This is a genomic window from Hydrogenophaga sp. IBVHS2 (assembly GCF_002127215.1).
Taxonomy (GTDB): Bacteria; Pseudomonadota; Gammaproteobacteria; order Burkholderiales; family Burkholderiaceae_C; genus Hydrogenophaga.
In genome coordinates this window covers 168,263-281,024 of sequence record NZ_NFUT01000004.1, presented here as the reverse complement: position 1 = coordinate 281,024, position 112,762 = coordinate 168,263, and the positions used below count along the sequence as shown (strand labels likewise).

The window sequence follows — 112,762 nt, the reverse complement described above, 5'->3', positions numbered from 1 at the left end:
GAATTCGATTTCGCGGATGCCGCCGCGCGAGAGCTTGACGTCGTTGGCCCGACCCGGGTGACCGGCCGCGCGCTTGGCGGCATGGTCGCGGATCTGCCGGTGCAGCGCCCGCAGCGCCTCGAACACGCCGTAGTCGAGGTAGCGGCGGAACACGAAGGGCAGCACCACGCCCCGCAGGGCCTGGGCGCTGCCGCCGTCGATGGTGGCGCGCGGCGCGATCACCCGGCTCTTGAGCCAGGCAAAGCGTTCCCACTCCCGCCCCTGCACCACGAAGTACTCCTCCAGCGCACCCAGCGAGAGGGCGCTCGGCCCCGAGTTGCCGTTGGGCCGCAGGGCCAGATCGACCCGGAACACCTGGCCGTGCTCGGTGGTCTCGCCCACCGTGTTGAAGATGTGGCGCACCGCCTTGGCAAAGTATTCGTGGTGGCTGATGCGCTGGCGACCTTCGCTGTTGCCGGCGGTCTCGCCGTCCTGCTCGTACACGTAGATCAGGTCGATGTCGCTCGACACATTGAGCTCGCGCGCGCCCAGCTTGCCCATGCCGATGACCCACAGCGCAGCCCGACGGCCGTCGTGCATCAGCGGGGCGCCATGCTGGGCATCGAGATCGGCAAAGGCCAGTGCGCAGGCTTCGTCCAGCGCCAGTTCGGCCAGCTCGGTCACGGCCAGGGTCACGTCGCTCAGGGGAGCTGACCATTCGCAGTCCAGCACCGCCAGCCGCTCCAGCACCAGCTGGCGCAGCACCCGCAGCGCGGCACCCCGGGCATGGCCGCGCTCCACCAGGGCCTCCAGGGCCTGCTGCATGGCAGCGCGCCGCGGCATGCCCGGGGGCAGGCAGGCCAGCTCCGCTTCGTAGCGGCGCCGCACCCGCTGCACGAAGCGGCTGTGCGCGGCATCGCACCCGGTGCGAACGGGTGTTACAGCCGCTGACAGCGCAGCGGTGTCAAGAGGGGAACCGGGGAGATGACGGGCCGTCATAATTTGCAGTGGACATGAATCACAGTAGCCAGGCGCCCGGTGCGGTCTTCTCTTCGCATGCACCCGCCAGCCGGGGCCTGCGGCTGTGGGCCCGTGCGACCCGCTGGCTGCTGTGGCTGGTGGTGGCGGTCTGGGGGTTCGGTCTTCTGACCTGGGTGGCCCTTCACGCGGCGATTGTGCCGCGAATCGACAGCTGGCGCCCCGAGCTGCAGCGCTGGGCCGGCGAAGCCCTGGGGGTACCGGTCACCATCGGCCAGATCCGGGCCACCAACCGGCCCGACACGCTGTTCAGCCTGCCACCTTTCATGCCGGCCTTCGAGCTGTCCGACGTGCGCCTGCTCGATGCCCAGGGCCGTGCCGCGCTGGTCCTGCCCAGCATCCAGGCATCGGTGTCGGTGCGGTCGCTCTGGCGCCTGGGCTTCGAGCAGATCGTCATCGACCGGCCGGAGCTCGACGTGCGCCGGACCGCCGATGGCCGACTCTCCGTGGCCGGTCTGGTCCTGTCGGGCTCCCTGGATGCCGGCCGTGGCGCCGACTGGTTCTTCGACCAGACCGAGTTCGCGGTGCGCGGCGGCACCCTGCGCTGGACCGACGAGCTGCGCCCCGCCCCGCCCCTGGCCCTGTCGTCGGTGGACCTGGTGGTGCGCAACGGCGCCCGGGATCACCGCTGGCGGATCGACGCCACCCCGCCGGCCGACTGGGGAGGTCGGTTCACGCTGCAGGGGCAGTTCAGGGAGCCGCTGCTGTCGGTCGGCCGATCGCCCGGTGCCCGGCCCTGGGAGCGCTGGAGCGGCGAACTGCACGCGGTACTGCCCCGGGCCGACGTGCAGCGTCTGCAGGCCTACCTGCCGGATCACCTGCCCGCATGGCCGGGGCTGCTGGTGCGGGCTGGCCAGGGCCGGCTTCAGCTGTGGGCCGATGTGGACGCCGGGCGGTTCAGCGGCCTGCAGGCCGATGTCGATCTGCAGTCGGTGGACGTGCAGCTGGCGACCGAACTGCCGCCGCTGGCGTTCTCTCACCTGTCGGGGCGGCTGCAGGCTTCGTGGTCGGATGCGTCCTGGCGGGTCGGGAGCGAGGACCTGCGTTTCCTCACCCGCGAGGGCGTGGCCTGGGAGGGCGGGCGCTTCAGCCTGGCGCAGTTGCCGCCGGGTCCGCTGGCGCGCGGCGTGGCGCCGGTCCATCAGCTCGAACTCACGGCCAGCGGCATCGAACTCGCGGCCGTGGCGGCCCTCGCCGAGCGCCTGCCCCTGCCCTCGCCGGTGCACCGCTGGGTGCAGACCCTGCAGCCCGCCGGCCGCGTGCAGACGCTGCAGGCCCGCTGGAGCGGCCCTGACCTGACCGGCCTGAAGGCCAGCGGCCTGGTGCAGGGTCTGGCGCTGGCCGGCGACGCGGCGCCGGACCTGTCCGGATCCCCGGCGTCCGGCCACCCCATCGGCCGTCCTGGCATCGAAGGCGCCACCATCGAGTTCGACCTGCAGCGGGACCGGGGCACGGCGCGCCTGACGGTGCAGGACGGCGCGTTGTGGCTGCCCGGTGTCTTCGAGGAGGCCCGCCTGCCCCTGACGCGGCTGGACGCGCAGGCCCGATGGCGGCTCGATGGCGAACGCATCGAGGTCGAACTCAGCGACGCCAGGGTCGCCAACCCGGATGCCCGCGGCACGCTGCAGGCCCGCTGGAACACTTCACCCGGTGCGCAGGGGGCGGCGCGGTTTCCCGGCGTGCTCGATCTGAGCGCGACCCTGGAGCAGGCCGATCTCACCCGGGTCCACCGCTACCTGCCGCTCACCGTGGGCGCCGAGGCCCGCCGGTATGTGCGCGAGTCGGTGCGCGCCGGCAGCGGCTCGGCGGTGAACTTCCGGGTGCAGGGCGATGTGGCCCGCGCGCCGTTCGAGGCCGGCGACGGCACCTTCCGCATCAGCGCCCGCCTGCAGGGCCTCGACATGGACTACCTGCCGACGTTCCTGCAGGACGCCGGTGCCCGCCCCTGGCCGGGCCTGCGCCGCATGAGCGGCGACCTGGTGCTCGAACGCCTGTCGCTGCGCATCGACCGGCTGGCCGGCGGGCTGCAGGATGCCCCCGGCGTGCAGATCCAGCGGGGCCGACTGGCCGTCGATCGTCTGGGCCGCAGCGGTGTGCTTTCCGCCGAAGCCGATGTGCAGGGGCCGGCCCCGGCGCAACTCGGCTTCGTGGTGCGCTCACCCCTGGGCGGCCTGCTGCAGGGAGCGCTCGATGAGGCCCGGCTCAGCGGCACGGCCCAGACCCGCTTCCAGCTCACGGTGCCGCTGGACAACGCGGCAGCGACCCGGGTGCAGGGCCAGGTGAAGCTGGCGGGCAACGATCTGGTGGTCGCCCCGTCGTTGCCGACGCTGGGTCGCCTGCGCGGCCAGCTGGAGTTCAGCGAAACCGGTTTCAACGTGCCGTCCGCCCAGGCCCGGCTGCTGGGCGGGGACGTGTCCTTCAGCGGCGGCCTGCGCCCCGATCCGCAGGGCGGCGCGCGGCTCGCCCTGCGCGGCCAGGGCAGCCTGAGCGCGGAGGCCTTGCGCACGGCCGGGCTGGGTCCGTTGTCGAAGCTGGCGCAGTCGGCCAGCGGCACGGCGGCCTACACCGCGCAGGTCGGCCTGCGCGGTGGTGCACCCGAGCTGCAGTTCAGCAGCAACCTGCAGGGCCTGTCGCTGTCGCTGCCTGCGCCGCTGGCCAAGCCGGCCGATGCCCCGTGGCCGCTGCGCCTGGACCTGGCGGTGACCGATGTGGCCGGCCCCACCGCGCCCGTGCCGGGCCGTGCCCTCGCCGATCGGCTGGCGCTGCGCTGGCAGTCGCCGGCCGGCGTGCTGCTGGATGCCCGTCTGGAGCGCCAGCGCGAGGCGGGGCACTGGGCCGTGCGGCGCGGCGTGGTGGCCGCCGGTGCCCTGGCCGGCGACCCGGGTGCGCTGCCCGAGCAGGGCGTGCTGGCGCGCCTGAGCCTGCCGCAGCTCGACGTGGACGCCTGGCAATCCGCACTGGGTGGTGTGTGGCCCGTGGGCGAAGGGACCGATTCCGCCGATGCCCCGGCCCCCTGGCTGCCGGACCGGCTGGAACTGCGCACCGATCGCCTGCGGGTGGGTGGCCGGGAGCTGCAGCGGGTGCAGATCGATGCCAGCCGCGACAGCACCCTGTGGCGCGCCCAGGTGCAGGCCGACGAGGTGGCCGGGCGCGTGGACTACCGGCCCGGCACCCCGCGCAACCCGGGCCAGGTCACGGCGCGCCTGAGCCGGCTGGTGCTGGCCCAGGAGGCGCGCGGCGACGTCGAACGTCTGCTGGACCAGCCCACCAGCGTGCCGGCGCTGGACCTGAGCATCGACGAGCTGCGCTGGGGCGGTCGGTCGCTGGGTCGCATCGAACTGCAGGCGGTCAACCGCGGCGCACCCCTGCGCCAGCCCGAGTGGCGGCTGACCCGTCTGGCCGCCACCCTGCCCGAGGCGCGCCTGACCGCCAGCGGCAACTGGGTACCGCTCGGCGGCGCGCAGCTCACCGGCCCGGGCGGAGGCGCCCAGCGCCGCACCGCCATCGGCTTTCAGCTCGCGGTGGACGATGCCGGCCGCCTGCTCGACCGCCTGGGCCGTGAAGGCACGGTGCGGGGTGGTCAGGGACGGCTCGAAGGCAATGTGGGCTGGATCGGCTCGCCGCTGTCGCCGGACATCTCCACCCTGTCGGGCCAGGTGTCGGTGGACATCGAGCGCGGCCAGTTCCTGCAGATCGAACCCGGTGCCGGTCGCCTGCTGGGGGTGCTCAGCCTGCAGTCGCTGCCACGCCGGCTGGCGCTGGACTTCCGGGATGTCTTCTCGCAGGGATTCGCCTTCGACTTCTTCCGCGGTCAGGGCCAGATCGAGCAGGGCGTGCTGTCCACACGCAACCTGCAGATGAAGGGGGTCAACGCGGCGGTGCTGATGGAGGGCTCGGCCGATCTGGTGCGCGAGACCCAGGACCTGCAGGTGTTCGTGGTGCCCGAGATCAATGCCGGTGCCGCGTCGCTGCTGGCCGCCACGGTCAACCCGGTGGTGGGCATCGGTACCCTGCTGGCCCAGCTGGTGCTGCGCCAGCCGCTGCGCACGGTCACCACCCAGGAGTTCCGGGTCACCGGCAGCTGGGCCGACCCCCAGGTCCAGAAGGTCGAGCGCTCTGCAGCAGCGCAGCCCGCCGAGCCGGCCACCCCGCTGCAGTAAGCTCCGGCCGGTACCCAGAGGGAGAACCACCATGAGAGTTGCTGCCATCCAGATGGTCTCGGGCATCGGCCTGGACCACAACCTCAGCGAAGCGCTGCGCCTGCTGCGCCAGGCCGCCGCCGCCGGGGCCGAACTGGCCGTGCTGCCGGAGTACTTCTGCTTCATGGGCGCGCGCGACGAAGACAAGCTGGTGCTGGCCGAAACCCCCGGCCTGGGCAAGGTGCAGGACTTCCTGAGCGACACCGCCCGCGACCTCAAGCTGTGGCTGGTGGGCGGCACCCTGCCCATGGCCACCGACGACCCGTCGCATGCGGCCAATGCCTCCATGGTCTACGACCCGCGCGGCAAAGCGGTCAGCCGCTACGACAAGATCCACCTGTTCCGCTACGACAACGGCCGCGAGCGCTACGACGAGGCGGCCGTGCTCAAGGCCGGCGACACGCCCACCGCCTTCGACTGCATCAGCCGGGCCGGCGAGGTCTGGCGCGTGGGCCAGAGCATCTGCTACGACATGCGCTTTGCCGAGCTCTACCGCACCCTGGCGGCCGACGTGCTGCTCATGCCGGCGGCCTTCACCCACACCACCGGCCAGGCCCACTGGGAGGTGCTGCTGCGGGCCCGCGCCATCGAGAACCAGGCCTACGTGATTGCCAGCGCCCAGGGTGGCATCCACGAGAACGGCCGGCGCACCTGGGGCCACAGCATGGTCATCGACCCCTGGGGCCAGATCATGGCCCTGCAGGCCGAAGGGCCGGGGGTGGTGCTGGCCGACATCGACCGCGGTTTCCTGCAGTCGGTGCGCACCCAGTTGCCGTCGCTGCAGCACCGCCGGCTCTGACGCACCGAGCCACCGGTGGCGTTTCAGGTCAAGTCCCCGCGCTGGCTCCTGTGGGCCGTGCTGCTGCTGCTGGTGGGCATGCTGCTCACGGTGCTGGTGTTCCTGGCCGCCGAATACGAAGAAGCCAGCGACCAGGCCGAACTGGACCAGGACGCGGCCGCCCTGGCCAGCGACATCCGCAGCGCCCTGCTGCGCAACGTGCAGACGCTGCAGTCGTTGCATGTGACGCCGCTCGCCCCTGAAGCCTGGACGGCCCGCGCCTCCGGCGTGCTCTCGCTGCACCGCGAGCTGGTGCGCATCGAGTGGCGCGCGGCCGGTCGTGACGGCCGCATCCTGGCCCAGGCCGACACACCCTACCTGCGACCGGTGTTCGGCTTCATGCCCCGCACCCAGACCCAGCCCGAGGTGCGGCTGGCCTGCGACAACGCCCAGCGCCTGTCCGGACCGGCGTATTCGCGCAGCTATTTCTGGCCCATGCGCGAAGGCACCGGCATGGAGCTCATCGAGATGTGCCTGCCGCTGTTCCAGGCGGGCGAGCCGGCCGGTGCACTGGTGGCCACCTACTCGCTCGGCGGTCTGCTGTCCGAGCTCACCAACCGCGACCTGCTGCGCAACCGGGGCCTGGCCTTCAACGACGCCGACGGCACCCGCCTGGCCGTGCTCAGCAGCCTGCAGGGCGGGCGCCGCAACCTGCGCTCGGTGGCGGTGCTGGACCTGCCCGGCCACACGCTCATCCTGCAGCTCGAGGCCCAGCGGCGTGCGCTGGGTCTGTTCCCCAATGTGCTGACCGCCGTGGTGGGCGCCCTGTGCCTGGCGCTGCTGGCGGTGCTGGCGCTGCTCGGGCGGGACATCCGGCGCCGGCAGCGCGCCGAACAGGACCTGGCCGAGGCGCTGGCCTTCCGCAAGGCCATGGAGGATTCGCTGGTCACCGGTCTGCGCGCACGCGACATGAACGGCCGCATCACCTATGTGAACCCGGCGTTCTGCCAGCTGGTGGGCCGCACCTCGGAAGAGCTGGTGGGCACCGGCCTGCCGGCACCCTGGTGGCCGCCCGACCTGGTGGACGAGTACCAGCAGCGCCAGGCGGTTCGGCTGGCCGGCAAGACGCTGCCGCGCGAGGGCTTCGAATCGGTCTTCCAGCGCACCGACGGCACGCGGGTGCCGGTGCTCATCATCGAAGCCCCGCTGATCGATGCCCAGGGGCAGCAGACCGGCTACATGAGCGCGGTGCTCGATCTCACCGAGCAGCGCCGGGTCGAAGACCTCAACCGCGCCTCGCAGGAGCGGCTGCAGGCCACCGCCCGCCTGGCCACGGTGGGCGAGATGGCCTCGCTCATCAGCCACGAGCTCAACCAGCCGCTGGCGGCGATTGCCAGCTACGCCAACGGCACGCTGAACATGCTGAGCGACGACGGTGCCGAGCCCCTGCCGCCGGCCGATCTGCGCCGTGTCATCGAGCGCATTGCCGAGCAGGCCGACCGGGCCGGGCGCGTCATCAAGAGCGTGGCCGACTTCGTGCGCCGGCGCGACCAGGTGCGCGAGGCCGTGGCCCCGATCAGCCTGGTCTCGGCCATCCAGCCCCTGCTGGTGCTGCAGGCCAAGAAGGACGGCATCCGGCTGCAGGTGGCCGTCGACCCCGCGCTGCCGGCCGTGCAGTGCGACCGCACCATGATCGAGCAGGTGCTGCTCAATCTGGCGCGCAACGGCATGCAGGCCATGCCGCCGGGGGATCCGCCCATGGACAGCGGTCTGCGCCGGCTGCGGATTGCGGCCGTGTCCGACGCCGATCCGGCCTGGGTGGCCTTCGAGGTCACCGACCACGGCCAGGGTCTGAGCGACGAAGTCCGCCAGCACCTGGGCACGCCGTTCTTCACCACCAAGGCCGAGGGCATGGGCCTGGGGCTGAGCCTGTGCCGCACCGTCATCGAGCAGCACGGCAGTGGTCTGAGCTTCGAGCCGGTGGCGCCGCGCGGCACCTGTTTCCGCTTCCGGTTGCCGGTGGCGGCGGTCGCGTCGGGCGGGCAGGGCTCACCTATCATCGCGCCATGACCCCCTTCCCCGATGCCCGCATCCACCTCGTCGACGACGATGCCGGCGTCCGTGAAGCCCTGGCCTGGCTGCTGCGCACCCGGCGGCTGGTCAGCGATGCCTACGACAGCGCCGAGGCCTTTCTGGCCAGTCCGGCGGCCACCCAGGAGCCCCAGGTGCCCAGCTGCCTGCTGCTCGATGTGCGCATGCCCGGCATGAGCGGGCTGGCCCTGTTCGAGCAGCTGCTGGCCCTGCCCTGGCAGCCGGCCCTGCCGGTGATCTTCCTCTCCGGCCACGCCGACGTGCCCACCGCGGTGGCGGCGGTCAAGCGCGGTGCCTTCGACTTCTGCGAGAAGCCGTTTTCCGACAACGCCCTGGTCGACCGGGTCGAGCAGGCACTGGCCCGGTCGGCCGAGGTGATCGCCCGGCGCCGGGTGCAGCGCGATCTGCAGCAGCGCCTGGACAGCCTGACCGAGCGCGAGCGCGACGTCATGGACCTGGTGGTGGCCGGGCTGCCCAACAAGCTCGTGGCCGACCAGCTCCAGATCAGCGTGCGCACGGTGGAGGTCCACCGCTCCCGCGTGTTCGACAAGATGGGCGTGAAGTCGGCCGTGGAACTGGCCAATGTCCTGCGGGGAACGTGATCAGCGCGGCGCGGATCCATCCCCCGGGCCGTCGCCGCTGGCAGGTGGTTCCTGCTGGCGGGCCGCGGCCTGTTTTTCCGCTTCCACCGATTCCGGCAGTTCGCCTTTGCGGCGGCCCGAGAACATGGTCCACCACACGATGAAGATGAGCAACAGCAGCGCGCCGAGCGCTTCGAGCAACAGCAAGGTCATGGCCGGCATTCTAGGAAGCCTGTGCTTCCTGCTGGCGTCGTGTGCCTTCTCGCCGGGCGTCACCACCGCGCCAGCCCCTGCCGGCCCTCCCGCGCAGGCGCTGCCCCCGGTGGTCGCCCCTTCCGACACCGCTCCCCTGCCGCCGCCGGTGCAGCGCAGCAAGAGCCGCTGGGTGCCGGTGCGCTGGTCCGAGCTGCCCGGCTGGGGCAACGACGGCCTGCACGAGGTGTGGAACGCCTGGGTGCGCGGCTGCGAACGGCCGGTGGCGGGCCATGCCGCCCTGTGCGCCGAGGTGCGCCAGCGCAGCATCGCCACCCCGGCCGAACAGGCCGCCTGGGTGATGAGCCGCTTTCAGCCCTACCGCGTGACCGAGGCCGACGGCCGCCTGCCCGATGGCCTGCTCACCGGCTACTACGAGCCCATCCTGCGCGCCAGCCGGGTGCCCACGCCGGTGTTCCGGGTGCCACTGCATGCGCCGCCGGCCGGCCTGCAGAGCGGCCAGGTCTGGTATAGCCGGCAGCAGATCGACACCCTGCCGGCCGCCCAGGCGGCCCTGGCCGGCCGGGCCATTGCCTGGCTGGCCGACCCCATCGACGCGCTCATCCTGCAGATCCAGGGCTCCGGCCGGCTGCTGGTGCGCGAGGTGGACGGCACCGAACGCACCGTGCGCCTGGCCTTTGCCGCCCACAATGGCCAGCCCTACCAGAGCGTGGGCCGCTGGCTGCTCGACCAGGGCGCCATCCGAGAAGCCTCGTGGGAATCCATCAAGGCCTGGGTGGCGCAGAACCCGGGCCGCCTCAACGAGATGCTGTGGGCCAACCCGCGCACCGTGTTCTTCCGCGAGGAGGCGCTGAGCGATCTGGACGGCCGCTTCGGCCCCCGCGGTGCACAGGGCGTGCCGCTCACCCCGGGTCGCTCCATCGCGGTCGATCCGCAGAGCATTCCCTACGGCACGCCGGTGTGGCTGGCCACCCAAGGCCCCACGCTCAACACCGCCCGGCTGGTCATGGCCCAGGACACCGGGGGCGCCATCGTCGGCGCAGTGAGGGCCGACCTGTTCACCGGCTGGGGCGACCAGCAGGGCGACGCCTACACCCTGGCTGCCGCCCTCAAGCAGCCACTGCAGATGTGGGTGCTGTGGCCCCGGGGCGGGGCGCTGCCGCCTCAGTAGGTGATCACCAGCGTGTGCGTGGCCGAGGCGGTGCAGCTCCCGGTTGCACAGCGGCCACCCTGCCCGCCCGGCAGGTTCAGCCCGATGGTCACCGTCTGCTGGCCGTTGTTGATGTTGCCCAGGCCCGTGCCTGAAGCCGGCGTCACCTGCAGCGAATAGGTCAGTCCCAGCAGGCTCTGGCTGTTCAGAGAGGTCACAGGCGGTGCAGTCGGTGCGGCCGGCCCCTGAAGGCCGGCGGTCCACGGTGTGTTGGCGTTGCACCGCACCAGTACCGGTACCGACGCCGTGACGGCGTTCGGCTGGAACGAGGTGTAGCTCACTGTCAGGCTGTCGATCGGCTTGTCGATCAGGCACGCCGTCTGGACGCCCAGCTGCAGGTTCAGCGGCGCAGTCTGCGTCTGTCCCGTACCGGTGTTCGGGTACACGGCACTCAACCCTGAGACGGGTACTGTGGAGCTGTTGGACAGACCCAGCGCGTACTGGACCCCTCTGACGCTCCCCGTCAGAGGGGTTGTCACCGCTGTGGCGCCGCTGTCGCGGATGTCGATGGTCCACGAACCCGAATTGCAAGATACCGTCGTCAACTGCTTGAAAAAAGTGCTGTCGGTTGTGGTGAACGAGGTGTATTCGAAGGACGGGTCCGTCAGTGTCCCGATCGTGCAGTTGGTGGGAACCGTGGCCGTCATGACCAAGGCATTCGCGTTGGTCGTGGCCTGAAAACTGCCTCCTCCACTGGTGATGGTGCCGGACGTAGCGAGCTGCAGCTTGCCCACGTAGGTCCCCACCCCGGCAGCAGTGGCGGGGATTCGCACGCAGAAGTTCAGGAAGTAATCTTGAGTTCCGAACGAGGCCGGTCCAGTCACGTTGAAGTTCGAAAACAGGGTGATGATGCCGTTGCTGGGCTGACTGGGTGCTGTCCCGTCGCAGGACGGGAACGTGGTTGATGCTGTAGGGGCCACGGGTGAGCCCGTGGTTCGGTTGAATGTGTACCCGATCAATTGAGCACCTGTCGTCAATTTCAGGTAGGTGCCAATCCCAGCATTGGTGTTGTCGAGGAATGTGACAGTCGCCGTCAGCCGACCCGTTTTCGAGGTTGAAACGGTCGACTGGCAAGCGAAGCGAGCCGTCATGTTGATCGTCTGTCCTGTTATTCCCGTACCAGAGGTCCCGACCGTTACCGTTGACGGCGAGATGGAAGGCAAACAGCGAAGCACGTTCTGGGCAAGAGCTTCCGACGGGCTGGCTGCCGCCCCGAAGAGCATGCACAGCAACAGCCACAGCAGCCTCGGTGCTTTCATCGCTTCAGGGCCTGGTCGGTCACGGTGGTTGCGTCCAGGGCCAGCGTGTACGGCAGGCTGTTGGTGCAGCGCACGTTGAAGCTGGTGCTGCCGGTTGCGGCGGTGGTCTGGAACGAGGTGTAGGCGAGTGCGATGTCGGAAACGACGGCGCCGGTGGAGGCGGCCGTGCTGTTGATCTCGCATTTGGAGGTCAGGGTGATGCTGACGTTGAAGTTGCCGGTGGCTGTGGCCGCCTGGGCATTCACCGAAGCGCCGATCAGGCCGGCGGTGGCCAGCAGGCCGACGAGGATGCGGGAGAGGGAAGCTTTCATGATCGAGTCCCATACAAAGTACTAAAAAGATACTTACCTTTGAAGGAAAGTAAGTGTTTCGTACTCTATCGGTCGCGATCTATCCGGACAACGCCGCCCGCTCGCTCGCTTTGACCGCTGGGGCGACCAGCGGTGAGGAACTTCACGAAACCGCTGGAAACCCTGCTAGCGACCGAGGCCCGGTGGGCGCTCCAGCAGGTGCGACAGCGGCAGGGCGGCGGCCGCCTTGACCTCCCCCAGCGAGAAACTGGTGTGCAGGTCCTTCACGTTGGGCAGGTTGATCAGCACCTCCCGCGCCAGCCGACTGAAATGGTTGAGGTCGCGGCTGACCACCTGCAGCTCGAAGGTGCCCGAGCCGCTGATGTAGTGGCAGGACACCACCTCGGGCACCTGGCGGATGGCGGCTTCCAGGCTGCGGGTCACGTCGCCGCTGTTGCGGTCGGCGTCCAGCCGCACGAAGGCCAGCACGCCCAGGCCCACCTTCTCGCGGTCGATCTCGGCCCGGTAGCCACGGATGTAGCCGGCCTCTTCCAGGGCGCGCACCCGGCGCCAGCAGGGCGCGGCCGACAGGCCCACGCGTTGCGCGAGCTCGGCGTTGGTGAGGCGGCCGTCGGCCTGCAGCTCCTGCAGGATGGCGATGTCGAATTTGTCCAGGGTGTCCATGGCATGCTCCGGCAGACCAGCGGTGGAATGAATCTTTTGATTTCAACAGAAATTCAGAAAGATTCATCCGATATCTGGTCTGAAGTGGGCATGAAACGCAAACACCTCTCGGTAGCGTCCTCCTACACTCGCTGTCTGACTGCCCCGACGGGGCACACCGGAGACAACGCCCCATGAATGCGCCCCTGCCCGAGTCCATCCGCCAGGCACTCGAATCGGTCACCCTGGACGACAAGTACACGCTCGATCAGGGTCGGGCCTTCATGAGCGGCGTGCAGGCCCTCGTGCGCCTGCCCATGCTGCAGCGCCAGCGCGACGCCCTGGCCGGCAAGAACACGGCGGGTTTCATCAGCGGCTACCGCGGTTCGCCCCTGGGCGGTTACGACCAGGCGCTGCAGAAGGCCGCGCCGCACCTCAAGGGCCAGAACATCGTGTTCCAGCCCGGCGTGAACGAGGAGCTGGCCGCCACTGCTCTTTGGGGCACCCAGCAGCTGGGTTTTGCGCCGCCGGGCAGCAACCGGTTCGATGGCGTCTTCGGCATCTGGTACGGCAAGGGGCCGGGCGTGGACCGGTGTTCGGACGTGTTCAAGCACGCCAACATGGCGGGCACCACGCCCTGGGGCGGCGTGATCGCGGTGGCCGGCGACGACCATGTGGCCAAGAGCAGCACGGCGGCCCACCAGAGCGACCACATCTTCAAGGCCTGCGGCCTGCCTGTGTTCTTTCCGGCCAGCGTGCAGGACATCCTCGACCTGGGGCTGCATGCCTTTGCCATGAGCCGCTTCGCCGGCGTGTGGACCAGCATGAAGACGATCCAGGAGATCGTGGAGAGCAGCGCCACCGCCCTGATCGACCCGCACCGGGTGCAGATCGTGGTGCCGGAATTCGACATGCCCCCGGGCGGCCTGCACATCCGCTGGCCCGACCATGCGCTGGACCAGGAAGCCCGTCTGTTCGACCACAAGTGGTACGCCGCCCTGGCCTATGTGCGGGCCAACCGCCTCAACCACAACGTGATCGCCGGGCCGAACGACCGCTTCGGCGTGATCGCCAGCGGCAAGGCCTTCAACGACACCCGCCAGGCCCTGATCGATCTGGGCCTGGACGACGCCACCTGCCGTCGCATCGGCCTGCGGCTGCACAAGGTGGCGGTGGTGTGGCCGCTGGAGGCGCAGATCACGCGCGACTTCGCCACCGGCCTGCGCGAGATCCTGGTGGTGGAGGAAAAGCGCCAGGTCATCGAATACCAGCTCAAGGAAGAGCTCTACAACTGGCGCACCGACGTGCGCCCCAACGTGCTGGGCAAGTTCGACGAGGACGAGGGCGATTTCAGCGGTGGCGAATGGTCGCGCCCCAACCCGAGTGCCAACACGCTGCTGCGCGCCAAGGCCGACCTGACCCCGGCCCTGATCGCCCGTGCGCTGGCCCGGCGCCTCAAGAAGCTCGGCCAGATCCCGGAGGACGTGATGGCGCGCATCGATGCCCATCTGGCCATCCTCGATGCCCAGGAGCGCTCGATGCAGACGCTGCTGACGCAAGGCGTGCAGGGCGCCGAGCGCCAGCCCTGGTTCTGCTCCGGCTGCCCGCACAACACCAGCACCAAGGTGCCCGAGGGTTCGCGCGCCATGGCCGGCATCGGCTGCCACTTCATGAGCATCTGGATGGACCGCGCCACCGTGGGCTTCACCCAGATGGGCGGCGAGGGCGTGCCCTGGGTCGGCCAGCAGCCGTTCAGCCATGACCGCCACATGTTCGCCAACCTGGGCGATGGCACCTACTTCCACAGCGGCATCCTGGCCATCCGCCAGAGCATCGCGGCGGGCGTGAACATCACCTACAAGGTGCTCTACAACGACGCGGTGGCCATGACCGGCGGCCAGCAGGTGGGCGAACGGCCCGAAGGCCACAGCGTGGTGCAGATCGCGCAGAGCATGCGGGCCGAGGGTGCCAAGCGCATCACCATCGTCACCGACGAACCCGAGAAGTACGAAGGCGTGACCGGCCTGCCCGAGGGCATCGCCATCCAGCACCGCGACACCCTGGATGCGGTGCAGCGCGCCTTCCGCGAGATCGAGGGCACCACGGTCATCATCTACGACCAGACCTGCGCCACCGAGAAGCGCCGTCGCCGCAAGCGCGGCACCCTGATCGACCCGACGAAGCGGGTGGTCATCAACGAGGCGGTGTGCGAGGGCTGCGGCGACTGCGGCGTGCAGTCCAACTGCCTGAGCCTGGAGCCGCTGGAGACCGAGTTCGGCCGCAAGCGCCAGATCAACCAGAGCACCTGCAACAAGGACTTCTCGTGCACCAAGGGCTTCTGCCCGAGCTTCGTCACGGTGGAAGGCGCCCAGCTGCGCAAGAAGGACAACCGGGCGGCCGGAGCCGAATGGACCGGCGGCAGCCTGCCCCACCCCGCGCTGCCGGTGCTGGGCGGCGAGGCCTGGGGTGTGATCGTGGCCGGGGTGGGTGGCACCGGCGTCATCACCATCGGGCAGCTGCTGGGCATGGCGGCGCACATCGAGGGCAAGGGCATCGTCACGCAGGATGCGGCCGGTCTGGCCCAGAAGGGCGGCGCCACCTGGAGCCATGTGCTCATCGGCGCCGATCAGGACGTGATCCGGACCACGCGCGTGTCGGCCGCTTCGGCCGATCTGGTGCTGGGCTGCGACCCCATCGTGGCGGCCCACAAGGAGACCTGGCAGCGCCTGCGCGCCGGCCGCACCCATGTGGCCCTGAACGCCAGCGCCACACCCACGGCCGCCTTCGTGCGCAACCCCGACTGGCAGAACCCGGCCCAGGCCTGCGTCGACACGCTGGTGTCGTCGTTGGGCGACGACGCGGTGGGTGTCTTCGATGCCGAAGCCGCCGCCACCCGGCTGATGGGAGACAGCCTGTATGCCAACCCCATGATGCTGGGCTATGCCTGGCAGAAGGGCTGGGTGCCGCTGCAGCTGGCCTCGCTGATGCGTGCCATCGAGCTCAATGCCGTGGCCGTGGACCGCAACAAGGCCGCCTTTGAATGGGGCCGGCGCGCTGCGCACGACACGGCGGCCGTCATGACCCTGGTGCGCCCGGCCACCGCCCAGGTGGTGCAGATCCGCCGCCGCGAGACCCTGGACGACCTGATCAAGCGCCGGGTGGAGTTCCTCACCGCCTACCAGAATGCCGCCTACGCCGAGCGCTACCGGCAGCAGGTGGAGCAGGTGCGGCAGGCCGAGGCCCCGCTGGGCAGGACGCTGCTGGCCGAGACGGTCGCCCGCAACCTGTTCAAGCTGATGGCCTACAAGGACGAGTACGAGGTGGCCCGCCTGCACAGCGATCCTGCCTTCCATGCCCGCCTGGCCAGCCAGTTCGAGGGCGATTTCACCCTGCATGTGCACCTCGCGCCGCCGCTGCTTTCCCGCACCAACGAACGCGGCGAGCTGGTCAAGCGGAAGTTCGGCCCGGGCATGTTCACCGCCTTCCGGTGGCTGGCCAGGCTGCGCGGCCTGCGCGGCACCTGGCTGGACGTGTTCGGCCGCACCGAGGAGCGCCGCACCGAGCGCGCCCTGATCGTCGAATACGGTGCCGACATCCGGCGCCTGTGCACCGGCCTGACGGCAGAGCGCCACGCGCTGGCGGTCGATCTGGCGCGCATTCCCGAGCAGATCAAGGGCTTCGGCCATGTGAAGGCACGGCATCTGGCGGCCGCCCGGCAGCGGCGGTCCGAACTGCTGGCCCGGTGGGATGGCCGGACGCAGGCCGACCCGGCCCCGCAGGCCCAGGCGGCCTGATACCCCGGCCAGGTCCGACCCCCCGCATACAATCCCCGGCTGTCTGCCGGCTGACCTGCCCCTCCCCGGGGCGGGTTGGCGGGCGCCCGTCGACAACGCAACCGGAGTCCCCCGTGCTGATTTCCCCTGCCTACGCCCAAGCCGCCGCCGGCGGCACCGAGTCCACCCTGCTGGGCATGCTGCCCCTGGTGTTGATGTTCGTGGTGCTGTATTTCGTGATGATCCGCCCGCAGCTCAAGCGCCAGAAAGAGCACAAGGCCATGGTCGAGGCGCTGGCCAAGGGCGACGAGGTCGTCACCGCCGGCGGCTTCCTGGGCAAGGTGTCCAAGCTGGGCGAGACCTACATCGGCGTGGAACTTGCCGACGGCCTTGAAGTCCAGATGCAGCGCTCTGCCGTGGTGCAGGTGCTGCCCAAGGGCACGATCAAGTAATTTCCGACCCCCGCTCCCCACGCCGCCCGCGCCATGAACCGTTACCCCCTCTGGAAGTACGCCATCATCGTCGTGGTGCTGGTGATCAGCGCCATCTACGCGCTGCCCAACCTGTTCGGCGAGGCGCCGGCGGTGCAGGTGTCGCCGGCGCGGGCCACGGTCAAGGTGGACTCGTCCACGGTCAGCCGGGTGGAGCGGGCGCTGGCGGAGCAGTCCCTCCAGCCGGACACCATCCAGCTCGAGGGCACGTCGGTGCGGGCACGTTTTGCCACCACCGACGACCAGCTCAAGGCCCGTGACGCGCTGGACAAGGCGCTGAACCCGGATCCGGCCGCACCGGACCACGTCGTGGCCCTCAACCTGGTGCCCCGCACGCCAGGCTGGCTGGCGGCGCTTCATGCCTCGCCGATGTACCTGGGTCTGGACCTGCGGGGCGGCGTGCACTTCATGCTGCAGGTGGACATGGGGGCGGCCCTGCAGCGCCGCATCGACGTGCTCACCACCGACCTGCGCAATGCCCTGCGCGAGAAGAACATCCGCCACGGCGGCATCAGCCGCAACGGGCAGGCCATCGAGCTGCGTGTGCGCGACACCGCCACCCTGAACGCCGCCACCGACCTGATCCGCGCCCAGTTCGCCGACCTGCAGGTCGTCACCACGCCCGACGGCGCCGACACCCGCATCACCGCCACCATCCGGCCGGAAGCGGCCCGGGCGGTGCAGGATCAGGCGCTCAAGCAGAACATCACCACCCTGCACAACCGCATCAACGAGCTCGGCGTGGCCGAGCCGGTGATCCAGCAGCAGGGCGCCGACCGCATCGTGGTCCAGCTGCCCGGCGTGCAGGACACCGCCAAGGCCAAGGACATTCTGGGCCGCACCGCCACACTGGAAGTCCGCCTGGTCGACGAGAGCACCGAAGGCCGCGCGGCCGAGCAGGGCAACGGTCCGGTGCCGTTCGGTTCGGAGCGCTACCCCGAGCGTTCGGGCCAGGCCGTGATCGTCAAGCGCGAGGTGCTGCTCACCGGCGAAAACCTCACCGACGCCCAGGCCGGCTTCGACGACACCCAGCAGCCGGCCGTGCACCTCACCCTGGACGCCAAGGGCTCGCGCATCTTCCGCGACGTCACCCGCGACAACATCGGCAAGCGCATGGCCATCATCCTGTTCGAAAAGGGCAAGGGCGAGGTGGTCACCGCCCCGGTCATCCGCACCGAGATCGGTGGCGGCCGGGTGCAGATCTCGGGTGCCATGAGCACCACCGAGGCCAACGACACCGCCCTGCTGCTGCGCGCCGGCTCGCTGGCCGCGCCCATGGAGATCGTCGAGGAACGCACCATCGGCCCGAGCCTGGGTGCCGAGAACATCGAGAAGGGCTTCAACAGCGTGATCTGGGGCTTCGTGGTGATCGTCGCCTTCATGTGCATTTACTACATGGTGTTCGGCGCCTTCTCCAGCATTGCCCTGGGTTTCAACCTGCTGCTGCTGGTGTCGGTGCTGTCCATGCTGCAGGCCACGCTCACCCTGCCCGGCATCGCGGCCATGGCGCTGGCCATCGGCATGGCCATCGACTCCAACGTGCTCATCAACGAGCGGGTCCGGGAGGAGCTGCGCCGGGGCGCCTCGCCCCAGGTGGCCATCAACACCGGCTACGACAGTGCCTGGGCCACCATCCTGGACTCCAACGTCACGTCGCTGATTGCCGGCGTGGCCCTGCTGATCTTCGGTTCCGGCCCGGTGCGCGGCTTTGCCGTGGTGCACTGCCTGGGCATCGTCACCAGCATGTTCACCTCGGTGTTCTTCTCGCGCGGCCTGGTCAACCTCTGGTACGGCCGCCAGAAGAAGCTCAAGGCCGTGTCCATCGGCACCGTCTGGCGCGCCGACGGTCAGGTGCAGGCCCCCAAAGCCGACTGACCGAGCGGGCTCCACCACCGACCGCACGACCCCACAAAGGCATCCACGATGGAATTCTTCCGCATCCGCCGCGACATCCCGTTCATGAAGCACGCCATCGTGCTCAACGCGATCTCGGCCATCACCTTCATCCTGGCGGTGGTCTTCCTGGTCACCCGCGGCCTCAACCTCTCGGTGGAGTTCACCGGCGGCACGGTGATGGAGGTGGCCTACGAGCAGCCGGCCGACCTCGAATCTGTGCGCAAGGTGGTGGAGTCGCTGGGCTACCTGGAAGTCCCGGTGCAGAACTTCGGCTCGTCCCGCGACGTGCTGCTGCGCCTGCCGGCCCAGGCGGGCAAGACGTCCGGCCAGCAGAGCGAGGAGCTGTTTGCCGCCCTCAAGGCCCAGAACCCGGCGGTGCAGCTGCAGCGCACCGAATTCGTGGGACCCCAGGTGGGCCAGGAGCTGGTGAACAACGGCCTGCTGGCCCTGGGCCTGGTGATCGTGGGCATCATGATCTACCTGGCCATCCGGTTCGAGTGGAAGTACGCGGTGTCGGCCATCATCGCCAACCTGCACGACGTGGTGATCATCCTGGGCTTCTTCGCCTTCTTCCAGTGGGAGTTCTCGCTGGCGGTGCTGGCGGCGGTGCTGGCCGTGCTGGGTTATTCGGTCAACGAGTCGGTGGTGATCTTCGACCGGATCCGGGAGAGCTTCCGCAAGCAGCGCAAGATGACGCCCGAGCAGGTGATCGACCACGCCATCACTTCCACCATCAGCCGCACCATCATCACCCATGGATCGACCCAGATCATGGTGCTGTCCATGCTGCTGTTCGGCGGTCCCACGCTGCACTATTTCGCCATGGCGCTGACCATCGGCATCTGTTTCGGCATCTATTCCTCGGTGTTCGTGGCCGCCGCCATCGCCATGTGGCTGGGCATCCGGCGGGAGGACCTGATCAAGCCGGCCAAGACGGCGGGCGATCCGGACGACCCGAACGGCGGCGCCGTGGTGTAAGACGCAACAGGCCCCTCCGGCCGCCCCCGAAGTGGCGGTGGGGGGTATCGGTGTTCATGTCATACTGGCGAGACCGTGTCCCTGCCCCAACAGAACACATCCCCGCTGGCCCGTCAGGCGCGCGAACTCTTCGTGATTCGCGTCGGACGCGTCATGCCCGAACTGATCACGGCCGTTCAGGGGCGCCTGACCGAGCTGCGCGATCAGATGTGCTCGCCGCTGGAGGCCACCCAGCGACGCGAGGCCTGGATGACCTTCCAGCGCGCCCAGAACCAGTGGGCCGAGCAGACCCGGGCGGCGCTGCAGGAGGCCTACCGCAACCATTCGGCCCAGGCCGCCGGCCCGGCCAGCGTGCCCGGCAAGCTGGAGCTGGTCGACGACAGCACCGTGAACGACCAGATCGTGGCTTCCCGGCTGGCCATGCGCATCCTGGACAAGGCCTCTCGCGAGATCAATGAGCTTCGGCTGCGCATCCAGCATCTGGAGCGGCGACAGGAAATGTCGCGCAACGACATCCTGTTGCCCGAGGTGGTGAGCCGGGTGTTTGTCGAGCAGTGGATGGCGTCCGGCCTGAGCCGGGAGGCCTGGGTCATGGTGCAGGACGTGGTGGCAGCGCAGCTGCCCCAGACCCTGCTGGAGGCCTACGAGGCCACCAACCAGTTCCTGGTGGCCAGCGGCGTCATGAAGGAGATCGACCTGCAGTCGCTGGTGCGGCGCGCACCCAACGCCAAGGTCGAGGCCCGGGCTCCGGCATTCGACGAGAGCACCGGTGCCCGCTCCAGCGGCCTGGGTTCCTCGGTGTCGGAAGAGACCCGCATGATGACCGGCACCTCGCCCCTGGCAAGGGCCCGCATGCGGGCGCAGGGCGTGGTCGGACGGCTCAAGCGGCTGCTGCTCGACCATGTGAGCGGCGACTTCGAGGCCACCCAGGTCCTGCCGCCCTCCCCGCAGCTGCAGCAGGCCATGGCCCGCTCGGCGGCCTCGCCCAGCATGGGCATCGGGCTGTACCGCAGCGGGGGCGCAGCTGCGCCGGTGGATGCGGTGGACATCGAGCGCACCGCCACCGCCCTGCGCCAGCGCGCCGCCGAACTCAAGCAGGCCGCCAGCACCCCGACCGAAAAGGCCACCGTCGAGGTGGTGGCGCTGATGTTCCAGAGCATCCTCGCCGAGGAGCGCCTGCCGGCCAGCGTGCGGGTGTGGTTCGCGCGGCTCCAGATTCCGGTGCTGCGGGTCGCCCTGGCCGAACCCGAGTTCTTCAGTGCGCTGCAGCACCCGGCCCGCAAGCTCATCGACCGCATGGGTTCCTGCGTCATGGGTTTCGATTCGGACGTCACCTCGTCCGCCCTGGAAGCCGAGATCAAGCGCGTGGTGCAGGTCATCGAACAGTACCCCGAGACCGGTCGGCGCGTGTTCCAGCTGGTGTACGACGAGTTCGAGAAGTTCCTGTCGTCGCACCTGCGCGGTCAGGGCAACGCCAGCAAGGTGGTGAGCGTCGCCCAGCAGGTCGAACAGAAGGAAACGCTGTCGGTGCAATACACCATCGAGCTGCGCAAGCTGCTCGACGACGTGCCGGTGCGGGAAGAGATCCGCAGCTTCTTCTTCAAGGTCTGGGTGGATGTGCTGGCAGTGGCCAGCGTCAAGCACGGTCTGAAGTCGGAGGAAACCCAGGCGCTCAAGCAGGTGGCTTCCGATCTGCTGTGGGCGGCCGGTGCCAAGCCCAGCCGCAACGATCGGGCCCGCGTCATCCAGCAGCTGCCGGGCATCCTGCAGCGCCTGCGCCAGGGCATGGGCCTGCTGGGTTATCCGCAGGGGCTGCAGGACCAGCACATCAAGTCCATCAGCGACACCCTGGCCGATGCCTTCATGTCCCGCACCGAGCCCATCGCGCAGGACCAGCTCGACCGCCTCTCCCAGCGCCTGGCCAACCTGGAGGACTACCTGCCCCAGGACGGCGTGGGCGACCTGGACCTGGATGCCGAGAGCATCGAGATGATCACCGGTGTCGACGCCAGCAACATCGAGGTCATCAATGCGGGCGGCAGCAAGCCGTCCGAGGCCATGCGACAGTGGGCCCAGGAGCTGCAGATCGGTGCCTGGTTCGGTCTGGACCATGCCGGCAAGCTGCTCAACGTGCAGCTGGCCTGGCGCAGCGAGCGCGGCCAGATCTGCATGTTCGTGACGCATTCGGGGCGCTGTTACCTGATCCAGGCCCAGCGCCTGGCGGCCTACCTGCAGGCCGGTCTTCTGGTGCCGACCGAAGAAGAGGCGCTCACCGTGCGGGCCACCCGCGACGCGCTCGAGCGCCTGGACGCCAACCCGGGTCGCCTGCTGGCCTGAAGGCCGGCCGGCTCAGGCCAGGGCCCGTCGCTGGACCCGCCCGCCGGGCAGTCGGCCCACCTGGCCTGTCAATTCCAGTTCCAGCAGTCGGGCCATCAGCTGAGCCGTGGGCAGTCCGGTACGGTCCTGCAAGGCCTCCAGCCCGATGGGTTCGTGGCCCATGGCCGTGAGCAGCGGATCCGGGGTGCCGGTCGGGGTCGCCGCCATCCCGGTCGTGACCGCCGCGGCCGACGGGTTCGGCGACCACTGCAGTTCCTCCAGGATGTCGTCCACCGATTCCACCAGCTTGGCGCCCTGGCGGATCAGTGCGTGACAGCCCCGCGATTGCGGCGAATGGATCGAACCGGGAATGGCGAACACCTCGCGCCCCATGTCTGCTGCCAGCCGGGCCGTGATGAGCGAGCCGGACTGCAGGGCCGCCTCCACCACCAGGGTGCCCTGACTGAGTCCTGCAATGATCCGGTTGCGCTGGGGGAAATGGGCCGCCAGCGGCGGTGTGCCCAGCGGGTATTCGCTGACGATCGCGCCATCGGCGGCCATGCGGTGGGCCAGATCGCGGTGCCGTGCCGGGTACACCCGGTCCAGGCCGGTGCCCACGCACGCCAGGGTGATGCCGCCGGCGTCCAGTGCACCGGCGTGGGCCTCTGCGTCCACGCCCAGGGCCAGGCCGGAGATCACGGTCAGGCCGGCTTCGGCCAGCGCCCGGGAGAACCTTCTGGCATGCTCGGCGCCCTGGGGCGTAGGGTTGCGGCTGCCCACCACCGCCAGGGCCGGAGTGCGGGACAGCGATTCGGCCCGGCCCTGCACGAACAGCACCAGCGGGGGATCGGGGGTTTCCAGCAGCAGGGACGGGTAGCGCTGGTCGCCCAGGGCCACCATGTGGCGATCGGTTGCCGCGGCCAGCCAGGCCTCCAGCCGGGACAACTCCTTGTCCCAGTCGGGCGGTGGCTCGTTCAGCGCAGCCGCCTTGGCCGGACCGACACAATCGGCCCACGCTGAACGGCTGGCGCGCCAGATCGCCTCCGCGGAGCCGAAGGACGCCAGCAGTTGACGGGCAGAAACCCGGCCCACGCCGGGGGTCAGCAGCAGCCGCAGCCAGGCGGCCCGCTCGGACGGACCCATCCGGGTGTCAGGGGTTGACGAAGCGATGGCCCACCTGCACACCGTCCTGGATGTCCAGCACGATGGCGTAGGAAATCTTGTCGAAGGTGCGGAACACCATGATCAGGCCGTTGCGTTCGCCCGGCAGGCGCACCTGCGGACGACCGCTGTCGGTGGTGTCGGTGAGCACGCTGCTCTCGCGCAGCACCGCCAGCACATGGCCGCGCTCGATGCCGTGCTCTCGGCCCCGGTTGATGGCCACCACCTGGTTCTGTGCGGCATACCGGACGGCGTTGCCGTAAACCGAGACGACCTGACCGCTCTGCGGGGTCAGCGGAGCCCGGGGCACGTAGTTCGTGAACTCACGTTCCGGTTCGGGCAGCAGGCGGTCGCCCACCTGCATTTCTTCCTTGGCCGAGACCACATCGAGGCTGGCCGGGATGATTTCGGTGACCTTCTTGCCATCGGCACCGGTGGTCTCTGCGGTGGATTCGCTGCCGACCACCGACACCTTGCCCACGTACTGGGCCTCGTAGGCAATGATGGCGTTGGTGGTGGGGTCACGCAGCGGCACGGCGTTGCGGAACACCCGGTAGCTGCTGGTCTTGCCGTTGACCAGGGCCAGCGGCGCTGCATCGGGGTTGTCGGCCGAGCGGGCACGGGCGTATGCGCGGTCGCCGCGGCTCAGCAGAACCCGGTTCTCCTGGGTGGCCACGACGCGCGGCGCCTTGGCAAAGGTGGGTTCGTCGACGATCAGCGGCTCGGACAGGAAGGATTCGATGACCGCCATGTTCACCGTGGGGATCGCGCTGGCCGACAGGCTCTCCGAGCGGACGCGGGGCGTGACCTTGATGGTGCCGTCGCCCGGGCCCTGGGTGGTGAGACGGGCACGGCCGCCGGTCTTGTCCAGGTAGAGCACCTGCCCCGGGAAGATGAGGTGCGGGTTGCGGATGTCGTTGATGTTCATGCCCCAGAGCTCGGGCCAGCGCCAGGGCGATTTCAGGAACAGCCCCGAGATGGCCCAGAGCGTGTCGCCGCGCTTGACGGTGTAGCTGTCCGGGGCGTTGGGCGACAGTTCCGAGAGCGGCACGCCCGCCTGGGCCACCTGGTTGGCCTTGGCCTTCTGGGCATCCGTGATGGGAAAGTTCTGTGCCGAAGCCGTCGAGCTCGCCAGCGCGGCCAGACCGGCCAGGGCGATGAGGGATGCGGACTTCAGCGGGAATTTCGATGGCATGTAGGGCCCCTGGAGCGGCGCGCGGCAGCGCTCGTGTCTTGACAAGTCGCTTTTGATTTTGCGCCCAAGCCCTTGATTAGGCAATGTTTGTGGGGGAGGGGTCGGGTGTGCCGTCGCAAAAGTGGCGAAAATACCCACATTCGATCCGCTGGTCGCCGGGCATCCGCCTGTCGTCGCTGGCGGCACCCGCACTCCGTTGTTTCCGCGCCGACCATGACCACCCCCGAGCTGCTTCCCATCCTTCGCTATCCCGATCCCCGGTTGCACACCGTGGCCAGGCCGGTGGCGGTGGTGGACGACCGCATCCGCGCGCTGGTCGCGCGCATGTTCGCCACCATGTACGAGGCCCACGGCATCGGTCTGGCGGCCACCCAGGTGGATGTGCACGAGCGGCTCATCGTGATCGACGTCAGCGAGGAGCGCAACCAGCCCATGGTGCTGATCAACCCGGTGGTGGAGTGGTCCAGCCCGGAAACCCGCAAGGGCGAGGAGGGCTGCCTCTCGGTGCCCGGCATCTACGACGGCGTGGAGCGTCCGGTGGCCGTTCGCGTGCGCGCCCAGGATGAACACGGTGTGGAGCGCACCATCGAGGCCGAGGGTCTGCTGGCGGTGTGCATCCAGCACGAGATGGATCACCTGATGGGCAAGGTGTTCGTGGAGTACCTGTCGCCGCTCAAGCGCAATCGCATCAAGACCCGCCTGATCAAGGCCCAGCGCGAAGCGGAACGCGGTTGAGCCCGGCCATGCGTGTCGTGTTCGCCGGAACGCCCGACTTCGCCCGGGTGGCGCTGGAGCGGCTGCTGGCCGCCGGCTTCGACGTGCCGCTGGTGCTGACCCAGCCGGACCGCCCGGCCGGGCGCGGCATGAAGCTGCAGGCCTCGGCCGTGAAGCAGGCCGCGCTGGCACACGGCATCGCGGTGGCACAACCCCGCAGCCTGCGGCTGGACGGCAAGTACCCCGACGATGCGGCCGCTGCCCGTGCCGTCCTGCAGGCAGCCCGGGCCGATGCCATGGTGGTGGCGGCCTACGGACTGATATTGCCGGCCTGGGTGCTGACGACGCCCCGCCTGGGCTGTCTCAACATCCATGCGTCCGTCCTGCCGCGCTGGCGCGGCGCAGCACCCATCCACCGGGCCATCGAGGCCGGTGATGCCCTGACGGGCGTGACCATCATGCAGATGGACGAGGGCCTGGACACCGGCGACATGCTGCTGGTCGAGACCGTGCCCATCGACCCCCTGGACACCACCGCCCTGCTGCACGACCGGCTGGCCGCGCTGGGCGGGCGCCTGATCGTGGAGGCCCTGGAACTGGCCGCCTGCGGCGGGCTGCGGCCGCAGCCTCAACCGGCCGAAGGCGTGACCTATGCGCACAAGATCGAGAAGGCCGAAGCCACCATCGACTGGGGCCGGACCGCGACCGAGCTGCACCGGCAGATCCGTGCGTTCGACCCCTTCCCCGGCGCCAGCACGCAGGTCGGCGGGGAACTGCTCAAGGTGTGGGCCGCCCGGGTGGTGGATCTGCCGACGACCCGGCCGGCCGGCACGGTGCAGGCGGTCGATGCCGACGGCGTCCTGGTGGCCACGGGCCAGGGCGTGCTGCAGCTGACCGAGTTGCAGCGGCCCGGTGGACGCCGGCTGCCTGCCAGCGACGTGCTCAGGGGCTTCCCGCTGTCGCCGGGTCAATCGCTGGGCACTGCGGCGACCGGCTGAAGGGGCAGCCATGTTCTTCCTGCGCGCCCACCGGGCGCATCCGGCCTTCCGGGAAGGGGTGCGCGATCAGGCCACGGCTGCCATGGGCATTGCCGCATGGGGCCTCATGACCGGCGTGTCCATGGTGCAGAGCGGCCTCTCGCCGCTCGAGGCCCTGCTCATGACCCTCATCGTCTACGCGGGCAGCGCCCAGCTGGCCGCCACGCCCATGATCGTTGCGGGGGCGCCGCTGTGGGTGATCCTGGCGGCCGCCTTCTGCGTGAACCTGCGCTTCGTGGTGTTCTCGGCCCATCTGCGCCCCTACCTGATGCACCTGCCGCGCTGGCAGCGGCTGGTCACCGGTTATGTCACGGCCGACCTGAGCTATGTCTTCTTCGCCCGGCGCTACCCCAGGCCGGGGGCCGATGCCCAGGAGCTGGCTGCGCAGCAGGCCTACCTGATGGGCAACTGCGGGGTCAACTATGTGGCCTGGATGGGGGCCAGCCTGACCGGCATCGCACTGGCCAACGTGGTGCCGGTGGCGTGGGGTCTGGGCTTTGCCGGCATCCTGGCGCTGCTGGGGGTGCTGTGTTCGCTGGCCACCTCGAAGCTGCGGGTGGTCTCGCTGGCGATCTCGGGCACGGCAGCGGTGGCGGCCTATGCCCTGCCGCTCAAGCTCAACATCGTGGTGGCGATCGCCAGCGCCGTGGCCCTTTGCCTGGTGCTGGACCGCATGCGTCCGACCCCTGCAGGGGGGCACCATGCTTGACTTCGATCCCTGGACGCTCCTGACCATCGTGCTGCTGGGCGCGATCACGGTGGTCACGCGGTCATTCTTCTTCATCAGCAGCAAGCCCTGGACACTGCCCGACTGGGCGCAGCGCGGGCTGCAGTACGCGCCGATCGCCGCACTGGCGGCGGTGGTGGTGCCCGAGATCGTGGTCAGTCAGGGCGCGCTGGTCACCACCTGGCAGGACGCACGCCTGTTCTCAGCGGCGGCAGGGGCCGCCTGGTTCTTCTGGCGCAAAGGCGTTCTGGGCACCATCGTGGTCGGCATGCTGGTGTACCTGCCGCTGCGCCTGGGCCTGGGCTGGTGAAGCAACACCGGCCCCCGCCTTGAGGGGCCACAGGCGCCAGCCGGCCAGCGCCACGCCGCCGCAGATGACCAGCGTCCAGAGCGTGTGGCTGGGGGGATGGGCGCCGCGCAGGCTTTGCACCACGCCGCACAGCACGCCCACCGCCAGCGCCGCCAGCAGCCAGCGCCAGCCGCGTCGCTGCAAGGCCTCGCGCCGCGCCGGGGTGAGCAGGTTCGGCTGCCGCGGTACCAGCCAGGGCAGGGCCAGCGCCAGAAAGCCCATGCCGGTCGAGGCATGACCCCCGGGAAAGCAGCGGCCCGGCCCCCCGTCCCGCACGCCCCAGGACCAGTGCGACACGATCTCGGCCGCGCCTCCGAACAGCTGCCAGTCCCAGGGGCAGCTGGTGGTGCTCCGGTGCTTGATCAGGTTGATGAGCACCAGTCCGGCCGTGCCCAGCAGCACCGCCAGGCGGCGGTCCGGGCCGGACGCTGCGCTCCAGCGGGCCGGCACCAGGGCCCAGATCCAGGCCAGCACCAGCACCACGCTGTAGACCTGACGCAACCGGTCGTGCAGCAGGTGTTCCAGCACCGGATGGTGCTGGAGCGCAAACCCGGCCGGTGTCCCGATCTGCCGCATCACCGCCACATCCAGTCCGCTGAAATCCCACAGCAGGGTCAGCACCAGCAAGACCGCCCAGCCGGCGAGCAGCTGTCGCCAGGCCCGGTCGGCGGCGGGTCCGACCGGAGGGGCGGTGATCAAGGTGTGGGCGGGAAGAACATGCATGCGACGCATTGTGGGCGGCCATGCTTATGTGACCATGAGGTCCTGGCCGGGGCTCAGGCTCCCATAATCGCCCGCAGCGACCATCGGTCGTAATGCAAACCCCATCGGACCCACGGCTTTCTTCCATGCGGATTCTTGTTGTCGAAGACGATCCCGGCATTGCGGCCGGGCTGCAGGCCTCGCTGCGCCAGGGCGGGCATGCCTGCGATGTGTGCAACACCGTGGCGTCGGCCTGGGCCGCGCTGGCGGTCGAACCGTTCGATGCGGTGCTGCTGGATCTGGGCCTGCCCGACGGCGACGGCCTCGACCTGCTGGCCCGCATCCGCCAACAGCCTTCGCCCCAGGCCGGCCGCGAGACGCTGCCGCGCAACGACCTGCCGGTGCTCATCATGACCGCCCGTGACGGGGTGGACGACCGCATCACCGGCCTGGACGGCGGCGCCGACGACTACATCGTCAAGCCGTTCGACGCCAACGAGATGATGGCCCGGCTGAGGGCCATGCAGCGCCGTGCCCACGGCCGCAGCCAGCCCACCATCGAGCATGGCGACCTGGTCATCGATCCTGCGGCGCACACGGTGCTCAAGGCGGGCGAGCCGGTGGTGCTGGGCGCGCGCGAATTCGGCCTGCTGCTGGTGCTGCTGCAGGCCAGCCCGCAGGTGCTGTCCAAGTCGCGCCTCGAGGCGGCCCTCTATGGCTTCGGCGAGGCCCTGGAGAGCAATGCCATCGAGGTGCATGTGCACCACCTGCGGCGCAAGCTGGGCGAGGGTCTGATCCGCACCGTGCGGGGCGTGGGCTACTTCGTGCCACCGCCATGACCGATCCGTCTGCCCCCCCGTCCCCCGAGGCTCCCGTCCAGCCGCGGCTGTGGTTCACCTTGTGGGGCTGGACCTGTGCCGCCCTGGTGCTGGTGTGGGCCACGCTGCTGGTGGCGGCCTGGGTGATCGGCCACCATGAAGCCGAGGAGGTCACCGACGGTCAGCTGGAAGCGGTGGCGCGGCTCTGGCTCGATGCCTCTCCCGGCCAAACATCGAAGGCGGGCGAGCCCTGGGCCAGCGAACGACCCCGCGCCTATGTGCAGGAGGTGGCCGTCATCGAATGGCGGCGGGAGCAGGTGGTCACCGACACGCACGACCTGGTCGGCTCGCTGGCCCTCCGCGCCGGACCGCCGCGCAACGGCTACCTGTCGGTGCGTGGCGAGCTGCGCGGCCATCCGGTGCACTGGCGGGTGTTCACGGCGCGCAGCGGCAGCGACGACGGGCGGGCCGTGTCGGTGCTCATGGACATCGAACACCGCATCGACCTGGGACGCGACATCACCTTGCAGCTGGCCCGGCCGGCGCTCCTGGTGCTGCCGCTGGTGGCCCTGCTGCTGGGCTGGGCCATCCGCCAGGGTCTCCGGCCGCTGACCCACCTGTCCGAGGATGTCGCGGCGCTGGACGCCCAGGCCGGCGACCGGCTCGGTGCCGAACACCGTTACCGCGAGTTCACCAGCACGGTGCAGGCCATCAATGGTCTGGTCGACCGGTTGCAGGCACAGGCCCGACGCGAGCGCGAGTTTGCCAGCGATGTGGCCCATGAGCTGCGCACGCCGCTGGCCTCGCTGGCCCTGCAGTCCGCCGCTGCAGGCCGCGACCCGAGCCCCGAGCGGCTGCACCAGCTGGAGCAGGAGGCCCTGCGGGCCGGCCGCATCCTGCAGCAGCTGCTCGACCTGGCCCGGGCGCAGCGCGATCCGGTGGCCCGTTCCGACCTGTCGGCGGTGGCGTCGGCGCTGGTGGCCGAGTCGGCGCCGGCGGCCTTCGCCACCGGGCACGAGGTCTCGCTGGTCGGTGCCGATGGGCCGCGGTGGATCGCAGCGCCCCCCATGCTGGTGGAGCTGGCGCTGCGCAACCTGATCGGCAACGCGGTGCGCCACACGCCCGCCGGCACCCAGATCGTGGTGGAGCTGCTCCAGGACGGCGCCTGGGTCTGTGCATCGGTCAGCGACGACGGGCAGCGGCCGGACGCCGGGCCGCACACGGCCGCCAGTCCGGGGCTCGGTCTGGGCCTGCGGCTGGTGCAGCGCATGGCCGAACAGCACGGCGGCAGCCTGCTCCGGGACACCGGGGAGCCGCCGGCCACGACCCGCTTCATGCTGCGCTGGCCGGCCCTCGATGCGCCAGGGAACCCCTAAAGGTAGCGTTAACGTCGGCGCGCCAGACTGGCGCGATGTCCCGCTCCACTCCGTCATCGCCGCCTGTCGCGGCCCGCTCCCTTCTGACTGCCCGCTCGCCGGCCACCGTGGTCTGGCCGGTGGCCGTCTGGCTGGCCACGGCGGGCAACCTGCCGCTGTGGCAGCGCGTCCTGGATGTGGGGTCTGCGGCAGCGGCGGCGACCCTGGTGGTGCCGGTGCTGGGGGTGCTGGCCGCCCTGTTGTCGCTGCTGGCCTGGCCACGGCTGCTTCGCCCGCTGTGCAGCCTGCTGGTGGTGGTGGCGGCCTTCAACAGCCACTTCATGTGGCAGTACGGTGCGGTCATCGACCCCACCATGATGGCCAACGTGCTTCATACCGACGTCCGCGAGGTGCGGGACCTGATGTCGTGGTCGCTGCCCCTGAGCGTGCTGCTGGTCGCCGGTCCCCCGCTGTGGTGGATCTGGCGTCGGCCGGTGTCCTGGCGACGCCCTCTGGGCCAGACCGGCCGCAACCTGGCGGGTGCCGGCATCGGTCTGGCCCTGGCCCTGGCGGTGGCCCTGCCCGGTTACTCGCACCTGGCCTCGCTGGCGCGCAACCACAAGCCGGTGCGCTACATGATCAATCCGCTCAACACGGTGTATGCCTCGGCCCGGCTGGTGGCCGATCAGGTCCCGCAGCAGGTCCGTCCGCTCATCCCGGTGGGTGAGAATGCCGTCCTGGTCCGGCCGGCAGCGGCGGCCTCGCCGCCCCCGCTGCTGGTGCTGGTGGTGGGCGAAACCGCCCGGGCGGCCAACTGGGGTCTCAACGGCTATGCCCGGCCAACCACGCCCACCATGGCCCGCTGGGCCGCCGAGCGCGGGCTGGTCAATTTCCCCGACGCCACCTCCTGCGGCACCAACACCCAGGTGTCGGTGCCCTGCATGTTCTCGCCGCTCTCGCGCGAGCAGGGCGGCGACCAGCCGGCCCGGCATCAGAACCTGCTCGATGTGCTGCAGCGCGCCGGCCTGGCGGTGATGTGGATCGACAACCAGTCGGGCTGCAAGGGCGTCTGCGCCCGCGTGCCCTCGGCCCGGCCCGCGCCCGATCCCGCCCTGTGCGAGGGTGACGAATGCCTGGACGAGGCACTCGTTCGCAGCCTGGATCAGCAACTGGCCACCCTGGACGAGCAGCGCCGAAGCCGTGGCACGGTGCTGGTGCTGCACATGATGGGCAGCCACGGGCCCGCCTATTTCAAGCGGGCTCCGGCCGACCGCAAGCCGTTCCAGCCCGAATGCACCACCATCACCCTGGGCGACTGCCCGATCGATGCGCTGCGCAACAGCTACGACAACAGCATCGTCTACACCGACCATGTGCTCGGACTCACGCTGGACTGGCTCGATGCCAAGGCCCGCAGCGGCACCGCAGCGCCGGGGCTGATCTACATGTCCGACCATGGCGAGTCCCTGGGCGAGGGCCAGGTCTACCTCCACGGCCTGCCCTACGCATTCGCGCCGGTCGAGCAGAAGCGGGTCCCCCTGGTGACCTGGCTTTCCCCCGCTCTCCAGACCCTCAGCGGGGTGGGCACGGGGTGCCTGCGCCAGCGCGCGGCCAGCCCGGTGTCGCACGACCACCTGTTCCACAGCGTGCTGGGGCTCATGGGTGTGCAGACCCAAGCGCGCGACGAGGCCCTGAACCTGTTCCGGCCCTGCGGCGCCTGAACCCGGAGCAGGGTGCCGGCGGACGGCGGTTTCCTACAATCGGCGGCTGATCCCCCGATTCACCGATCCCGCTTCATCCACTCCGCCATGTCCTCCTTCCTCCGTTTCTCCGACCTGTGCGCCAGCGGCCAGGCCCAGGGCCGCCGTGTCTTCATCCGCGCCGACCTCAATGTGCCGCAGGACGACAGCGGCCGCATCACCGAAGACACCCGCATCCGGGCCAGCGTGCCGGCGATCCGCATGGCGCTGGAGGCCGGCGCAGCGGTGATGGTCACCTCCCACCTGGGTCGACCGACCGAAGGCGCCTTCAAGCCCGAGGACAGTCTCTCCCCCGTGGCCGCCCGCCTGGGCCAGCTGCTGGACCGCCCGGTGCGTCTGGTGGCGAACTGGATCGACGGCGACTTCAGCGTGGCCCCCGGCGAGGTGGTGGTGCTGGAGAACTGCCGCCTCAACGTGGGCGAGAAGAAAAACACCCCGGAACTGGCGAAGAAGCTCGGCGCCCTGTGCGACATCTTCGTGCACGACGCCTTCGGCACCGCCCACCGGGCCGAGGGCACCACCTACGGCATCGCCGAAACCGCCCCGGTGGCCTGCGCCGGTCCGCTGCTCGCCGCCGAGATGGACGCCATCGCCCAGGCCCTGGCCAACCCGAAGCGCCCGCTGGTGGCCATCGTGGCCGGCAGCAAGGTCAGCACCAAGCTCACCATCCTGCAGAGCCTGGCGAAGAACGTGGACAACCTGATCGTGGGTGGCGGCATCGCCAACACCTTCATGCTGGCCGCCGGCCTGAAGATCGGCAAGAGCCTGGCCGAGCCCGATCTGGTGGGCGAGGCCAAGGCGGTCATCGAGGCCATGAAGGCCCGGGGTGCGGCGGTGCCCATCCCCACCGATGTGGTCACTGCCAAGACCTTCGCCGCCGACGCGCCGGCCACCGTCAAGAAGGCCACCGAGGTGGACGACGACGACCTGATCCTGGACATCGGTCCCGAGACCGCTGCCCTGCTGGCCGCGCAGCTCAAGGCGGCCGGCACCATCGTCTGGAACGGCCCGGTGGGCGTGTTCGAGTTCGATGCCTTCGCCCACGGCACCGAGACCATCGCCCGCGCGATTGCGGCCAGCCCGGCCTTCAGCATTGCCGGTGGTGGCGACACGCTGGCCGCCATCGCGAAATACGGCATCGAGCAGGATGTGGGCTACATCTCCACCGGCGGCGGTGCTTTCCTGGAGGTGCTGGAGGGCAAGACCCTGCCGGCCTTCGAGGTGCTGGCCCGGCGCGCCCGGGGCTGACCCCGTCCCGCCGCTGCCCCATGAACCAGCCCCTTGCCCCTGCCGTGCGCATCGACGACATGCCGGGCCACCGCATCCGGCGGTTGCACCAGATCTCGGTGGGCATCTTCCTGCAGGAGCTGGGCGACATGGCCCTCACGCCGGTGCAGTTCGCCGCCTTGCAGACGGTGGCCCATGCGCCAGGGGTCGACCAGCGCACGCTGGCCGGCACCATCGCGCTGGACACGTCGACCACCGGCGGTGTCGTCGACCGTCTGGAACAGCGGGGCTGGCTCGAACGCCGCACCGCACCCGACGACCGCCGGGTGCGCCAGCTCTGGCTCACCGAGGCGGGGCAGCAGGTGCTGGCCCAGGCCGTGCCGGCGGTGCAGCGTGCGCAGGAGCAGATCCTGGCGCCGCTCGACGAGGCCGATCGCGCCGTCTTCCTGCGCCTGCTGCAGCGGCTGGTCGATACCAACAACGCCCACAGCCGGGCGCCCGGCGACGTGTCGCGCTGAGCGGCCGGATCAGTCCAGCACCCGCGAGCGCGCCTGCTTGGTGACGCTGCGCAGCGCCTTGCCCTGAAGCCGCCTCTGTTGCGAGGCCCGGGTCGGCCGGGTCGCCTTGCGCTCCCGCGGGGGCACCGCCACGCTGTCCACCAGCGCCTGCAGGCGGGCCAGCGCATCGGCCTTGTTCTGCTCCAGGCTGCGGCTGCCCTGGGCCTTGATGACGATCACGCCGTCCTGCGTGATACGGGTGTCGCTGAGCGCCAGCAGCCGGTGCTGCACCGCCTCGGGCAGGGAGGAGCCATGCACCGCGAACCGCAGGTGCACCGCGTTGGAGACCTTGTTGACGTTCTGACCGCCTGCACCCTGGGCACGGATGGCGGTGAACTCGACCTCATGGACTTGAATGACCGGGCTCATGGCGGGAGTGTGCCAGCGCACCGGTCGGGCTCAGTAGCGTTCCTTCACGCCGGTGAACATGGCCTTGACCAGACGGGTGCGTTCGATGCGCCCCATCACCAGCGCAGCAGCGGCGTGCAGGGCGGCGAGCCAGATCAGGGTCTCGGCCAGGCCCTCGTGCAGCTCCTGCACCCATTCCACGCCCCAGAAGGCATCGGTGCCCTGCAGCCAGCCGGTCAGCCCCAGGCCCAGCACCAGCGCCATCAGCGCCAGCATCATCAGTGCGCCCAGCGGGTTGTGACCGGCGTGCTCGGGGATTTCGCCTCGCAGCAGGGCGCCGACGTGTGTGCGTACGCGGCGGGGGGTCGGGAACCAGTCGGCGAAGCGGGCATGGTGGCTGCCGACCAGCCCCCACAGCAGCCGCAGGACGACCAGCGCGGTGGCCGTGTAGCCGATCCATTCGTGCAGCCACTCGCCTTCTTCCACCACCCAGCTGTTGAGCACCACACAGCCCACCAGCGACCAGTGGAAGACCCGCACCAGCGGGTCCCAGACGCGAACCCGGGATGCCGGGCCCGTGGCGGACGGGGCGGTCATTTGCTCTCGATCGCCCGGCCGGTGGCGGGGTCGAAATAGATCTCGACCTTCTTGCCGGTCTTGTCGGTGCCGTAGATCTCGTAGCACTGGCCCTTGGTGACCTTGAAGTTGCGGATGCTGTAGCCCTGGTCCTTGAGCTCCTGCTGGAACTGGGCCTCGGGCTTCCAGCTGTCTTTCGGTGCGTTGCAGGTCGGGCCGGCGGAAGCGGCCACAGCGGTCAGGGCCAGAGCGGCGGCGGTGATGGTGTGTTTCATGAGGGACTCTTTCGTGGGTGAGGGATTGCAGGGCCGGCTTCTGTGAACCGGTACCTGTATTCCAAAGCCCTCGGGTGATCCGAGCCTTAACCCGCACTGCGGATAATTGCGACATGAGTAACAAACAGCATGTCCGCCAGCGGGTGGTGGTCGGCCTCAGCGGCGGTGTGGATTCCGCCGTCAGTGCCTGGCTGCTCAAGCAGCAGGGGCATGAGGTGGTCGGCATCTTCATGAAGAACTGGGAAGATGACGACGACAGCGAACACTGCACCAGCCGCCAGGACTGGATCGATGCGGCCAGCGTGGCCGATGTCATCGGCATCGACGTGGAACACGTCAACTTCGCGGCCGAGTACAAGGACCGGGTGTTCGCCGAATTCCTGCGCGAGTACCAGGCCGGCCGCACGCCCAACCCGGACATCCTGTGCAATGCCGAGATCAAGTTCAAGGCCTTCCTCGACCATGCCATGCGGCTGGGCGCCGGGAAGATCGCCACCGGCCACTACGCGCGGGTGCGCGAGCAGGACGGCCAGGTGCAGCTGCTCAAGGGCCTGGACCCGCTCAAGGACCAGAGTTACTTCCTGCACCGCCTGACCCAGGCCCAGCTGGCCAAGACCCTGTTCCCGGTGGGCGAGCTGCCCAAGACCGAGGTGCGGCGGATCGCGGCCGAGATCGGCCTGCCCAACGCCCGCAAGAAGGACAGCACCGGCATCTGCTTCATCGGCGAGCGGCCGTTCCGGGACTTCCTCAACCGCTACATCGCCAAGGAGCCCGGCCCGATCAAGGACGAGCGCGGCCGCACCATCGGCGAGCACGTGGGCCTAAGCTTCTACACCCTGGGGCAGCGCCAGGGGCTGGGCATCGGCGGGGTGAAGGCCAAGGGCGCCCAGAAGGGCGGCAGCGAGCACGAACCCTGGTTCGTGGCCCGCAAGGACATGGCAGCCAACACCCTGTGGGTGGTGCAGGGACACGACCATCCCTGGCTGCTGTCACCCCGGCTGCAGGCCCAGGACGCCAGCTGGGTGGCCGGCACGCCACCGCCGCCCGGTCGCCTGGGAGCCAAGACCCGCTACCGGCAGAGCGACGCCGCCTGTGCGGTGCAGGCCGACAGGGCTGGCGGCTTTGCGCTGGCCTTCGACAGCCCCCAGTGGGCCGTCACACCGGGGCAGAGTGCGGTGCTCTACGACGGCGAGGTCTGCCTGGGTGGCGGCGTGATCACCACGTCCGCCGAAACCGCCTGAGCCCTCAGTCCGGCTGGCTCGGCCGGTTCAGCCGCGCATGGATGCGGCGGGTGGTGCGCCACACCGCCCACAGCACCAGCGGCACCATCGCGCCGGCCGCCACCTCCGGGTGCACCGGCAATCCGGCGGCCTTGGCGCCCTTGCCCACATACAGCAGCAGGCTGATCACGTAGTACGAGATGGCCGCGATGGACAGCCCTTCCACCGTGGTCTGCAGCTGCAGCTGCAGTTCCTGGCCGCGGGTGAGCTTGGCCAGCAGCTGCTGGTTCTGTGCCTCGGTGACGATGTCCACCCGGGTGCGCAGCAGGGCGCTGGTGCGGGCGATCCGCTCCGACAGCGAGGTCAGCCGCCGTTCCGACGCGGCCACCGTGGCCATGGCCGGCGAGAGCCGGCGCTGCATGAACTCGCCGATGGTCTGCGTGCCCGGAATCGGCTTCTCGCGCAGTTCGTGGATGCGCTGGGACACCAGGGCATCGTAAGCGCGCGTGGCGGCAAAGCGGTAGACGTTCTCGGCGGTGGCCCGCTCCACGCTGGCGGCCAGCGCCACCAGGGCATCGAGCAGCGCTTGCTCCGACGTGGCCTTGCCCTCCAGCTGCGCGGTGATCACCGAGAGCTGCTGCTCGGCCTGGGCCAGGGTGGGGCCGAGCGCCTTGGCCACCGGCAGACCGCGCAATGCCATCAGCCGGTAGGTCTCCAGTTCGAGCAGGCGCTGCGAGATGCGGCCGGCGCGGGTGGCGGTGGTGCCGGGCGGGGCAATCACCAGCATGTGCTCGAAGCCGGAGGGCCGCAGGTGGAAGTCGGTCACGGCCCACGAATGGCCGCCGCCGAGCTGGGAGGCCACCACGGTGCGCCCTTCGAACCAGCGGGCGGCCGGCTCCATCAGGCGGGCCTGCGCTGCCGGTGTGGCCTCGGGCAGGGCCGCTTCGACCATGGCCAGCCGGATGGCGGCCACGGTACGGCCCGGGATCCGCTGCAGCCAGTCGGCGGGCACTTCCGCCGGATCGAGGTGCAGGGCTGTGGTGTCGGCCAGCGAGGTGCCGGCGGGCAGCGGCAGCACGATGGAATAACGGGTGAACTCGGTGTGCCGCTCCCATTTGAGGGTGCTGGTGCCCAGGTTCAGCCGGACAAAGTTGCCGGCCAGCTCGTCCAGGACCAGGTCCTGCTGACCGCGCAGCTGCCGCAGGTGTTCCCACTCGGTGGCGCGGCCGACCCCCTCGTTGAGCACCGCCACGAACACCACCAGGGCCGGCAGCTGGATGCGGGCCGGAGGGCGGGCATGCACCTCGTTGTGCAGTTCATGGCGCAGCGGATCGTCCGGTGGCAGGCCGCCGGCAGCGTGGGCAGTGGGATCGGACATGGTCGGGGCAGCGGGGGGGATGCCCCTCACTGTATGCGAAAGCGGCCGGTCGTCCACCGTCGAATACTGCGCTCGCAGTATGTGCAAGCCCGGTGACCGGTTTCGATACTCCCCTCCGGATGGCAGCAGGAGGAAGCCATGGGTTCAACGAGGGGTCTGCCGGCCTGCTGGCTCGCGGTGCTGGTCGGTCTGCTGCTGATGGTGCCGCGCGGGTCCGCTGCGGTGCAACCGCCGGAGCTGCTGGTCGAGGGGGACGCCCGCTACGAACTGCTGCCTTACGCGCTGCACGCGGAAGATCCCACCGGGCGCTGGTGGCCCGCCGACCTGGAGGGCCGGTTGTCGATTGCGGACGGCGGCCCGGTGTTCCACCGCCTGGTGGCGCCCGAGTCCGGCATCCGCCTCGGCTTCAGCCCCCACGCCCAATGGTTCCTCATGCACCTGCGGCACGTCGAAGGCCATCCGGTGCGTCGCTGGCTGGTGGTGGCCAACCCGCACCTGGACCGGATCGATCTGCTGGTGGGCAGTCAGGGGCAGCTGCTGACCCAGTACCGGGGGGGCGACCTGTTCCCGTTCGATCACCGCGCCGTGCCCCACCGGCAGCACGTGTTCCCGATCGATCTGCTGCCGGGCCAGGACATCGAGCTGTATCTGCGGATCCAGTCGGGCAGCTCGCTGGACGCGCCCGTCGAGCTCTGGCTGCTGGCCCCGACCGGACCTGCTCAGCCAGCCGCTGGTGATCTGCTCCGTCATCGACATGGTGCTCATGGCGTTCGCGCTCGGGGAGCGCATCCGGGCCGAGCGGCGTGCCAAGCAGCGCGCCCAGGCCATGCAGATCCGGGAGGCTGCCCGGCTGCACGAGGTGCGCAGGACCTCGGCCGAGAAATCCCGCCTGCTGGCCGCCGTCAGCCACGACCTGCGCCAGCCGGTCTACGCCATCACCCTGGCCACGCAGAGCCTGGCGCAGCAGACCGGGCGGCCGGTGTCGTCCGTCACGCTGATGCAGATGCGGGCGGCCATCGCATCGGCCGACCACATGCTCGATTCGTTGCACACCATGTCGCGGCTGGAGGTCGGCGCCCTGCGGCCGCACTTCTCGCAGTTCTCGGTGCAGCCCTTGCTGGAGCGCATCGACGTGATCTACGGCCTGCAGGCCCGCACCAAGGGATTGCGCTGGACAGTCACGCCCTGCGTGACCGAGGTCCGCAGCGACGCCGTCCTGCTGGAACGCATCCTGGGGAATCTGGCGGCCAACGCGGTGCGCTACACCCTGCGAGGGGGTGTCGTGGTCGCGTGCCGCCCACGCCGCGACGCCCTGCTGATCCAGGTCTGGGACACCGGCATCGGGGTGCCGCCCGAGAATTTCGAGTCGATCTTCGGTGCGTACTTCCGGGGTGTGCCCGAGACCGAAACCGACAACGGTGTGGGGCTGGGCCTGTTCATCGTCCGGCACGCCTCCGCCCTGCTGGGCATCACGCTGGGCTTGCGCAGCCGGCCCGGTCGGGGGTCGTGCTTCTGGCTGCGCATACCGCTGGCGCGCGTCAGTCGGCAGGCCGGTGCGGAGCCTGTTGGACCGATGGATCGGTGAACACGGTGTCCATGGGCAGCCGGCGGCCGGCCAGGTGGTCCTCGATGCACCGCAGCACCAGCGGGCTGCGGTGCCGGGAGGCGCTGGCGCGGACCTCGTCGGGCGTCATCCAGAGGGTCCGCACGATGCCGTGGTCCAGGCTGCGGCCCGGGTCCGGCTCGCCGACCGATCCGCAATAGGCCAAACGCAGATAGGTGATGTCGTCCGTGCCCCGCTGGAACCGCGACAGGTACACCCCCACCAGCGCTTCGGCCCGGAAGCTGCAGGTGGTTTCTTCCAGGGCCTCGCGTTCCACCCCCTGCTGCGGGCTTTCCCCCGGGTCCAGGTGGCCGGCCGGGTTGTTCAGGCGCAGGCCCTCGGGCGTGTGCTCCTCGACCAGCAGGTAGCGGCCGTCGCGCTCGATGATCGCAGCCACGGTGACGCTGGGTTTCCATCGGTTGTCCATGGGCGGATTATCAGCGCCCGGGGTGTGGCTGCCGCCCGGGCGACGAAGCTGACAGCGGGCTTTCGGGTAAGCTCCCGCGCGATCGATCACACAGAGCGAGGAGACCTCCGATGCTGATAGGCGTACCCACTGAGACCGCGGCGGGAGAAACCCGCGTTGCCGTCACCCCCGAGACGGCCAAGAAACTGGTGGCCCAGGGACATGCCGTGCAGGTGCAGTCCGGTGCCGGCCTGGCCGCCAGTGCCACCGACGAGGCCTACAAGTCGGTCGGCGCCACCATCACCGACGCCGCCGGCGCCCTGGGGGCCGAACTGGTCCTCAAGGTGCGCAGCCCCTCGGATGCCGAGCTGGCCCACATGAAATCCGGCGCCACCCTGGTGGGCATGCTCAATCCGTTCGATGCGCCGGGTCTGCAGAAGCTGGCCGCCGCCGGCCTGACCAGCTTCGCGCTGGAAGCCGCACCGCGCACCACCCGGGCCCAGAGCATGGACGTGCTCTCGTCGCAGGCCAACATCGCCGGCTACAAGGCGGTCATGCTGGCGGCCAACCGGTACCAGCGCTTCTTCCCCATGCTCATGACGGCGGCCGGCACGGTCAAGGCGGCCCGTGTGGTCATCCTGGGCGTGGGCGTGGCCGGTCTGCAGGCCATTGCCACCGCCAAGCGCCTGGGCGCCGTCATCGAGGCCAGCGATGTGCGCCCCTCGGTGAAGGAACAGGTGGAATCGCTGGGCGCCAAGTTCATCGACGTGCCGTACGAGACCGCCGAAGAGAAGGAAGCCGCCGAAGGGGTGGGCGGCTATGCCCGCCCCATGCCGCAGAGCTGGCTGGACCGCCAGAAGGCCGAAGTGGCCAAGCGCGTGGCCCAGGCCGACGTGGTCATCTCCACTGCCCTCATCCCCGGTCGTGCCGCGCCCACCCTCGTCACCGAGGACATGGTGCGCAGCATGAAGCCGGGATCGGTCATCGTCGATCTGGCCGCCGGCAAGGGCCCGGGCGGCGTGGGCGGGAACTGCCCGCTGACCGTGGCCGACCAGACCGTGGTGCAGCACGGCGTGTCCATCATCGGCGAGACCAACCTGCCGGCCATGGTGGGCGCCGACGCCTCGGCCCTGTATGCCCGCAACGTGCTCGACTTTCTCAAGCTCGTGCTGCCCAAGGATGCCACCGCCGTGCAGGTGCCGATGGACGACGACATCGTCGCGGCCTGCCTCATGACCCAGGCCGGTGAAGTGAAAAGGAAGTGACATGGACGCCGTATCTCCCACCCTCATCAACCTCATCATCTTCGTGCTGGCCATCTACGTGGGCTACCACGTGGTCTGGAACGTCACGCCCGCGCTGCACACGCCACTCATGGCCGTGACCAACGCGGTGTCGGCCATCGTCATCGTCGGCGCCATGCTGGCGGCCGCCCTGACCGAGACGCCCCTGGGCAAGACCATGGGCGTGCTGGCCGTGGCGCTGGCGGCGGTCAACGTGTTCGGCGGCTTCCTGGTGACCCGCCGCATGCTTGAGATGTTCAAGAAGAAAGAGCGCAAGGCGCCGGCCGCAGGGGACCAAGCATGAGCATGAACCTGGTTGTCCTGTTGTACCTGGTCGCCTCGGTGTTCTTCATCCAGGCGCTCAAGGGGCTGTCGCACCCCACCACGTCGATCCGCGGCAACGTGTTCGGCATGACCGGCATGGCCATTGCCATCCTGACCACCTCGGCCCTCATCGTCGAGCTCTCCAGCGGCCAGGCCGAAGGCATGGTCTGGGTGCTGGTGGGTCTGGTGATCGGCGGCGGCGCCGGTGCCGTGATGGCCCAGCGTGTGGAGATGACGAAGATGCCCGAGCTGGTGGCCTTCATGCACAGCATGATCGGTCTGGCGGCGGTGTTCATCGCGGTGGCGGCGGTGGCAGAGCCGTGGGCCTTCGGCATCGCGGCCAAGGGCACGCAGATCCCGTTCGGCAACAAGATCGAGCTGTTCCTGGGCGCGGCCATCGGTGCCATCACCTTCAGCGGCTCGGTCATCGCCTTCGGCAAGCTCTCGGGCAAGTACAAGTTCCGCCTGTTCCAGGGTGCACCGGTCACCTTCGGCGGCCAGCACCTGCTGAACCTGGCACTGGGCATCGCCACCATCGGCCTGGGCGTCTTCTTCGCCTTCACCGAGAACTGGACCGCGTTCTTCGTGATGGTGGCCCTGTCCTTCGTGCTTGGCGTGCTGATCATCATCCCCATCGGCGGCGCCGACATGCCGGTGGTGGTGTCCATGCTCAACAGCTATTCGGGCTGGGCGGCGGCGGGCATCGGCTTCTCGCTGAACAACGCCATGCTGATCATCGCCGGCTCGCTGGTGGGCAGCTCGGGCGCGATCCTGAGCTACATCATGTGCAAGGCCATGAACCGCTCGTTCATCAGCGTGATCCTGGGCGGCTTCGGCGGCGAGGCCGGCACGGCAGCGGCCGGCGGCGGCGTGCAGCGCACGGCCAAGAGCGGCAGCGCGGACGATGCTGCCTTCATCCTGGGCAACGCCGAGACGGTGGTCATCGTCCCCGGTTACGGTCTGGCGGTGGCCCGCGCCCAGCACGCGGTCAAGGAGCTGGCGCACAAGCTCACCGAGAAGGGCATCACCGTCAAGTACGCCATCCACCCGGTGGCCGGGCGCATGCCGGGCCACATGAACGTGCTGCTGGCCGAGGCCGAAGTGCCCTACGACCAGGTGTTCGAGATGGAGGACATCAACGGCGAGTTCGGTCAGGCCGACGTGGCCATCATCCTGGGCGCCAACGACGTGGTGAACCCGGCCGCCCTCCAGAAGGGCTCGCCCATCTACGGCATGCCCATCCTGGAGGCCTACAAGGCCAAGACGGTGATCGTCAACAAGCGTTCGATGGCAGCCGGTTACGCCGGCCTGGACAACGAACTGTTCTACATGGACAAGACCATGATGGTGTTCGGCGACGCCAAGAAGGTGGTCGAGGACATGACCAAGGCCATCGAGTGATTCCCTCCTGCAGGAGACCATCCCCATGACCCCAGCCACTGCCGACCGGCCCTGGCTGGCCGCCTACCCGGAAGGCGTGCCGGCCGATATCGATGTCAGCCAGTACCGCTCCCTGGTGCACCTCATGGAGGAGAGCTTCGAGCGCCACGCCGCGAAGCCCGCCTACAGCTTCATGGGCAAGGATGTGAGCTTTGCCCAGGTGGACAGCCTTTCGCAGGCCTTTGCGGCCTATCTGCAGGGGCTGGGGCTGGTCAAGGGTGACCGGGTCGCCATCATGATGCCCAACACGCCGCAGTACCCGGTGGCGGTGGCCGGCATCCTGCGGGCCGGCTTCGTGGTGGTGAACGTCAACCCGCTCTACACCGCACGCGAACTCGAGCACCAGCTCAAGGACTCCGGCGCCAAGGCCATCGTCATCATCGAGAACTTCGCCACCACGCTGCAGCAGTGCATCGCCCAGACGCCGGTCCGGCATGTGGTGCTCACCGCCATGGGTGACCTGCTGGGTCTGCTCAAGGGGACGCTGGTGAACTACGTGGTGCGGCACGTGCGCAAGATGGTGCCGCCGTTCCAGCTGCCCGGTGCGGTGCGGTTCAACGACGCCATTGCCCGCGGCACCCGGGGCACGCTCAAGCGTCCCGAGCTGCAGCCCGACGACATGGCGGTGCTGCAGTACACCGGCGGCACCACCGGTGTCAGCAAGGGTGCCGTGCTGCTGCACCGGAACATCCTGGCCAACGTGCTGCAGTCCGAAGCCTGGAACCAGCCGGTCATGTCGCGCGTGCCGGCCGGCGAGCAGCCCACGGCCGTGTGTGCGCTGCCGCTGTATCACATCTTCGCCTTCACGGTGAACATGATGCTGGGCATGCGCACCGGCGGCAAAGCGATCCTGATCCCGAATCCGCGCGACCTGCCGGCGGTGCTCAAGGAGCTCTCGCGCCACACCTTCCACAGCTTCCCGGCGGTCAGCACCCTGTTCGGTGGTCTGGCCAACCACCCTGATTTCGGCACCGTGAACTGGAGCAACCTCAAGGTCTCGGTGGGCGGCGGCATGGCGGTGCAGAGCGGCACGGCCCGGCTGTGGCTGGAGAAGACCGGCTGTCCCATCTGCGAAGGTTACGGTCTGTCCGAGACCAGCCCGTCGGCCAGCTGCAACCCGACCACCAGCACCGAGTTCACCGGCACCATCGGCGTGCCGCTGCCCGGTACGTGGATGGTCTGTCTGGATGACGACGGCCGCCCGGTGCCGCCCGGTCAGCCCGGCGAGATCGCCATCAAGGGACCGCAGGTCATGGCCGGCTACTGGCAGCGACCGGACGAGACCGCGAAGGTCATGACGGCCGACGGTTACTTCAAGACCGGTGACGTGGGCATCATGGACGACCGCGGGTACTTCCGCATCGTCGACCGCAAGAAGGACATGATCCTGTGCGCCGGCTTCAATGTGTACCCCAACGAGATCGAGGACGTGGTCTCGCAGCTTGCCGGGGTGCTGGAATGCGCGGCGGTGGGCGTGCCGGACGAGAAGGCCGGGGAAGCCATCAAGCTGGTGATCGTTCGGCGTGACGCGGCGCTCACCGAGGACCAGGTGCGGGCCCACTGCCGCGCCAACCTCACCGGCTACAAGCAGCCCAAGGTGGTGGAGTTCCGCACCGAGCTGCCGAAGACGCCGGTGGGCAAGATCCTGCGCCGCGAACTGCGGACCTGACCCGGACCGGAGCCGGCCCCGGCCGGTTCTGGTTCAATCCGGGGCATGCATACCCATGCCCCTATTGGTTCACCGCTGGCCATCGTGGCCGCCCTGCACGAAGAGATCGCCGACCTGATCGCCCGCATGCCGGACGAGCAGCGCGAGCGCCATGCGGGTCGCGATTTCTGGCGTGGGCACCTGCACGGCCAGCCGGTGGTGCTGGTGCTGTGCGGCATCGGCAAGGTGGCGGCCGCCACCACTGCTGCGCTGCTGGCCGAGCGGTACCGGGTGGGCCGCATCGTCTTCACCGGTGTGGCCGGAGGCCTGGGGCCGGGCGTGCGGGTGGGCGACCTGGTGCTGGCCCGGCAGTTCCTGCAGCACGACATGGACGCTTCGCCCCTGTTCCCGCGCCACGAGGTGCCGGGGCAGGGCCGATCCCGTTTCGAGGCCGATGCCCTGATCACGGAAGCGCTGGAGCTGGCCTGCGAGCGCATGATCACCAGCCTTCCCGCCTTGCTGCCGCCGTCTGCGGTGCAGGCCTTCGGTCTGCAGTCCCCCCGGCTGCACCAGGGGCTGCTGATCAGCGGAGACCGTTTCGTGGCCACGACGGCGGAGAGCCAGGCACTGCAGCAGGAACTGCCGGACGCCCTCGCGGTGGAGATGGAAGGGGCCGCCATGGCGCAGGTCTGCCACGACCTCGGTGTGCGGCTGGCCGTGGTGAGGACCATCTCCGACCGGGCCGACGACGCAGCCCATGTCGATTTCCCGCGCTTCCTGCGCGAAGTGGCCAGCCGTTACAGCACGGCCGTCGTCGAGGCGCTGCTCACTTCAGCCAGCCCCGTTTGCGGAAGTACAGCATCGGCCCCACGGCCGACAGCACCATGAGCGCCAGTGCGTAGGGGTAGCCCCATTCCTGGGCCAGCTCGGGCATGTGCTGGAAGTTCATGCCGTACACGCTGGCGATCAGCGTGGGGGGCAGCAAGGCCACGCTGGCCACCGAGAAGATCTTGATGATCTTGTTCTGGTTGATGTTGATGAAGCCGACCGTGGCGTCCATCAGGAAGTTGATCTTGTCGAACAGGAAGGCGGTGTGGCCGTCCAGCGAATCGAGGTCGCGCAGGATCTGGCGTGCATCCTCGAACTGCTCGGCGCTCAGCAGCCGGCTGCGCATCATGAAGCTCACCGCGCGGCGGGTGTCCATCACGTTGCGGCGGATGCGGCCGGACATGTCCTCATGCCGGGCAATGGCCGCCAGCGCTTCGCCGGCCTTGTTGTCGGTCACCTCGCCGGCGAGCACCTGGCGGCTGACCTTCTCCAGGTCGTCGTAGATGTCCTCCAGCGTGTCGGCGCAGTACTCGGCGTCGGCGTCGAACAGCATCAGCAGCACGTCCTTGGCGTCTTCGATCAGGCCCGGCATGCGCCGCGCGCGCATGCGCAGCAGGCGGAACACCGGCACGTCCTCGTCGTGGATCGAGAACAGAACGCCCCGGCTCTTGAGCAGGTCGTTGTTCTCGTTGAGGATGAAGGCCACCCGCACGGCGCGCGGGTTGTCCGGGTCGTCGATCAGGAAGTCGCTGCGCACATGCAGCTCGCCGTTGTCCTCCTCGAAGAAGCGGGCGGATTCCTCAATGTCCTCGTCCATCGCGTCTTCCGGGATGGACAGGCCGAAGTGCTGCTTGACCCAGCGCCGCTCTTCCGGGGTGGGGTCTTCGAGGTCGACCCAGATGGGCTTGAACCGCGCGAGTTCCTCGAGCGATTCGATCTCTTCCTGGAAGAGGCGGCCGTTGGCCAGGGTGAAGACGTTGAGCATGGATGGCTCCCGGCGGGTGGGCGGTCTGCGGAATGAAGGGCGGTTCGGGGCTGCTTTCAGCCTGCGATGCCGCGGGTCCGTCAGACGGCGGCGGGGCGGGCTGAAAGCACGCAACTGGGTGGCGTGCTGTCCATGCGGTTCTCCGTTGGGGGGGATGGGCGGATTATGTCACCGGCCCATGACGGCCCATCGCTGCGTCACCGGCCAGAAAGGCCGTCAGTTCGTCCTTGCGTCGCCAGGCGTCGTGCTCGCCCAGCTGGATGAGGGCCTGCACGAAACCCGGCTCGAACAGCAGGTAGCTGGCCAGCGCGGCGGCGCTGCCAGCAGCTCCCCGCGCATCGTCCAGCGCGCCCAGACCCACCAGGGTGTTGAGGGTGGAGGCGGGCAGTTCGCCCAGGTGCTTCATGGCCAGTTCGTCCAGCGAGAGGCTGGGCTGTATCGCCAGCACCTCCACCGGCCGGTAGGGCAGTGCGGCGGCCAGATCGGGCGGCAGCCGGGCCAGTGTCTGGCTGACCCGGGTGGTCTGTTCCACGTCGGCCTGCAGCGTGTCATGGAAGACGCTGGCCATGGCATGGCCGGCGATGGTGCCGGCCGTGGGCTGACCGGCATGGGCCGGCGCCAGGCCCGCGCGCTGCGGCTGTCCCACCCCGATGACCATCACCCGGCGCGCGCCGGCCTGGATGGCCGGCGACAGCGGCGAGAGCTGGCGCATCGATCCGTCCCCGAAATGCTCGAGGTGGCCTTCGACCCACAAGGGCACCGAGGGGAAGAGGAAGGGAATGGCACTCGAGGCCATCAGGTGCTCGATGGTGATGGGCTGGAACTCGGCGCGCCGACCGGGCCGTCGCCAGGGCCTCAGCTCGCACCGGTTCGCGGTCTGGCAGAACGTCCAGTGTTCGCCGGTGGTGTAGCTCGAGGCGGTCACGCCCAGGCCGTCGATGACGCCGGACTCCAGTGCCGACTCCAGTTGCCGCAGGTCGATGGCCTTGTGCAGGGTGTCGACCAGGGGCAGGGTGTCGAGCAGGGCGCGGTGCTGCCGGACCTGGCGGGCCAGGGTCCAGCCCGCCAGCAGCCGGCTGGCGCGCACCCAGGAAGGGGCTTCCAGCCGGTAGACCCGCTCCGACCGCAGCTGGGCCCAGAACGCGGCCATGCCGTCCAGCGCGTCCAGCCCCTGCGCCGACCGGCTGGCCAGGTAGGTGGCATTGAGCGCGCCGGCCGAGGTGCCGAAGAGCCAGCGGAACGGGAAGCCCGGTCCGGCCGGACGGCGCATCCCCGCCACCGCCTTGAGCACCCCGGCCTGGTAGGCGGTTCGTGCCCCGCCGCCCATCAGCACCAGCGCGCAGCCGCCGTCGTGGATGGGGCGGCTGGCATGGCCGAGGTTGTGGCTGATCAGCGTATCAAGTGACATGTCGGGCTCCGCAGCGATGGGCCCATTGTGCTCATTCCGCTGGCGGGCTGCGGTGGCGCAGCTGGCCCCTCAGCAGGGCGGGCTCGACCGGCTTGTGCCACACCTGCACATCGAGCGAGGCCACCTGCTGCATGGTGTCGCTGGAGGTGTCGCCGGTGATGATGGCGATGGGCACGCCCGGGGCCAGCCAGCTGCGCAGCTGCTCCACCTGGGTCTGCGGCGTGGTGCCTTGACCCAGATGGTGGTCCAGCAGCACCAGCGACGGGGCGCATGCCGATCGCACCAGTTCGATCCGCGCCTCGTTGAGCGAGCGGGCGATCAGGGGGCGGACCCCCCAGCTCTCCAGCAGCAGCCCCATGCCCACGAGGATCTGCTCGTCGTCATCGACCACCAGAACGCACTGGCCCGGTGCCAGCAGGGGTGGGCGGAGTGCCTCGGGCGCCGGGTCGGGCGCGTCACAGACCGGCAGCTGGAAGCGGAACACCGACCCGCGACCCAGTTGCGACCGCACCGTCACCCCGGTGCCCAGCAGATCCGCCAGCCGCTGCACGATGGCCAGTCCCAGTCCGAAGCCACGCAGGCGGCTCGGGTCGTCGCCTGCGTTGCCCGCCTGGAACCAGGCGTCGAAGAGACGCGGCAGATCGGTGGCCGGAATGCCGATCCCGCTGTCCCATACCGCCAGTTCCACGCGGTCGGCGCGCTGGCGGGCGGTCACCAGCACACCGCCCTTTCGGGTGTAGCGGACCGCGTTGGACAGAAGGTTGAGCAGGATGGTGTGGAGCACGTCGGGATCGGTCCGGACCCAGACCTCGGACGCCACGACCCGCATGCGCAATCCCCGCGCCTCGGCCTGCGCCCGCACCGCGGCGCAGGCCCGTTCCAGCGCCACGCCGCAGTGCACGGGGATCCGCTGGGTCTCCACCGTGCCCGCGTCCAGCCGCGACAGCTCCAGCAGCAGGTCGAGCAGGTGCCCCACCCCGACCAGCACCGCCTTCATGCGGCCGACGATCAGGCGCATCACCCGGACCGATGGCTGACCGGATTCCAGCTGTGCCTGCAGTGCCGGGACGAACAGGCCCATGGCGTGCAGGGGCTGGCGCAGGTCGTGGCTGGCAGCGGCCAGGAAGCGCGACTTGTCCCGTTCCGATGCCATCGCATCGTCCCGGGTCCGCGTGAGCTGCTGCACCAGCCGTTCGTTGTGCAGCTGCAGCCGCAGCTGGGTCTCCAGGGTGCGCGGGATGGCGCGGGCAAACGACGCGGTGAAGACCAGGTACAGCAGCGACAGCAGGCCCAGGATCCGCAGGCTGGGCGTCGGCTCCATCAGGCAGCGTGCCGCGAAAGGGAGGATGCAGGGCAGCGCGAACGCCGCGTGAGCCGGCCAGTAGGCCCCGATGGAGTGCGTCGAGCTCGACAGGAGTCCACACAGGATGGCGACCACCAGGGCGATCGACAGCGGGTCCTGGGGAACGAAGAAGAACCAGGCCATAGCCCCCCAGAGGATGCCGGCCAGTCCGCTGCCGAGGGTGAGCATCCGGGCCCGGCGGACGGCCGTGTCCGCCGTGGCCGGCTGGTGCCGGTAGCGGTGCCACAGCAGCAGACGGGCCCCCGAGAAACCGATCATCACGGCCAGCCAGGCGAGCACCAGGTCCCTGGGCATGCCCAGGTGGTCCAGCAGGACCGCGGCGCCAGCGGCCAGCAGGGTGGTGCCGGCCACCATGGCGGGCAGATGCCGCACCAGGATGTCGGTCTGCAGCTGCAGCAGCCGTGGCCCGACATCCGCTGGGCCGAACGATGGCGGCCCGGATGGTGCTGGGGTGGTCGGATGCGGGGGAGTCACAAAGCAAGCAGATGAGCGGCTTGTAACCCGAGAATGTTAATTCGAAAGCATGATGTCGGCGGGTCGGCTTGCCACCGGGCTGCTTCGGGGGCATAGTGGGTTCAAGCCATCCCCGTGGCCGCAGCCATCTGGCCGGCGGCCTGTGTCAACCCGGAGCAATAGGAGGCTCATCCATGAACCTGACGATCAGCGGTCACCATCTGGAAGTCACGCCCGCCCTGCGCGGATACGTCACCAGCAAGCTCGAACGGATATCGCGGCACTTCGATCAGGTGGTCGACATCAAGGTCCTGCTGACGGTGGACAACCTGAAGGAAAAGGACCTTCGCCAGCGCGCCGAGTGCAACATCCACGTCAAGGGCCGCGACCTGTTCGCCGAGAGTGCCCACGCCGACCTGTACGCTGCCGTCGATGACCTGGCCGACAAGCTGGACCGTCAGGTGCTGCGCTACAAGGACAAGGCCCAGGACCACCACCACGAGGCGGCCAAGCGTCTGATGTGATGCCGCTTCGTGATGCTTCGCACGGCCGGCCGTCCTCGGCGGCTCCGTGTGTTGCGCCGCAGCAATCAGCCGCTTTGTCAAGCGGCTTTTTTGTCCCCCACGCCTAGCCATGGGGGACCAACTCGGCATAATTCGCGGTCCGAAAGGGCCCGCATGAACCGTCTATCCGCCATATTGCCTGCCGCACAGGTGCTGGTCAGCGTCGAAGCGACCAGCAAGAAACGCGCGTTCGAAGAAGCCGGTCTGCTGTTCGAGGGCCTGCATGGCCTCAACCGCGCCCTGATCACCGACAGCCTGTTCGCCCGTGAACGCCTGGGTTCCACCGGACTGGGCCACGGCGTGGCCATCCCGCATGGCCGCATCAAGGGGCTGAAGCAGCCGCTGGCCGCGGTGTTCCAGCTGGGTCAGGCCATCGGCTTCGATGCGCCGGACGAGCAGCCGGTCCAGCTGATGATCTTCCTGCTGGTGCCCGAGGCAGCCACCCAGAAGCACCTGGAAATCCTCTCCGAGATCGCTGAACTGCTCAGCGACAGCGCCCTGCGCGAGCAGATGAAGTCCTCGAGCGATGCGGCCGCCCTGCACGCATTGATCTCGGGCTGGCAATCGGCCCACGCGGCCGCCTGACCACGGCCACCGGCGCACCGGCTTGAAGCCCACCGTCGTCAGCGCCGACGTCCTGTTCGAGGACCACCGCGAACCGCTGAAGTGGCAATGGATTGCCGGCCTGGGCGCGTCCGAACGCCGTTTCGACGAGGTGGCAGTGCGCGCCGCCCGCTCCGGCGCCGACCTGGTGGGTTATCTCAACTACATCCACCCGTACCGCCTGCAGGTGATCGGCGAGCGCGAGGTGGCCTACCTCACCAGCCCGAATGCGGACGACAACCGTCGCCGGGTGGCCCGCATCGTCACGCTCGAGCCTCCGGTGCTGGTGGTGGCCGACGGCCAGACGGCCCCCGACGAGCTGATCGCCATGTGCGAACGGGCCCAGATCCCGATGTTTGCCACCCAGGAGTCGGCGGCCTTCGTGATCGACGTGCTGCGCGCCTATCTCTCGCGCCACTTTGCCGACCGCTCGACCATGCACGGTGTCTTCATGGACATCCTGGGCATGGGCGTGATGATCACCGGCGAATCCGGTCTGGGCAAAAGCGAGCTGGGCCTGGAACTGATCTCGCGCGGCCACGGTCTGGTGGCCGATGATGCGGTCGATCTCTACCGCATCAACCAGACCAGCATCGAGGGCCGCTGCCCCGAGCTGCTGCAGAACCTGCTGGAAGTGCGGGGCATCGGCCTGCTGGACATCAAGGCCATCTTCGGCGAGACGGCGGTGCGCCGGAAGATGCGGCTGCAGCTCATCGTCCATCTGGTGCGCCGCGAGACCATGGAGCGCGACTACGAGCGCATGCCGCACGAACCGCTCTACCAGGACGTTCTGGGCGTTCCGGTCCGCAAGGCCGTGATCCAGGTGGTGGCCGGGCGCAACATCGCGGTGCTGGTGGAAGCGGCGGTGCGCAACACCATCCTGCAGCTGCGCGGCATCGACACCTACCAGGAGTTCGTGGCCCGCCACCGGGCCGCCATGAGCCGGGGCGAGTGATCGGTCAGCGCCTCAGCGCTGCCCGTTCTTGTGGCGGTGTTCGCAGTCGGTCTTGGTGCAGTTGGCGTAGAGCGAGAGGGCGTGCTCCTGGAGCTTGAAGCCGCGCGTCTGGGCCACCAGCTGTTGCCGGCTCTCGATCTCGGCGTCGAAGAATTCTTCCACCCGTCCACAATCCAGGCAGACCAGGTGGTCGTGGTGCTGGCCCTCGTTGAGCTCGTAGACCGCCTTGCCCGATTCGAAGTTGCTGCGGGTCAGCAGCCCGGCCTGCTCGAACTGCATGAGCACCCGGTAGACCGTGGCCAGCCCGATGTCGGAGCGTTCCTCCAGCAGCACGCGGAAGACGTCTTCGGCGGTCATGTGCCGCTGTTTGGCCGACTGGAAGACTTCGAGGATCTTCAGGCGCGGCAGCGTGGCCTTCAGGCCCGTGCTCTTGAGTTCTTCGATGTTGGTCATGGTCGGTGCCCGGGCGCTGGAGCAGGGCGGCGACACCACCCCGATGGCTACAATGGTCGGATGATATCGCCACCTGTGTCCCTGCTCCACCCGTCGTCGCCCGTCCGATCTGCCGTGGCCCGAGCGGGCATCCGGCTGGCGCTGCTGGCCTCGGTCGCCGGATTGAGCGCCTGCGCCAGCGTGACCGACCGGCTCCCCTCGGTGACCAGCCTGGTCACGCCCTACCGCATCGACATCGTGCAGGGCAACGTGGTCACCCGCGAACAGGCCCAGGCCCTGCGCACCGGCATGTCGCGCGAGCAGGTGCGCGGCATCCTGGGCTCGCCGCTGGTGGCCAGCGTGTTCCATGCCGATCGCTGGGACTATGTGTTCAGCTTCTCGCGCCAGGGCCAGCCGCGCCAGCAGCGCAAGGTGGCGGTGTTCTTCAAGAACGATGTGCTCGATCGCTTCGAGGCCGACGAACTGCCCAGCGAACTCGAGTTCGTGGCGTCGCTCGACGTGAAGCGCGGCAGCGGCAAGACCCCGGTGCTCGAGGCCACCGAAGAGCAGCTGAAGAAGTTCGAGGAAGCCAACCGGCCGCGCAACCCGGTGCCGGTACCGGCGGCAGAGCCGGCCCCCACCACCTCCAGCTTCCCGCCGCTGGACGCCGGAGCCGCCCGATGAGCCACCGTGTCTGTGTGGCCGGCGCCAGCGGGCGCATGGGCCAGATGCTGATCGATGCGGTGCGTGCTGCCGACGACTGCGTGCTCTCGGGCGCCCTCGACATCCCGGCCAGCCCTGCCATCGGCCAGGACGCCGGCGCCTACGCCGGCCAGCGCCTGGGGGTGGCCATCACCGCCGACGTGGCCGCCGGCCTGCAGGGCAGCCAGGTGCTGATCGACTTCACCCGCCCCGAAGGCACGCTGCTGCACCTGCGCGAATGCGTGAAGCAGCGGGTCAATCTGGTGATCGGCACCACCGGCTTCACCGATGCCCAGAAGGCCGAGATCGCCGAGGCGGCCAAGCACATCGGCATCGTCATGGCGCCCAACATGAGCGTCGGCGTGAACGTCACGCTCAAGCTGCTGGAGATGGCGGCCAGGGCGCTGTCCACCGGCTACGACATCGAGATCATCGAGGCCCACCACCGCCACAAGGTGGACGCGCCCAGCGGCACCGCACTCAAGATGGGCGAGGTCATTGCCGACGCGCTGGGCCGCGACCTCAAGGATTGCGCGGTCTATGCCCGCGAGGGCGTGACCGGCGAACGCGATCCGTCCACCATCGGCTTTGCCACCATCCGCGGTGGCGACATCGTGGGCGACCACACGGTGCTGTTCGCCGGCACCGGCGAACGCATCGAGATCACCCACAAGTCCAGCAGCCGGGCCACGTACGCCCAGGGCAGCCTGCGCGCGGTGCGTTTCCTCGCGGGCCGCTCCGCCGGCCTGCACGACATGTTCGACGTGCTCGGCCTGCGCTGAGCCGCTCCTGCCCCGGGCGGTCCGCATGATGGAACTGTTCGCCCGAGCCGACCTGGTGGGCCGCAGCGTGGCCCTGATGCTGCTGCTCATGTCGGTGGTCAGCTGGGTGCTGATCCTGCGCAAGGGCTGGCTGCTGCAGCGGGCGTCCCGGGACCTGCCGCTGGCGCTGGCGGCGTTCTGGCAGTCGCCGGACTGGGCGGTCGCATCCGGTCGCCTGCCGGCGCTCGATCCGGTGGGACTGCTGCGGCCCCTGGTCGAGGCCGCCCTGCGTGTGGATGCCGGATCCGGCAGCACCCTGGCTGCCACCGGCGAGCGCACGGCCCGCCTGACCCGCCAGCTGCGCGATGCCCTGACCGATGTCGTGCGGCGGCTGCAGACCGGCCAGGTCTGGCTGGCCACGGTCGGGGCCACAGCGCCTTTCGTGGGGCTGCTGGGCACGGTGTGGGGCATTCACGAGGCGCTCTCCGCCATCGGTTCGGAAGGGGCGATGCGCATCGAGCTGGTCGCCGGTCCGGTGGGGGAGGCGCTGGTCATGACCGCCGCCGGTCTGGCGGTCGCCCTGCCGGCGGTGCTGGCCTACAACCTGATGGGGCGCCGCATTGCGCGGCTGGAGGCCGATCTGGAAGGCTTCGCCCACGACCTGCGCGAGCTGCTGGCACCGGCCGGCCCGCACCCATGAGCTTCGGTCGGCTCTCCGGTGCCCGGCGCGCCGAGCCCATGAGCGAGATCAACGTCACGCCGCTGGTGGACGTGATGCTGGTGCTGCTGGTCATCTTCATCGTGGCCGCGCCGTTGATGGCCGGCCGGCTGGCGCTCGAGCTCCCGCGCGCCGAAGGTGCCGCGACCGGCCTGCCGGCGGCCGCCTTGCGGCTGTCGATCGATGCGGTGGGCGCCGTGACCCTGGACGACCAGCCGGTGTCCGACGGCCAGCTGCGCCAGCGCCTGCAGGACGCGGCCACCGCCCGTCCCGACACCGAGCTGCTGCTGCAGGCCGACACCACCGTTCCCTATGGCCGGGTGGCTGCGCTGATCGGCACGGCACAGGCGGCCGGGCTCTCGCGCATCGGCTTTGTGACCCTTCCTGCCGACGGCGCCCCCCGCTGACCGCGGGCTGAGTCCGCCGCGACGGTCTGCCGGAACGGTGCCGGCCTAAAATCCGCGATCCGCCCGGTATGCCCGGGCCGGGCGCTTGCGCTCCCGCTCCATCGAATTCCATTGCTGCCGGCCCCTTGCCGGTCCCCTGCTTCATGCAAGACAAATACGCCCATCAAGACGTCGAGCGCGCCGCGCACGCCCACTGGAACGCCCGCGACGCCTACCGTGTGACCGAAGACGCCGGCAGGAAGAAGTTCTACGCCTGCTCCATGCTGCCCTACCCCAGCGGCAAGCTGCACATGGGCCATGTGCGCAACTACACCATCAACGACATGCTCACGCGCCACCTGCGCATGAATGGCTACAACGTGCTCATGCCCATGGGCTGGGACGCCTTCGGCCTGCCGGCCGAAAACGCGGCGATCAAGAACGGTGTGCCACCGGCGAAGTGGACCTACGACAACATCGCCTACATGAAGCAGCAGATGCAGGCCATGGGGCTGGCCATCGACTGGAGCCGCGAGGTCACCACCTGCAACCCCGACTACTACCGGTGGAACCAGTGGCTGTTCCTCAAGATGCTCGAGAAGGGCATTGCCTACCGCAAGACCCAGGTGGTCAACTGGGACCCGGTGGACCAGACGGTGCTGGCCAACGAGCAGGTGATCGACGGCAAGGGCTGGCGCACCGGTGCGGTGGTCGAGAAGCGCGAGATCCCGGGCTACTACCTCAACATCACGTCCTATGCCGACGAGCTGCTCGACCATGTGCAGCTGGGCAATGACAAGGCCACGCTCAACGGCTGGCCCGACAAGGTGCGGCTGATGCAGGAGAACTGGATCGGCAAGAGCGAAGGCGTGCGATTTGCCTTCCCGCACGAGATCCGCGGCGCCGACGGCGCGCTGATCAACGGCGGTCGCCTGTACGTGTTCACCACCCGGGCCGACACCATCATGGGCGTGACCTTCTGCGCCGTGGCGCCGGAGCATCCGCTGGCCCTGCATGCGGCCGCCACCCAGCCCCAGCTCGCGGCCTTCATCGAGGAATGCAAGAAGGGCGGCACCACCGAGGCCGAACTGGCCACCCAGGACAAGCTGGGCATGCCCACCGGCCTGCAGGTGACCCACCCGCTGACCGGCGCGAAGGTGGACGTGTGGGTCGGCAACTATGTGCTCATGACCTACGGCGACGGCGCCGTGATGGGCGTGCCCGCCCACGACGAGCGCGACTTCGCGTTCGCCAAGAAGTACGGCATCGCCATCCGGCAGGTGGTGGCGGTGCAGGGCGAGACCTTCAGCACCGATGCCTGGGCCGAGTGGTACGGCGACAAGCAGCGTGGCGTGTGCGTCAACTCCGGCGTGCTGGACGGCCTGAACCAGAAGGCTGCGGTGGACAAGGTCGCGTCGCTGCTGGCGGAACAAGGCCTGGGCGAGAAGAAGACCACCTTCCGCCTGCGCGACTGGGGCATCAGCCGCCAGCGCTACTGGGGCACGCCGATCCCCATCATCCACTGCGAGGCCTGCGGCCCGGTGCCGGTGCCCGAAAAGGACCTGCCGGTGCGCCTGCCCGAGGACCTGGTGCCGGACGGCAGCGGCAACCCGCTCAACAAGTGCGAAGCCTTCCTGAAGGTGGACTGCCCCTGCTGCGGCAAGCCCGCGCGGCGCGAGACCGACACCATGGACACCTTCGTGGATTCGTCCTGGTACTTCATGCGCTATTGCGATCCGAAGAATGCGGATGCGATGGTGGCCGGCGGTGCCGACTACTGGATGCCGATGGACCAGTACATCGGCGGCATCGAGCACGCCATCCTGCACCTGCTGTATGCGCGCTTCTGGACCAAGGTGATGCGCGACCTGGGCCTGGTGAAGGTGGACGAGCCCTTCACCCGCCTGCTCACCCAGGGCATGGTGCTCAACCATATCTACTCGCGCCGCACCGACAAGGGCGGCAAGGAGTATTTCTGGCCGCACGACGTGGAACACGTGCTGGACGAGGGCGGCAAGATCGTCGGGGCGAAGCTCAAGAACGCGGTGGGCGCATTGCCGGTGGGCACGCCCATCGACTACGAGGGCGTGGGCACCATGTCCAAGTCCAAGAACAACGGCGTCGATCCGCAGGACCTGATCGAGAAGTACGGCGCCGACACCGCGCGGCTCTACACCATGTTCACCGCGCCGCCCGAGGCCACGCTGGAGTGGAACGACGCGGCGGTGGAGGGCAGCTACCGCTTCCTGCGCCGGGTCTGGGCCTTCGGCCATCGCCATGCCGACGCGCTGCGCGCCGCCACGGCGGCCGACCTGAGCGGCGCCCCGCTGCGGCCCGAGGCCCGCAAGCTGCGCCGCGAGATGCACCTGGTGCTCAAGCAGGTGAGCTACGACTATGAGCGCATGCAATACAACACCGTGGTGTCGGGCTGCATGAAGCTGCTCAATGCGCTGGACGACTTCAGCTTCGATGACTCGCCCGGTGATGCCGCCGTGCGCTGCGAAGGCATGTCGCTGCTGGTGCGCATGCTCTACCCGGCCTGCCCGCACATCACCCACGCGCTGTGGACCGAACTGGGCTACGCCCGCGCCGTGGGCGAGCTGCTGGATGCGCCCTGGCCGGCGGTGGACGAATCTGCCCTGGTGCAGGACGAGATCGAGCTGGTGCTGCAGGTCAACGGCAAGCTGCGGGGCAGCGTGACCGTGCCGGCCGGCGCCGACAAGGCCGCCATCGAGGCCGCCGCCCTGGCCAGCGAAGCCTTCCAGAAAGCCGCTGCCGGTGCCGCGCCGAAAAAGGTGGTGGTGGTGCCTGGCCGGCTGGTCAACGTGGTGGTCTGACATGGCCCGCCCGTCCAACCGCCGTTCCCTGCTGCTGGCCGCGCCTGCCCTGCTGCTGGCCGGCTGCGGATTCCGCCTGCGGCAGGCGCCGAAGTTCGACTTTGCGTCGCTGCGCATCGCCGGCCTGGAGGGCAATGCCGTGGCCGTCGAGCTGCGGCGCGAGCTGCGACTGAACGGGCTGCCGGCGGTCAACGGGGCCGACCCGGTGCCGCCCCCGGTCAACGGCGTGCCCGCCCCCGGCCCCGACGTGGTGCTCACCGTGCTCACCGACCAGCGCGAGCGGGCGGCGGTGGGTCAGACGGCGGCCGGTCAGATCCGCGAGCTGCAGCTGCGGGTGCGCTTCCGGTTCCGGCTGCGCAGCGCCGACGGTCGGGACCTGATCGACGAGACCGAGATCCTGATCGAGCGCGAGCTCAGCTTCAACGAGACCGTGGCCCTGTCCAAGGCGGCCGAAGAGGTCCGCCTGTACGAGGACATGACCAGCGACATCGTGCAGCAGGTGGTGCGGCGCCTGGCCACGGTGAAGGTGCGCTGATGCAGGTGGCTGCGCCCCAGCTGGCGGCACAGCTGCAGCGCGGCCTGCGCAGCCTCTACACCCTGCACGGCGACGACCCGCTGCTGGTGCAGGAGGCGGCCGATGCCATCCGCGCTGCCGCGCGGGCCCAGGGCTACACCGAACGCACGGTGCACACCGTGGCGGGCGCGCATTTCGACTGGAGCGGCGTGCTGGCCAGCGGCGCGTCGCTCAGCCTGTTCGCCGACCGCCAGCTCATCGAGGTGCGCATTCCGTCCGGCAAGCCGGGCAAGGACGGTTCGCAGGCCCTCCAGCAACTGGCCGAATCGGCCGACGGCAACGACAGCACCCTGCTGCTGGTGCTGCTGCCCCGGCTGGACATGGCCACCCAGAAGTCGGCCTGGTTTGCGGCGCTCGACGCCCATGGTGTGACCGTCAAGCTCGATCCGGTGGACCGCAAGGCCCTGCCGGCCTGGATCGCGCAGCGGCTGCAGGCCCAGGGTCAGCGCGTGGTGGCCGGTGATGAAGGTCAGCGCACCCTGCAGTTCTTCGCCGACCGGGTGGAAGGCAACCTGCTGGCCGCCCACCAGGAGATCCAGAAGCTCGCCCTGCTGCACCCGCCGGGCGAACTCGGTTTTGCGCAGGTGGAAGCCGCCGTGCTCAACGTGGCGCGCTACGACGCATTCAAGCTGGCCGAGGCCGTGCTGGGCGGTCAGGTGCACCGGGTGCAGCGCATGCTGGACGGCCTGCAGGCCGAGGGTGAGACGCCGGTGCTGGTGCATTACGCGCTGGCCGAAGACATCCGCACCCTCAACCGGGTGCGCGCCGCCATGGACGACGGCCGGCCACTGCCGGTGGCGCTGCGCGAGAGCCGCGTGTGGGGCGTGCGCGAGAAGCTCATGGAGCGGCTGCTGCCGCTGCTGGCGCCGGCCACGCTGGCGCGCTGGCTGGACGATGCCCATGTGGTGGACGGCATCGCCAAGGGCCTGAAGTTCCCGGGCTGGCCGGCCGATCCGTGGCTGGCCCTGCACCAGCTGGCCATGAAGGTGGCCCAGGGCTGCGCCCTGCGCTGAGGCCTGCCCGGCGCTCAGGCCAGATGGCCCAGGGCGCTGGCCCGCCAGTCGCTGGGCGAGCGGCCGGTGTGCTCGCGGAACACCCGGCTGAAATGGGCCGTGCTGTTGAAGCCCCATGAAAGGGCGATGTCGGTGATGGTGCGCCGCGCCCGCGCCGGATCGGCCAGTTCGCGCATGCAGCCCTGGATGCGCTGGCGCTGGATGTAGTGCGCCAGTGTGTCTTCCTCGTCCTGAAAGGCGTTGTGCAGGTGCCGCTTGCTGCAGTTGAGCGAGCTGGCGATCTGGTCGAGCGTGAGCGACGGGTCGCGCAGGTGCTGGCCGATGTGCAGCCGGATGCGGTCGCGGAAGGCCTGCAGCTGGGTGGTGGCATCGGCCCGGCCGGCCAGTTCCTGCAGCGACAGCCGCACCAGCTGCAGGATGAGTTCGCCGGCACCGCGGGCGGCGGTCTCGCTCATGCCCGGCAGCTCCTGGTAGGTGGTGCGCATGGTCTCCAGGGCCACCCGCGCAATGCCGCTCACGCCGCCCACATGCCGGGCCATCAGCGGCTCCAGGCGCAGGCCGCGTTCGGCCAGCTCGTCCTTGGGCAGCATGACGATCAGGTGCTCCACCCGCTCCGGGTTGGCCACCTCGTAGTCGCCCGAGGTGTCGTAGATGGCCCAGCCCCCCGGGCGCACCCAGGTCTGCCGGCCCATCTGCTGCACGCCGGCGCTGCCCTGCCAGGGCGCCACGATCTTGAGGTAAGCCCGGTCGGCCGCCTGGGCCATGCGCGGGCTCTTGATGACGCGGTGCCGGTTCGCTTCGAGCCGGGTGAGGATGACGTCGCCCGCGTGCGAGGCGGCCATGCGGCCGTCGAAGCTGTCGTCGCCGTACAGGTCGGACTCCAGTCCGCCGAAGTGGGTCCAGATCCAGTCGCGCCACACCGCCGCGCGCTCGGCGGGCGCGATGTGGTCGGTGTTCATGCTGGGGGTGTCGGACATGGCCGGGGGATTATCCGGACGCTCCGCGGCGCTGTCCCGCGCCGGGTCATCGCACCGGGGTAAACCCTGAGGCCCATGCACGATTGATCAAACAGGTAGTGCGCCGCCAGCCAAGCGCAAAACAGGTCGGCCACCTACCATGACAAGGTCAGTCCAACCACAACCGGAGACAACACCATGGTGAACCCGAACCGCCGAGTCATGATCCAGCGCACCGCCGCCGCGGTGGGTGCCCTGTCGGTCGCGCCGCAGCTGCTGGCCCAGTCCGCCCCCGTTCGCGTGGGCTATTCCATGTCGCGCACCGGTCCGTGGACCGGCGGTGCCCAGACCAGCCAGGAACCCAACTACCTGCTGTGGGCCGAGCAGCAGAATGCGGCCGGCGGCCTGGACGTGAAGGGCGTGCGCCGCCGCATCGAGCTGGTCAGCAGCGACGACCGCAGCGACGTGGAAACCGTGGTGCGCACCTATGAAAAGCTCATGGGCAGCGACAAGGTCGACCTGGTGCTGCCGCCCTGGGGCAGCAACGCCAACTTCGCCACTGCGCCGCTGGCCAACCGCTTCGGCTACCCGTTCCTGGCGCCCACCGCGCTGTCGCGACGCCTGATCGAGATGAAGCTGCCGTTCTTCTTCTCGCTGCTGCAGCAGCCCAAGCCCATGTGCGATGCGGTGGTCGACATGCTCAAGGCCAACGGCGTGAAGACCGTGGCCTGCATCTATGTGGACGACCTGTTCGGGCTGGAGAACTACGCCGCGCTCAAGGTGGCGCTGCAGGGCACCGGCATCCAGCTGGTGGAGGACAAGAGCTACCCCGGCGGCGTGAAGGACCTCTCGCCCACGCTGCGCTCCATCAAGGACAAGAACCCCGACGCCTTCATCGGCTTCACCTACCCGCCCGACACCATCCTGGCCAGCCGCCAGGCCAAGGAGATCGGCTTCAACCCGAAGTTCTTCTACGCCTCGGTGGGCACCGCCTTCCCGCTGTACAAGAACGTCATCACCGCCGCCGGTGCCGAGGGTGTGCTGGGCATGGGCAGCTGGAACAGCAAGACCAGCCCCGGCGCCAAGGCCTATTTCGACGCCCACGTGGCCAGCCAGAAGAAGGAACCGGACCGCTGGGCCAGCGGCGCCTGCTGGGCCGGCCTGGAAATCCTGACCGCGGCCGTCAAGGCGCAGGGTCTGGACCGCAAGGCCATCCGTGACTATGTGGCCAACACCACCCACAAGACCATCCTGGGCGACATTCGCTTCCAGGGCAGCGAGAACGTGGGCACCCCGGGCAGCGTGGGCCAGTGGCAGAACGGCGAGTTCGAGGTGGTGTGGCCGGCCAAGATCGCCACCGCCAAGCTCAACCCGAACAAGCCTGCCTGGAAGTGATGTCGTTCTCCTCGTGGCTTGAGCTGATCGCCTCCGGTCTCATCACCGGGGGCATCTATGCCCTGGTGGCCCTGGGCCTGAACCTGCAGTACGGGCTGATGCGCATCCTCAACATCGCGCACGGCGAGTTCCTGATGGTGGGCGCCTTCGTCACCTGGATGGTGCAGACCTCGTTCGGGCTCTCGCCGCTGTGGATGATTCCGGTCTCCTTTGCCCTGCTCATGGGCATCGGCGTGGCGGTGCACTGGCTGTGCTTCCGCCGGCTCACCGCCACCTCGCCCAACCTGGACGTGTTCGAGGCGCGCGGCCTGATGGTCGCTTTCGGCCTGATGTTCCTGGTGCAGAACGCCATCTCCTGGATCTGGGGCGGCGACCTGCGCGGCTACGACTTCCTGACCCAGCCGCTGTCCATTCCGCTGCCGGGCGGGCAGGCGCAGTTCGCGGTCAACAAGCTGCTGGTGTTCGCGCTCGCCCTGCTGTTTGCCGGCGCGCTGATCGTGCTGCTGCGCATGACGCTGCTGGGCAAGGGGGTGCGGGCGCTGATGCAGTCGCCGGTGGGTGCGCAGCTGGTGGGCATCGACACCCGCCGCCTGCACCCGCTGATGTTCGGCATCGGCCTGGGCCTCTCGGGCGTGGCCGGCTGCCTGCTGTCCATGGCCTACACCATCAGCCCGTCCATGGGCGAGCCCTACACCGTGACCGCGCTGATCGTCATCACCCTGGGCGGCTTCGGCAGCATGGGTGGCGCACTGGCCGGCGGCCTGCTGCTGGGCGTGATCGAGGCACTCGGCATGCATTTCACCAACCCGTCGCTCAAGGCCCTGCTGAGCTATGTGGTGTTCATCGGCGTGCTGCTGCTGCGGCCCGAAGGACTGTTCGCCCGAAAGACCCGCAAAGCATGAACGCCCGCCAGATCCTCATCCGCGACCTGCTGGTCCTGTTCGGCCTGACCGGCTGGGCCGTGGCCCTGCCCGGCTTTGCCAGCGAGTTCGTCACCTCCATGGCACTGACCTGCCTGATGTATGTGGCGCTCTCGTCGAGCTGGTCGCTGTTCTGCGGCACCACCCGCTACCTGTCGCTGGCCACCTCGGCCTTCTTCGGCATCGGCGCGTACACCAGTGCGCTCTCGCTGGAGCACATGCCCTGGGCCCAGGCAGTGCTGCTGGGTGCGCTCATTGCGGCGGCGGTGGCCATCGTCATGGGCGCGGCGGTGCTGCACCTGCGCGGCACCTACTTTGCGGTGCTGACCTTCGGCATGACCGAGCTCATCCGCCATGCCATCAGCTACTTCGAGAAAAGCGTCACCGGCACCGTGGGCCGGGTGCTGATGGTGGTGCCCGAGGCCAGCACCGTGTACTACACCGTGCTGCTGCTGGCGGTGCTGGCGGTGGCCCTGTCCATCGTCATCCGCCGCACCCGCTTCGGCCTGGCCATGCTGGGCATCGGCGCCGACGAGCAGCGGGCCCAGACGCTGGGGGTGAACACCCGACTGATCAAGATCGCCGGCTTTGCGCTCACGGCCGCGGTGGCCGGCGCCGTGGGCGCGGCCATGAGCGTGCGCTGGACCTACATCGACCCGCACACCGTGTTCAACCCCTTCATCGGTTTCCAGACGGTGCTGATCGCCCTCATCGGCGGTGCCATGACGCTGTGGGGCCCGCTGATCGCGGCCATCGTGTTCAGCGTGCTGGCCGAGACCCTGCGCCTGCAGGTGCCGCAGGTCTACATGATGTCGCTGGGTCTGTTGCTGATCCTCTCGGTGCTGTACCTGCCGGGCGGCCTGGCCTCGGTGCGCGCCGAGACCTTCCGCGGCTGGGGCCGTGACATCAGGGCCGGCTGGGCCGACCTGCGCGACGAGCTCAATGGCGAGCGGCGCCGGCGCGAGGCGCGCGAGAAGCAGTTGCGGGAGCGTCGCCATGGCTACTGAACCCCTGCTGCAGGCCGCCGAGGTGACGGTGCGCTTCGGCGGGCTGACCGCCGTGGACGCCGTGTCGGCCACCTTCATGCCGGGCGAGCTGGTGGGCATCATCGGGCCCAACGGCGCCGGCAAGACCACCTTCTTCAATGCCATCTCCGGCGTCACCCGCCCCACCAGCGGTCGCCTGGTGGTGGCCGGGCGCGACCTGAGCGGCCGCGGCCCGCACCGGTTCGCGGCCAACGGCCTGGCCCGCACCTTCCAGACGCCGCGCACCTTTGCCGACATGGCGGTGCGCGAGAACATCGAGTTCGGCCTGAAGTTCGCCGGCCGCCGCCCGCGCCGCTACTGGCTCTGGGGCGAGGAAGCCTCGGTGCCGTGGGCGCTGCGCACGGCCGACAGCATCCTCAACCTCATCGGCCTGTCGGCCCAGGCCGATCTGCCGGCCGCCGCCATCACGCCGTCGCAGCAGCGCCTGCTGGAGATCGGCATGGCCCTGGCCACCCGCCCGCGCATGCTGCTGCTCGACGAAGTGGCCGCCGGCCTGACCGAGAGCGAGGTGGAGGACATGGCCCTGCTGATCCGCCGCCTGCGCGACGAACTCGACCTCACCGTGGTCTGGATCGAGCACGCGGTGACCACGCTGCTGCGCCATGTGGAGCGGGTCATCGTGCTGCACCAGGGCCGCAAGATCGCCGACGGCACGCCGGCCGAGGTGGTGCGCGATCCCGAGGTGATCGAGGCCTACCTGGGCGACGAGATGGCCACCGACGAAACCGCTGGAGCCGCCGCATGATGTGGTACCGCCCCCAACCCTTCGAGCTCGGTGGCTCGGATCGCGCCCACCTCAAGGTGCATGGCCTGAGCGCCGGCTACGGCGCCTTCCTGGTGCTGCGCGACATCGAGCTCGACATCCGCCCCGGCCTGACCGTGGTGCTGGGCCCCAACGGCGCCGGCAAGACCACCCTGCTCAAGGCCCTCAACGGCCTGATCCGCCGCCAGGGCGATGTTCGCCTGAACGGTGCCGACCTGCCGGAAAAGACCCACGAGATCGTGCAGGCCGGCGTGGCCCTGGTGCCCGAGGGCCGGCAGCTGTTCCCGCAGCTCACCGTCACCGAGAACCTGGAACTCGGCGGCTGGCTCTGCCCCAAGGCCGAACGCGCCCGCCGCCTGGAACAGGCCTTTGCCGACTTCCCCAAGCTGCGCGAACGCGCCCAGCAGCTGGCCGGCACCATGAGCGGCGGCGAGCAGCAGATGGTGGCCGTGGCCCGGGCCATGATGTCCGCCCCGCGCCTGCTCATGCTCGACGAACCCTCGCTCGGCCTGGCGCCGCGCATGGTGGACGAGCTGCTGGCGATTGCCCGCCGCATCGCCGACGCCGGCACCACCGTGCTCATGGTCGAGCAGAACGTGCGCAAGGCGCTGGCCGTGGCCGACCGCGGCTACGTGCTGGAGCGCGGCAGCCTGGTGGCCAGCGGCCCGGCCCGGCTGCTGGCCCGCTCCAGCGTCATCCGCGAGGCCTACCTCGGTGCCGGCAGCGAGCCGGCGAAGAAGCCGGCCGCCGCCACCGCCTGAATTTCACCCCCATTCCTCAGGAGAAACCCATGTCCGATCTGTCCATGCTCATCAACGGCCTGAAGGTCACGGCCGAAAAAGGCGCCACCTTCGAGCGCCGCAACCCGCTCGACGGCTCGGTGGCCACGCGCGCCCCGGCGGCCAGTGCCGCCGATGCGGTGATGGCGGTGGAAGCCGCGGCCGAAGCCTTCAAGACCTGGAGCGAGACCGGCCCCGGCACCCGCCGCGCGCTGCTGCTCAAGGCCGCCGATGCGCTGGAATCCAAGACGCCGCGCTTCATCGAGGCCATGGCCGCCGAGACCGGTGCCACCGCCATGTGGGCCGGCTTCAACTGCATGCTGGCCGCCGGCATGATCCGCGAGGCCGCCGGCCTGACCACCCAGATCAGCGGCGAGCTGATCCCCTCCGACGTGCCCGGCTCCATGGCCATGGCGGTGCGCCAGCCGGCCGGTGTGGTGCTGGGCATCGCGCCCTGGAACGCGCCGGTGATCCTGGGCGTGCGCGCCATCTGCGTGCCCATTGCCTGTGGCAACACCGTGGTGCTCAAGGGCAGCGAGAACTGCCCGCGCACCCACCAGCTGATCATCGAATCGTTCGAGGACGCCGGCTTTCCGCCCGGCGTGGTGAACTACATCACCAACGCCCCGGCCGATGCCGGTGCCGTGGTGGAAGCCATGGTGTCGCACCCGGCCGTGCGCCGCGTCAACTTCACCGGCTCCACCAAGGTCGGCAAGATCATTGCCGGCACCTGCGCCCGCTACCTCAAGCCGGTGGTGCTGGAGCTCGGCGGCAAGGCCCCCATGGTGGTGCTCGACGACGCCGACCTGGACGATGCCGTCAATGGCGCGGCCTTCGGCAGTTTTGCCAACAGCGGCCAGATCTGCATGAGCACCGAGCGCATCATCGTGGACCAGAAGATCGCCGACGACTTCGTGAAGAAGTTCGGCGACAAGGCCCGCAACCTGCCGGTGGGCGACCCGCGCAAGCCGGACCCGGTGGTGCTGGGCTCGGTCATCGGCATGGCCACGGTGAATTTCTGCAACGAACTCATCGACGACGCCCTGGCCAAGGGTGCCAAGCTGGTCTGCGGCGGCAAGAGCCAGGACACCCTGATGCCGGCCACCGTGCTCGACCACGTGACCCCGGCCATGCGCGTCTACCGCGAGGAAACCTTCGCGCCCCTCAAGTGCATCGTGCGGGTGAAGAACACCGAAGAGGCCATTGCCTGCGCCAACGACAACGAGTACGGCCTCTCGGCCTCGGTGTTCGGCCGCGACATCGCCCGCGCGTACAACGTGGCCCGCAAGATCGACAGCGGCATCTGCCATGTGAATGGCCCCACGGTGCACGACGAGGCCCAGATGCCGTTCGGCGGCGTCAAGGGCAGCGGCTTCGGCCGCTTCGGCGGCAAGGCCGGTGTGGCCGAGTTCACCGAGCTGCGCTGGATCACCATCCAGACCACGCCGCGCCACTACCCGTTCTGATCGCCTGGCCTGGCTCCCGATACCGGGCTGGGTGAGACAATCGGGGGCATGAACGCCAGCAACACCACCGAACTCATGCACACCCTGGGCCAGCAGGCCCAGGCTGCCTCGCGGCACATGGCCCGGGCCGGTGCGGCCACCAAGGTGGCGGCGCTGCAGGGCCTGGCGCGGCTGCTGCGGGCCAGTGTCCCCAGCCTGCAGGCCGCCAACGAGCTCGACCTGACCCGAGCCCGCGCCGCCGGCCTGGCCGAACCCATGGTCGACCGGCTCAAGCTGACCCCCAAGGTCATCGAGACCTGCGCCCTGGGCTGCGAGCAGCTGGCCGCCATGCCCGACATCATTGGCGAGATCTCCGGCCTGCGGCAGATGCCCAGCGGCATCCGGGTCGGCCAGATGCGGGTGCCCATCGGGGTGTTCGGCATGATCTACGAGAGCCGCCCCAACGTGACCATCGAAGCCGCCAGCCTGTCGATCAAGAGCGGCAACGCCTGCATCCTGCGCGGCGGCTCGGAAGCCATCGACTCCAACCGCGCCCTGGCGGCCCTGGTGCAGCAGGCCCTCACCGACGCCGGCCTGCCGGCCGATGCAGTGCAGCTGGTGCCCACCACCGACCGTGCTGCCGTCGGCCAGCTCATCGCCATGCCGCAGTACGTGGACGTGATCATCCCGCGCGGCGGCAAGGGCCTGATCGAGCGCATCAGCGCCGAGGCCAAGGTGCCGGTCATCAAGCACCTGGACGGCAACTGCCACACCTACGTGGACGACCCGTGCGACATCGACATGGCGGTGCGCGTGGCCGACAACGCCAAGACCCAGAAGTACAGCCCCTGCAACGCCACCGAGAGCCTGCTGGTGGCGCGCGGCGTGGCGGCCGCCTTCCTGCCCCGCATCGGGGCGGTGTATGCGGCCAAGGGGGTGGAGATGCGCGGCTGTCCCGAGAGCCTGGCCCTGCTGGCCGGCGTGCCGGGCGCGCACCTGACCCCCGCCACCGAGCAGGACTGGGGCGAGGAATACCTGGCGCCGGTGATCAGCATCAAGTTGGTCGACGGGCTGGACGAAGCGATCGCCCACATCAACCGCCACGGCAGCCACCACACCGAATCCATCCTGACCACGAACCACGTCCACGCCCAGCGCTTCCTGCGCGAGGTGGACTCCTCCAGCGTCATGGTCAATGCCAGCACCCGCTTTGCCGACGGCTTCGAGTACGGGCTGGGCGCCGAAATCGGCATCAGCACCGACAAGTTCCATGCCCGTGGCCCGGTGGGTGTGGAGGGACTCACTTCGCTGAAGTACGTCGTGCTGGGCGAAGGCGAAATCCGCACCTGAGCGCGCTCAGGCCCTTGCAAGCACGGCCGCAGGCCCCACGTAGCCCCGATCATGGTTCCTCATCTCGTCACCGCCCTGACCGGCCCCATCAACGAACTCGAACAGCGCATCCTGGAGTCCACGCCGGTGATCGAGCGCTGGTTCCGGCTGGAGTGGATGGAGCACACGCCGCCGTTCTACAGCTCGGTGGACGTGCGAAACGCCGGCTTCAAGCTGGCGCCGGTCGACACCAATCTGTACCCCGGTGGCTGGAACCACCTCACGCCCGAAATGCTGCCGCTGGCGGTGCAGGCGGCCATGGCCGCCATCGAGAAGATCTGCCCCGAGGCCAAGAACCTGCTGCTGGTGCCCGAGAACACCACCGACAGTTTCTACCTGAGCAACCTGGCCACGCTGCAGCAGATCTTCTACATGGCCGGCCTGAACGTGCGGGTGGGGTCGCTGTCCAACGACATCACCGAGCCGGTCACCAAGGAGCTGCCGGGGGGCGGCAGCATCGTGCTGGAGCCGCTGCTGCGCAGCAAGCGCCGCCTGGGCCTGAAGAATTTCGATCCCTGCACCATCCTGCTCAACAACGATCTCTCGGCCGGTGTGCCGGGCATCCTGGAAGACCTGCACGAGCAGTACCTGCTGCCGCCGCTGCACGCCGGCTGGGCCACCCGCCGCAAGAGCACCCACTTCAAGGCCTACGAGGAAGTGGCCAAGCGCTTCGGCAAGCTGCTGGGCATGGACCACTGGCTGATCCATCCCATGTTCAGCCAGTGCGGCGAAGTCGACTTCAACGAGGCCCACGGCCTGGAGTGCGTGCGCAGCCATGCCGATGCCCTGCTGACCAAGGTGCGCCGCAAGTACAAGGAATACGGCATCAACGAGAAGCCGTTCGTGGTGGTCAAGGCCGACAACGGCACCGGCGGCATGGGCATCATGACGGTGCGCGACGCCAAGGACATCGATGCCCTGTCGCCCCAGGCCCGCGCCCGCATGGCCACGGCCCAGGGCGGTCGCGCGGTCAGCGAGGTGCTCATCCAGGAAGGCGTGCTCACCCACGAGCGCATCAACAGCGCCGTGGCCGAGCCGGTGGTCTACATGATGGACCGCTACGTGGTGGGCGGCTTCTACCGCATCCACGCCGACCGGGGGGTGGACGAGAACCTCAATGCCCCCGGGTCTAGCTTCGTGCCGCTGGCCTTCGAGCAGAGCGCCCAGCTGCCGCAGCCCGGGGCCAAGCCCGGCGCCAGCGTGCCCAACCGCTTCTACATGTACGGCGTGATCGGCCGGCTGGCCATGCTGGCGGCGAGCTACGAGCTCGAAGCCACCGACCCCGAAGCCGAGAACTACGACTGAACCGCCGGCCGGTTTAGGCCTTCCTCCCGGTTGCTGCAATGCAGCAGACGGGGGCAGAATGGCGGCTTCGCGACAAAAGCCCCGCCGCGCTGCGGGGTTCCCGTGTGTCCCGCTCGCAATCATCTCTGGCCGCGCTCACCCTGGGCGCCATCGGCGTGGTCTATGGCGACATCGGCACCAGCGTGCTGTACGCCGTCAAGGAAATCTTCGGCTCCGGCCATGTGCCCTTCACCCATGCCAACGTGTATGGCGTGCTGTCCATCATCTTCTGGACGCTCACCACCATCGTCTCCCTGAAGTACGTGGTGCTGGTGCTGCGGGCCGACAACGGCGGCGAGGGCGGCCTGATCGCCATGCTGGCGCTGGCCTCCACGGCGGTGAAGGACAAGCCCCGCCTGCGCTCCACCCTGGTGGTCATCGGCATCTTCGGCACCTCGCTGTTCTATGGCGACGGCGTCATCACCCCGGCCATCTCGGTGCTGTCGGCGGTGGAGGGCCTGGAGGTGGTGTCGCCGCACTTCAAGCGCTACGTGCTGCCCATCACCCTGCTGGTGCTGTTTGCGCTGTTCGCGGTGCAGAAGCGCGGCACCGGCGGCATCGGCAAGTTCTTCGGCCCGATCACCCTGGTGTGGTTTGCCGCCATTGCGCTGCTGGGCATCAGCCACATCGTCCATCACCCCGAGATCCTCGGCGCCATCAGCCCGCACCATGCGCTGCGCTTCATGATCGAGCAGCCGGGCACCACCTTCATCATCCTGGGCGCGGTGGTGCTGTGCGTCACCGGCGGCGAGGCGCTGTACGCCGACATGGGCCACTTCGGCAAGAAGCCGATCCGCGTGGCCTGGTTCAGCATCGTCATGCCGGCGCTCACGCTGAACTACTTCGGTCAGGGTGCGCTGCTGCTGGACAACCCGGAAGCGGTGAAGAACCCGTTCTTCAACATGGCGCCCGAGTGGGCGCTGCTGCCCCTGGTGGGGCTGGCCACCATGGCCACCGTCATCGCCTCGCAGGCCCTGATTTCGGGCGCCTTCAGCGTGACCAAGCAGGCGGTGCAGCTGGGCTTCCTGCCCCGCCTGAACCTGCGCCACACCAGCGTGCGAGACACCGGGCAGATCTACATCCCCTTCGTCAACTGGGCGCTGTTCACCGCCATCGTGCTGGCGGTGGTGATGTTCAAGTCGTCCTCCAACCTGGCAGCGGCCTACGGCATTGCGGTCACGCTGGACATGCTCATCACCACGGTGCTGACCTTCTTCGTCATCCGCTACGGCTGGAAGTACCCGCTGTGGCTGTGCGTGGCGGCCACCGGCGTGTTCTTCGTCATCGATCTGGCCTTCTTCAGCTCCAACCTGCTCAAGCTGTTCGACGGCGGCTGGTTCCCGCTGGTCATCGGCGGCGTGGTGTTCATGCTGATGATGACCTGGAAGCAGGGACGTGCCCTGATGCGCAAGGCGCACGAGGCGGATGCGATCGAGCTCTCGTCCTTCCTCGACGCGGTGTTCGTCAGTCCGCCCCAGCGGGTGGAGGGCACGGCGGTGTTCCTGTCGGCCGAGCCGGGCATCGTGCCCAATGCGCTGCTGCACAACCTCAAACACAACAAGGTGCTGCATGCGCAGAACCTGTTCGTCACGGTGCGCAGCCACGAGGTGCCCTGGGTCGGCCTGGACGAGCGGGTGCAGGTGGAATCGCTCGGACGCGACTGCTGGGCCGTGACGGTGAACTACGGCTTCAAGAACGACCCCGACATCCCCAAGGCGCTGCAGGGCCTGCGCGGCCGGGGCTGCGACCTGGAGCCCATGACCACCAGCTATTTCCTCTCGCGCGACGTGGTCACGCCCACCCTGGGCAGCGGCATGGCGCCGTGGCGCGAGAAGCTGTTTGCGCAGATGCACCACAACGCCGGCGCGGCCGCGGCCTTCCTGAACCTGCCGGCCAATGCGGTGATCGAGCTGGGCTCCAAGGTCGAGATCTGACGCGGCGGCGGCATCGGCACCCGGCACCGGCCGGCACAATGGCCGGATGCGCTTCTTCCGTGACCTGAGCCTGTCCTCTGCCACCGCCGGCTTCGTGGCCGTGCTGGTGGGTTTCACCAGTTCGGTGGCCATCGTGTTCCAGGCCGCCCAGGCCTTCGGGGCCGACGCCCACATGATCACCTCCTGGATGTGGGCACTGTGCCTGGGCATGGGCCTGTGTTCGGCGCTGCCGTCCCTGGTGCTGCGCCAGCCGGTCATGGTGGCCTGGAGCACGCCGGGCGCGGCGGTGCTGGCCACGGCCGGTCTGGCCGGCGGCTTCAGCATGGGCCAGGCGGTGGGGGCCTTCATGATGTGCGCGGTGCTCATCGTGCTGGCCGGCGCCAGCGGCCTGTTCGAGCGGCTCATGAACCGCATCCCGATGGCCATCGCCTCGGCCCTGCTGGCCGGCGTGCTGGCGAAGTTCGGCCTGCAGGCCTTCGTGGCCGCCCAGACCGCGCTGCCCCTGGTGGTGCTGATGCTGCTGACCTACCTGCTGGGGCGGCGCTGGATCCCGCGTTACGCGGTGCCGCTCACGCTGCTGGTGTCGGTGGTGTGGGTGGTGTCGCACGGGCAGTTCCAGGCCGGCGCGGTGAGCCTGGACTGGGCGCGGCCGGTGTTCACCGCACCCGAATTCAGCGTGCAGGCTTTCGTGAGCCTGGCGCTGCCCCTGTTCATCGTGACCATGGCCTCGCAGAACCTGCCGGGGGTGGCCGCCATCCGCGCCGCGGGGTACGACATGCCGATCTCCCGCCTCGTCACGCTCACCGGCCTGGTCACGCTGGTGCTGGCCCCGTTCGGTGCCTTTGCCCTCAACCTGAGCGCCATCACCGCAGCCATCTGCATGGGGCCCGAAGCCCATCCGGACCCGAAAAGGCGCTACACCGCCGCCGTGGTCTGCGGGGCGCTGTACCTGGCCATCGGGCTGGTGGGTGCGCTGGTCACGGGGCTGCTGATCGCGTTTCCGCGCGAGCTGGTGCTGGCGATTGCCGGACTGGCGCTGCTGGGCACCATCGGTGGCGGGCTGCAGGCCGCTCTGCACGACGATCGCCACCGCGAAGCCGCGCTGATCACCTTTCTGGTCACGCTCAGCGGTGTGGTGATTGCCGGCATCGGCTCGGCCTTCTGGGGCGTGGTGGCCGGCGCCATCGCGCTGTTTGTGCAACAGTACGGCCTGCCCAAGAAAGCCTGAACCGCATGAAGACCATCCTCGTCGTTGCCGACCCGCTCGAATCCTTCAAGACCTACAAGGACACCACGTTCGCCATGATGCGCGAGCTGCAGCGCCGTGGCCATGCGCTGGCAGCCTGCGAGCCGCAGCACCTGCAGTGGCAGACCGGCGGTGTGGTGAGCGCCGAGGTGCGCGAGATCACGCTCACCGGCCGCGAGCACGCATGGTTCGATGTGAAGACCACCGGCCGCCGGCCGCTGCGCGACTTTGCCGCCATCCTGATGCGCAAGGACCCGCCGTTCGACAGCGAGTTCTTCTACGCCACCCACCTGCTGGAGCAGGCCGAGCGTGAGGGCGCCCGCGTCTTCAACAGCCCGCGCGCCCTGCGCGACCACCCCGAGAAGCTGGCGCTCATGGAGTTCGGCCGGTTCGCGCCGCCCACCCTGGTGACGCGCTCGGCCGATGCCATTCGCGCCTTCCACGCCGAGCACCGCGACATCATCCTCAAGCCCCTGGATGGCATGGGCGGCATGGGCATCTTCCGGGTCACCGACAACGGCATGAACCTGGGTTCGATCATCGAGACGCTCAACCAGGGCGGGGCCACCAGCGTCATGGTGCAGGGTTACCTGCCGGAGATCGCCCAGGGCGACAAGCGCCTGCTGCTGATCGGCGGCAAGGTGGCGCCCTTCGTGCTGGCCCGCATTCCGCAAGGCAACGAGGTGCGCGGCAACCTGGCTGCCGGCGGCAAGGGCGTGGCCCAGCCGCTGTCCGACGAGAACCGTGCCGTGGCCGAGGCCATCGCACCGGTGCTGGCCGCGCGCGGCCTGCTGCTGGTGGGCCTGGACATGATCGGCAACAAGGTGACCGAGATCAATGTCACCAGCCCGACCTGCTTCCAGGAGATCCAGCAGCAGACCGGCTTCGACGTGCCGGCCATGTTCGTGGATGCGCTGGAAGCGGCCCTGGCATGACCGCCCCGGCGCAGCCCAACAACCCGCTGCACGGCGTCACGCTGGAGGCCATGGTCACGGCCCTGGCGGACTTCTATGGCTGGGACGGTCTGGGCGAACGCATTCCGGTGCGCTGCTTCAATGTCGACCCCAGCGTGAATTCCAGCCTGCGCTTCCTGCGCAAGACCCCGTGGGCGCGCGACAAGGTGGAAGGGCTCTACCTGTTCATGCTGCGCGAGCAGCGGCGCCGGGGCGGCTGATGGACCGGGCCGCAGACCGGGGCCTGCGGGACCGTCGGGTCAGTGCGCTGAGGCCTTGGAAAACAGGTTGAGCACCAGCACGCCGGCCACGATCAGCCCCATGCCGATCAGTCCGGCCAGATCGATGCGCTGGCCATACAGCACCCAGGCCGCCAGCGTGATCAGCACGATGCCCAGTCCCGACCACACGGCGTAAGCGATGCCCACCGGAATGGTCCTGAGCACCAGCGACAGGCCATAGAACGCCACCGCGTAGGACACCACGACCACGAGCGAAGGCCAGGGCCTGGTGAAACCTTCGCTGGCCTTGAGCGCGCTGGTGCCGATCACTTCCGCCGCGATCGCCACCCCGAGGGCCAGCCACGCGTTCATGCACCGAGCTCCAGCGGCAGCCCGTCCACGAACACCTTGAGCTCGTTCGGCGCGAACGCGTGCCAGGTCTCGTCGCTGGTCAGCGGGGTGGTGACGATCACCGCCGCGCGGTCGCCGGGCTGGTTGACGGCGGCGAAGTCCACCGTCCAGTCGCAGTCCTTGAGCGTGGCGGCCTGGAAGGGGTGCTGCCGCACCAGCCAGTGCAGGTTCGTGCTGCAGTGGGCCCACAGCGCCTCGCCGTTGGACAGCAGGCAGTTGAAGGTGCCGAAGGCGCGGATCTGCGGCAACAGCTCCTGCAGGGTGCGGGTGAGTTCCGCCACCGAGGGCAGGGCGGCGTGCGATTTGTGCAGCTCCTGCATCAGCCAGCAGAAGGCACGTTCGCTGTCGGTGCTGCCCACCGGACGGAAATGGCTGTGCAGCCGGGGCTGGTAGTCCTTGAGGTCGCCGTTGTGGGCGAACACCCATTGCCGGCCCCACAGCTCGCGCACGAAGGGGTGGGCATTCTCCAGGGCGACCTCGCCCACCGTGGCCTTGCGCACATGGGCAATGATGTTGCGGCTCTTGAGCGGGTAGGCCTGCAGGAAGGCCGCCATGGGCGACTGGGCCGCGCTTTCATGGTCGATGAACAGCCGCAGACCCTTGCCCTCGAAGAAGGCTATGCCCCAGCCGTCGGCATGGTGGTCGGTGTGGCCGCCCCGCTCCCGGAAGCCGGTGAAGCTGAAGGTGGCGTCGGTGGGGGTGGCGCAGTTCAGGCCGAGCAGCTGACACATCCGGTCATTCTCCCTCAAGGCCTGTCGCGCAGCCGCAAGGCGGCCACCAGCGCCAGGACACAGATGCCGGCCAGCATCAGGAAGGTGTCGTCGAAGGCGGCGATGCGGGCCGGGGTGCTGGCGGCGGCATCCAGACCGGCGCCGCGCGCGGCCAGCCGCCACTCCAGCACGATGCCGCACAGGCTCACCCCGGCCGCCCCCCCCAGCATGCGCAGGAAGTTGATCACGCTCGACCCCTGCGGGATGTGGTGCCGCTCCAGCCCGCGCATGGCGCCGATGTTGAGCGAGGGCAGGATGAAGCCCAGGCCGATGCGGCCCAGGATGGCCCAGACCACCAGCAGCGGCACGATCCGGGTCGGGTGTTCCAGCCGGATGGTGGTCATGAGCGCGAACGAGGCCGCCAGCAGCACCAGGCCGATGCCCACCAGCCGGTGCGTGGGCTGGCGGTCGGCCAGCCGCCCGACCACCGCGATGCACACCGCCAGCACCAGCCCGGCTGGCAGCAGGATGGTGCCCACATACGAGGCCGACAGGCCCAGCCCCAGCTGCATGAACACCGGCAGCAGGTAGGTCGAGCCGAACAGGGCCACGCCGTAGATGAAGGCCACGATGCTGCCCATGGCAAAACGCCGGTCGGCGAACAGCGAGAGGTTCATCAGCGGGTCGATGCCCTGGTCCGGATGGCGCCGCCGGGCCTGCAGCGTGCGGCGCTGCAGCGCCACGAAGCCCACCAGCAGCGCGGCGGCCGAACCCAGCAGCACCGTGGCGGCCAGCGGTGTGCCGCCCTGCAGTTCCACCAGACCGTTGAGCAGGCACAGCGTGCCGGCAGCGGCCAGCAGCAGCCCGCGCCAGTCCAGCGCGGCGCCCTGCGGATTGGCCGCTTGGCCGCCGGGCGCCACATCCGGCACATAACGCCGCGCCAGCCACAGCGAGGCCAGGCAGAACGGCACCACCATGAAGAAGATGGACCGCCAGCCGAAGCCGTCCACCAGCAGGCCGCCGATGCTGGGCCCGAGCGCCGGGGCCAGCACCACGCCCATGCCGAAGATGCCGCTGGCACGCCCCTGCTCGCTGGGTTCGAAGGCGCGCAGGATGATGATGGCCGGGATCGGCTGCACCACACCGGCCGCCAGCCCCTCGGCCACCCGCGCAGCCAGCACCAGCGGGTAGTCGTTGGCCAGCCCGCCCGCCACGCCGCCGGCCAGCAGCAGCCACATGCAGCCGGCGTAGGTGGTGCGGTAGCCGTAGCGCGCCAGCAGCCACGGCGTGGTCAGCATCGACACGGTCATGGCCGCCATGAAGCCCGAGCTCACCCACTGCGCGCGTTCCTGGCCCAGCGTGAAGTGGTGGCTCATGTCCGGAATGGCCACATTGATGATGGTCGAGGACATGATGGACGCCATCGTCCCCACCATCACCGACAGCAGCAGCAGCCAGCGGTAGCGCTCGCCATGGCGCTCGCGCAGGGCCTGCACGCTGCCGTCGCTCATGGGCCGGGCGCGTCCCGGTGGGCCGCCACGCAGGCGGCGCAGATGCAGGCCTGGCCCCGCGCCGCCTCGGGCAGGCGATCCAGCAGTTCGGGCGGGAAGGTGGTGGTGGTGCACCAGCACGGCGGCTGGGCCTGGCCGGTGGCGCGTTCAAGCTCCATCGCACAGCGGTTGTCGTGGCCGCACAGGGGGCAGCGGGTGGGGTCGACCGGGGCGGAAGCGTTCATGGGGTGAGGGGGTATGGTAATTTCAAAGGCTGGCCCCCACGCCTGCAGGGGTCTCGAGCAAGTCATGTTTCCTGAATTCCTGTCGCGCCTGCGGCGCTGGCCCCTCCTTGCCGCCGTCGCGTTCGCCCCGGCGGCCCTGGCCGCTCCACCGCACACCGTGCCCGACACCATGGCCCAGCGCATGCTGGTGTGCACCGCCTGCCATGGCATCGAGGGCCGTGCCACGCCCGATGGCTACTTCCCGCGCATCGCCGGCAAGCCGGCCGGCTACCTGTACAACCAGCTGCTGCACTTCAAGGCCGGCCGCCGCCAGGCCGTGGGCATGACGGCACTGCTGGACCCGCTGACCGACGCCTACCTGCTGGAGATAGCGCAGTACTTTGCGGCGCTGGATCTGCCCTACCCGCCGCCGGCCCCGGCCCCGGTCGATCCGGCCCTGTTGCGCCGGGGCGAGCAGCTGGTGAAGGTGGGCGATGCGGCGCGCCAGATCCCGTCGTGCAACAGCTGCCACGGCGAGCGCATGACCGGCGTGCAGCCGGCCATTCCCGGCCTGCTGGGGCTGCCGCGCGACTACCTGATCAGCCAGCTCGGTGGCTGGCAGACCGGCCTGCGCCGCGCCACGGCCCCCGACTGCATGGCCACCGTGGCCCGGCGCCTGAGCGGCCCTGACGTCACCGCCGTCGCCGCCTGGCTGGCCGCCCAGCCGGTGCCCGCGAACGCCAGACCGGCCGATCGCCTGCCGGCCCCGCTGCCCATGGACTGCGGTCGCGACCTGCAGGGGCCCGTGGCCGCCCAAGGAGGGGTGCGATGAGCCCGCCGGTGACGCCCGCGCGTGCGCCCCGGGCACGGGCCGGATGGCTGATCGCCGGGGGTCTGCTCCTGGGCATGGCCCTGGTGGCCGTGGCGGTGCGCACCGAGCTGCGGGGCGTGCCGGTGCAGCCGGTGGAGGTGGCGGTCACGCCGGCCGTGCTGGAGCAGGGCGCCCGGCTGGCCGCGGCCGGCAACTGCATGGCCTGCCACACCGCGCGCGGCGGTGAGCCCTGGGCCGGTGGACGCCCGGTCAACACGCCTTTCGGTCCCATCTACAGCAGCAACCTCACGCCCGACCCCGACACCGGGCTGGGCCGCTGGAGCGCAGGCGATTTCCGCCGTGCCCTGCTGCATGGCCAGTCGCGCGACGGCCGTCTGCTCTACCCGGCCTTCCCCTACAACCACACCACCCGCATGACGGCCGACGATGTGGATGCGCTCTACGCCCACCTGCGCAGCCTGCCGCCGGTGGTGCAGCCGCCGCGTGAACACGGCCTGCGCTTCCCGTTCAACACCCAGGCCGCCCTGGCGCTGTGGCGCATCCTGTATTTCACGCCCGGCACCTACCAGCCCGACCTGGCCCGCAGCGCCGAGTGGAACCGGGGCGCCTATCTGGTGACCGGCGTGGCCCACTGCGCAGCCTGCCATGCCGAGCGCGATGTGTTCGGTGGGGGCGCGGTGGACCGCTTCGGCGGCGGCCTGATGCCCGACGGCCGCTGGTGGGCCCCCTCGCTGCACGACCCGGCCGAGGGCGGCACCCAGGGCTGGAGCGTGGAGGCCACGGCGGCGCTGCTGGGCCGTGGCAGGGCCACCCAGGCCACGGGTCAGGCCTCCACCCTGGGCCCCATGGCCGAGGTGGTGCTTCACGGCACGCAACACCTGCCCGAGGCCGACCTGAGGGCCATGGCGGTGTACCTGGCCGGTCTGCCGGTGCAGCCGGTCAGGCGCCCGGACTTCGAGCCGGCGCCCGATGCGGTGCTCACGCGCGGCGGCCGGCTGTACGAGCAGCACTGCGCCCAGTGCCATGGCGACGCCGGCGAAGGTGCGCCCGGCGCCTACCCACCGCTGGCGGGCCACCGTGCGGTCACGCAGAGCAGCCCGGTGAATGCGGTGCAGGCCATCCTCAGCGGCGGCTTTGCGCCTGCCACGGCGGCCCATCCCCGGCCCTATGGCATGCCGCCCTACCGCAGCCAGCTCAACGACGACGATGTGGCCGCGGTCACCAGCTTCATCCGCCAGTCCTGGGGCAACCGGGCCGGCGAGGTCACGGCGCTGGACGTGGCCCGCCTGCGCTGAGGCGCTGCAGCGCATCGAGCAGCTGGTGCCGGCGCGGCGGTTTGGGCAGCAGGATGTCCACCCCGGCCGGCAGGTCTGCATCCTCCTGCATGCGCCGGCCCCAGCCGGTGAGCATGATCACCGGGGTGGCGGGTGAGAGTTCGCGCACCCGCCGCGCCACCTGGCGACCGTCCACGTCCGGCATGCCCAGGTCGGTGATCACCGCCTGGAACGGCTGGGTGGCCAGCGCCGCCTCGAACAGGCGGATGCCCGCAGCGCCGCCTTCGGCGGGTGTCACCCGGTGGCCCGCCTGGGTCAGCACCTCGGCCACCGATTCCAGCAGCAGCGGGTCGTCGTCCACCAGCAGCACCTCCAGGGCGGGCCGGGGTGTCTCATCTTCGGCCAGCAGCAGGCCGCTGGCGGCGTCCATCGCCTGCGCCGGCGCCAGCGGAAAGCGCAGCCGCACGCAGGTGCCCCGGCCGGGCGCACTGTCGATTTCCATGGATGCGTCGTGCCGCTGCGCGCAGCCGAACACCATGGCCAGACCCAGGCCCGAACCGCGCTCGCCCTTGGTGGTGAAGAACGGCTCCATGCAGCGGCGCCGGGTCTCCTCGTCCATGCCGACGCCGGTATCCACCACCGACACCTCCAGCTGGTCGACTCCGCCCTCGGCCGCCACGCGCCGGGTGCTCACCGTCACCCGCCCGCCGCCGGGCAAGGCGTCGACGGCATTGAGCACCAGATTCACCAGGGCGTCGCGGACCTCGCCTTCGACCGCCAGCACCGGGGGACACGGATCGACCAGTTCGGTCTGCACGTCGAAGTGCAGACCCTGTTCCTGGGGCTGATCGCGCCAGCGTGCCCGCGTCAGTCCGATGGCCTGACCCACCAGCCGGTTCATGTCCACCCGGCGCCGTTCGGCCTGACCGGTGCGCGGCCGGTAGAACTCGCGCATGCGGGCCACCGTGTCGGCCACGTCGTCCACCGCCAGCTGGATGGTGGCCAGCTGCTGACGACCCTGTTCGCTCAGTCCCTGCTCACGGGCCAGCAGCGACTCGGTGTAGAGCGCCACCGGCGAGATGGCGTTGTTGATGTCGTGCGCAATCCCGCTGGCCATCTGCCCCAGCACCCGCAGCCGCTCCTGCTGCAGCGCGGCCTGCTGAGCCTCGCGCAGGTCGTCGTAGGCCTGCTGCAGCGAGGCCAGCAGCCGCGACTGCCCGGCCGCCAGGGTGACGTGTTCGCCCACCTGCCGAAGGAACTCGCATTCGCTGCTGACAAACGCGCCGGCGTGCCTGCGGGCCACCAGCAGCACCCCGAACACCGATCCGGTGGCCTGGATCGGCACCAGCACCACGCTGCGCAGGCCGGCTGCCACGAGGCGGCGTGGCAGCTCGAAGTCCAGCGCGGCCGTGTCGGGTTCGTGCACCAGCACGCCGCCCAGGCAGCGGGCCAGGCCATTGCGGCCGGCCTCGATCTCGGTGCCGTGCTGCAGCAGCGCCTGCTGCGCCGCATCGCCCCCCTGCGGCCCGACATGCACCACCCGCACCCGCAGACCCTGACCCTGACGCTCCAGGAACAGCGACAGGTCGACCGCGAACCGGGTGTCGAGCTTCTCGCAGACCACCCGGTAAACGCTCAGCAGGTCGTGCCGCTCCTCGGTCGCCCGCGCAATCTGGTTGAGCAGCTCGGTGCTGGAGAGCTGCAACTGCAGCCGGGCCTCGCTCTCCATGCGGTCGGTGATGTCCTGCACCGTGCCGCCCACCGACACCACCTGGCCGTGCTCGTCGCGCACCGGTGCGTCGATGTTTTCCTCGTACCAGCGCAGGCTGCCGTCGCTTCGGCGGCAGCGGTAGCGGAAGGTGCGTTCGCCGCGTCCGGCCAGCGCTTCGTCCATCGCCGTGCGGTAGGCGTCCACATCGTCCGGGTGCACGGTTGCCAGGGTTTCCTCCAGCGACGGGGCGCCCTGGGCCGGGTCGCGTCCGATGATCTCGAACAGCCCGTCCGACCACTCCGCCGACCGGTCCTTCGCGTGGCGCACCCAGTGGCCCAGGCGGGCCAGCTGCTGGGCCCGCGCCAGCCGGGCCTCGTTGGTGCGGGCGGCCTGCAGGGCCAGCTGGCGCTGGTGCTCGGTCTCGATGAAGTCCAGCGCGCGCGACATGCTGCGGCCCAGCGACACCAGCAGCTCCCGCTCGGTGCCGTCGAACCGGTGGGGCTCGTCGGACATGAACACCATCACCGCCACGATGCGGCTGCCCTGCCGCACCGGGATGCCGGCCGCCGCGCGGTAACCGCGCTCGATGCCGGCCTCCACCCAGGCGTCGGTGGGTTCCATGCGCGTCAGGTCGTCGATCACCGACAGCCCGCCGCTGGTCAGTGCCTGCACCGCCACCAGCCGGGTCCTCACGAAGCCGGCCGGGTCGGTCGCGATGCTCTGGGTGTAGCCGGCATCGTGGCCGGCGCTGGTCAGGGGCAGGATCAGCGGAGTGTCCTGCCCGGTTTGTTCCATCACCTGGCCGACCCAGGCCATGCGAAAGCCGCCCACCTCCACCGCCACCCGGCACAGCGTGCGGAACAGCCCGCCGGCCGTGTCGGAGCCGAAGGTGCTTTCGTTGATGGCATTGAGCAGGGCATACAGTCGCTGCAGCCGCACGCTGGCCGTGACGTCCTGCAGGGCGCCCATCATCTGGTGGCTGCCCTCGTCCCCGGCCCGTGCCAGGCTGAAGCTCTCCAGCCACCGGATGTCGCCGTCGGCCCGCCGGATGCGGAACTGGATGCGGCCTTCCCCGCCCGACTGGCGCAGGCGTTGCCGGTTGGTCAGCAGGCGCTGGATGTCCTCCGGATGCACCATGGCATCGAATTCGGTCAGCGGCATCTCCAGCGCGTGGGCCGGCCGCTGCAGCAGCGAGGTCAGTGTCGCGTCCAGGTGAAGCTGGCCCTGGTCCAGGTCGATCCGGTAGAAGCCGATGCCGGCCAGCACCTGCGCCCGACTGAGCTGCGCACGGCCGTCCTGGAGCTGGCGGACCATGTCGTCGAAGCCTTGTTCCAGCTCGCCCAGTTCACGCGTCAGCGGCGGGGTGCCGGTGGGCGGTACCGGCTGGCCGGTGGCGGCCTGCTGCATGCGCTGCCGCAGCCGGAAGATGGGGCGGGCCAGCACCCGGACCGACAGCTGCCAGGCCACCACCAGCACTGTGGCGAGTGCGGCGGCCAGCACCAGCAGCTGCCGCTGCAGCCGGTCCAGGGCCGATGCCAGGCGCAGATCGAGCCGGGTGCTGACCACCAGCATCAGGGAGCCGCTGTCGCCCACGGAGATCGGGCGGATTTCGTGCAGCCACGTGCCCAGGCCGGACTCCCGGGTCTGCAGGCTGCTGGGTGCACGCTGGCTGTCGGCCAGCGCCTGGCGCAGCGCGCCTTCGGGCAGCGGCTGGCCCAGCTCGAGGCCGTCGCGCCGTGTCGTGGCCAGCATCGTGCCGTGGCGGTCCAGCAGGGTCACGTGGAGGTCGGGCCGGAGGTCGAGCTGGTCGAACGCGTGCGCCAGCCGGCGCACGTCCACGGCGGCAAATGCCACGCCCACCAGCTGGGCCTTGTCGTCGTAGACCGGCATGCCGAAGCCCAGCGCCGGTGTGCGCGACACCCGGCCCAGCATGAAGCTGCCCACGGTGAAACGCGGGGTGGCCATGACCTTGTTGAAGTAGTCCCGGTCGCGCACCTCCACCCTGGCGCTGGACCGCCGCCCCATGCACTCCACCACGCCGTCCCGGTTGGCAAAGCCCAGGTTGGCAAAGTCCGCCGACTGCCGGACGATGTTGCCCAGGAATTCGTAGCAGAGGTCGCGCAGGTCGGTGCGGCGCACCGAGGGACCGCTGGCCACCGTCTCCAGCATGTTGCGCACGCCACCCACCACGGCCTCCTGGCCGGCCTGGGCCACCTGGGCCACGGCGGCCAGTTCCTGGCGCACCGCCTCGGCGGCCAGCCGCCGGTCTTCGCGGTAGTTGAGCACCGCCATCACCAGCGCCGGCAGCACCGCCATGGCCACCAGCAGCAGCAGCAGGCTGCGCATCCCCATGCCTTGGTTCATGCCTCTCCCCGATGTTTTTGTATCCGGGTGTGAATATTGGCATAGCATTTCGTCATCGCGTACGCCAGTCCAGCATGAACCCGAACGATCCGCCCGAACCCGACATCACCCGCATCCTGGTGGTGGACGACGAGGCCATGCAGCTCAAGGCCCTGGTGGACGTGCTGCGGCTCGAGGGCTACGAGGTGCAGGGCTGGGACAGCGCCGAGGCGGCCTTGTCCGGGGCCTGTTTCTCCGACGCCGACCTCCTGATCACCGATCTGCAGATGCCCGGGGTCGACGGCATCGAGTTCATCCGCCGGGTCCAGACCCTGCACCCGGAGCTGCCCGCCATCCTGGTCACCGCGCATGCGAGCATCGAGAGCGCGGTCGACGCCATGCGCAGCGGGGCGGTCGACTATGTGCCCAAGCCGTTCCGCCTGAGCACCATGATCTCCACGGTCGAGCGGGCGCTGGCGCTCAAGCGGCTGCGGCTGCGCAACCGCCAGCTGCAGGACGAGATCCGTCGGCAGTACGAGCAGCTGCTGGTGGTCAACCAGGAGCTCGACGCCTTTGCAGCCCGCCTCTCGCACGACCTGCGCGGCCCGGTGGCCAACATGCGCGGCATCCTGCAGCTGGTGGGCGACGAGCATGGCGCGACCCTGCCTGCCGACATGGCGGCCCTGGTGCAGGCGGGTGTGCGTTCGGGCGACACCGCCCTGAAGATGGTGCGAGACCTGCTCGACTTTGCCCGCCTGGGCAACCGCGACCTGACGCTGGAGCCGGTGGACCTGATGCCGCTGCTGGAGCAGGCCCGCCAGGATGTGAGGGCGCTCCATCCGCCGCAGGGTTGCTGTGTCGACTTGCAGTCGCTGCCGCCGGTGCTGGGCCATGCCGGTCTGCTGCACCAGGTGTTCGTCAATCTGCTGGGCAATGCGGTGAAGTACAGCGCCTCACGGCCGCATCCACATGTGACGGTGAGCGCTCAGCCGGTCGCGGCCGACGGGCTGGTGCGTGTGCTGGTGGCCGACAACGGCGTGGGCTTCGACCCGGCGCTGGCCAGCCGCCTGTTCCGCCCCTTCCAGCGGCTGCACCCCACCGGCACCTTCACCGGCGAAGGCATGGGCCTAGCCAACGTCAAGCGCATCGTGGAGCGCCACGGCGGCACCGTCACCGCCGAGGGCCGTCCGGGCGAGGGCGCGGTCTTCACCGTCGCCCTGCGCCCGGCCTGAACTCAGACCGCCGCGACCGCGCCGTCGCTGCGCGGGTCGGCCGCGCCTTCGATCACACCGTTGGGGTGGCGCACCAGCGCACCGGCATGGCCCATGGTGTCGCTGAAGGCCTCGGGCAGCACCTCGACCACATGGCCGGCGTCGCGCAGCGCCTGCACCAGCCCTGGGTCGAACCGGCTCTCCAGCTTGAGCGTGGTGCTCACGTCGCCCCAGGTGCGGCCCAGCAGCCAGCGCGGTGCGGTCACCGCCTGCTGCAGGCTGTGGCCGAAGCGGGCGTAGCGCGTGAACACGGCGGCCTGGGTCTGGGGCTGGCCCTCGCCGCCCATGGTGCCGTAGGGCATGACGCGGCCGTCGTCGAACAGCGCCATCGACGGGTTGAGGGTATGGAAGGGCTTGTGGCCCGGCTTGAGCGAATTGAGGGCCTTGGGGTCGAGCGAGAAGCTGGTGCCCCGGTTCTGCCAGCAGATGCCGCTGTCCTGCAGCACGGTGCCGGAGCCGAACTCCCAGTACACGCTCTGGATGAAGCTCACGGCGCGGCCTTCGCGGTCGATGGCGCCCATCCAGATGGTGTCGCCGGGCTTGGCAGCGTCGGGCCAGGGCAGGGCGCGGGCCGGATCGATCTGCGCCGCCAGTTCGTCCAGCGCCTGCGGCGTGAGGAAGCTGCTGGGCGCGGCCGGCAGGCGCTGCGGGTCGGTGACCACGCGTTCACGCACCCGGAAGGCGCGCTTGGTGGACTCCACCAGCCCGTGCAGGTAGGCAAAGCCCTCGCCCTCGGTCACGCCCAGGCGCTCGAACAGGCCCAGGATCATCAGGGCCGAGAGTCCCTGGGTGGGTGGCGGCAGGTTGTAGACCGTGCTGTCGTTCAGGCGCACCGCCAGCGGCTCGACGATCTGCGCCCGGTAGGCGGCCAGGTCGCTGGTGCGCACCGGGCTGCCCACGCGCTCCAGCTCGGCGCCGATGCGCTGCGCCAGTTTACCGCGGTAGAAATCGTCCAGGCCGCGCTCGGTCAGCTGGGCCAGGGTGCGGGCCAGCGCGGGCTGCTTCAGCACATGGCCGGGCTGCGGTGGCTGGCCATCGACCAGGTAGGTCTGGGCAAAGCCGGGCGCGTCCTTCAGGCCGGGCAGCTTCTCGCGCGTGAGCGCGGACTGGCTGGTGGTCACGGCCACGCCGTCGCGGGCATGGCGGATGGCGTCCTGCAGCAGGCGCGAGAGCGGCAGGCCCGGGCCCCAGGCCGAGGCCACGTCGAGCGCCTTCTGCCAGCCGCCCACGGTGCCGGCCACGGTGAGTGCCGCGGTGGCGCCCCGTGGCGGGATGGCGTCGAGTCCGGCGTAGAAATCCGGGGTGGCCAGCGCGGCGGCCGGGCCGCAGGCATCGATGGCCACCGGGGTCTTGCCCGGCTCGTGGATGAGCCAGAAGCCGTCCCCGCCGATGGCGTTCATGTGCGGGTAGACCACGGCAATGGCGGCAGCGGCGGCCACCATGGCCTCGACCGCGTTGCCGCCGTCGCGCAACACGTCGCGGCCGGCCTGAGCGGCCAGGTGGTGCGGTGCCACCTGCATGCCGCCCAGGGCCTTGAGGGTATGGATCATGTGTTGTCTCCGGTGATGTCGGTTCGGTTCAGGTCAGCAGGCCGTAAAACATGCGCAGCGATGTGAGCGCCAGAAAGGCGGCAAACACCTGGCGCAGGCGTCGGGCGTCGATGCGGTGGGCGAGTGTCGCACCCCAGCCGGTGGTCATCAGCGTGGCCGGCACGATGAGTGCGAAGCCCAGCAGATTGACGTAGCCCAGGCTGAAGGGCGGGCGCATCGGCACGTCCAGCCCGTTGACCACGAAGGCCAGCGCGCCCGGAATGCTGATGACCATGCCCAGCATGGCCCCGGTGCCCACGGCCGTGTGCATGGGCACCTTCAGCGCGTTGAGCAGCGGGACCGAGAGTGTGCCGCCGCCGATGCCCATGAGCGTGGACACGCCGCCGATGCCCCCGCCCAGCAGGGCGGTACCGGCACGCCCCGGCAGACCGTCCGCGATGGAGAAACCATCGCGCTTGAAGGCCATGTTCAGGGCCACCAGCAGCGCCACGCAGGCGAACACGGCGGTCAGCACGCTGCCGTCCAGGAAGCGGCTGGCGATGGAGCCCAGTGCCACGCCCACCACCACGCCGGGCATCAGCGAGCGGATCAGGTCCATGTTCAGGCTTCCCTTGCGCCGGTGCGCCCGGCTCGACATGATCGAGGTGGGGATGATGGTGGCCAGCGAGGTGCCCACCGTCACGTGCATGCGCACCGACTCGTCGATGCCCAGCAGCGTGAACAGGTGGTAGAGCACCGGCACGATGACGATGCCGCCACCCACCCCCAGCAGCCCGGCCATGACCCCGGCCACCAGCCCGGTGACCGCCAGGGCCGCAGCCAGCCCCAGCAGCCACAGGCCGCTGTGTTGTGCAAGGAGTTCCATGAAGGGGCCTTACCAGCCGATGGCCTTGGGCAGCCAGAGCGCGATCTGCGGGTAGAAGAACACCAGCGCCAGGGTCAGCAGCTGCAGGGCGATGAAGGGCACCACGCCGCGGTAGATGTCCTTGATGTTCACCTCCGGTGGCGCCACCCCCTTGAGGTAGAACAGTGCCCAGCCGAACGGCGGCGTCAGGAAGCTCGACTGCAGGTTGACGGTGATCAGCATGGCCAGCCAGACCGGGTCCACGCCCATGTTGAGCAGGATGGGCAGGAACAGCGGCACCGCGATGTAGCTGATCTCGATCCACTCGATGAAGAAACCGAGCACGAAGATCATCAGCATCATGAACCAGATGGCGGTGTTCACGCCGCCCGGCAGCGCATCGAACAGGCTGGCGATCAGCTCCTCGCCGTGCAGGCCGCGGAACGACAGCGCAAACACCTGGGCCGTCATGAGGATGAACATCATGATGGCGGTGATCTTGCTGGTTTCCAGCGCCGTGTCCTTGAGCGTCTTCAGGGTGAAGCGGCCCGAGAAGGCGGTGATCAGCACCGCGCCCACTGCGCCCATCGATGCGGCCTCGGTCGGGGCCGCCACGCCGCCCACGATGGAGCCCAGCACCGCCACCACCAGCAGCACCGGCGGCAGCAACACCTTGAAGAAGCGCACCCACAGCTCACGGCGCGAGACGGCGTCGCGCTCGGCCACCGGAATCGGCGGCATCGAGTCCGGCCTGAGCCAGCCCATCACCAGGATGTAGATGATGTAGATGACGGCCAGCAGCATGCCCGGGCCCACGGCGGCCGCGAACAGCGTGCCCACGGAGAGCTGCATGATGTCCGACAGCAGGATCAGGATCAGGCTGGGCGGAATGATCTGTCCCAGCGTGCCCGAGGCACAGATCACGCCGCAGGCCACGCTCTTGTCGTAGCCGCGCCGGATGAGCGTGGGCAGGGTCAGCAGGCCCAGGGTGATGATGGTCGCGCCCACGATGCCGGTGGTGGCGCCCATGAGCACGCCGAACAGCACGATGCCCACCGCCATGCCGCCCTTGGTGCCGCCGGCGATGTGGCCCATCACGTCCAGCAGGTCATCGGCCAGGCGTGATTTCTCCAGCATCACCCCCATGAAGACGAACAGCGGTATGGCCATCCACTGGTAGCCCGAGACGATGCCGTAGAAGCGCGCCGGCAGCAGGTTGAACAGGCCGTCGCCGAAGCCCAGCCAGCCGAACACGAAGCCCACGGTGGCCAGGCTGATGGCCACCGGAATGCCGATCATCAGCAGCACGAAGAAGCCGACCAGCATCAGGATGGCGTAGGTCGACATCTCAAACATGACCTTCCTCCTTCGCCGTGCCGTCGGCGGCCGGGTGCTTCTGCTGGAGCAGCCGCACCAGGTGCGCCAGCTGCTGCAGCACCAGCAGTCCGTAGCCCAGCGGAATGAGCGCCTTCACCAGCCAGCGGTAGGGAATGCCGCCCGGGTCGGGCGAGGCCTCGTTGATCGAGCGCGACTGCTCGACGTAGCCCAGCGACAGCTCGATGAAGTGCACGCTGATGGCGATGAGCAGCAGCGCGGAGACCACGTCCACCACCTGCTTGGCGCGTGGCGAGAACCGCGCGTAGAACAGGTCCACGCGCACGTTGTCGCCGCGCTGCAGCGCGTGGCTCATGCCCAGCAGGATGAGGGCGGCCAGCAGGTGCCACTCCAGCTCCTGGGCCCACACCGAGCCGAAGCTGAAGGCATAACGCAGGATCACGTTGGTGGCCACCAGGCCGATCATGATCAGGGCGATCCAGGCGGTCAGGGACCCGAGGCGGTCGATGACCGCCTCGATGCCCCCTGCCGCTTTCGACAGGGGTTGTTGCATGGTGACTCCGCCTCAGCCGCGAACCTTGAGGTGGTAGGCCTCTTCGCTGATCTCGCTCCAGCGGTCGTACTTGGCCTTGAAGGCCATGTAGGAGTCGTGCACCTTCTTGGTCAGCGGGTCCTTGGAGGCGGTCGGCCAGCACCTTGTCGGTCTCGGCCTTCAGGGCCTTGATCACATCGTCCGGCAGCGGGCGGGCGGTCACGCCCTGGTTCTTGATCAGGTCTTCCATGGCCTCGGAGTTGGCCTTCTGGCACCAGCCTTCGCTGATCACGTTGCAGGCGGCGGCCGCGTTGCTCACGATGGCCTGCAGGTCCTTGGGCAGCTTGTTCCAGGCGGCCTTGTTGATCAGGAGTTCCGACACGGTGGACGACTCGTGCCAGCCGGTGGTGTAGTAGAACTTGGCGGCCTTGTGCAGGCCCAGGCGTCGGTCCTGGAATGGACCGACGAACTCGGCCGCATCGATCACGCCGCGCTCCAGCGCCGGGAAGATCTCGCCGCCCGGCAGCACCTTCACGTCCACGCCCAGATTGGCGTAGACCTTGCCGGCCAGGCCGGGGATGCGCATCTTCAGGCCCTTGAGGTCGGCCACGGTCTTGATCTCTTTCTTGAACCAGCCGGTCATCTGCACGCCGGTGTTGCCGCAGGGCATGGCCACCATGCCGAACGGGGCGTAGACCTCGTTCCAGAGGTCGATGCCGCCGCCGTCGTACAGCCAGCCGTTCATGCCCTGGAAGTTCATGCCGAAGGGCACGGCGGTGAAGTACTGCGCGGCGGCGGTCTTGCCGGTCCAGAAGTAGGCGTTGGCATGGTTCATCTCCACCGTGCCGGCGCGCACCGCGTCGAAGCCCTCGAATGCGGGGATCAGTTCGCCGGCGCCGAACACCTGGATGTTCAGGCGGCCGTCCGACATCTCGCGGATGCGCTTGGCCAGATCGGTGGCGCTGCCGGGGCCGTCCATGTAGAAGGGCGAGCCCTTGCCGTAGGCACTGGTCATCTTCCAGTTGAACCGGGCCGACTGGGCGTTGACGATGGCCGGGGCGCCGAGCACGCCACCGGCGACGGCGGCACGAGAGAGGAACTGACGACGGATCAGGGACATGGCGGAACTCCTGTGGATGGGGTGGGTGAGGTCGGGCTCGCTGGCTGCCGTTTGTTCATTTGTTCGGCAGGCTCGGACCGACTCAGCAACCCGCGTGCCAACCTCCGAAAATCCGACAAGTCATTGATCCATATGGAAAATTTCCGAAATCAGGGATCGCCGGTCCCGGTCGGTTCAGGCCCTGTCCTGGACACCGGTCGGGCCTTGGTCGGTGCCGAATGTTTTCCAGCCGACGTTCGGGGTGACGTTTGGTGTGTTTTCGATACCGTTTGGCAACTGTTGGCATGCCAACAAAGCCCCCAGCCCGGCCCCGGCTGACGAATGTTCATTGCGCACCCTGCCGGTGCAGGCGCACCAAATGCGACGGGCGGCTCAAAGCCGCGCGCCGCCCCGCCGGTTCTTCACGCGTGTGAGCAGCGTCTTGCAGTCCACCGACAGGATCTCGGGCCGGTTGAACAGGTGCCGGCGCACGAAGGCCTCGAAGGTGGGCACGCTGTCCGTGAGGGCGTGCACATGCAGGCTGCGCAGGTCGCTCATGATGTAGAGGCTCACCACCTCGTTGCAGTCGGCCAGCTCCTGGGCCACCGCTTCGAGTGCCACCGGCGAGACCTGGATGTCGAGGAAGGTGGACACCACCTGGCCCAGCTTCTCGGGGTTGATGACGGCACCGAACAGCTCGATGACCCCGCTGGCCTGCAGCGCCTGCACCCGGGCTCGGGCATGGGCCCGGGAGATGCCGAGCTGCCGCGCGATGTCGGCAAACGACGCCCGCCCGTCCTTGACCAGGATGTTGAGCAGGGCGCTGTCGAGCTTGCTGAGCACCGGTGCGGCCGCCGGCAGGGCGGGCTGGCCGGACGAGGCGACGGAGGCCGGGGAGACGACGGGGGCTTCGGTGGTGGGGCGGTTCATGCCCCGGCTTCAAGCAACCCCCGGGCCAAGGGGGTCCTGCAGTTCGCCCACACACCCGCTGCCCCAGTCCCACGGGCCGGTGAGGGTGAGCGTCAGGGTGGTCCAGCCGTCTTCATGGCTGGCCGAGATGTCGGCGTCCCACTCGCCGCCTTCCTCGCGCGGGCCCTGCGGGCCCGGCGCCCGGGCAGCCACCCAGGCCGTCACCGCGTGCATCTCCCGGGCGATGCGATCCAGCTCCGGGTCGCCGGCGGGGGCACTGGCCATGGCCTCCCAGGTGCCGGTGCCATCGTCGTTGTCGGTGGCATCGAATTGGAGAAAGTCGCAGCGGGGCGCGGGGCTGGTCATGCGGTCTCGTGGGGCGGCAGGGTCGCCGTGTCGGGGCTGGTGAGAAGGGCGAGCGGGTCCAGGTCGACCATCCATTCGGTCAGCAGCAGCGGTGCGCCGTGGCGGGTGTAACTGCACCGGCGGGCCCAGCTGCCGGCACCCTCAGGGCCATCGGGGCTGGCCCATTCGAAGGGGCTGCGCAGCACACCGGTCTGGGCAAACAGCCAGTCGCCCAGCGGCCGTTCGCCCAGGTAGGCCACGCCCGACCACGGGTTGTAGCTGTGCCAGCCGGGGATGACGGCGCGCGCCCTGACCCGGGTGCGGCCGCCGCCCCGCAGCGACACGCACCGTATCCAGCCGGTGGCCTGTGCCGGGCAGTTCAGGCGGACACATTCTTCCGGGGTCAGTCGGCCCTCGCCCACGTGCACCAGGGACACCTGGAGGTCGGGCCAGACGGAGGACAGGCGTTCGGTGAGTGATCCGGTGTGCAGCAGCCAGGGCCGCAGGTCGGCCGGCGGGTGAAGGCTGTCAAGGCTGTGCTGCGGCCACCAGGACCGCAGCGCATGGGTGTCGGCGTGCATGGGGGGGCTCCTCGGGAAGTCGGGGGAGCCCGCAGCATAGGTGCGGGGCCCGGTTCAAGTCTTTACGAAACCATGAACCGGGCGTCCGGTCAGCCCTGCTTGACCTTCAGGCGCCAGGCGTGCAGCAGCGGCTCGGTGTAGCCGCTGGGCTGCTCCTTGCCCTTGAACACCAGGTCCAGGGCGGCCTGGTAGGCCTTGCTGGTCCTGGCGTTGCCGGCCATGGGCTGGTAGAGCTTGTCGCCGGCGTTCTGCTTGTCCACCTTGGCGGCCATGCGCTCGAAGGTCTCGCGCACCTGGGCTTCGGTGACGATGCCGTGGTGCAGCCAGTTGGCGATGTGCTGGCTGGAGATGCGCAGGGTGGCGCGGTCTTCCATCAGGCCCACGTCGTTGATGTCGGGCACCTTGGAGCAGCCCACGCCCTGATCGACCCAGCGCACCACGTAGCCCAGGATGCCCTGGACGTTGTTGTCGAGCTCGGCCTGCTTCTCGGCCTCGCTCCAGTTCGGGTTGCTCGACACCGGCACGGTCAGCAGGCCGGTGAGCAGGTTGTCGCGCTCGGCGTCGGCATCGATCTTCTCCAGGCCCTTCTGGATGTCGCTGACCAGCACCTGGTGGTAGTGCATGGCGTGCAGCGTGGCGCCGGTGGGGCTGGGCACCCAGGCGGTGTTGGCACCGGCCTTCGGGTGGGCGATCTTCTGCTCCAGCATGGCCTTCATGAGGTCGGGCATGGCCCACATGCCCTTGCCGATCTGGGCCTTGCCGCGCAGGCCGCACTGCAGGCCGACCAGCACGTTGTTGCGCTCGTAAGCCTGGATCCAGGCGCTGGCCTTCATGTCGCCCTTGCGGACCATGGGGCCGGCCAGCATGGCGGTGTGCATCTCGTCGCCGGTGCGGTCCAGGAAGCCGGTGTTGATGAAGGCCACGCGGCTGGCAGCGGCGGCAATGCAGGCCTTGAGGTTGACCGAGGTGCGGCGCTCCTCGTCCATGATGCCCAGCTTGACGGTGGAATCCGGCAGGCCCAGCAGCTGCTCCACACGGCCGAAGAGTTCGGCGGCAAAGGCCACTTCCTTCGGGCCGTGCATCTTGGGCTTGACGATGTAGACCGAGCCCTTGCGCGAGTTGCGGATGGCGTCCTTCTTGGTGCGCTTCAGATCGTGCAGGGCGATGGTGGTGGTGATCACCGCGTCCATGATGCCCTCGGGGATCTCCTGACCGTCGGTGCCCCACAGGATGGCGGGGTTGGTCATGAGGTGGCCCACATTGCGCAGGAACATCAGCGAGCGGCCGTGCAGGCGCACGGTCTTGCCGTTCGGGGCGGTGTATTCACGGTCGGCGTTGAGGCCGCGGGTCAGGGTCTGGCCGCCCTTCTGGAAGGTCTCGACCAGGGTGCCCTGCAGGATGCCCAGCCAGTTGCTGTAGGCCAGCACCTTGTCCTGCGCGTCCACGGCGGCAATCGAGTCTTCCAGGTCCAGGATGGTGGACAGTGCGGCCTCGACCACCAGGTCGCACACGCCGGCGGCATCGGTCTTGCCGATGGGGGTGTTGCGGTCGATGCGGATGTCCAGGTGCAGGCCGTTGTGCACCAGCAGCACCGACGACGGGTTCTTCGGCTCGCCCTGGTAGCCCACCAGCTGGGACTTGTCGGCCAGCTTGCTGGTGCCGCCATCGGCCAGGGAGACGACCAGCTCGCCGTCCTTGTTGATCTTGTAGCCGGTCGAGCCCACATGCGAGCCCTTCTTCAGCGGGGCGGTGCGGTCCAGCACGTGGCGCGCCCATTCAATGACCTTGGCGCCGCGCTTGGGGTTGTAGCCGCCCTTCTTGCCGACCTTTTCGCAGCCCTTGTCCTCGCTGATCACGTCGGTGCCGTAGAGCGCGTCGTACAGGCTGCCCCAGCGGGCGTTGGCGGCGTTGAGCGCGTAACGGGCGTTCAGGATGGGCACCACCAGCTGCGGGCCGGCCTGGGTGGCGAGCTCGGCGTCCACGTTCTTGGTGGTGGCCTTCACGTTCCTGGGCTGCGGCACCAGGTAGCCGATGGTCTCCAGGAACTTGCGGTAGGCCATCATGTCGCGCACCGGGCCGGGGTTGGCGCTGTGCCACTTGTCCAGCTCGGCCTGCAGGCGGTCGCGCTCGGCCAGCAGGGCGGCGTTCTTGGGCGCCAGGTCGGCCACGATCTGGTCGAAGCCTTTCCAGAAGGCGGCCTGGTCGATGCCGGTGCCGGGCAGCACTTTCTGGTTGACGAAATCGAACAGCTCGGTGGCCACTTGCAGGCCGTGGATGGTGGTGCGCTGGGTCATGGTGGTGGTGGGTTGAGGTGGGATGGGTGGATCAGGAAAAGAAGTCGAGCACGCCGCGCAGGGAGCTGGCGGTGCGTTCGGGCTGGGTGTCCAGTTCCTCGAAGGCGAGATTCTGGCGGTTCACCCACAGGGTGCGATAGCCGTACCAGCCGGCGGCCAGTGCGTCCCAGGCATTGCTGCTGACGAACAGCACCTGGCCTGCCTTCAGGCCGGTGGCGGCTTCGCCCAGGGCGTAGGCCCGGGGATGGGTCTTGTACAGGCGGATCGGATCGACGCTGATGACATGGTCGAGCAGGCCGTCCAGGCCCGCGCTGCGCACCGCGATGCCCAGCATGTCGGCGTCGCCGTTGCTCAGGATGCCGGTGGTGATGCCGCGCTCGCGCAGGGCCTGCAGCACGTCCCTGTTTTCGGGGAATGCCGACAGATGCCGGTACTGGTTCATCAGCCGCGTGGCCTGAGGCGCATGGGCGGCCCAGTCGGTGCGGGCCTGGGGCACCAGGGTCTTGAGGGTGTGGCGCAGCGCGCGCTCGGTCAGGTCCCAGAACGGGCTGTAGTGCTCGCCGTGGTTGCTGGTGGTCACCAGCCGGGTGTATTCGATCTGCTTGTCGCGCCATTGGCGCGAGATGGCCGAGCCCAGCCCCGGATACAGCTGTTCGGCCAGCAGCCCGACGCTGTACACGTCGAACAGCGTTCCATAGGCATCGAAGAGCACGGCGCGGGGTTGGTCCATACCATGGACTGTATTCGCAACCAGCGCAGCGATTCAGACCCTCCAAAGCGAGGGATTCGCAACTTTTATCGATGTAATCAGGTCGGCCCGTAGAGCCCGTGGCGGTCCATGCGCCGCTGCAGCTGGTCGGGCTCGATCTGCAGCATGCGGGCCGTGAGATGCAGATCCCAGCGATGCTCCTCCAGCGCCCGCACCAGCCCCGCGCGGTCCATCTCGTCGGTGCGCAGGCAGTCGCTGAGCTCGGACAAGGCGCCGAACGACGACGGTGCGGGATCGGTCGGCAGCAGCAGGTGGGACGCGTCCACCCGGCCGCCCGGGCAGATCATCACGGCCCGCTCGATGACGTTGCCGAGTTCGCGCAGGTTGCCCGGCCAGCTGTGCATCATCAGCGCCGCTTCGGCCGCCGGTGACAGCTGCATCGCCGGCAACCGGTACCGGCCGGTGTGCAGCGCCACGAAGTGCCGCGCCAGCAGCGCCAGGTCGTCGGTGCAGGCCCGCAGCGGCGGCACCCGGACGGCACAGCCCTGCAGCCGGTAGAGCAGTTCGGCCTTGAACCGGCCCTGGCGCACCAGGGCATCCAGGTCGTGCCGCGTGGCGGCCATGATGCGGGCCCGCAGCGGTTCCACGCCGCCCCGGGGGAGCCGGAACTGGCGCCGCTCGAGCATGTGCAGCAGGCTGACCTGTCCCGACTCGTCGAGGTCGCCGACATCCTTCAGAAAGACCGTGCCACCACCGGGCGCGCCGGCGGCGATCTCGGCGTCCAGCCCCTGGTGCAGGGCCAGGCAGTCGATCTCCACCCAGGGTTCGGCCGCGCGGGGTCCGGTGGCGTGGGCTGCGCGCGCCGCGTGCAGCTTGCCCGAACCGGTTTCGCCGCAGAACAGGATCGGTGGCACCGCCGATCCGTCGCCGGGCTCCTGCCGGGCCAGGGCCGACACCTGTTCACGCAGGCCGGACAGGGGTCTCGAATGACCCAGGATCGCGTGCGCCATGGCGGTCGAGCGGGGCGGCTCGCCCGGGGGCTGCAGCGGCTCCTCCAGCGCCCGGTCCACCGCCTGCTTGAGGCTGCGCAGCGGCACCGGCTTGGTCAGCAGGTCGGATGATCCGGCCTTCATGGCCTGCACCGCCACCGCCACATTGGCATGGCCCGAAACCATCACCGTGCGGATGCGCAGAGGGTCGCGGTTGAGTTCGCGTATGAGGGTCAGTCCGTCCAGGCCGGGCAGCTGGAAATCCACGATCGCCAGATCGGGCTGCAGCCGCCGGGCCGCCTCCAGGCCCGACGGTCCGTCGTTGGCCACTTCCACCACATGGTCGTACTGGCGCAGGTAGCGCGCCATGTGGCGGGCCAGCGCAGGTTCGTCCTCGATCACCAGCAGGGTCGCCATGGGCGCTCCGGGTCAGCGGCCCGCGACGGGGCCGGGCGGGTGTGGCAGCCGGATCTCCACCCGGGTGCCACGGGGTTGTTCGGCGGTGACCAGCAGCTCGCCCTGCCATTGCGCCACCATGCGCTTGACCAGCGCCAGGCCCATGCCCAGGCCGCCGACCTTGCTGCTGGCAAACGGCTGGAACAGGCGCTGCCGCGCTTCCGGCGACAGGCCGGTGCCGTTGTCGCTCAGGTGCACGCCCCGCAGGCCGTCGGTCTGCGTCCAGCCCACCTCCAGCCGGCCGCCGTGGGGCATGGCTTCGGCCGCATTGGCAATGATGCTGAGCAGGGCCTGCCGCAGCGTGGCGCTGTGGGCCAGCACCGGCAACGGATCGGTGGGTTCCACCCGTAGCTGGATGTGCCGGCGTGCCAGCTCTCCGGCCATTTCCTGCAGGCAGGTCTGCACCAGCGACACCAGGTCCACGGCCTGCGGGTGCAGCTGCGGGGCCTGGGCCACATGCACCAGCTCGGTGATCCAGCGGTTGGCCCGGTCGACGGATTCGATCATGTCGCCGCTGAGCTCGCGCACATCCTCCGGGCGGCCCGCGCCGTCCTGCAGCAGTTCGGCCGCCGACCGGATGGACGCCAGCGGGTTGCGCAGGCTGTGCGCCACCGCACTGGCCAGCTCCACGGTGGATGCGGTGCGCTGGGCCTCGGCCAGCCGTTGCTGCTGCCGGGTGATCAGACGGTCGGCCCGCGCCACGATCCAGTACAGCACCGCAAACAGCAGCACCGCGCCCCCGAAACAGGCCAGCCACAGCTGCCGCAGGCCCTGGTGGATGTCGCTGGAGAGCTTCTCGGGGATCTTGTAGATCTCGATCACGCCCAGCACGGCGCCGCTCTGGGGGTCGCGCACCGGGAAGTAGGTCTCCACAAAGAAGGCGCCCCGATGCAACAGACCCTGGTGCTCGGCCTTGCTGAACTGGCCGGGCTCGGTGACGTCGGCCTCCACCACGATCTGGCCGTGCAGCGCTTCGGCCAGTTCGGCGTTGTGCTCGAAGCTCTGACCGATCAGCTCGGCGTCGGTGGACCACAGCACATGACCGCGCAGGTCGTAGGCGTTGCCCCGCACCGATTCGCGCATGGTCACGATGTGGCGCATCGACTGCAGGAACGCTGCCCGCAGCAGCGGGTCGTCCGGGCGGCGGAAGTACAGCCAGGTGTTGTCGGTGCTCAGCACGTTCTGCACGAAATGCATCGTCACCTCGGCCTCGCGCTGCAGCATGCGTTCGGTCAGCACCCGCGAGAGCATCCAGCCCAGACCGACGGCGATCACGGTGATCACCACCAGGCTGGCCAGGGCAAAGCGGCGGCGCAGGCTGAATGCCGTTGCATCCCGCCCGTCTTGCAGCCCGGCGTCGTCCCCGGTGCGGCCTTCGGCCTGCGCCGCGAGGCGCGCAGAAGGCGACACGACGTCCGGCAGCGCAGTGCCCGTCATGGCCATGAAACTCCTTACCCCTCCGTGTATGCGAGCCATTGTCGGGGCGACAGGGCCCTTGTCAATATCGCCAGCCCTGTGTGCTCCCCCGCCGGGTGCGGTAACCTGCCCCGGTGGACAAGCTCAAGCAACTGGAAACCTTCGTGGCCGTGGCTTCGCGGGGCAGCCTCACGGCGGCCGCCCGCCAGGAAAACGTGGCCCCGGCCATCATCGGTCGCCGCATCGACGCCCTGGAAGCCCGGCTGGGCGTCAAGCTCATGGTGCGCACCACGCGGCGCATCACCCTCACCCACGAAGGCAGCGCCTTTCTGGAGGACTGCCAGCGCCTGCTGACCGACCTGTCCAACGCCGAGGCCAGCGTGAGCGCCGGCGGCGTCAAGGCCAGCGGGCATGTGCGCATCACCGCACCGGCCGGCTTTGGTCGCCGCCATGTGGCGCCGCTGGTGCCGCGCTTTCGCGAACTGCACCCGGAGGTCACGCTCAGCCTGAACCTGTCCGACCGGGTGGTGGACGTGGCCGGCGAGGGTTATGACTGCGCGGTGCGGGTGGGCGATCTGCCCGACTCGTCCCTGGTGAGCGTGCGCCTGGCGGACAACCGCCGCCTGTGCGTGGCCGCGCCGGCCTACCTGCAGCGTCACGGCAGGCCGGCCACCCCGGCCGATCTGGTGCGCTTCGACTGCCTCACCCTGTCCAGCGATGCCTCGCAGACCCGGGGCTGGGCCTTCTCGATGCCGGCCAGCTCGGGCAGCGGCCGGGAAATCGTGCACCTGCGCCCCGGCGGCCCGCTGGACTGCAGCGACGGTCAGGTGCTGCACGAGTGGTGCCTGAGCGGCCAGGGCATCGCCTGGCGCAGCACCTGGGAGGTGGAAGCCGACATCCGCGCCGGCCGGCTGGTGAGCGTGCTGGACGACTTTGCCGCACCGCCCAACGGCATCTACGCCCTGTTCCCCCAGCGCCGCCACCTGGCCCTGCGGGTGCGCCTGTGGATCGACTTCCTCAAGCACGAATACGGGCGGGCGGAGTACTGGGCGGGGCGCTGACCTGCGCCTGGCATCGGTATCGCCCGAGCCCCGGGTGCTGCATTCTTGATGCTTCCATGAGGACATCGCCGCAGGTGCGGAGGTACACCGCCCCGGTGGTCATTGCAGTCGCCGATCCGTCCCGGAGCGGCGTCAGTGGCCATTCATACGGCCCGGACCGAAAAGCCGCCCGGGTCGGAAAACCACCCAAGGAGTCTTCATGGCAGACATCAACATCGGCGTGAACAATGGCCTGTTCACGGTCACGCTGGACCAGTGGGAGTGGACCGGGCTGACGGTCAACGGCACGCCCGTGAAGCCGGTCAACCAGGGCAATGTCCAGTTCCAGTTCACGCAGACCGGTTCACCGGCGCCCGTTCATTTCAGGGCCGTGGCCAACCAGAACATCGACATCGTGAATCCGGGCAACACCCTGTTCATGAAGAGCCGCGATGGCTCGCAGACCCACATGTCGATGATCAGTTACTCGGAGGCCGATGGCGTGGTCACCCTCAACGGCTACCTGCACTCCCTGCCGTTCCCGTTCTCCGAAGACCAGCCCAGTCCGCTGGTGTTCAGTCAGGGGCGCATGACCGGCACCTTCCACACCTGATCCGGCGCGAGGGTGCGGCGGCCCGCCTCAGACCAGCGAGGCCAGCAGCCAGGCCGCCGTGCCCCACATCATCAGCGCCACGGCGCCGTCCAGCAGGCGCCAGATGCGCAGCGAATTGAGCCGCCGGCCGAGCCAGAAGGCGGCGCAGCCCAGCACCAGGAACCACACCACCGAACCGGCGGCCGCACCCAGGCCGAAGCTGCGGCTGGCTTCGCCATAGGCCAGCGAGGCGGTGCCGATCAGCACGGCGGTGTCCAGCCAGGCGTGCGGGTTGAGCCATGAAAAGGCCAGCGCCGAGAGCACGGCCTGGCGGCGGCTGGTGGGTGCCGGGCCGGTCACGGCGCCCTGGCCGGCCGGTGCCTGGAGGACGGGCTGGCGGAAGCGCTGGAAGGCCTGCCAGCCGTACACGCCGAGGAACAGCACGCCGGCGCCGATGAGCGCGCCCTGCAGCTTGTCCGACAGGCCGCCGAGCTGGGCCAGGCCCAGCACGCCCAGCCCGATGAGCACGATGTCGGCCAGGGCACAGACGGCCACGGTGATCCACAGGTGCTGGCGTTGCAGGCCCATGCGCAGCACGTGCGCGTTCTGGGGGCCGATGGCCATGATGAGCGACAGGCTGAGCACCATGCCGGCGGTGAAGGTGGGGACAGTGAGAACCATGACAAACATCCGGGAAAAAAAGGGCCTGTGGAAACAGGCATGTCCGCATGGTGCCCGGAAGGCGACCTGATTTAAACTGAATTAGCTGTTTCTACATTCCATCAAGATTTTCTTGACCAGTTACGTTGCCTCACCATGCTGGACGCCCGCCAACTCGACGCCCTGGCCGCTGTGGCCGACACCGGCAGCTTTGCGGCGGCAGCGCGGCAGCTGTCGCTGACGGTGGCGGCCGTCTCGCTGCGCATCCGCTCGCTCGAAGACGCACTCGGCCAGCGCCTGCTGGTGCGCGGCAAGCAGGTGCACGCCACGGCCGCCGGGCAAGCGCTGCTGGGCCATGTGCGGCAGGTGCGGCTGATGGAGGCGGATCTCCTGTCGGGGCTGCGCGGCGCGCCCGAGACCGGGCGCGGTGCCTGGCAGAACCTGAGCGTGGCCATCAATGCCGACTCGGTGGCCAGCTGGTTCCTGCCCGCCGTCACGCCCTTGCTGTTGCGCCACCGGCTGACGCTGGAGGTGGTGATCGACGACCAGGACCACACCCACGATGCGCTCAAGGGCGGCGACGTGATCGGCTGTGTCACCACCCTGGCCGAGCCGATGCGTGGCTGCGTGGCCGAGCCGCTGGGGGTCATGCGTTACCGCTGCGTGGCTGCCCCGTCGGTGGTGCAGCGCTGCCGCACCCCGCGCGGCGCGGTGTCGGCGCACCGGCTGCTGGCCTGGCCGGCGGTGATCTTCAACCGCAAGGACGCCTTGCAGGACGCCTTTCTGGCCCAGCACTTCGGGTTGAAGGACGTCCATTACCCGCGCCACTTCGTGCCGGCGGTGGACGCCTTCGAGACCGCCATCGGCCTGGGGCTGGGCTGGGGCATGGTGCCCGAGCAGAACCTGCGGCACCGCCCCGAACTGCAGGAACTGCTGCCGGGCGCCACGGTGGACGTGGCGCTGTACTGGCAGCACTGGGCGCACGAGCCGCCGTCGGCCCAGCGCCTGACGGCGGCGGTGAAGGCCGCAGCGCGGGAGCATCTGGGGGCCGCCGCCTAAAATCCGGCCTCTATGCTCACCATCAAGAACGACCTGCTGGCCGGCCTGGCCGCCGAACTGGAACAGCTGTCTCCCGGCGCCGGTGCCCGCGCTGCCTTCGAATCGCCCAAGGTGGCGGCCCACGGCGACTTTGCTGTCACCGCTGCCATGCAGCTGGCCAAGCCGCTCAAGCTCAACCCGCGCGCCGTGGCCGAATCGCTGCGCACGGCGCTGCTGGCCCAGCCGGTCTACCAGCAGTGGGTGGCCGACATCGAGATCGCCGGCCCCGGTTTCATCAACATCCGCCTCAAGCCCGAGGCCAAGCAGCAGATCGTGCGCGAGGTGCTGCAGGCTGGCGCCGCCTTCGGCAGCCAGCCCGCGAACGGCCAGCGCCTGATGGTGGAGTTCGTCTCTGCCAACCCCACCGGCCCGCTGCATGTGGGCCACGGACGCCAGGCCGCACTGGGGGATGCCATCTGCAACCTCTATGCCACCCAGGGCTGGGAGGTGTGGCGCGAGTTCTATTACAACGACGCCGGCGTGCAGATCGGGACGCTCGCCACCAGCACCCAGTTGCGCGCCCGGGGCCTGAAGCCCGGCGATGCCGGCTGGCCCGAGGCGGCCTACAACGGCGACTACATCCAGGACATCGCCAACGACTTCCTGGCCAGGAAGACGGTCAAGGCCGATGACCGCGAATTCACCGCCAGCGGCGATGTGAACGACCTCGACGGCATGCGCCAGTTCGCCGTGGCCTACCTGCGCCACGAGCAGGACCTGGACCTGCAGGCCTTCCAGGTGAAGTTCGACCACTACTACCTCGAATCCAGCCTCTACACCAGCGGCCGGGTGGAAGCGGCGGTGAACCGGCTGGTGGCCGCCGGCAAGACCTACGAGCAGGACGGTGCCCTGTGGCTGAAGTCCACCGACTACGGCGACGACAAGGACCGCGTCATGCGCAAGTCCGACGGCTCGTTCACCTACTTCGTGCCCGACGTGGCCTACCACATCGCCAAGTGGGAGCGCGGCTTCACCAAGGTCATCAACATCCAGGGCACCGACCACCACGGCACCATCGCGCGGGTGCGTGCCGGGCTGCAGGCGGCGGGCGTGGGCATCCCGCCCGGGTACCCCGACTACGTGCTGCACACCATGGTGCGCGTGGTGCGCGGTGGCGAAGAGGTCAAGATCAGCAAGCGCGCCGGCAGTTACGTGACGCTGCGCGACCTGATCGAATGGACCAGCAAGGACGCGGTGCGCTTCTTCCTGCTCAGCCGCAAGCCCGACACCGAATACACCTTCGATGTGGATCTGGCGGTCCAGAAGAACAACGACAACCCGGTGTACTACGTGCAGTACGCCCATGCCCGCATCTGCTCGGTGCTGGCCAGCTGGGGCGGCGACGTGGCCTCGCTGCGCGAGGCCGACCTCGCGGCCCTGGACACCCCGGCCGCCCAGTCGCTCATGCTGCTGCTGGCCCGCTACCCGGGCATGCTCAGCGACGCCGCACGCGACTTTGCGCCGCACGACGTCACCTTCTACCTGCGTGAACTGGCGGCGGCCTACCACAGCTACTACGACGCCGAACGCATCCTGGTGGACGACGAGGCGGTCAAGCGGGCCCGACTGGCCCTGGTCGCTGCCACCGCGCAGGTGTTGCACAATGGTCTGGCTGTGCTGGGTGTGAGTGCCCCGCAGAAGATGTAAGGGCCCACCCACGATGAAGAAGACTCCCGTTTCCCGTCCCCGACACGCCCTGGGCGGCACCCTCATCGGCTTCGTCGCCGGCCTGCTGGTGGGGCTGGGCGCCGCACTGGCCGTGGCCGTTTACGTGACCAAGGTGCCGGTGCCCTTCGTGGACCGGGGCCTGTCCCGCGATGCCGGTGCCGATGCCAAGGAAGCCGAGCGCAACAAGGGCTGGAACCCGAATGCGGCGGCCACCCGCACACCGGGTTCGGCCCCGGCCGCACCGGCCGTGCCCGCCGGGAGCGATGCTTCCGCCGGAGCGGTGTCGGTGCCGCCGGCCGACGGCAAGCCCCTGCCGGCGCCTGCCGCCGCACCGGCTGCCGGTGGCAAGACCCCGACCGACCCGCTGGGGGATCTGATGCAGCAGCGTGCCGGTCAGGCACCGGCCGCCGGTGCCGCCACCCCGCCCACGGCGGCCGCGGCACCCGGTCTGGACCCGTTCAACTATTTTGTGCAGGCGGGTGCTTTCCGCACCCCGGAAGACGCCGAGACCCAGCGCGCCAAGCTGGCCATGATGGGCATCGATGCCCAGGTCAGCGAGCGCGAGCAGAACGGCCGCACCGTCTACCGGGTGCGCGTGGGCCCCTTCACCCAGAAGGCCCTGGCCGAACTCACCCAGGAGCAGCTCAACGTGAACGGTGTGGAGTCCGCCCTGGTGCGCGTCCAGCGCTGACGAACGGTCATACGGGAACTTTTGCCGGGCCATCTCCGCCCAAACGCCATTCCCTTCAGGAGCCCCTACGCATGCAACGCCGTGATTTCTCCCGCTCTCTGCTGGCCGCCGGTGCCGTCACCCTGACCGGCAGCGTCGCCCTGCCGGCCTTCGCCCAGCGCGTCGCCCCCAAGGAAGGCACCGATTACCAGCGTCTGGCCAAGCCGGCGCCGGTGCAGGCGCCGCCCAGCCAGGTCGAGGTGGTGGAGTTCTTCGCCTACAGCTGCATCCATTGCGCCAACTTCGAGCCTGCCTTCGAAGAATGGATCGCCCGTCAGCCCGCCTATGTGACGGTGCGCCGCGTGCCGGTGGCCTTCAGCCCGGCCTTCGTGCCCATGCAGCGCCTGTACTACACGCTGGAAGCCATGGACCAGGTGAAGGCCCTGCATGCCAAGGTGTTCGAGGCCATCCATGGCCAACGTCTGCCGCTGACCACGGCCGGTCCCATCACCGACTGGGTGGCCAAGCAGGGTGTGGACCGTGCCAAGTTCACCGAGATCTTCAACTCGGCCGCCGTCACCACCAAGGCCCAGCAGGCTGCGGCCTTGCAGGAGGCGTATGCGGTCGAAGGCACGCCGGCCATGGGCGTGGCAGGCCGCTACTACATCAGCGGCCAGGGTCCGCGCACGCTCACGGTGGCCAGCGCCCTGATCGCCGAGGTGCGCAAAGCCTGACGCCCTGCGTTTTTCTCTCTGCCGGGGCCCCGTCTTGACGGGGCCTCGTCGTTACAATGCATGCAAGTTTCGTGCCCTGGACGACCATGCCTGCATTCCTTTTTTCGAGCGTCTCCCGCCTGCCGGTCTGGTGCCTGCTGGCCGCCCTGTGCGCTTCGCCGGCGGCCCGGGCCGAAAAGGCCGACCGCGACAAGCCCATGAACGCCGAGGCCGATGCGCTGCGGTACGACGATGCCCGTCAGACCAGCGTCTTCACCGGCAACGTCATCATCACCAAGGGCACCATCGTCATCCGGGGCGCCCGGGTGGAGGTGCGGCAGGACACGGCCGGCAACCAGTTCGGCGTGGCCACCGGGCAGCGGGCCTTCTTCCGCCAGAAGCGCGAGGGCGTCGACGAATTCATCGAGGGAGAAGCCCTGCGCATCGACTACGACAGCCGCGCCGACACGGTGAAGTTCACCGGTGATGCCGTGATGCGCCGCTTCAAGGGCACCCAGCTCAACGACGAGACCCTGGGCAATGTCATCGTCTACAACAACACCACCGACGTGTTCACCGTGGACGGCGGCGAGGCCGCCCGCAGCCCGGGCAACCCGTCCGGACGCGTGCGGGCCATGCTGACGCCCAACCCCAAGCCGCCCGCCGCCGGCGCCACGCCGCCGGCACGGCCCGCTGCGGACGGCGCCACCCTGCAGCCGAGCCGCCAGATCGACGGAGGTCGTCCTTGACGGCCACCGCATCGGTCAGCCGCCTGGAGGCCAGGGGCCTCAAGAAGTCCTACGGCAGCCGCCTGGTGGTCAAGGACGTGTCGCTCGCCGTGTTCAAGGGCGAGGTGGTGGGCCTGCTCGGCCCCAACGGCGCGGGCAAGACCACCTCGTTCTACATGCTGGTGGGGCTGCTGCGGTCCGATGGCGGGCAGATCCTGCTCGACGGCCAGCCCATCGAGCGCCAGCCCATCCACCGCCGTGCGCGTCTGGGGCTGGGCTACCTGCCGCAGGAGGCCTCGATCTTCCGCAAGCTGTCGGTGGCCGACAACGTCAGGGCGGTGCTGGAGCTGCAGGAAGACGATGACGGCCGTCCCCTGTCCCGGGCGGTGGTGGACCAGCGGCTGGACGAGCTCCTGCGTGAACTGCATGTGGACCACCTGCGCGATTCGCCGGCCCCGGCGCTGTCGGGCGGCGAGCGCCGTCGGGTCGAGATCGCCCGGGCGCTGGCCACCAACCCGCGCTTCATCCTGCTCGACGAGCCCTTCGCCGGCATCGACCCGATCGCGGTGATCGAGATCCAGCGCATCATCGGTTTCCTCAAGTCGCGCGGCATCGGCGTGCTCATCACCGACCACAACGTGCGCGAGACCCTGGGCATCTGCGATCGGGCCTACATCATCAACGACGGTCATGTGCTCACCAGCGGCACGCCGGCCGAGATCGTGGAGAACGCCGACGTGCGCCGGGTCTACCTCGGCGAACATTTCCGGATGTGAACATGACCCCCACGCTTGTCACTCCGTGTACTGCGCTGCCCCCCGAGGGGGCGCGGCCTGGCTGGGGGCGGCCCGGCGCGGCGGCCGAGCGATGAAGCAAGGACTGTCGCTTCGGGTCTCGCAGCACCTGGCGCTCACGCCCCAGCTGCAGCAGTCCATCCGGCTGCTGCAGCTGTCCACGCTGGAGATGGCGCAGGAAGTCGAGCAGATGCTCGACGAGAACCCGTTCCTCGAACGCTCCGACGACTCGGCCGAGCGAGAGGCCTTCGGCGTCGAGCAGGTCGACGCGCCGGTGAGCGCCGGCGAGCAGATCGCCGATGCGGTGCTGGCCCCGGCCCCCGATCGCCCGACCGATGCGGTGTCCGACAGCGCGCCGGACAGCGGCGAAGCCGCCGCCGAAGCGCTGGAGGGCCGGCTGGACGGCGACACCCCGGTGGACGAGAGCTGGGAGGGTGACGGCACGGTCGACATCGTGCCGGACGACAGCGAGTGGGGCGGCGATGCGCCGGCCCGCCAGCGCAACGATGCCGACGACGACACCGCCAGCGCGGCCGACCTCGCCAGCATCCCGGTCACGCTGCAGTCCCATCTGCACGACCAGGCGCGCTGCCTGCGCATCTCGGAAGAAGACCTGCGCGCGCTGGTGTATCTGATCGAGTCGCTCAACGACGACGGCTACCTCGAGGAAGACCTGCCCGCCCTGGCCCTGGGCCTGATGCACCTGGAGGGCACCGACACGGCGGTCAATGCCGATGCGGCCCTGGCCCTGCAGGAGGCCACCGTGCAGCGCCTCTCCATTGCCCTGCAGTGGTTGCAGCACATGGAGCCGACCGGCGTGGGCGCGCGCAACCTGGCCGAATGCCTGCGCCTGCAGGTGCTGGAGCAGCGCAACACGCCGGTGGCCCGCGCGGCGCTGGCCATCGTCGGGCATCCGCTGGAGCTCATGGCCAAGCGCGACATCAAGCGCCTGTGCGCCCTGACCGGCGCCGACGACGAGACGGTGCGCTCCGCCCTCGGCCTGATTGCGCGGCTGGAGCCCAAGCCCGGACGCCGTTTCGTCGATGTGGAGCGCAACGTGGTGGTGCCCGACGTGATCGTCGAGCGCGCCGGGCGTGGCTTCAAGGTATCGCTCAATCCGGACGTCATGCCGCGCCTGCGGGTGCACGACGTGTACGCCGGCGCGCTGCGGCAGAACCGCGGCGGCAGCGGCGATGGCGGTCATGCTGCCATGCAGCAGCGGCTGCAGGAAGCGCGCTGGTTCATCAAGAACATCCAGCAGCGCTTCGACACCATCCTGCGGGTGTCCAGCGCCATCGTCGAGCGCCAGCGCAACTTCTTCATGCACGGCGAGCTCGCCATGCGCCCGCTGGTGCTGCGCGAGATCGCCGACGAGCTGGGCCTGCACGAATCGACCATCAGCCGGGTGACCACCGCCAAGTACATGGCCACGCCGTTCGGCACCTACGAACTGAAATACTTCTTCGGCTCCAGCCTGGGCACCGAGACCGGCGGCAATGCCTCCAGCACGGCGGTGCGTGCGCTGCTCAAGCAGTTCATTGCCTCCGAAGAACCCGGCAAGCCGCTGTCCGACAACCAGCTCTCCGACCTGCTGCGCGAGCAGGGCATCGAATGTGCCCGCCGCACGGTCGCCAAATACCGCGAGGCGCTGCGCATCGCGCCGGCCAATCTTCGGAAATCTCTTTGAACCAGCTCCATCTCTTTCTGCCCTGCGCCGCCGGCGTCGAGGATTTTCTGGCCGACGAGGTGCAGCGCATCACCGGTGCCGAGCGGGTCTACAAGGCCCGGGCCGGCGTGTCGCTGCAGGCGTCCTGGCGCGATGCCCTGCAGCTCAACCTGCACTGCCGGCTGGCCCAGCGGGTGCTGGTGCGGCTGTGGCATGGCGGCTACCGCAGCGAGCAGGACCTGTACGACGCGGCCTCCGAGGTGGCCTGGGAGATCTGGTTCACCCCGAAGCAGACCATCAAGGTCGAGGTCACGGCCCAGCACAGCCCGCTGACCAGCCTGAACTTCGCGGCGCTGAAGATCAAGGACGCGGTGTGCGACCGCTTCCGCGCCAAGCGGGGCGAACGCCCCAGCGTCGACACCACCTGGCCCGATGTGCGCCTGTACGCCCACCTGACCACCGACACGGTGACGCTCTACATCGACACCTCGGGCGAACCGCTGTTCAAGCGCGGCTGGCGCGAGGACAAGGGCGACGCCCCGCTGAAGGAAACCCTGGCCGCCGCCATGATCGCCGCCACCGGCTGGAACGGTGCCACCGCCGAATCCCTGGACGACATCGCTCCGCTGTACGACCCGTGCTGCGGCAGCGGCACCGTGGCCATCGAGGCGGCGCAGATGGCGCTGCGCATCGCGCCTGGCCTCAACCGCCGTTTTGCCTTCGAGAAGCTGCTGCCCTACCAGGCCCATGTGTGGCAGGGCCTGCGCGAGCAGGCGGTACTGGCGCAGCGCACCTGGCCCGAGGGCCGCGCCCCGCTGGTGTTCGGCAGCGACGTGTCCTTCCGCATGGTCGACTTCGCCCAGCGCAACGCCGAACGCGCCGGCGTGGCCCATGCGCTCGACCTGCGCGGCGGCGACGCTCTGCAGCGCATGCCGCCCACGCCCCGCCCCGGCGTGCTGCTGCTCAACCCGCCCTACGGCGAGCGCATCGCAGCAGCCGGTGTGGCTGGCCAGAACGCGGCCGAGCGGGCCCGCAGCCGTGCCCCCCGCACCTTCACCGTGGGGGCCCGACCGGCCGTGGCGCCGGCCGAGCCGCAAGGCCGCGAGAGCGCCCAGATGAGCGACGGCGCCGATGCCTCCGAGTTCTTCGAGCGGCTGGCCGCACACTGGAAAAGCCACTACGCCGGCTGGACCGCCTGGCTGCTCACGCCCGACCTCAAGCTGCCGGGCCGCATGCGTTTCAAGGAGTCGCGCCGGGTGCCGCTGTGGAACGGCCCGATCGAATGCCGGCTGTTCCGCTTCGACCTGCAGGCGCGCCAGCCGCGCACCCCGGCACCCGAGTGACCATGGCGCCTGCCACCCCGGTGGTGCTCGACACCAACATCGCCCTGGATCTGCTGGTGTTCGACGACCCGGCCGTCGCGCCGCTGCGCCAGGCGCTGGAACAGGGCCGCCTGCAATGGCTGGCCACCGAACCCACCCGCGAGGAATGGCGGCGGGTGCTGGACTATCCGCAGATCCTGCGCCGCGCGCCCCAGGCGTCGGCGCAGCGGGCGACGGCGCTGGCGCGCTTCGATGCCCTGGTGCGGCTTGTCCCCACGGCTGCAAAGGCGCCGTTTACCTGCAAGGATGCCGATGATCAGAAGTTCATCGACCTGGCCGTGGCCCACCGCGCCACGCTCCTGAGCAAGGACGCTGCCGTGCTGTGCATGGCGCGTCGCCTGAGCCGGCTGGGTGTTTGCGTGAGCCGCCAATGGAATCCCGAACCGCTGCCCGACTTGTCCCCCGAGCCGTCCTAGCCCGCGTGATCCTGCCCCTGCTGGCGCTGTGGGCGGCCGGGCCGCTGGCGGCTGCCGACGCCCCTGCGGGCACCCGCTGCGAACCCCTGGGCGGCGGTGCGCTGCGCTGTACCGCACCCGACGGCAGCCGCGAGGAGTTCAAGCTCAACAGCCTGGGGCAGCGCGACGGCATCGTGCGCCGCTTCGACGCCAGGGGCGTGCTGCGCAGCGAAGCCATGCTCGAGGCCGGGACCCCGGTCGGGCCGCAGAAGACCTTCCACGACAACGGCGCGCTGGAGCGGCTGCAGTTCGTCACCGGCGCCAAGGTGCAGTTCTCGCTGGTGCGCCTGCCCGACGGCCGCCCGACCGAGCTGCGCTGCGCCCCGGTGCACCTGATCCCGGAAGATCTGGACCTCTGCGGCCACGACGGCAAGCCCCGCCAGACCACCCTGCAGCGCGACGCTGCCCGCACCCTGGGCACCGTCACCTTCCAGTCCGGCGTGCTGCGCGAGCTCACCGTGGTGGGGGACAACGGCGCGGTCATCCGTTCGGAGGCCTACGAGCAGAAGGCCGGCGAGCCGGATCGTCGCATCAAGCGGGTGTACTACCCCTCCGGCCGGCTGCGTTCGGAGACGGTGCTGATCGAGCGCCCGGCCGACACTTTCGAGGGCCGCGAAGGCACCGGCCGCGAGTGGGCCGACAGCGGTCAGCTGACCCAGGAGGTGGTCTGGGCCCAGGGCCGCGAGCAGCGCCTGCGGCAGTGGTACCTCAACGGTCAGCTCAAGCTGGACCAGCAGATCCGCCGCCAGGGCCGGCACGAGGAGCGCCTGACGCGCAGCTTCTGGGAGAACGGCCAGCCCGCCGCGGTCAACACCGAGCGATTCGGCCGCCTGTGGGGCTGGCAGCGCTACTTCGGCTCCAAGGGCCAGCGCCTGCGCGACGACGAGCACGGCCCCGGCGGCGAGCTGCTGCGGCGCCGCCACTACAACGCGGCCGGTCAGGTAGAGCGCGAAGAGGTGCTGGCCGACGACGCCCGCCGCCTCTGAGGCAAGGCGGTCATTCCAGCGAGAAGGTCTCGGCCCGGCTGCGGGCCCACCAGGTGGTGAAGGCCGGGTGCAGGCCGCTGGCCGGGCCGGTGTCGCCCAGCAGTGCACCGGGTGCCACGGTGGGCAGCAGGTTGGACAGCAGCTTCACCTCGTTGGCATTGAGCCGGCGCACCAGGTGGTGGGCGCCGATCTCCCCTGGGTGCCGCAGGCCGGCGGCCTGCACCAGCTCCTGCAGCGCCTTGAGCGTGTTCTGGTGGAAGTTGAACACCCGGGTGGCCTTGTCGGGCACCACCAGGGCCAGCTGGCGCAGGGGGTCCTGGGTGGTCACGCCGGTGGGGCAGCGACCGGTATGGCAGGTCTGGGCCTGGATGCAGCCCAGGGCGAACATGAAGCCGCGCGCGCTGTTGCACCAGTCGGCTCCCAGCGCCATGGCACGGGCCACATCGAAGGCGCTGATCACCTTGCCGGCGCAGCCGATGCGGATGCGCTCGCGCAGGTTCACCCCCACCAGCGTGTTGTGCACCAGCCGCAGACCTTCCTGCAGCGGCGCGCCCACATGGTCGGTGAACTCCAGCGGCGCCGCACCGGTGCCGCCCTCGGCCCCGTCGACCACGATGAAGTCCGGCGTGGTGCCGCTGGCCTGCATGGCCTTGACCATGGCGAACCATTCCCACACATGGCCGATGCACAGCTTGATGCCCACCGGCTTGCCGCCCGAGAGCTCGCGCAGCCGGGCCACGAAGGCCATCAGTTCGAGCGGTGTGGAGAACGCGCTGTGGGCCGCCGGCGACACGCAGTCCTGCCCCACCGGCACACCGCGCGCCGCCGCGATCTCGGGCGTGACCTTGGGGCCCGGCAGCACGCCGCCGTGTCCGGGCTTGGCACCCTGGCTCAGCTTGATCTCGATCATGCGCACCTGCGGGTCGGTGGCCTGCTCGGCAAACCGGGCGGGGTCGAAACCGCCCTGGGCGTCGCGGCAGCCGAAGTAGCCTGAACCGATTTCCCAGATCAGGTCACCGCCGTGCACCCGGTGCCACTGCGAGATGGAGCCTTCGCCGGTGTCGTGCGCAAAGCCGCCGCGCTTCGCGCCGGCGTTCAGCGCCTCGATCGCGGGGGCCGACAGGGCGCCGAAGCTCATGGCCGAGATGTTGAACACGCTGGCCGAGTAGGGCTGGGTGCAGTCCGGCCCGCCGATGGTGATGCGGAAGTCGTGCGAGTCGAGCCGGGTCGGGCTGATGGAGTGGTTGATCCATTCGTGCCCGTCCGCATGCACATCCAGTTGCGTGCCGAAGGGGCGCTTGTCGGTCTCGGCCTTGGCGCGCGCATAGGCCAGGCTGCGCTGGCTGCGCGAGAAGGGCGTGGCCTCGGTGTCGCTCTCCAGGAAGTACTGGCGCATCTCCGGCCGCACCATCTCCAGCATGAAGCGCAGGTGCCCGATGACCGGGTAGTTGCGCAGCACCGAGCTCTTGGTCTGCCGCAGGTCCATGAAGCCCCGCACGCTCAGGCCGGTGAACACCAGGAACCACAGGCCCCCGATGCCGAACCCGATCAGGGTGAACAGGCTGAGCAGGCTGGCCACCACGCAGAAGGCCAGGGCGGTGTAGCGCACCGGGTAGAGCTGGTTGAGTCGGTCGAGCATGGCCGCATCTTGCCACCGCACCCCGCTACACTGGCCGGCCTTTTTCGTCGCTTTTGACACGGTTTTGCCGGTCAATTCCCCGCTTCCCATCCCCTGCGCCACCATGACCACGCCCACCCTCGCCCCGCTGGAGCCGACCGACTTCGACACCCTGGACCAGCTGCTGGACGAGCTGCGCGAGCGCGATGACGAAGTGCCGCAATGGGAATTCCTGGAAGGTGCCATGGCCGCGCTGGTCTGCACCCGCCGCCCGGTGGAGCCGGCCGAGTGGCTGCCGGTGCTGCTGGGCGTGGGCGATCTGCCCACCGTACCGCAGGAAGAGGGCACCCATTTCGCCAGTACCGACCGTTACCAACGTTTCATGGATCTGTGGCATCGGCGCATGGCCGAGGTGGTTGACGCGCTGCAGGCCCCGGTGGAGACGCTGGAGGACGAGCGCAGCTACCACCCCGAGGTGATGGACGTGCGCGGGGCGATTGCCGCCCTGCCGGCCGAGGAGCGCCCCGAGCTGGACGACGAGGGCCTGCCGGCTTACGCCCAGGTCTGGGCGCTGGGCTTCATGTTCGTGGTGGAGAACTGGAGCGAGGAATGGGCGCCGGTGCGCGACCGCGAGACCGCCGAATGGATCGACGAGGCGCTGGATCGCATCGTGGCCCTGACCGAGGACGACACCGGCAAGCCCAGCGTGAACCTGCATGTGGAAGACGGCCCGCCCAGCGTGAGCGACGAGCGCCTCAACACCTTCGGTGCGGCCATCTGGGCGGTGTACGACCTGCACCAGATCTGGCGCAGCCTGGGCCCGCGCAGCGGGCCGGTGCGCCAGGCCCCCACGCCCGGTCGCAACGACCCCTGCCCCTGCGGCAGCGGCCAGAAATACAAGAAGTGCCACGGCGCCTGAGCGCCGTCACACCATGAAGCCGGCCAGCGCCTCGGCGGTGGCCTCGGGCCGTTCCTCGGGAATGAAGTGCCCCGCCGGCATGGCATAGCCGCTGACCGTGCCGGCGCACTGTGCCTGCCACAGCGCCAGCGGATCGAAGAAGCGGTGCACCACGCCGCGCTCGCCCCACAGCACCAGGGTGTCGCAGGCGATGCGCTGGCCCTGCTCGCGGCCGGCCCGGTCGTGCGCCAGGTCGATGCCGGCGCTGGCCCGGTAGTCCTCGCAGGCCGCATGGATGGCTTCGGGCCGGCAGAACGCGGCCTCGTAGGCCTGCAGGGCCTCGGGCTCGATGTGGCCCAGCCCGCCGCTGCCCCAGCCGCCCAGCTTGGCATGCAGGTAGGCGCGTGCGTTGCCGCCGATCATGGTTTCGGGCAGCGGGGCCGGTTGGATCAGGTGGAACCAGTGGTAGTAGGCGCGCGCAAAGGCCATGTCGGTGCGCTCGTACATGTCGAGCGTGGGCGCGATGTCGATCACGCACAGTCGCGCCACCCGCTGCGGATGGTCCAGCGCCAGCCGGTGCGCCACCCGGCCACCCCGGTCATGGCCGCACAGGAAGAAGCGGTCGATGCCCAGCGCCGTGGCCACATCCACCACGTCCTGCGCCATGGCCCGCTTGCTGGCCTGGGCATGGTCGGGCTGGTCCGGTGGCGCGGCCGATGCGCCGTAGCCGCGCAGGTCGGGCAGCACCAGCCGGTACCGGTCGGCCAGCCGGCTCGCCACGCGGTGCCACATCGCGTGCGTCTGGGGAAAACCGTGCAGCAGCACCAGGGCCGGGCCGTCGGCCTGTCCTCCCACGACAACTCGGGCCGGGCCATGCGGCAGGGCGATGGTGTGCTGGGCGAAGCCAGGGAGCCCGGCGCCGGTGTTCGTGTCGTTCATGGGCGTTCCTTCACGGTGCGGCCGCGGGCAGCAGCTCGAAGCCGGCCTCGCCCACGGTCTGTCCATTGATGCGCAGCTCGATGCGGTGCGCCCCGGGCCAGAGCCGGCGGGTGGTCACCTCGCGCAGGCTGTGGCGCTTGTCCAGCGTGAGGGTGGCATGGGCCGGCAGGGTGCAGCGCCAGCCCTTGAACACCTTGACCGAGTGGCCGCCCTGCGCTCGGGCATGGTGCACCGCGTAGTCGATCTCCAGCGCCTGCGGCCGGTCGGCGGCGGACACCAGTGCCAGCCGCAGGCCGATGCCGCTGCCGATGGCGGCCTGTGCCGCATCCAGCGAGAAACGGGCCTGCCCTTGCAGCGGCACGCCCAGACCCCAGACGGCCAGGGTCGGGCCGTGGCCGGCCTTGATCAGGCCCCGGCTGGCATGGCGCAGCAGCTGGCGGCGGGGCACGGGCGCGCCCGGCAGGTGGCGCTCCAGCCAGTCGCTCACCCGTTGCGGATGGTCGCGCGCGATGTCGTTGAGGTGGTTGGCCACGCTGCGCCTGACATAGCGGCTGGGGTCGTCCTGCAGGACCTGCAGCAGCGGCAGGCTGGGCGAGGGGTCGGCCACCAGGGCGTGCAGGCGCAGGCCCCAGGGCAGGCGCGGCCGGCTGCCTTCGCTGGCCAGCCGCCGCACATGGGCGCTGGGGTCCCGGCTCCATTG

At 69.5% G+C, this 112,762-nt stretch carries 102 protein-coding genes and 2 pseudogenes (2 of these 104 cut by a window edge); 65 read left to right on the top strand and 39 right to left on the bottom strand.

Going from position 1 to position 112,762, the window contains the following annotated elements:
* A protein-coding gene (gene glnE / locus CAP38_RS12070) for a bifunctional [glutamate--ammonia ligase]-adenylyl-L-tyrosine phosphorylase/[glutamate--ammonia-ligase] adenylyltransferase (RefSeq protein WP_086121647.1) crosses the window boundary here: on the bottom strand, positions 1-978 show its start. The gene continues 1,812 nt to the left of window position 1, outside the view; the window shows 978 of its 2,790 coding nt (coding positions 1-978); the start codon lies at positions 976-978; its stop codon lies off the left edge, out of view.
* A gap of 14 nt (positions 979-992) precedes the next feature.
* Here glnE and CAP38_RS12065 point away from each other — a divergent pair, with 14 nt between their 5' ends.
* From CAP38_RS12065 to CAP38_RS12050, 4 genes are read left to right on the top strand one after another with little or no spacing between them, the layout of a single operon-like run.
* A complete protein-coding gene (locus tag CAP38_RS12065) occupies positions 993-5,177 on the top strand; it encodes a YhdP family protein (RefSeq protein ID WP_086121646.1) in 4,185 nt (1,394 codons plus the stop codon).
* Between the two features lie 31 nt (positions 5,178-5,208).
* Complete coding sequence (locus CAP38_RS12060) at positions 5,209-6,015, top strand: carbon-nitrogen hydrolase family protein (RefSeq protein ID WP_086121645.1); 807 nt, start codon at positions 5,209-5,211, stop codon at positions 6,013-6,015.
* Between the two features lie 15 nt (positions 6,016-6,030).
* Positions 6,031-8,064: an ATP-binding protein gene (locus CAP38_RS12055; protein ID WP_256924439.1), complete on the top strand. Its 2,034-nt coding sequence runs from the start codon at positions 6,031-6,033 to the stop codon at positions 8,062-8,064.
* Positions 8,061-8,687: a response regulator transcription factor gene (locus CAP38_RS12050; RefSeq protein WP_086121644.1), complete on the top strand. Its 627-nt coding sequence runs from the start codon at positions 8,061-8,063 to the stop codon at positions 8,685-8,687. The genes CAP38_RS12055 and CAP38_RS12050 overlap by 4 nt, the downstream gene beginning before the upstream one ends.
* Here CAP38_RS12050 and CAP38_RS12045 read toward each other — a convergent pair whose 3' ends face one another.
* Positions 8,688-8,879: a hypothetical protein gene (locus tag CAP38_RS12045; protein ID WP_086121643.1), complete on the bottom strand. Its 192-nt coding sequence runs from the start codon at positions 8,877-8,879 to the stop codon at positions 8,688-8,690.
* Here CAP38_RS12045 and CAP38_RS12040 point away from each other — a divergent pair.
* Positions 8,812-10,050 (top strand): murein transglycosylase A, encoded by a 1,239-nt coding sequence (locus CAP38_RS12040; RefSeq protein ID WP_086121642.1) that lies wholly within the window; start codon positions 8,812-8,814, stop codon positions 10,048-10,050. The genes CAP38_RS12045 and CAP38_RS12040 overlap by 68 nt on opposite strands.
* Here CAP38_RS12040 and CAP38_RS15255 read toward each other — a convergent pair.
* From CAP38_RS15255 to CAP38_RS12020, 3 genes are all read right to left on the bottom strand, one after another.
* Positions 10,044-11,180, bottom strand: coding sequence for a hypothetical protein (locus tag CAP38_RS15255; protein ID WP_179188540.1), 1,137 nt, complete (start codon positions 11,178-11,180; stop codon positions 10,044-10,046). The genes CAP38_RS12040 and CAP38_RS15255 overlap by 7 nt on opposite strands.
* Positions 11,181-11,344: 164 nt before the next feature.
* Positions 11,345-11,659 carry a spore coat protein U domain-containing protein gene (locus CAP38_RS12025; protein ID WP_086121639.1) on the bottom strand — a complete coding sequence of 105 codons (315 nt, stop codon included), beginning with the start codon at positions 11,657-11,659 and terminating at the stop codon, positions 11,345-11,347.
* A 165-nt stretch (positions 11,660-11,824) separates the two neighbouring features.
* Positions 11,825-12,322: an Lrp/AsnC family transcriptional regulator gene (locus CAP38_RS12020; protein WP_086121638.1), complete on the bottom strand. Its 498-nt coding sequence runs from the start codon at positions 12,320-12,322 to the stop codon at positions 11,825-11,827.
* A 173-nt stretch (positions 12,323-12,495) separates the two neighbouring features.
* Here CAP38_RS12020 and CAP38_RS12015 point away from each other — a divergent pair, with 173 nt between their 5' ends.
* The 5 genes from CAP38_RS12015 (at position 12,496) to CAP38_RS11995 (ending at position 21,776) form a co-directional block, all read left to right on the top strand.
* A complete protein-coding gene (locus CAP38_RS12015; RefSeq protein ID WP_086121637.1) occupies positions 12,496-16,095 on the top strand; it encodes an indolepyruvate ferredoxin oxidoreductase family protein in 3,600 nt (1,199 codons plus the stop codon).
* Between the two features lie 113 nt (positions 16,096-16,208).
* Entirely contained in the window at positions 16,209-16,526 is a 318-nt protein-coding gene (yajC, locus tag CAP38_RS12010) for a preprotein translocase subunit YajC (RefSeq protein ID WP_086121636.1), read from the top strand.
* A gap of 33 nt (positions 16,527-16,559) precedes the next feature.
* Entirely contained in the window at positions 16,560-18,440 is a 1,881-nt protein-coding gene (gene secD / locus CAP38_RS12005; RefSeq protein ID WP_086121635.1) for a protein translocase subunit SecD, read from the top strand.
* Positions 18,441-18,488: 48 nt separating this feature from the next.
* Positions 18,489-19,439, top strand: a complete 951-nt coding sequence (secF, locus tag CAP38_RS12000) for a protein translocase subunit SecF (protein ID WP_086121634.1) — start codon at positions 18,489-18,491, stop codon at positions 19,437-19,439.
* A 75-nt stretch (positions 19,440-19,514) separates the two neighbouring features.
* Positions 19,515-21,776 (top strand): DUF1631 family protein, encoded by a 2,262-nt coding sequence (locus CAP38_RS11995; RefSeq protein ID WP_086121633.1) that lies wholly within the window; start codon positions 19,515-19,517, stop codon positions 21,774-21,776.
* Between the two features lie 12 nt (positions 21,777-21,788).
* On the opposite strand, the gene dprA is transcribed toward CAP38_RS11995, so the two are convergent.
* Positions 21,789-22,898 carry a DNA-processing protein DprA gene (gene dprA / locus CAP38_RS11990; RefSeq protein WP_086121632.1) on the bottom strand — a complete coding sequence of 370 codons (1,110 nt, stop codon included), beginning with the start codon at positions 22,896-22,898 and terminating at the stop codon, positions 21,789-21,791.
* Positions 22,899-22,905: 7 nt separating this feature from the next.
* Entirely contained in the window at positions 22,906-24,111 is a 1,206-nt protein-coding gene (locus tag CAP38_RS11985) for a LysM peptidoglycan-binding domain-containing protein (RefSeq protein WP_086121631.1), read from the bottom strand.
* A 213-nt stretch (positions 24,112-24,324) separates the two neighbouring features.
* Between CAP38_RS11985 and def the strand changes: the two genes are divergently transcribed.
* The 4 genes from def to CAP38_RS11965 are packed head-to-tail and all read left to right on the top strand — an operon-like array spanning position 24,325 to position 26,899.
* A complete protein-coding gene (gene def, locus CAP38_RS11980; RefSeq protein ID WP_086121630.1) occupies positions 24,325-24,846 on the top strand; it encodes a peptide deformylase in 522 nt (173 codons plus the stop codon).
* An 8-nt stretch (positions 24,847-24,854) separates the two neighbouring features.
* Positions 24,855-25,823 carry a methionyl-tRNA formyltransferase gene (gene fmt, locus CAP38_RS11975; protein WP_086121724.1) on the top strand — a complete coding sequence of 323 codons (969 nt, stop codon included), beginning with the start codon at positions 24,855-24,857 and terminating at the stop codon, positions 25,821-25,823.
* A 10-nt stretch (positions 25,824-25,833) separates the two neighbouring features.
* A complete protein-coding gene (locus CAP38_RS11970; RefSeq protein ID WP_086121629.1) occupies positions 25,834-26,571 on the top strand; it encodes an AzlC family ABC transporter permease in 738 nt (245 codons plus the stop codon).
* Positions 26,564-26,899: an AzlD domain-containing protein gene (locus CAP38_RS11965; protein WP_086121628.1), complete on the top strand. Its 336-nt coding sequence runs from the start codon at positions 26,564-26,566 to the stop codon at positions 26,897-26,899. Before CAP38_RS11970 ends, CAP38_RS11965 begins: the two co-directional genes overlap by 8 nt.
* Here the strand turns inward: CAP38_RS11965 and CAP38_RS11960 are convergent.
* Positions 26,792-27,661 (bottom strand): phosphatase PAP2 family protein, encoded by an 870-nt coding sequence (locus tag CAP38_RS11960; RefSeq protein ID WP_179188539.1) that lies wholly within the window; start codon positions 27,659-27,661, stop codon positions 26,792-26,794. The genes CAP38_RS11965 and CAP38_RS11960 overlap by 108 nt on opposite strands.
* Before the next feature lie 125 nt (positions 27,662-27,786).
* Here CAP38_RS11960 and CAP38_RS11955 point away from each other — a divergent pair, with 125 nt between their 5' ends.
* The 5 genes from CAP38_RS11955 to CAP38_RS11935 all read left to right on the top strand — a co-directional run bounded on the left by CAP38_RS11955 (position 27,787) and on the right by CAP38_RS11935 (position 33,318).
* Positions 27,787-28,479 (top strand): response regulator transcription factor, encoded by a 693-nt coding sequence (locus CAP38_RS11955; RefSeq protein WP_086121626.1) that lies wholly within the window; start codon positions 27,787-27,789, stop codon positions 28,477-28,479.
* On the top strand, positions 28,476-29,834 hold the full coding sequence (locus CAP38_RS11950; RefSeq protein WP_086121625.1) for a HAMP domain-containing sensor histidine kinase: 1,359 nt from the start codon (positions 28,476-28,478) through the stop codon (positions 29,832-29,834). The genes CAP38_RS11955 and CAP38_RS11950 overlap by 4 nt, the downstream gene beginning before the upstream one ends.
* A gap of 35 nt (positions 29,835-29,869) precedes the next feature.
* Complete coding sequence (locus tag CAP38_RS11945) at positions 29,870-31,534, top strand: phosphoethanolamine transferase (RefSeq protein WP_086121624.1); 1,665 nt, start codon at positions 29,870-29,872, stop codon at positions 31,532-31,534.
* 87 nt (positions 31,535-31,621) lie between these two features.
* Positions 31,622-32,821: a phosphoglycerate kinase gene (locus tag CAP38_RS11940; RefSeq protein ID WP_086121623.1), complete on the top strand. Its 1,200-nt coding sequence runs from the start codon at positions 31,622-31,624 to the stop codon at positions 32,819-32,821.
* Positions 32,822-32,841: 20 nt separating this feature from the next.
* The gene (locus tag CAP38_RS11935; protein WP_086121622.1) at positions 32,842-33,318 is read left to right on the top strand and encodes a MarR family winged helix-turn-helix transcriptional regulator; all 477 of its coding nucleotides are present in this window, start codon (positions 32,842-32,844) and stop codon (positions 33,316-33,318) included.
* Positions 33,319-33,327: 9 nt separating this feature from the next.
* Here the strand turns inward: CAP38_RS11935 and arfB are convergent, their stop codons facing one another.
* Genes arfB through CAP38_RS11920 form a run of 3 tightly spaced genes read right to left on the bottom strand, consistent with a single transcriptional unit; the run spans position 33,328 to position 34,556 of the window.
* Positions 33,328-33,726 carry an alternative ribosome rescue aminoacyl-tRNA hydrolase ArfB gene (gene arfB, locus CAP38_RS11930; RefSeq protein ID WP_086121621.1) on the bottom strand — a complete coding sequence of 133 codons (399 nt, stop codon included), beginning with the start codon at positions 33,724-33,726 and terminating at the stop codon, positions 33,328-33,330.
* A 30-nt stretch (positions 33,727-33,756) separates the two neighbouring features.
* The gene (locus CAP38_RS11925; RefSeq protein ID WP_086121620.1) at positions 33,757-34,302 is read right to left on the bottom strand and encodes a cytochrome b/b6 domain-containing protein; all 546 of its coding nucleotides are present in this window, start codon (positions 34,300-34,302) and stop codon (positions 33,757-33,759) included.
* Positions 34,299-34,556, bottom strand: coding sequence for a PepSY domain-containing protein (locus CAP38_RS11920; protein ID WP_086121619.1), 258 nt, complete (start codon positions 34,554-34,556; stop codon positions 34,299-34,301). Before CAP38_RS11920 ends, CAP38_RS11925 begins: the two co-directional genes overlap by 4 nt.
* Before the next feature lie 113 nt (positions 34,557-34,669).
* Here CAP38_RS11920 and mnmA point away from each other — a divergent pair, with 113 nt between their 5' ends.
* Positions 34,670-35,797, top strand: coding sequence for a tRNA 2-thiouridine(34) synthase MnmA (mnmA, locus tag CAP38_RS11915; protein WP_086121618.1), 1,128 nt, complete (start codon positions 34,670-34,672; stop codon positions 35,795-35,797).
* A 4-nt stretch (positions 35,798-35,801) separates the two neighbouring features.
* On the opposite strand, the gene CAP38_RS11910 is transcribed toward mnmA, so the two are convergent.
* On the bottom strand, positions 35,802-37,154 hold the full coding sequence (locus CAP38_RS11910) for a DUF3422 family protein (RefSeq protein WP_086121617.1): 1,353 nt from the start codon (positions 37,152-37,154) through the stop codon (positions 35,802-35,804).
* 138 nt (positions 37,155-37,292) lie between these two features.
* Between CAP38_RS11910 and CAP38_RS15620 the strand changes: the two are divergent.
* Both CAP38_RS15620 and CAP38_RS11900 read left to right on the top strand, forming a co-directional pair.
* Positions 37,293-37,790 (top strand): annotated as a pseudogene (locus CAP38_RS15620) (7TM-DISM domain-containing protein); the annotation flags it as partial.
* Between the two features lie 97 nt (positions 37,791-37,887).
* Positions 37,888-38,739: a HAMP domain-containing sensor histidine kinase gene (locus tag CAP38_RS11900; protein ID WP_143435821.1), complete on the top strand. Its 852-nt coding sequence runs from the start codon at positions 37,888-37,890 to the stop codon at positions 38,737-38,739.
* On the opposite strand, the gene CAP38_RS11895 is transcribed toward CAP38_RS11900, so the two are convergent.
* Positions 38,693-39,184, bottom strand: a complete 492-nt coding sequence (locus tag CAP38_RS11895; protein ID WP_086121615.1) for an NUDIX hydrolase — start codon at positions 39,182-39,184, stop codon at positions 38,693-38,695. The two genes, CAP38_RS11900 and CAP38_RS11895, sit on opposite strands and share 47 nt — an antisense overlap.
* A gap of 110 nt (positions 39,185-39,294) precedes the next feature.
* Between CAP38_RS11895 and CAP38_RS11890 the strand changes: the two genes are divergently transcribed.
* The 5 genes from CAP38_RS11890 to CAP38_RS11870 are packed head-to-tail and all read left to right on the top strand — an operon-like array spanning position 39,295 to position 44,746.
* Complete coding sequence (locus CAP38_RS11890; RefSeq protein WP_086121614.1) at positions 39,295-40,428, top strand: Re/Si-specific NAD(P)(+) transhydrogenase subunit alpha; 1,134 nt, start codon at positions 39,295-39,297, stop codon at positions 40,426-40,428.
* 1 nt (position 40,429) lies between these two features.
* The gene (locus CAP38_RS11885; RefSeq protein WP_086121613.1) at positions 40,430-40,750 is read left to right on the top strand and encodes an NAD(P) transhydrogenase subunit alpha; all 321 of its coding nucleotides are present in this window, start codon (positions 40,430-40,432) and stop codon (positions 40,748-40,750) included.
* On the top strand, positions 40,747-42,171 hold the full coding sequence (locus CAP38_RS11880; RefSeq protein WP_086121612.1) for an NAD(P)(+) transhydrogenase (Re/Si-specific) subunit beta: 1,425 nt from the start codon (positions 40,747-40,749) through the stop codon (positions 42,169-42,171). Before CAP38_RS11885 ends, CAP38_RS11880 begins: the two co-directional genes overlap by 4 nt.
* 25 nt (positions 42,172-42,196) lie before the next feature.
* The gene (locus CAP38_RS11875) at positions 42,197-43,879 is read left to right on the top strand and encodes a long-chain-fatty-acid--CoA ligase (RefSeq protein ID WP_086121611.1); all 1,683 of its coding nucleotides are present in this window, start codon (positions 42,197-42,199) and stop codon (positions 43,877-43,879) included.
* A gap of 45 nt (positions 43,880-43,924) precedes the next feature.
* Complete coding sequence (locus CAP38_RS11870; RefSeq protein WP_179188538.1) at positions 43,925-44,746, top strand: 5'-methylthioadenosine/adenosylhomocysteine nucleosidase; 822 nt, start codon at positions 43,925-43,927, stop codon at positions 44,744-44,746.
* On the opposite strand, the gene corA is transcribed toward CAP38_RS11870, so the two are convergent.
* The 3 genes from corA to CAP38_RS11855 form a co-directional block, all read right to left on the bottom strand.
* Entirely contained in the window at positions 44,685-45,671 is a 987-nt protein-coding gene (gene corA / locus CAP38_RS11865) for a magnesium/cobalt transporter CorA (protein WP_086121610.1), read from the bottom strand. The genes CAP38_RS11870 and corA overlap by 62 nt on opposite strands.
* Before the next feature lie 163 nt (positions 45,672-45,834).
* Positions 45,835-47,079 (bottom strand): patatin-like phospholipase family protein, encoded by a 1,245-nt coding sequence (locus CAP38_RS11860; RefSeq protein ID WP_086121609.1) that lies wholly within the window; start codon positions 47,077-47,079, stop codon positions 45,835-45,837.
* 31 nt (positions 47,080-47,110) lie between these two features.
* On the bottom strand, positions 47,111-48,814 hold the full coding sequence (locus CAP38_RS11855) for an ATP-binding protein (protein ID WP_143435820.1): 1,704 nt from the start codon (positions 48,812-48,814) through the stop codon (positions 47,111-47,113).
* A gap of 275 nt (positions 48,815-49,089) precedes the next feature.
* Between CAP38_RS11855 and hpf the strand changes: the two genes are divergently transcribed.
* The 3 genes from hpf (at position 49,090) to hprK (ending at position 51,016) form a co-directional block, all read left to right on the top strand.
* Positions 49,090-49,419, top strand: coding sequence for a ribosome hibernation-promoting factor, HPF/YfiA family (hpf, locus tag CAP38_RS11850; RefSeq protein ID WP_086121607.1), 330 nt, complete (start codon positions 49,090-49,092; stop codon positions 49,417-49,419).
* A gap of 153 nt (positions 49,420-49,572) precedes the next feature.
* Positions 49,573-50,043, top strand: coding sequence for a PTS sugar transporter subunit IIA (locus CAP38_RS11845; protein ID WP_086121606.1), 471 nt, complete (start codon positions 49,573-49,575; stop codon positions 50,041-50,043).
* A gap of 22 nt (positions 50,044-50,065) precedes the next feature.
* The gene (hprK, locus tag CAP38_RS11840) at positions 50,066-51,016 is read left to right on the top strand and encodes an HPr(Ser) kinase/phosphatase (RefSeq protein WP_086121605.1); all 951 of its coding nucleotides are present in this window, start codon (positions 50,066-50,068) and stop codon (positions 51,014-51,016) included.
* 12 nt (positions 51,017-51,028) lie between these two features.
* On the opposite strand, the gene fur is transcribed toward hprK, so the two are convergent.
* Positions 51,029-51,469 (bottom strand): ferric iron uptake transcriptional regulator, encoded by a 441-nt coding sequence (gene fur, locus CAP38_RS11835; RefSeq protein WP_086121722.1) that lies wholly within the window; start codon positions 51,467-51,469, stop codon positions 51,029-51,031.
* 60 nt (positions 51,470-51,529) lie between these two features.
* Here fur and CAP38_RS11830 point away from each other — a divergent pair, with 60 nt between their 5' ends.
* The 7 genes from CAP38_RS11830 to holA all read left to right on the top strand — a co-directional run bounded on the left by CAP38_RS11830 (position 51,530) and on the right by holA (position 58,439).
* Positions 51,530-52,132, top strand: a complete 603-nt coding sequence (locus CAP38_RS11830) for an outer membrane protein assembly factor BamE (protein ID WP_086121604.1) — start codon at positions 51,530-51,532, stop codon at positions 52,130-52,132.
* Complete coding sequence (gene dapB / locus CAP38_RS11825) at positions 52,129-52,932, top strand: 4-hydroxy-tetrahydrodipicolinate reductase (RefSeq protein ID WP_086121603.1); 804 nt, start codon at positions 52,129-52,131, stop codon at positions 52,930-52,932. Before CAP38_RS11830 ends, dapB begins: the two co-directional genes overlap by 4 nt.
* A 25-nt stretch (positions 52,933-52,957) precedes the next feature.
* Entirely contained in the window at positions 52,958-53,611 is a 654-nt protein-coding gene (locus CAP38_RS11820) for a MotA/TolQ/ExbB proton channel family protein (RefSeq protein WP_086121602.1), read from the top strand.
* On the top strand, positions 53,608-54,036 hold the full coding sequence (locus tag CAP38_RS11815) for a biopolymer transporter ExbD (RefSeq protein WP_086121601.1): 429 nt from the start codon (positions 53,608-53,610) through the stop codon (positions 54,034-54,036). Before CAP38_RS11820 ends, CAP38_RS11815 begins: the two co-directional genes overlap by 4 nt.
* 143 nt (positions 54,037-54,179) lie before the next feature.
* Entirely contained in the window at positions 54,180-56,852 is a 2,673-nt protein-coding gene (leuS, locus tag CAP38_RS11810) for a leucine--tRNA ligase (RefSeq protein WP_086121600.1), read from the top strand.
* Position 56,853: 1 nt separating this feature from the next.
* Positions 56,854-57,387: an LPS assembly lipoprotein LptE gene (lptE, locus tag CAP38_RS11805; RefSeq protein WP_086121599.1), complete on the top strand. Its 534-nt coding sequence runs from the start codon at positions 56,854-56,856 to the stop codon at positions 57,385-57,387.
* A complete protein-coding gene (gene holA / locus CAP38_RS11800; protein WP_086121598.1) occupies positions 57,387-58,439 on the top strand; it encodes a DNA polymerase III subunit delta in 1,053 nt (350 codons plus the stop codon). Before lptE ends, holA begins: the two co-directional genes overlap by 1 nt.
* A gap of 14 nt (positions 58,440-58,453) precedes the next feature.
* On the opposite strand, the gene CAP38_RS11795 is transcribed toward holA, so the two are convergent.
* Positions 58,454-59,416, bottom strand: a complete 963-nt coding sequence (locus tag CAP38_RS11795; protein WP_086121597.1) for a helix-turn-helix domain-containing protein — start codon at positions 59,414-59,416, stop codon at positions 58,454-58,456.
* Positions 59,417-59,593: 177 nt separating this feature from the next.
* On the opposite strand from CAP38_RS11795, the gene CAP38_RS11790 reads away from it, so the two are divergent.
* From CAP38_RS11790 to CAP38_RS11735, 12 genes are all read left to right on the top strand, one after another.
* Complete coding sequence (locus CAP38_RS11790) at positions 59,594-60,790, top strand: amino acid ABC transporter substrate-binding protein (RefSeq protein WP_086121596.1); 1,197 nt, start codon at positions 59,594-59,596, stop codon at positions 60,788-60,790.
* The gene (locus tag CAP38_RS11785) at positions 60,790-61,692 is read left to right on the top strand and encodes a branched-chain amino acid ABC transporter permease (protein ID WP_086121595.1); all 903 of its coding nucleotides are present in this window, start codon (positions 60,790-60,792) and stop codon (positions 61,690-61,692) included. Before CAP38_RS11790 ends, CAP38_RS11785 begins: the two co-directional genes overlap by 1 nt.
* Positions 61,689-62,717, top strand: a complete 1,029-nt coding sequence (locus CAP38_RS11780) for a branched-chain amino acid ABC transporter permease (protein WP_086121594.1) — start codon at positions 61,689-61,691, stop codon at positions 62,715-62,717. The genes CAP38_RS11785 and CAP38_RS11780 overlap by 4 nt, the downstream gene beginning before the upstream one ends.
* A complete protein-coding gene (locus CAP38_RS11775; RefSeq protein ID WP_086121593.1) occupies positions 62,707-63,501 on the top strand; it encodes an ABC transporter ATP-binding protein in 795 nt (264 codons plus the stop codon). The genes CAP38_RS11780 and CAP38_RS11775 overlap by 11 nt, the downstream gene beginning before the upstream one ends.
* Positions 63,498-64,280, top strand: coding sequence for an ABC transporter ATP-binding protein (locus CAP38_RS11770; RefSeq protein WP_086121592.1), 783 nt, complete (start codon positions 63,498-63,500; stop codon positions 64,278-64,280). Before CAP38_RS11775 ends, CAP38_RS11770 begins: the two co-directional genes overlap by 4 nt.
* A gap of 29 nt (positions 64,281-64,309) precedes the next feature.
* Positions 64,310-65,764, top strand: a complete 1,455-nt coding sequence (locus CAP38_RS11765; protein ID WP_086121591.1) for an aldehyde dehydrogenase — start codon at positions 64,310-64,312, stop codon at positions 65,762-65,764.
* A gap of 39 nt (positions 65,765-65,803) precedes the next feature.
* Positions 65,804-67,093 carry a glutamate-5-semialdehyde dehydrogenase gene (locus CAP38_RS11760; RefSeq protein WP_256924445.1) on the top strand — a complete coding sequence of 430 codons (1,290 nt, stop codon included), beginning with the start codon at positions 65,804-65,806 and terminating at the stop codon, positions 67,091-67,093.
* A gap of 51 nt (positions 67,094-67,144) precedes the next feature.
* A complete protein-coding gene (gshA, locus tag CAP38_RS11755; protein ID WP_086121589.1) occupies positions 67,145-68,437 on the top strand; it encodes a glutamate--cysteine ligase in 1,293 nt (430 codons plus the stop codon).
* A 104-nt stretch (positions 68,438-68,541) separates the two neighbouring features.
* Entirely contained in the window at positions 68,542-70,410 is a 1,869-nt protein-coding gene (locus CAP38_RS11750) for a potassium transporter Kup (protein ID WP_086121721.1), read from the top strand.
* 46 nt (positions 70,411-70,456) lie between these two features.
* Positions 70,457-71,638 carry a benzoate/H(+) symporter BenE family transporter gene (locus tag CAP38_RS11745; protein ID WP_086121588.1) on the top strand — a complete coding sequence of 394 codons (1,182 nt, stop codon included), beginning with the start codon at positions 70,457-70,459 and terminating at the stop codon, positions 71,636-71,638.
* 5 nt (positions 71,639-71,643) lie between these two features.
* A complete protein-coding gene (gshB, locus tag CAP38_RS11740; RefSeq protein ID WP_086121587.1) occupies positions 71,644-72,591 on the top strand; it encodes a glutathione synthase in 948 nt (315 codons plus the stop codon).
* Complete coding sequence (locus tag CAP38_RS11735; protein ID WP_086121586.1) at positions 72,588-72,830, top strand: VF530 family DNA-binding protein; 243 nt, start codon at positions 72,588-72,590, stop codon at positions 72,828-72,830. Before gshB ends, CAP38_RS11735 begins: the two co-directional genes overlap by 4 nt.
* 39 nt (positions 72,831-72,869) lie before the next feature.
* Here CAP38_RS11735 and CAP38_RS11730 read toward each other — a convergent pair whose 3' ends face one another.
* The 4 genes from CAP38_RS11730 to CAP38_RS11715 are packed head-to-tail and all read right to left on the bottom strand — an operon-like array spanning position 72,870 to position 75,686.
* Entirely contained in the window at positions 72,870-73,202 is a 333-nt protein-coding gene (locus tag CAP38_RS11730) for a multidrug efflux SMR transporter (protein WP_086121585.1), read from the bottom strand.
* Positions 73,199-73,972, bottom strand: coding sequence for a class II glutamine amidotransferase (locus tag CAP38_RS11725; RefSeq protein WP_086121584.1), 774 nt, complete (start codon positions 73,970-73,972; stop codon positions 73,199-73,201). Before CAP38_RS11725 ends, CAP38_RS11730 begins: the two co-directional genes overlap by 4 nt.
* A gap of 14 nt (positions 73,973-73,986) precedes the next feature.
* Positions 73,987-75,462, bottom strand: a complete 1,476-nt coding sequence (locus tag CAP38_RS11720) for an MFS transporter (RefSeq protein WP_086121583.1) — start codon at positions 75,460-75,462, stop codon at positions 73,987-73,989.
* Positions 75,459-75,686: a cysteine-rich CWC family protein gene (locus tag CAP38_RS11715; protein WP_086121582.1), complete on the bottom strand. Its 228-nt coding sequence runs from the start codon at positions 75,684-75,686 to the stop codon at positions 75,459-75,461. The genes CAP38_RS11720 and CAP38_RS11715 overlap by 4 nt, the downstream gene beginning before the upstream one ends.
* 64 nt (positions 75,687-75,750) lie before the next feature.
* Here CAP38_RS11715 and CAP38_RS11710 point away from each other — a divergent pair, with 64 nt between their 5' ends.
* Together CAP38_RS11710 and CAP38_RS15565 are read left to right on the top strand one after the other, a co-directional pair.
* Positions 75,751-76,497, top strand: coding sequence for a c-type cytochrome (locus CAP38_RS11710; protein WP_086121581.1), 747 nt, complete (start codon positions 75,751-75,753; stop codon positions 76,495-76,497).
* Complete coding sequence (locus CAP38_RS15565; protein WP_086121580.1) at positions 76,494-77,792, top strand: cytochrome c; 1,299 nt, start codon at positions 76,494-76,496, stop codon at positions 77,790-77,792. Before CAP38_RS11710 ends, CAP38_RS15565 begins: the two co-directional genes overlap by 4 nt.
* On the opposite strand, the gene CAP38_RS11700 is transcribed toward CAP38_RS15565, so the two are convergent.
* Entirely contained in the window at positions 77,761-81,846 is a 4,086-nt protein-coding gene (locus CAP38_RS11700; protein WP_179188537.1) for a PAS domain-containing protein, read from the bottom strand. The genes CAP38_RS15565 and CAP38_RS11700 overlap by 32 nt on opposite strands.
* A gap of 74 nt (positions 81,847-81,920) precedes the next feature.
* Between CAP38_RS11700 and CAP38_RS15250 the strand changes: the two genes are divergently transcribed.
* Positions 81,921-83,057, top strand: a complete 1,137-nt coding sequence (locus CAP38_RS15250) for a response regulator (protein ID WP_179188536.1) — start codon at positions 81,921-81,923, stop codon at positions 83,055-83,057.
* A 2-nt stretch (positions 83,058-83,059) separates the two neighbouring features.
* Here the strand turns inward: CAP38_RS15250 and CAP38_RS11685 are convergent, their stop codons facing one another.
* The 12 genes and pseudogenes from CAP38_RS11685 to CAP38_RS11630 form a co-directional block, all read right to left on the bottom strand.
* On the bottom strand, positions 83,060-84,646 hold the full coding sequence (locus CAP38_RS11685) for a gamma-glutamyltransferase family protein (protein WP_086121578.1): 1,587 nt from the start codon (positions 84,644-84,646) through the stop codon (positions 83,060-83,062).
* 28 nt (positions 84,647-84,674) lie between these two features.
* Entirely contained in the window at positions 84,675-85,511 is an 837-nt protein-coding gene (locus CAP38_RS11680; RefSeq protein WP_086121577.1) for a sulfite exporter TauE/SafE family protein, read from the bottom strand.
* 9 nt (positions 85,512-85,520) lie between these two features.
* Positions 85,521-86,846 (bottom strand): TRAP transporter large permease subunit, encoded by a 1,326-nt coding sequence (locus CAP38_RS11675; RefSeq protein ID WP_086121576.1) that lies wholly within the window; start codon positions 86,844-86,846, stop codon positions 85,521-85,523.
* On the bottom strand, positions 86,839-87,378 hold the full coding sequence (locus tag CAP38_RS11670; protein WP_086121575.1) for a TRAP transporter small permease subunit: 540 nt from the start codon (positions 87,376-87,378) through the stop codon (positions 86,839-86,841). The genes CAP38_RS11675 and CAP38_RS11670 overlap by 8 nt, the downstream gene beginning before the upstream one ends.
* A gap of 193 nt (positions 87,379-87,571) precedes the next feature.
* Positions 87,572-88,288: pseudogene (locus CAP38_RS11665) on the bottom strand (TRAP transporter substrate-binding protein); the annotation flags it as partial.
* Positions 88,289-88,849: 561 nt separating this feature from the next.
* Positions 88,850-89,386 (bottom strand): Lrp/AsnC family transcriptional regulator, encoded by a 537-nt coding sequence (locus CAP38_RS11660; protein ID WP_086121574.1) that lies wholly within the window; start codon positions 89,384-89,386, stop codon positions 88,850-88,852.
* Between the two features lie 9 nt (positions 89,387-89,395).
* A complete protein-coding gene (locus CAP38_RS11655; protein WP_086121573.1) occupies positions 89,396-89,731 on the bottom strand; it encodes a hypothetical protein in 336 nt (111 codons plus the stop codon).
* Positions 89,728-90,291: a chorismate lyase gene (locus CAP38_RS11650; RefSeq protein WP_086121572.1), complete on the bottom strand. Its 564-nt coding sequence runs from the start codon at positions 90,289-90,291 to the stop codon at positions 89,728-89,730. The genes CAP38_RS11655 and CAP38_RS11650 overlap by 4 nt, the downstream gene beginning before the upstream one ends.
* 89 nt (positions 90,292-90,380) lie before the next feature.
* Complete coding sequence (locus CAP38_RS11645; RefSeq protein ID WP_086121571.1) at positions 90,381-92,585, bottom strand: malate synthase G; 2,205 nt, start codon at positions 92,583-92,585, stop codon at positions 90,381-90,383.
* A 31-nt stretch (positions 92,586-92,616) separates the two neighbouring features.
* Positions 92,617-93,315 (bottom strand): haloacid dehalogenase type II, encoded by a 699-nt coding sequence (locus CAP38_RS11640; RefSeq protein WP_086121570.1) that lies wholly within the window; start codon positions 93,313-93,315, stop codon positions 92,617-92,619.
* Between the two features lie 77 nt (positions 93,316-93,392).
* Positions 93,393-94,700: a sigma-54 dependent transcriptional regulator gene (locus CAP38_RS11635; RefSeq protein ID WP_086121569.1), complete on the bottom strand. Its 1,308-nt coding sequence runs from the start codon at positions 94,698-94,700 to the stop codon at positions 93,393-93,395.
* Between the two features lie 12 nt (positions 94,701-94,712).
* Positions 94,713-96,176, bottom strand: coding sequence for a HAMP domain-containing sensor histidine kinase (locus CAP38_RS11630; RefSeq protein ID WP_179188535.1), 1,464 nt, complete (start codon positions 96,174-96,176; stop codon positions 94,713-94,715).
* Positions 96,177-96,289: 113 nt separating this feature from the next.
* On the opposite strand from CAP38_RS11630, the gene CAP38_RS11625 reads away from it, so the two are divergent.
* Together CAP38_RS11625 and CAP38_RS11620 are read left to right on the top strand one after the other, a co-directional pair.
* Entirely contained in the window at positions 96,290-97,216 is a 927-nt protein-coding gene (locus tag CAP38_RS11625) for a LysR family transcriptional regulator (RefSeq protein ID WP_086121567.1), read from the top strand.
* Between the two features lie 199 nt (positions 97,217-97,415).
* Positions 97,416-97,808, top strand: a complete 393-nt coding sequence (locus CAP38_RS11620; protein WP_086121566.1) for a hypothetical protein — start codon at positions 97,416-97,418, stop codon at positions 97,806-97,808.
* Positions 97,809-97,835: 27 nt separating this feature from the next.
* On the opposite strand, the gene CAP38_RS11615 is transcribed toward CAP38_RS11620, so the two are convergent.
* On the bottom strand, positions 97,836-98,468 hold the full coding sequence (locus CAP38_RS11615) for a LysE/ArgO family amino acid transporter (RefSeq protein WP_086121719.1): 633 nt from the start codon (positions 98,466-98,468) through the stop codon (positions 97,836-97,838).
* 135 nt (positions 98,469-98,603) lie between these two features.
* On the opposite strand from CAP38_RS11615, the gene CAP38_RS11610 reads away from it, so the two are divergent.
* The 10 genes from CAP38_RS11610 (at position 98,604) to CAP38_RS11565 (ending at position 108,607) form a co-directional block, all read left to right on the top strand.
* Positions 98,604-99,506, top strand: a complete 903-nt coding sequence (locus CAP38_RS11610; RefSeq protein ID WP_086121565.1) for an HTH-type transcriptional regulator ArgP — start codon at positions 98,604-98,606, stop codon at positions 99,504-99,506.
* 12 nt (positions 99,507-99,518) lie between these two features.
* Positions 99,519-101,192, top strand: coding sequence for an arginine--tRNA ligase (argS, locus tag CAP38_RS11605; protein ID WP_086121564.1), 1,674 nt, complete (start codon positions 99,519-99,521; stop codon positions 101,190-101,192).
* A gap of 13 nt (positions 101,193-101,205) precedes the next feature.
* Positions 101,206-101,904, top strand: a complete 699-nt coding sequence (locus tag CAP38_RS11600) for an SPOR domain-containing protein (RefSeq protein WP_086121563.1) — start codon at positions 101,206-101,208, stop codon at positions 101,902-101,904.
* Between the two features lie 71 nt (positions 101,905-101,975).
* Positions 101,976-102,617, top strand: a complete 642-nt coding sequence (locus CAP38_RS11595) for a thiol:disulfide interchange protein DsbA/DsbL (protein WP_086121562.1) — start codon at positions 101,976-101,978, stop codon at positions 102,615-102,617.
* Between the two features lie 86 nt (positions 102,618-102,703).
* Entirely contained in the window at positions 102,704-103,345 is a 642-nt protein-coding gene (gene lptA, locus CAP38_RS11590) for a lipopolysaccharide transport periplasmic protein LptA (RefSeq protein ID WP_086121561.1), read from the top strand.
* Complete coding sequence (lptB, locus tag CAP38_RS11585; RefSeq protein WP_086121560.1) at positions 103,342-104,100, top strand: LPS export ABC transporter ATP-binding protein; 759 nt, start codon at positions 103,342-103,344, stop codon at positions 104,098-104,100. Before lptA ends, lptB begins: the two co-directional genes overlap by 4 nt.
* A 91-nt stretch (positions 104,101-104,191) precedes the next feature.
* A complete protein-coding gene (rpoN, locus tag CAP38_RS11580) occupies positions 104,192-105,805 on the top strand; it encodes an RNA polymerase factor sigma-54 (protein WP_086121559.1) in 1,614 nt (537 codons plus the stop codon).
* Positions 105,802-107,127, top strand: coding sequence for a class I SAM-dependent RNA methyltransferase (locus CAP38_RS11575; RefSeq protein ID WP_086121558.1), 1,326 nt, complete (start codon positions 105,802-105,804; stop codon positions 107,125-107,127). The genes rpoN and CAP38_RS11575 overlap by 4 nt, the downstream gene beginning before the upstream one ends.
* 2 nt (positions 107,128-107,129) lie before the next feature.
* Positions 107,130-107,582 carry a putative toxin-antitoxin system toxin component, PIN family gene (locus CAP38_RS11570; RefSeq protein WP_086121557.1) on the top strand — a complete coding sequence of 151 codons (453 nt, stop codon included), beginning with the start codon at positions 107,130-107,132 and terminating at the stop codon, positions 107,580-107,582.
* Between the two features lie 5 nt (positions 107,583-107,587).
* The gene (locus CAP38_RS11565; RefSeq protein WP_086121556.1) at positions 107,588-108,607 is read left to right on the top strand and encodes a hypothetical protein; all 1,020 of its coding nucleotides are present in this window, start codon (positions 107,588-107,590) and stop codon (positions 108,605-108,607) included.
* A gap of 10 nt (positions 108,608-108,617) precedes the next feature.
* Here the strand turns inward: CAP38_RS11565 and CAP38_RS11560 are convergent, their stop codons facing one another.
* The gene (locus CAP38_RS11560; RefSeq protein ID WP_086121555.1) at positions 108,618-110,246 is read right to left on the bottom strand and encodes an FMN-binding glutamate synthase family protein; all 1,629 of its coding nucleotides are present in this window, start codon (positions 110,244-110,246) and stop codon (positions 108,618-108,620) included.
* Between the two features lie 103 nt (positions 110,247-110,349).
* Here CAP38_RS11560 and CAP38_RS11555 point away from each other — a divergent pair, with 103 nt between their 5' ends.
* Positions 110,350-111,144: a UPF0149 family protein gene (locus CAP38_RS11555; protein WP_086121554.1), complete on the top strand. Its 795-nt coding sequence runs from the start codon at positions 110,350-110,352 to the stop codon at positions 111,142-111,144.
* 6 nt (positions 111,145-111,150) lie between these two features.
* Here CAP38_RS11555 and CAP38_RS11550 read toward each other — a convergent pair whose 3' ends face one another.
* A complete protein-coding gene (locus CAP38_RS11550) occupies positions 111,151-112,062 on the bottom strand; it encodes an alpha/beta fold hydrolase (RefSeq protein ID WP_086121553.1) in 912 nt (303 codons plus the stop codon).
* 10 nt (positions 112,063-112,072) lie between these two features.
* Positions 112,073-112,762 carry the 3' portion of a DNA alkylation repair protein gene (locus tag CAP38_RS11545; RefSeq protein ID WP_086121552.1) on the bottom strand. Its footprint extends 480 nt past the window's final position, so the window shows 690 of its 1,170 coding nt (coding positions 481-1,170); the start codon falls outside the window, past its right edge; it ends in the stop codon at positions 112,073-112,075.

Excerpts from the sequence above, each read along its gene's own strand:
- CAP38_RS11895 (WP_086121615.1), bottom strand. The coding sequence starts at position 39,184 with ATGGACAACCGATGGAAACCCAGCGTCACCGTGGCTGCGATCATCGAG.
- argS (WP_086121564.1), top strand. The coding sequence starts at position 99,519 with ATGCTCACCATCAAGAACGACCTGCTGGCCGGCCTGGCCGCCGAACTG.
- CAP38_RS11645 (WP_086121571.1), bottom strand. The coding sequence starts at position 92,585 with ATGACCCAGCGCACCACCATCCACGGCCTGCAAGTGGCCACCGAGCTG.
- CAP38_RS11670 (WP_086121575.1), bottom strand. The coding sequence starts at position 87,378 with ATGCAACAACCCCTGTCGAAAGCGGCAGGGGGCATCGAGGCGGTCATC.
- CAP38_RS11790 (WP_086121596.1), top strand. The coding sequence starts at position 59,594 with ATGGTGAACCCGAACCGCCGAGTCATGATCCAGCGCACCGCCGCCGCG.
- lptE (WP_086121599.1), top strand. The coding sequence starts at position 56,854 with ATGGCCCGCCCGTCCAACCGCCGTTCCCTGCTGCTGGCCGCGCCTGCC.
- CAP38_RS15565 (WP_086121580.1), top strand. The coding sequence starts at position 76,494 with ATGAGCCCGCCGGTGACGCCCGCGCGTGCGCCCCGGGCACGGGCCGGA.
- leuS (WP_086121600.1), top strand. The coding sequence starts at position 54,180 with ATGCAAGACAAATACGCCCATCAAGACGTCGAGCGCGCCGCGCACGCC.
- fmt (WP_086121724.1), top strand. The coding sequence starts at position 24,855 with ATGCGTGTCGTGTTCGCCGGAACGCCCGACTTCGCCCGGGTGGCGCTG.
- CAP38_RS15250 (WP_179188536.1), top strand. The coding sequence starts at position 81,921 with ATGAACCCGAACGATCCGCCCGAACCCGACATCACCCGCATCCTGGTG.
- gshB (WP_086121587.1), top strand. The coding sequence starts at position 71,644 with ATGAAGACCATCCTCGTCGTTGCCGACCCGCTCGAATCCTTCAAGACC.
- CAP38_RS11610 (WP_086121565.1), top strand. The coding sequence starts at position 98,604 with ATGCTGGACGCCCGCCAACTCGACGCCCTGGCCGCTGTGGCCGACACC.
- arfB (WP_086121621.1), bottom strand. The coding sequence starts at position 33,726 with ATGAGCCCGGTCATTCAAGTCCATGAGGTCGAGTTCACCGCCATCCGT.
- CAP38_RS11925 (WP_086121620.1), bottom strand. The coding sequence starts at position 34,302 with ATGACCGCCCCGTCCGCCACGGGCCCGGCATCCCGGGTTCGCGTCTGG.
- CAP38_RS11965 (WP_086121628.1), top strand. The coding sequence starts at position 26,564 with ATGCTTGACTTCGATCCCTGGACGCTCCTGACCATCGTGCTGCTGGGC.
- CAP38_RS11920 (WP_086121619.1), bottom strand. The coding sequence starts at position 34,556 with ATGAAACACACCATCACCGCCGCCGCTCTGGCCCTGACCGCTGTGGCC.
- CAP38_RS11970 (WP_086121629.1), top strand. The coding sequence starts at position 25,834 with ATGTTCTTCCTGCGCGCCCACCGGGCGCATCCGGCCTTCCGGGAAGGG.
- CAP38_RS11815 (WP_086121601.1), top strand. The coding sequence starts at position 53,608 with ATGAGCTTCGGTCGGCTCTCCGGTGCCCGGCGCGCCGAGCCCATGAGC.
- CAP38_RS11765 (WP_086121591.1), top strand. The coding sequence starts at position 64,310 with ATGTCCGATCTGTCCATGCTCATCAACGGCCTGAAGGTCACGGCCGAA.
- holA (WP_086121598.1), top strand. The coding sequence starts at position 57,387 with ATGCAGGTGGCTGCGCCCCAGCTGGCGGCACAGCTGCAGCGCGGCCTG.
- CAP38_RS11675 (WP_086121576.1), bottom strand. The coding sequence starts at position 86,846 with ATGTTTGAGATGTCGACCTACGCCATCCTGATGCTGGTCGGCTTCTTC.
- dprA (WP_086121632.1), bottom strand. The coding sequence starts at position 22,898 with ATGGGTCCGTCCGAGCGGGCCGCCTGGCTGCGGCTGCTGCTGACCCCC.
- CAP38_RS11830 (WP_086121604.1), top strand. The coding sequence starts at position 51,530 with ATGATATCGCCACCTGTGTCCCTGCTCCACCCGTCGTCGCCCGTCCGA.
- CAP38_RS11725 (WP_086121584.1), bottom strand. The coding sequence starts at position 73,972 with ATGTGTCAGCTGCTCGGCCTGAACTGCGCCACCCCCACCGACGCCACC.
- mnmA (WP_086121618.1), top strand. The coding sequence starts at position 34,670 with ATGAGTAACAAACAGCATGTCCGCCAGCGGGTGGTGGTCGGCCTCAGC.
- CAP38_RS11600 (WP_086121563.1), top strand. The coding sequence starts at position 101,206 with ATGAAGAAGACTCCCGTTTCCCGTCCCCGACACGCCCTGGGCGGCACC.
- CAP38_RS11615 (WP_086121719.1), bottom strand. The coding sequence starts at position 98,468 with ATGGTTCTCACTGTCCCCACCTTCACCGCCGGCATGGTGCTCAGCCTG.
- CAP38_RS11720 (WP_086121583.1), bottom strand. The coding sequence starts at position 75,462 with ATGAGCGACGGCAGCGTGCAGGCCCTGCGCGAGCGCCATGGCGAGCGC.
- CAP38_RS11655 (WP_086121573.1), bottom strand. The coding sequence starts at position 89,731 with ATGACCAGCCCCGCGCCCCGCTGCGACTTTCTCCAATTCGATGCCACC.
- CAP38_RS11940 (WP_086121623.1), top strand. The coding sequence starts at position 31,622 with ATGTCCTCCTTCCTCCGTTTCTCCGACCTGTGCGCCAGCGGCCAGGCC.
- CAP38_RS11570 (WP_086121557.1), top strand. The coding sequence starts at position 107,130 with ATGGCGCCTGCCACCCCGGTGGTGCTCGACACCAACATCGCCCTGGAT.
- CAP38_RS11650 (WP_086121572.1), bottom strand. The coding sequence starts at position 90,291 with ATGCACGCCGACACCCATGCGCTGCGGTCCTGGTGGCCGCAGCACAGC.
- hpf (WP_086121607.1), top strand. The coding sequence starts at position 49,090 with ATGAACCTGACGATCAGCGGTCACCATCTGGAAGTCACGCCCGCCCTG.
- CAP38_RS15255 (WP_179188540.1), bottom strand. The coding sequence starts at position 11,180 with ATGACGGCTCGCTTCGCTTGCCAGTCGACCGTTTCAACCTCGAAAACG.
- CAP38_RS11780 (WP_086121594.1), top strand. The coding sequence starts at position 61,689 with ATGAACGCCCGCCAGATCCTCATCCGCGACCTGCTGGTCCTGTTCGGC.
- CAP38_RS11685 (WP_086121578.1), bottom strand. The coding sequence starts at position 84,646 with ATGATCCATACCCTCAAGGCCCTGGGCGGCATGCAGGTGGCACCGCAC.
- CAP38_RS11890 (WP_086121614.1), top strand. The coding sequence starts at position 39,295 with ATGCTGATAGGCGTACCCACTGAGACCGCGGCGGGAGAAACCCGCGTT.
- CAP38_RS11745 (WP_086121588.1), top strand. The coding sequence starts at position 70,457 with ATGCGCTTCTTCCGTGACCTGAGCCTGTCCTCTGCCACCGCCGGCTTC.
- CAP38_RS11985 (WP_086121631.1), bottom strand. The coding sequence starts at position 24,111 with ATGCCATCGAAATTCCCGCTGAAGTCCGCATCCCTCATCGCCCTGGCC.
- CAP38_RS11935 (WP_086121622.1), top strand. The coding sequence starts at position 32,842 with ATGAACCAGCCCCTTGCCCCTGCCGTGCGCATCGACGACATGCCGGGC.
- CAP38_RS11555 (WP_086121554.1), top strand. The coding sequence starts at position 110,350 with ATGACCACGCCCACCCTCGCCCCGCTGGAGCCGACCGACTTCGACACC.
- lptA (WP_086121561.1), top strand. The coding sequence starts at position 102,704 with ATGCCTGCATTCCTTTTTTCGAGCGTCTCCCGCCTGCCGGTCTGGTGC.
- CAP38_RS11715 (WP_086121582.1), bottom strand. The coding sequence starts at position 75,686 with ATGAACGCTTCCGCCCCGGTCGACCCCACCCGCTGCCCCCTGTGCGGC.
- CAP38_RS11680 (WP_086121577.1), bottom strand. The coding sequence starts at position 85,511 with ATGGAACTCCTTGCACAACACAGCGGCCTGTGGCTGCTGGGGCTGGCT.
- CAP38_RS11875 (WP_086121611.1), top strand. The coding sequence starts at position 42,197 with ATGACCCCAGCCACTGCCGACCGGCCCTGGCTGGCCGCCTACCCGGAA.
- CAP38_RS11845 (WP_086121606.1), top strand. The coding sequence starts at position 49,573 with ATGAACCGTCTATCCGCCATATTGCCTGCCGCACAGGTGCTGGTCAGC.
- CAP38_RS11660 (WP_086121574.1), bottom strand. The coding sequence starts at position 89,386 with ATGAACCGCCCCACCACCGAAGCCCCCGTCGTCTCCCCGGCCTCCGTC.
- CAP38_RS11620 (WP_086121566.1), top strand. The coding sequence starts at position 97,416 with ATGGCAGACATCAACATCGGCGTGAACAATGGCCTGTTCACGGTCACG.
- secF (WP_086121634.1), top strand. The coding sequence starts at position 18,489 with ATGGAATTCTTCCGCATCCGCCGCGACATCCCGTTCATGAAGCACGCC.
- CAP38_RS11910 (WP_086121617.1), bottom strand. The coding sequence starts at position 37,154 with ATGTCCGATCCCACTGCCCACGCTGCCGGCGGCCTGCCACCGGACGAT.
- CAP38_RS11880 (WP_086121612.1), top strand. The coding sequence starts at position 40,747 with ATGAGCATGAACCTGGTTGTCCTGTTGTACCTGGTCGCCTCGGTGTTC.
- def (WP_086121630.1), top strand. The coding sequence starts at position 24,325 with ATGACCACCCCCGAGCTGCTTCCCATCCTTCGCTATCCCGATCCCCGG.
- CAP38_RS11640 (WP_086121570.1), bottom strand. The coding sequence starts at position 93,315 with ATGGACCAACCCCGCGCCGTGCTCTTCGATGCCTATGGAACGCTGTTC.
- CAP38_RS11635 (WP_086121569.1), bottom strand. The coding sequence starts at position 94,700 with ATGGCGACCCTGCTGGTGATCGAGGACGAACCTGCGCTGGCCCGCCAC.
- CAP38_RS11885 (WP_086121613.1), top strand. The coding sequence starts at position 40,430 with ATGGACGCCGTATCTCCCACCCTCATCAACCTCATCATCTTCGTGCTG.
- CAP38_RS12045 (WP_086121643.1), bottom strand. The coding sequence starts at position 8,879 with ATGACCTTGCTGTTGCTCGAAGCGCTCGGCGCGCTGCTGTTGCTCATC.
- dapB (WP_086121603.1), top strand. The coding sequence starts at position 52,129 with ATGAGCCACCGTGTCTGTGTGGCCGGCGCCAGCGGGCGCATGGGCCAG.
- CAP38_RS11700 (WP_179188537.1), bottom strand. The coding sequence starts at position 81,846 with ATGAACCAAGGCATGGGGATGCGCAGCCTGCTGCTGCTGCTGGTGGCC.
- CAP38_RS11860 (WP_086121609.1), bottom strand. The coding sequence starts at position 47,079 with ATGTCACTTGATACGCTGATCAGCCACAACCTCGGCCATGCCAGCCGC.
- CAP38_RS11960 (WP_179188539.1), bottom strand. The coding sequence starts at position 27,661 with ATGCATGTTCTTCCCGCCCACACCTTGATCACCGCCCCTCCGGTCGGA.
- CAP38_RS11795 (WP_086121597.1), bottom strand. The coding sequence starts at position 59,416 with ATGTCCGACACCCCCAGCATGAACACCGACCACATCGCGCCCGCCGAG.
- CAP38_RS11595 (WP_086121562.1), top strand. The coding sequence starts at position 101,976 with ATGCAACGCCGTGATTTCTCCCGCTCTCTGCTGGCCGCCGGTGCCGTC.
- CAP38_RS11820 (WP_086121602.1), top strand. The coding sequence starts at position 52,958 with ATGATGGAACTGTTCGCCCGAGCCGACCTGGTGGGCCGCAGCGTGGCC.
- gshA (WP_086121589.1), top strand. The coding sequence starts at position 67,145 with ATGGTTCCTCATCTCGTCACCGCCCTGACCGGCCCCATCAACGAACTC.
- CAP38_RS11560 (WP_086121555.1), bottom strand. The coding sequence starts at position 110,246 with ATGCTCGACCGACTCAACCAGCTCTACCCGGTGCGCTACACCGCCCTG.
- CAP38_RS12040 (WP_086121642.1), top strand. The coding sequence starts at position 8,812 with ATGGTCCACCACACGATGAAGATGAGCAACAGCAGCGCGCCGAGCGCT.
- CAP38_RS12020 (WP_086121638.1), bottom strand. The coding sequence starts at position 12,322 with ATGGACACCCTGGACAAATTCGACATCGCCATCCTGCAGGAGCTGCAG.
- fur (WP_086121722.1), bottom strand. The coding sequence starts at position 51,469 with ATGACCAACATCGAAGAACTCAAGAGCACGGGCCTGAAGGCCACGCTG.
- CAP38_RS12025 (WP_086121639.1), bottom strand. The coding sequence starts at position 11,659 with ATGAAAGCTTCCCTCTCCCGCATCCTCGTCGGCCTGCTGGCCACCGCC.
- CAP38_RS11785 (WP_086121595.1), top strand. The coding sequence starts at position 60,790 with ATGTCGTTCTCCTCGTGGCTTGAGCTGATCGCCTCCGGTCTCATCACC.
- CAP38_RS11630 (WP_179188535.1), bottom strand. The coding sequence starts at position 96,176 with ATGACGGGCACTGCGCTGCCGGACGTCGTGTCGCCTTCTGCGCGCCTC.
- corA (WP_086121610.1), bottom strand. The coding sequence starts at position 45,671 with ATGCTCAACGTCTTCACCCTGGCCAACGGCCGCCTCTTCCAGGAAGAG.
- CAP38_RS11945 (WP_086121624.1), top strand. The coding sequence starts at position 29,870 with ATGTCCCGCTCCACTCCGTCATCGCCGCCTGTCGCGGCCCGCTCCCTT.
- CAP38_RS12015 (WP_086121637.1), top strand. The coding sequence starts at position 12,496 with ATGAATGCGCCCCTGCCCGAGTCCATCCGCCAGGCACTCGAATCGGTC.
- CAP38_RS12060 (WP_086121645.1), top strand. The coding sequence starts at position 5,209 with ATGAGAGTTGCTGCCATCCAGATGGTCTCGGGCATCGGCCTGGACCAC.
- CAP38_RS12050 (WP_086121644.1), top strand. The coding sequence starts at position 8,061 with ATGACCCCCTTCCCCGATGCCCGCATCCACCTCGTCGACGACGATGCC.
- CAP38_RS11735 (WP_086121586.1), top strand. The coding sequence starts at position 72,588 with ATGACCGCCCCGGCGCAGCCCAACAACCCGCTGCACGGCGTCACGCTG.
- CAP38_RS11730 (WP_086121585.1), bottom strand. The coding sequence starts at position 73,202 with ATGAACGCGTGGCTGGCCCTCGGGGTGGCGATCGCGGCGGAAGTGATC.
- rpoN (WP_086121559.1), top strand. The coding sequence starts at position 104,192 with ATGAAGCAAGGACTGTCGCTTCGGGTCTCGCAGCACCTGGCGCTCACG.
- CAP38_RS11710 (WP_086121581.1), top strand. The coding sequence starts at position 75,751 with ATGTTTCCTGAATTCCTGTCGCGCCTGCGGCGCTGGCCCCTCCTTGCC.
- CAP38_RS11950 (WP_086121625.1), top strand. The coding sequence starts at position 28,476 with ATGACCGATCCGTCTGCCCCCCCGTCCCCCGAGGCTCCCGTCCAGCCG.
- CAP38_RS11770 (WP_086121592.1), top strand. The coding sequence starts at position 63,498 with ATGATGTGGTACCGCCCCCAACCCTTCGAGCTCGGTGGCTCGGATCGC.
- CAP38_RS11870 (WP_179188538.1), top strand. The coding sequence starts at position 43,925 with ATGCATACCCATGCCCCTATTGGTTCACCGCTGGCCATCGTGGCCGCC.
- CAP38_RS11955 (WP_086121626.1), top strand. The coding sequence starts at position 27,787 with ATGCGGATTCTTGTTGTCGAAGACGATCCCGGCATTGCGGCCGGGCTG.
- CAP38_RS11550 (WP_086121553.1), bottom strand. The coding sequence starts at position 112,062 with ATGAACGACACGAACACCGGCGCCGGGCTCCCTGGCTTCGCCCAGCAC.
- secD (WP_086121635.1), top strand. The coding sequence starts at position 16,560 with ATGAACCGTTACCCCCTCTGGAAGTACGCCATCATCGTCGTGGTGCTG.
- CAP38_RS12065 (WP_086121646.1), top strand. The coding sequence starts at position 993 with ATGAATCACAGTAGCCAGGCGCCCGGTGCGGTCTTCTCTTCGCATGCA.
- CAP38_RS11775 (WP_086121593.1), top strand. The coding sequence starts at position 62,707 with ATGGCTACTGAACCCCTGCTGCAGGCCGCCGAGGTGACGGTGCGCTTC.